The sequence below is a fragment of the uncultured Desulfovibrio sp. genome, from assembly GCF_944324935.1.
GTDB lineage: Bacteria > Desulfobacterota > Desulfovibrionia > Desulfovibrionales > Desulfovibrionaceae > Desulfovibrio.
Window position 1 is genome coordinate 1 of record NZ_CALUYG010000002.1, and the last position, 106,992, is coordinate 106,992.

Below are 106,992 nucleotides of genomic sequence, written 5' to 3' on the forward strand. Positions count from 1 at the left end.
ACGGCGGCGCAGCGGGACGACGGCCAGACTGAGCGTCTGGAGCAGGTGGAAGCGGCTCAGGGAGCCGTGCAATCCCGTCTGGACGAGCTGGCCGGACGCGTGGACGCGGCGGAAGCGGCGGCCACGGCGGCGCAGCAGGACGGCGAACTGGCGGAACGTCTGGAAAAGCTGGAAACGCAGGCCCGCAGCGTGTCCGCCCGTCTGGATGCGCTGGAAAAGCGTCTGGACGAGATGTCGCCGGCATTCAACGAGCGCATCGAAAAGGCTGCCGCCGCGGCGGCGGCCCGTATCCTGCGCGAGGAGATCGCCCGACTGCTGCAAGGCTGACCGGTTCTCTTCGGCATGCCTGCGGAAGCGTTCGCCACAGGCGGGACGTGTCGTTCCCCGTGTCGGGAGGCGCGGCGGCAGGTCCGGTGAAAGAGCATTGCGGGAGCGTCCCTTCGGGCGCTCCCTTTTTGCGGCCCGCCCGCTGCCGGCTGCATTGCTCCTTGCCAATCGCGGGCGGAGCGCATAACATATTTCCGCGTGATCGGCGCGGCATGGCCTGGTCGACGCGCAAGGGCATTTTTCAAAAAAGGGGGCGGGGGCCGGCCGTTTCCGTTCCTTTCCCGTCCGGTACGCGCACCTGCTGTGGGTCACGGCCATTCCCCAGGGACGGGTTTTGCTTTTTGAGGACAGTATGGACAAGGACAGCAAGGAAGCGTTGCAGGTCGCCAAGGAGCTGACGGCAAAATTCATCGAGACGCGTACCGTGTCGCCCGGCAATTTCGCGGAGATCTTCCCTGCCGTTTTCCGCGTGGTGCACGAGACCGTCCGCCAGTGTTCCGCCCGTCAGGAGGACGCGTGAACGTCTCCGCCCATGATGCCGCGGTGGCCGGCATGTTCGGCCGCATTGCCGGCATGTACGATGTGGGCAACCGCGTCCTGAGTTGCGGCATCGACATCCACTGGCGGCGGGTGCTGGCGGATACGGTGCGCCTCGGACCGACCCGACGGGTGCTCGATCTGGCGGCCGGCACGCTCGATGTGGCGCTGGCGGTGCGGCGTCGCTGGCCGGAAGCCATCGTGCCGGCGCTGGATTTCTGCCCGCCCATGCTGCGCCGGGGACTGCCCAAGCTGGCGCGGCGGGGAGAACGGCGCATCCTGCCCGTGGCGGCGGACGCCAAGCGTCTGCCCTTGCCGGATGCCTCCGTGGACTGCGTGACCATGGCCTTCGGCATCCGCAACATCACGCCGCGCGAGGAGGCCTTCCGGGAGATGCTGCGTGTGCTCGTGCCCGGCGGACGGGCCTGCATCCTGGAATTCGGCTCCGGGCAGGAACGCATATGGGGCGGGCTGTACAACTGGTATCTGCGCCGTCTGCTGCCGCTCATGGGACGGCTCTGCTCCGGCGACGCCGCGGCCTACAGCTATCTGTCGCAGACCATCCGGGACTTTCCCGGCGCGCGCGAGCTGGAGGAAGAGATGCGGCAGGCGGGCTTTGCACAGGCCTGGCATAAGCGGCTGACGTCCGGCATCGTCTGTCTGCACGTCGGGGAAAAGGCCGCGCGCTGAACCGTGCCGCGTTCAGCGGAACACGGCCACGAGCAGCAGGCCGAGGCCGATCCCCAGCAGGCCGTAACGGCGCAGGATCTCCGGCGATTTTTCCACGAGTTCCCGCATGACGCGACGCATCATGGCGGGGAAGAGCGCCCAGAGGACTCCTTCAAGGGCAAGGCAGAGGCCGAGGCTGCACAGGATGAGTTGCGGGGCGGTTCTCATGCCGGGATAATGACCGGCGCGGGCCATTTTGTAAAGGATGAAAACCGGCTGAGGCGGTCCATCCCTGTTTCGCCGGCGTGCCGCCCAAAGCCGGCCGCAGGCGTCCCGCAGCGTGGCTGACGACAAAAAGAGGTGATTCCCGTGCTACTGCTCTGTGCCGCGACGGCGGCGGAAATGCTGGCTGCCGTGCCTGCCGGCGGACTGTCCCATGGCGAGGCGGATTTCCCCCTGTTCAAGCCGGTCCCGCTCCGGCTGGGCAGGGAGGGCGGCGTGGCCTGCGTGACCGGCGTCGGCCCCATCAACGCCGCGCTGGGCATGGGCATCGCCCTGGCCCAGTGCGCCGCCGCGGGGCAGCAGGTGCGGGCCATCGTCAACGTGGGCCTTGCCGGTTCCTTCGATCTGGGGCGCTGGCCGCTCCGCAGCCTGCATGTGGTGCGGGAAGAGATATGGCCGGAGTACGGCTTGCATGACGGCCGGCAGGTGGTGGCGCAGGCCTTCGGCTATCCGCAGTGGAGCGACGGCCGACGGGAAGTGCGCGACCGGCTCGCGCTGGCGGCCCCGGCCGAACTGGGGCTGAGCCTGCGCGAGGCCGCGGCCTCCGCCCTGGACGCGCAGGGCGTGCGCTCGCTCACCGTGGCGGGCGTGAGTGCCAGCGTGATGCGCGTCCAGCATCTGCGGCAGCTCTACGGCGCGGCGCTGGAGAATATGGAAGGCTTTGCCGTGGCCTATGCCGCCGCCCGGGCCGGACTGCCCTGCCTGGAGATCCGCAGCGTTTCCAACAAGGTCGGGCCGCGTACCGCGGAGGAAAAGGATTTCCCCGGCGCGCTGCGGCAGCTTGGCTGCATCCTCCCCGCCCTCAACCTGGTGTAATGACATGCTATTGCTGAAAGCTCGACTGGGCAGGGAACTGCCCGCCATCAACAGTGCCCTGCGGGAAGCCGTGGACGCGCTGCATCCCTCGGTACAGCCCGTTGCCCGGCATATTTTCGATGCGGGCGGCAAACGCCTGCGTCCGCTGCTGGTCATCCTGCTTGCCCGGCTGCTGGGGCATGACGGCGCGGACATCTACCCGCTGGCCGCCAGCATGGAGATGCTGCACGCCGCGACCCTCCTGCATGACGACGTGCTGGACAATGCCGACAGCCGCCGTGGCCGGGAGGCCGCCCATGTCCGCTTCGGCGTGGCCGTCACCATCCTTGCCGGGGATGCGCTGCTGGCCTCGGCCAATGCCTGCGTGGCCCGCTATGCCGACCCGGCCCTGTGCCGCTGCTTCTCGCAGGCCACCAGCCGCACGGCGGCGGGCGAGATTCTGGAGATCGCCTCCCAGCGGCATGTGGACGTCAGCGCCGAGACGTATGCCGACATCATCCGCGGCAAGACGGCCTGGCTCATCCGCGCCTCCTGCGAGATGGGGGCCCTGCGCGCGGGCGGCAACGTGATGCAGGTGGCGGCGGCCGCCGAATACGGGGAAAATCTCGGCATGGCCTTCCAGCTTGTGGACGACGCGCTGGATTTCGCCGACAGCGGCGAGACGGGCAAGCCCACGGCCGGCGACGTGCGCGAGGGCAAGCTGACCCCGCCGCTGCGCCTCTACCGGCAATGGCTTGGCGACGAGCAGCGCGCTGCCTTCGATGCGGCCTTCGTCTGCGGCCTGCTGACCGAGGACGACGCCCGGAGCATCGCCGCCGAGGTGCGCGCGCAGGGCTTTGACCGGGCGGCCCGCGAGGAGGCCGTCGCCTATCTGGACAAGGCCCTCATGGCGCTGGACCGTCTGCCCGAAGGCAAGGAACTGGACGTGCTGCGCCAGATGGCGGAATATGTGCGCGACCGGAAAAAATAGCCATCCTGCCGGGGAACCCGGCGGCATAAACGAGGATAGTATGCTCTATCGTGTGGAAACTGGCCTGCATCCGAACCTGACCGACACGCAGGGGCGCAAGACCGCCCTGCATATCCTGAAGGCGCTGCATGTGGAACTGGCGGGTATCCGGCAGGTGAAGGTCTATACCGTTGACGGGCTTGAGGAGGCGCAGGTGCGGCGTCTGGTGGACGAAGGCATCTGGCATGACCCCATCCTGCAGGAGGCATCCCTTGAGCCGCTGCCACCGGCGGAGCCGCAGCCGCACTGGTATGTGGAAGTGGGCTTCCGCCCCGGCGTGACGGACAACGAGGCCCGTACCGCCCGCGATACGGCCGCTATGGTGCTGGGGCTGGAGCGGGAGAGCCTGCGCGTCTATACGGCGGTACAGTACCGTATCGTCTGCCTGCCGGACAAGCCGCTCGACCGCGACGCCGTGGAGCAGCTCACCCGTTCGCTGCTCTGCAACGACCTCATCCAGCGTTTCCGCGTGAAAAGCCGGGAGGAATGGCAGGCCGAGCCGGGCTTTGCGGCGCAGGCCGCGCAGGTGACGGGCCGGCCCAACGACACGGTGGAGACCATCCCCCTCTCCGGCATGGACGACGCCGCCCTGCGGCAGGCCAGTCGCGACAACACCTGGGCGCTCACTCTTGACGAGATGCACTGCATCCGGGATCAGTTCGCCCGGCCCGAGGAGAGCGAGCGTCGCAAGGCGCTCGATCTGCCCGCCGATCCCACGGACGTGGAGATGGAAGTGCTGGCGCAGACCTGGTCCGAGCACTGCAAGCACAAGATCTTTGCCTCCCGCATCCGCTATACCGATGCGGAGACCGGGCGCAGCGAGGTGGTGGACAACCTCTACAAGACCTGCATCCGCGACGCCACGGCGCTTTTGCGCAAGCGTATGGGCGAAAAAGACTACTGCAAGTCCGTCTTCAAGGACAATGCGGGGGTCATCGCCTTCATCAACGGCTACGACGCCTGCATCAAGGTGGAGACCCACAACAGCCCCTCCGCCCTCGACCCCTACGGCGGCGCGCTCACCGGCATCGTGGGCGTGAACCGCGACCCCATGGGCACGGGCATGGGCGCGGAACTGGTCTGCAATACGGACGTGTTCTGCTTCGCCTCACCCTTCCACGACAAGCCGCTGCCGCCGCGCCTGCTCCATCCGCGCCGCGTGCTGGAAGGCGTGCGCGAGGGCGTGGAACACGGCGGCAACAAGTCCGGCATCCCCACGGTCAACGGCTCCCTCGTCTTTGACGAGCGCTACCTCGGCAAACCGCTGGTCTACTGCGGCACCGTGGGCATCATCCCCACGGACATCAACGGCCGCCACGGCTGGGAAAAGCGGGCGCAGGTGGGGGACGTCATCGTGATGACCGGCGGCCGCATCGGCAAGGACGGCATCCACGGGGCCACCTTCTCCTCCGAGGAGCTCCACGAGGGCTCCCCGGCCACGGCCGTGCAGATCGGCGACCCCATCACCCAGCGCAAGATGTATGACTTCATCATGCGGGCCCGGGATCTCGGCCTGTACAACGCCATCACCGACAACGGCGCGGGCGGGCTTTCCTCCTCCGTGGGGGAAATGGCCGAAGATACGGGCGGCTGCCGCCTGGACGTCGCCCGCGCGCCGCTCAAGTACGACGGCCTGCGCCCGTGGGAGATCCTCCTCTCCGAAGCGCAGGAGCGCATGACCCTGGCCGTGCCCCCGGCCAGGCTGGAAGAATTCCTCGCCCTGGCCCGCCGTATGGACGTGGAAGCCACGGCGCTGGGCGAATTCACCGATTCCGGCTTCTTCGAGGTGCGCTTCGGCGAGCGCATCGTGGCCTCGCTGCCCATGCACTTCATGCACGACGGCGTGCCCCAGCTCCAGCTCGAGGCGGAGTGGAAGGCCCCGCAACACAGGGACATCCGCGTGGAAGTGGCCGACGCCGACGAGGGCGCCTTCCTCAAGCGCATGCTCTCCCGGCTCAACATCTGCTCCAAGGAATACATCATCCGCCAGTATGACCACGAAGTGCGCGGCGGCAGCGTCATCAAGCCCCTTGTGGGCGTGAAGCGCGACGCTCCGGCCGACGCGGGCGTGCTGCGCCCCATCCTGGAGTCGGATGCGGGGCTCGTCGTCTCGCACGGCATCTGCCCCAAGTTCAGCGATTACGATACCTACTGGATGATGGCCAACGCCATGGACGAGGCCATCCGCAACGCCGTGGCCGTGGGCGCCGATCCCGACGCGCTGGCCGGCGTGGACAACTTCTGCTGGTGCGACCCCGTGCAGAGCGAAAAGACACCGGACGGCCGCTACAAGCTGGCCCAGCTCGTGCGGGCCTGCAAGGCCCTGCGCCAGTTCTCGCTGGCCTACGGCGTGCCCTGCATCTCCGGCAAGGACTCCATGAAGAACGACTACACCGGCGGCGGCGAAAAGATCTCCATCCCGCCCACGGTGCTCTTTTCCGTGCTGGGCGTCATCGACAACGTGACCCTGACCCAGACGTCGGACTTCAAGAAGCCCGGCCACATCATCTACCTGCTGGGCGGAACCTGGCGGGAGATGGCGGGCAGCGAGGCCGCCGCCGAGCTGGGCCTTGCCGGCGGCCGCGTGCCGGAAGTGGACGTGGCCGCGGCCCTGCCGCGCTATCGCGCCCTGCATAGCCTCATGCGTCGCAAGTCCGTGAGCGCCTGCCATGACTGCTCCGACGGCGGGCTGGCCGTGGCCCTGGCCGAGATGTGCATCGGCGGCCGCCTCGGCGCGCGCGTCGATCTGGACGCCGTGCCCGCGCTGGAAGCCATGAGCCGTACTGAGCTGCTCTACAGCGAGTCCGCCAGCCGTCTGCTGGTCAGCGTGGCGCCGCAGCATGCCGCGCTCATGGACGCCCTCGGCGAATGGCAGCTCTGCCGCCGCATCGGCGAAGTGACCGACGGCCCGGCCCTCGAACTGTGCAGCGGCTCTTCCACTCTGGCCGCCGTGCCCGTGGAGGAACTGGCCACGGCCTTCAAGGTGACGCTGGACTGGTAGGCCCCCCCTTCTCCCTGATAACGGTCAACGGGATGCCCTTCGCGTGGACGAAGCGGCATCCCGTTTTTTTTTTCGGCGTGCCGGAGCGTACGGGGACGGGCCGGCGGGCAGGGGCCAGCTGGTCGTGCCCTACGCCAGAGCCGTCAGATCGTAGGCGGCATGCTCCACGATATCGGCCTCCACCAGTGCGCCGGGCTGGACGCCGGGACCGCTCACATAGGTGATCCCGTCCACTTCGGGGGCCTGGAACCAGACGCGCCCGGTATGCAGGCCCGGCCATTCCGCATGGGGCGCATCCACCAGAACTTCCATGCGCTGCCCCACCTGGCCGGCGAGCAGGCTTTCGCTGATCTCGGCCTGGATCTCCATGAGCGTATTGCGCCGGCGTTCCTTGACCTCGTCCGGGACCTGATCGGGAAGGGTCGCGGCGGGCGTGCCGTCTTCCGGCTGATAGGCGAAGACGCCGAGCTGCTGGAAGCGGGCCTCTTCCACAAAACGGCAGAGCGTCTCGAAATGCGCTTCCGTCTCGCCGGGATAGCCCACGATGAAGGTGGTGCGCAGGGCGGCCCCGGGCAGATGGTCGCGGACAATGTCCAGCACATGGCGGGGATCGCGGGCAAAGGGCCGCCCCATACGGGCCAGCACGTCGGGGTGGGCATGCTGAAGGGGAATGTCCAGATACGGGAGGAGGGGGCGTCCGGCCTCGCGCAGAAAACGCAGAAAATCCGGCGTGATGCCGGTGGGATACAGATAGAGCAGGCGCAGCCAGGCCAGTCCGTCCAGCGGCAGGAGCGCTTCCAGCAGGGAGCGCAGGTCCTGCGGCGGGGAAAAGTCGCTGCCCCAGGCGCTGCTGTCCTGCGCCACGAGCGCTATTTCGCGCACTCCCTGGGCCAGCAGGGCCCGGGCCTCCTCCTTCAGGGCGGCCGCGGGCGTGGAGCGCAGCCCGCCGCGTATGGAAGGGATGGTGCAGAAGGCGCAGGCATGGCGGCAGCCCTCGCCGATCTTGAGCCAGGCATGGGAGGGCCCGGTGGAGAGCAGGCGGCCCGGCGTCGGGGCCTCGTGCAGGGCCAGGGCCCGCGTCAGCAGGGCGGGCCACTCCGGCAGGCGGCTGGTGGGCAGCCAGAGGTCCACTTCCGGCAGTTCGGCGGCCAGTTCCTCCGCGCCGTAGCGGCCGACCATGCAGCCCCCGACGGCCAGCAGGGGCCGCCGTTTCAGGGAGCGGAGGCGTTCGATCATCTCCAGCACGTTACGGACGGATTCCCGGACGGCCGGCTCGATGAAGCCGCAAGTATTGATGAAGACCAGGCGAGCGTGGCCCGGATGGGCGACGCCGCGCACCGGCAGCCCCAGGGAGCCGAGCGTGTGCTCCGTGTCCACGCGGTTCTTGGGACAGCCGAGACTCAGGGACCAGACAGGCAGGGTGGCGGGATGCTGTTTCATGGCGACATGCTAGCCGCAGGCCGGAATTTTGTCATCCGCCATTTTTCTTGCACAGCGGCAGCGCTTGGGCTAGGGTCGGGACACGGGAAAGATCGTCTCCGGCACGTCACATGCGGCATGAGCGACCGTTCCCCTCCTCATTTCCCCGCGAAAAAGGCCGGGACGAAAGATGGCACGCCGTGCCTGATCCTGGAGAGCCCGTATGTCCGAACAGCTTGTCGCCCCTTCCGCATGCAGCCAGGCGCATGCCTGCCAGAGTAACGGGCATTTCTGCCCGTCCGTGTTGCATCTGCTGTATGAAGCCGTCCTTCTGGTGGATGTCGTGGAACAGACGGTGACCCAGGTGGAGAGCAGCGGACGCCTTGTCCTGCACCTGCCGGACGACGCCACGCCGGGCAGTCTGCTGACCACCCTGGTGGAGCCTGACGACGCCTCCCCTCTGCGGGAACTGCTGGCCCCGGAAAAATGGCGGCAATTGCAGATGGGCGGCGAGACGCGCCTGTTGCAGGCCCGCTGCCGTCTGCCTGACGGACGCGGGATGCGGATGGAATTCTTCGTCTACCCCCTGCCCGAAAGCGAAGGCGCGGGGCGCTTCCTGCTGGGCCTGCGGCAGGCGCGGCACAGTTCCCGCATCCAGGCGGAAGCCACCCTGCCGAAATGCTGCCGCTACTGTGAAGCCGTCCGCTTTCGTGCGGCGCTGGCCAGTACCCGGACGCTCGTCCTTGAATGGCGGCCGCCGCTTGAGATGACCTACGCCTCACCGGAGATCATGCGGAATTTTGCCGGGACCTATGACGGTCGGCACGTCTTCGTGGTATGGCTGGATGACGAGGTGGTGCATGCCGATGACCGGCATGTCCTGGAGGACTGTCTTCGCCGTCTGCGGCGGGGGGATGCCGGCGGGGGCGAATTCCGCCTGCGGCTCAGGGATCGGGAGAACCACTTCCTCTGGTACAAGGTGGCCTGGCTCTGTACCGGAGGCTCGGAGGCCCGCCGCTTCATCGCCACCATCAACAACGTGGACAAGGCCGTGCGCGACGAGCAGAACCTTCGCTTTCGCGATGCCTGCGACGGCCTGACGGGCATCCCCAACATGGGCACGTTCTGCGCCCTGGCCCAGGTGCTGCTGCACGAACCCGTGCCGCATGCCATCATCTGCTTCGATGTGGGCAGGTTCAAGCATTTCAACAAGAAATACAGCTATGAGGAGGGCAATCGCCTGCTGCGCGCCATTGCCTTCATCGCTTCCGGCATGTTGCAGCGGGGCGAGGTCATCGGCCATGTGGCGGTGGACATCTTCGCCGTCTGCCTGCGCGGCGGCAGGGAACGGGCCCGGCATTTCGTGGAAGGCCTGTGCGATACCCTGCATCACGGCTATTCCAGCAAGATGGACGTGCGCCTCTATTTCGGCACGCGGGTGGTGGAGCCCGGCGAGGAGGGGCAGGTCCGGCAGTTCTATGATCAGGCGCGCGAAGCCCTCAAGACCGTCAAGGGCAGCTATCTGCGCCACCATGTCTTTTATGACGCGAGCCTCGAGCATAAGCTGGACTGCGAGCAGCTTGTGGAGAGCAATATGGTCGAGGGCATCGTGCAGCATCAGTTCGTGCCCTTCTTCCAGCCGCGCGTCAGCATGTGCAGCGGCCGCATCGTGGGGGCCGAGGTGCTGGCCCGCTGGCAGCAGAGTCCCGGCGTGCAGATCTCGCCGGACAATTTCGTGCCGCTCTTCGAGCGCAACGGCTTCATCGTCCGCTTTGACCATTACATGTGGGAATGCGCCTGCCGCCAGCTTCGGGCCTGGCTGGATCAGGGGCTGACGCCGCCGCGCCTCTCGCTCAATGTTTCCCGCATCCATTTCCAGGATGCGGACATGGCGGATTTCCTGCTCGGTCTGCTGGAAAGCTATCGCGTCCCCCCCTCCCTGCTGGAGCTGGAATTGACCGAAAGCGCCTTCGTGGACAACGAGATGCACGCCTGGCCGACGATGGATCGGCTGCACAAGGCCGGCCTGACCTTTTCCATCGACGATTTCGGTACGGGCTTTTCCTCCATCACCACCCTCTGCCTGCTGCCCTTCGATGTGCTCAAGCTGGACAAGCGCCTGCTGGTCAACTGCCTGAGCAACCCGCGCCTGCGGACCCTGCTGCACCATTTGGTGCCGCTGGGGCAGGAAATGGGGATGGAAGTGGTGGCCGAAGGCGTGGAAACGGTGGAACAGGCCCGCTTCCTCATGGAATGCGGGTGCGATCAAGCACAGGGCTTCCTGTTTTCCCGTCCGCTGGGGGCCGAGGATTTTACGCGGCGCTGTCTGGAAGTGGACGGGCCATTCGCGACGCCGCTGGGGGACGAACGGCCGTCAGAGGAAGAGACGCCCCCTGCCGCGCCCCGTCCCGCCGTATGAGCGTTTTCCCGTTGAAAAAGGAAAACGCGAGGCGGCGGCAAGGCGTCGCCCGGCCCGTTCGTGGCTCAGCGCTTGTCCGACCGGGCGAATGAGCGGCGCGGCGCGCCCTTGCGCGGGGCGGCAGTCTTTCCCCGGCCTGCTCGCTCAGGACGGCGGGCTTTTCCCGGGCCTGCGCGTAGCAGCGGGCAAGGCGTTCTTCGGCGTCAAGCTGCCGCTTGCGATTCGTTTCCAGAAGGCTCTTGTGGAAGGCCATGCCCTCGGCCCAGTGGGCGTCAAGCTTTGAACGTGCTCTGTCGTCGAGCGGCTGCCTTGCTGCCACCTCCTTCACCTCGTCCAGGGTGAGGGGGCGGCCGAAATGCTGAAAACCTTTTTGGCCAACGAAGCAGATATGGTGGATGGCGGCATTGCGACCGGCCTTGTCCGGGAATCTGCCGTTGTGGTAGTTCTCAAACAAGGTGCAGGCGGCCAGATGATCGCCATATTCCACGGCCCGCCGCAACCAGCGTTCGGCCCGCGCCTTGTCGGGCCGCTTCTGGCCGAGATACTGCATGCCCGGCAGTCGGGCGAAAGCATGTTCGCTCTCGGCCAGGCGGTAGCGCCAGTGCAGGGCTTCCGGGGTCAGCTCCTCATTCTTGAGCCTGTTCTTGCGGAGGACGGGCAGCGGTTCCGGCAGGGGAGCCGGGGACGTGAAGGGCAGATCGTGGCCGATGCGGGCCAGCAGGCAGGCGACCTCCATGCCGCCGGCATGGCCTGCGGCGGCGCTGCGCCGAAGATGTTCGACGGCCCGCCGCCAGGCGTCCGGCGTCACGACCTCGACGTCGGCGGCCAAGGCTTCGTACAGATAAGGATAGCTCAGGCCAGGGAGGAACTGTCCCTCGCTCTCGTCCATCAGGTTGAGGAAGCCGTTCTGCCAGAAGTCCGCCTCATCGTCGGGCAGAACCTCAGGGAAAAGGCGGCAGAGGGCTGCCGTCAGGGCCGCGGCATAGACGTTTTTTTGCTGGCAGGCAGCCTGGATCCAGCGTTCTCCGGCCCCGACGACCGTGGTGCCGCGCATGAAAGCACCCTGCTTCCAGGTTTTTTCCAATCCTCTGCGCCTGCGCGGCAGCGCGCCAAGCTCCTTGCGGAGCATTTGTCCTCGTCCCGCGTATGGGCGAAAGCGGGGAGTTCGACCGTGCCTCTCTCGAAGGGCCTTCCCAGCATCGCTTCCTCCTCCTCCTCTTTCTCCCTCATGACAAGGTGGAAGCCGGCGTACAGGGCGATGAGCAGTGGGAAACCGAGATAAAATCCTATCATGTCCGACCACCCGTGCCGAAAAGGCAGTGCAGGCGGGCTTTGCGGCCCCGGGGCATTTTCCGTGCGAAGCGCTTCGCGTTCCACGCCAGACGGTCTGCCGCTCCACGGAAAAACGCGGCGCCCCCGCTCTCATTGGGCCGGGCGGCGCTGTGCCGCCGCCTCGCATTTCACCTTTTTCAAAGATGAAACGCTCTAAAAGGGCAGCCGCAACAGACGGATGCTCTCCGGCTGGATGATGAGCAGCCGTTCCCTGCTGACCTGTGCGGCGTCGATGACGAAGGTCCCCCGGCGGATGTGGAGGATGGCCTCGGCTTCGTGGCTGCAGTCGAAGAGGTGCAGAACCTCTTCATCCATCCTGTCGATGACCGTCCAGTGGCGGTTGACGGCCGGGCCGTCGGCGGTGAGATGACGCAGGAAGCGCAGGATCACCGCCCGCTTGCGGTCCGCGGCCAGCCAGCGCCGGCAGACCTCCCAGACGGCATCGGGGCCGGGCCTGTCCCGTTCGCTGAAGGGGGCCTCCACCCCCAGCGGGAAGGCCCGCTGCTGGGCGCGCAGCATGCCGTCCACCAGTTCGATGTAATTGGTGTCCTGATCCAGCACGGCGCGCAGGGCCTCGGGCCGGGCCGCCAGTGCCATGAGCGTATCGTTGAGGATTTCCCGCGCCTTGAGCGTGCGTATGCCGTGCGTCAGGCGCAGGGCGTTCAGGACGGCATAGATGGCGCAGAAGGTATCCAGCTTCCCCTGATAGAACGGTTTGAGCATACGGCCTCCCGCCCTGTTATGCCCGCATGGCGGCGGCGGGTCAATGCGTCAGGGGGCGTTCCGGCGCGACAGGCGAAAAGAAGGCTTTACAAGGCGTCGCTCGGCGGGTATAAAAGACTTCCCGTTAATAATATCACAAAACCTTGATATGCAGATATTGACCTCACCTCAGGATATGGCGGCCCTCTGCCGCCAATGGCACAAGGACGGCGAGCATATCGCCCTCGTCCCGACCATGGGGTATTACCATGCCGGGCATGAATCCCTCATGGCGCGGGGGCGTGCGCTTGGCAGCAAGCTGGTGGTCAGCCTCTTCGTCAATCCGACCCAGTTCGGCCCCAATGAGGACCTGGCCGCCTATCCGCGTGATCACGAGCGGGACGCGGCCATAGCCCGCAAGCAGGGCGCGGATGTGCTCTTCATCCCCGAAGAGGGCGGCATGTATGCGCCGGACCACGCCACCTGGGTGGAAGTGCCGGACATGGCTCGCGGCCTGTGCGGGGCCAGCCGCCCCATCCATTTTCGCGGCGTCTGCACGGTGGTGATGAAGCTCTTCTGGCTGGTGCAGCCGGACGTGGCCGTGTTCGGCCAGAAGGACTGGCAGCAGCAGGCCATCATTCGCCGCATGGTGCGTGACCTGAACGTGCCGGTACGGATCGAGACGCAGCCCACCGTACGCGAGGCCGACGGGCTGGCCATGTCCTCCCGCAACGTCTACATGACCGAAGCCGAGCGCGCGCAGGCCCCGCAGCTGCGCCGGGGCCTGGAGCTGGCCCGGCGTCTGGCGCGGCAGGGCGAGACCAGCGCCGCGCGCCTGCGGGATGCCGTGCTGTTGTACTGGGCCGAGCATCTGCCGCTGGGCCGCCTCGACTACCTGAGCGTGGCGGATGCCGACTCGCTGGAACCGCTGGAGACGCTCAACGGCCGCGGGCTCATGGCCTGCGCCGTGCACATGGGCAAGGCCCGTCTTATCGACAACATCCTTTTGCAAGACTAATCCCGCCCACAAGGAGAAAACAATGCAGACCAAGGGCAAATACTTCTTCACCTCCGAATCCGTCACCGAAGGCCATCCCGACAAGGTGGCCGACCAGATCTCCGATGCCGTGCTGGATACCCTTCTGGCGCAGGACCCCGACGCGCATGTGGCCTGCGAAACGCTGGTGACCACCGGCATGGCCGTCATCGCCGGCGAGATCTCCACCAAGGGATATGCCGACCTGCCGCATGTGGTGCGCGAAACCATCCGCAAGATCGGCTATACCAGCTCGGACATGGGCTTCGATGCCGACACCTGCGCCGTGCTGTCCTCCATCGACCATCAGTCCCCGGACATCGCACAGGGCGTCACGCGCTCCGCTCCCGAAGAGCAGGGCGCGGGCGACCAGGGCATGATGTTCGGCTTTGCCTGCTCCGAAACGCCCACTCTCATGCCGGCCCCCATCTTCTGGGCGCACCAGCTCTCGCAGCAGCTCACCCGCGTGCGCAAGGACGGCACCGTGCCCTTCTTCCGTCCTGACGGCAAGACGCAGGTCTCCTTCGAATATCAGGACGGCAAGCCCGTACGCATCAACAATGTGGTGGTGTCCACCCAGCACGCGGCCAGCGCCTCCCAGGACGACATCATCGAGGCCGTGAAAAAGCACGTCATCCGTCCGGTGCTGGAACCCTCCGGCTACTTCGACGAGAAGGATTGCGAGATCTTCATCAACACCACCGGTCGTTTCGTGGTGGGCGGCCCCATGGGCGACTGCGGCCTGACCGGCCGCAAGATCATCCAGGATACCTACGGCGGCAGCGGCCATCACGGCGGCGGCGCTTTCTCCGGCAAGGACGCCTCCAAGGTGGACCGCTCCGGCGCGTACATGGCCCGCTACATCGCCAAGAACGTGGTGGCCGCCGGTCTGGCCCCGGTCTGCGAAGTGCAGATCGCCTATTGCATCGGCGTGGCTGACCCGGTGAGCGTGCTCGTCTCCTCCCAGGGCAGCGGCGATGTGCCGGATGAAGTGCTGACCAGGGCCGTGCGCGAAGTCTTCGATATGCGCCCCTACTTCATCACCAAGCGCCTCGACCTCAAGCGGCCCATTTTCTCCAAGACGGCCTGCTACGGTCACTTCGGGCGTGAACTGCCCGAATTCACCTGGGAAAAGACCGACGCCGTCGCCGATCTGCGTACGGCCGCCAAGGTCTAGCCCCTGCCGTCTCACTGATGCGAGAGCCTCGTCCCTTCCGGGGGCGGGGCTCTTTTGGCAATGGCCCGGCGTGCGAGCGCGGGCCTTGCGGGAGGATCTCCATGCCGGCATCCGCCGTCCCTCTGTCCCCGTCCCGTCCCAGCCTGCTGGATACCCTGGCCCATGCCGCCGTGGAGCGTGCCTGCACCGCCTTTCGACAGGAAGCCGGTAACGAGGCCGGGCCTCCCGTGCTGGTGGACGCCACCCTCGGCAATGGCCATGACGCCGCTTTCCTGCTGTCCTGCGCGCCGCCCGGCGCGCTTGTGCTGGGCGTGGACGTCCAGCCCCGGGCCGTGCAGGCGGCGGCGGAACGCCTGCGCGCGACCTGTGACGCCCGCCCGGATTGCCGGGTGCAAATTTTTTGCCGCGGCCATGAGGAATTGCCGGAGATCTGGGCGGCATTGCCCCCGGAGGAGAGAGAACGGCCGCTGCTGGCCGCGGTTTTCAATCTTGGCTGGCTGCCCGGCGGGGACAAATCCTGCCTGACGCGGGCGGACAGCACCCTGGTGGCGCTGGACTTCCTGCTGAAACGGCTCATGCCGCGAGGGTGTCTCTGCGTCCATTGCTATACGGGCAATGACGGCGGCCCGGAAGAGGAGAAGGCCGTGCTGCGCCGTGCCGCCGTCCTGCCGCCGCGCCGCTGGCGGGTCATCCGCTGCGCGGACGCCAACCGCGAGCCGGCCGGCGGCCGGGCGGAGAGCCTCATCCTCATGGAGCGTCTGCCGGTCTCCCGGCGAAAAGGCTGACGGGCGTCCGTGCCGGGGCCCGGCCCGGCTTGCGGTTTAAAAATTTTTCTAGAGTTTTGTGTGAAAACGCGATGGGCTGCATCTGAGTAAAAAAAATTGTACGGAAAAATTCTGAAAAGTTTTTAGATAAGCAAGATAAATGCGTATGTTACAGATTTGTCAATCGGAAGATTCTCTATGGCATGGCATTTGCTAGAGAGTAAGTACCTTCCTTTCTTCAACTGACAGTTCTCCAACCGGCCTGCCACCCCAGCAGGCCGTTTTCCTTTTGCGCGGGGCAGTGGCGTCCCGGGAAGCGGAGGCAGCGTGACGACGGATGAGCGGGCAAAAAGGCCGGATGTGCGGCAGGTGTGCGATTTCCTCCAGACGTTCTGTGCCGTCATGCTGGCGGACGGCGCGCAGACCCTGCGGGTGGAGCGCAACGCGCGCCGTATCGGCATGGCCTGCGGCATGGCGGTGGAGCTGGCCATGTTTTCGCGGCATATCATGCTGACGGTGCGTGAGGGCGAAGACGGCGAAAGCCGTACCGTCGTCCGCTCCGTCCCGGCCGGCGGCCCCAATTTCCTGCGCGTGCAGGCGCTCAATGCGCTGGGCTGGCGCATGGTCAATGAGCATCTGCCGCTTGAGGACGCCTGGCGGGAGATGGAGCATATCCTGGCGCTGCCCTCCGTGCCGCCGCTGCGGCTCTGCCTGCTCGTGGCCTGCGCCAATGCCGCGTTCTGCCGCCTGTTCGAAGGGGATGTCGTGGCCATGCTGCTGGTGTTCGTGGCGACGCTGGTCGGCTTCAGGGTGCGGCAGGCGCTGGGCGGCATGGGCATGAATCCCAAGATCGTTTACCTCTTTGCCGCCTTCTGCGCCTCGCTGACGGCCTCCTGCGGCGTCATCTGGCAGTGGGGCACGACGCCGCAGACGGCGCTGGGGGTCAGCGTGCTCTTCCTCATCCCCGGCATCCCGCTCATCAACGCCGTCCAGGACGTCCTCGACGGCCATGTGCTGATGGGCATCACCCGCGCCGTCCAGGCGGGCATGCTCATTGCCGCCATCGCGCTGGGCCTGTCGCTGACCATGCTGCTGGTGGAAGGAGCGGGCGTATGAACGATGTGCTGACGCTGGCCGCCGAGGCCGTGGCCGACGGCCTGTTCGCCGTGGTGGCCTGCATAGGCTTTGCCCTCATCTCCAATGCGCCGCGACCGGTCTGTCTGGTGGCGGGCGTGCTGGCGGGGCTTGGGCACATGACACGCTTCGTGCTGCTGCACGCGGGCATGGGCATCACCTCGGCCTCGCTCTGCGGGGCGACGCTGGTGTCCTTTTGCAGCATGGCCTGTGCGCGGCGCTGGCATACGCCGGCGGAGTTCTACGCCTTCCCGGCCCTGCTGCCCATGATCCCGGGCATGTACGCTTACCGTACCATCCTGGCGACCATGCATTTCCTGTCCGCCACGGAAGCGGTCGACCGAGAGACGCTGCTCGTGGACATCGCCTACAATGCGCTGACCACCTGCAGCGTCATGGGGGCGCTGGTCATCGGGGCCATCGTGCCGCTGTTCGCCCTGCATGGCGAGTCGCCGCTCACGCGCTGGTACCGTCGCGCCACCGGCGCGGAGAAGCGCGGGGGCGGGCATGAGGCCCCGCCGCGACAGGGCTGAGGACCCGCGGCATACGGCCGGACAGGGCTCGCGCATCCGTTTTTGCCTTTTGCCGACGCCTGTGCTACTGCCTGAGCGGCAAACGCGGCAGCCGCGGCACAGACGTCCCGGCGGGCGTTCCCTTCCCGCCGCGGGATGGACCAGCCGTCAGCCGCCGCCAGATTCTTTCCCGGAGGACCTCCATGCCCCTGCCAGCTTTCCTCGCATCCGAATACGCGCCGGTCGCGCCGCAGGCCGCCGCCTTCCACATCATCCCTGTGCCGCTGGAACAGAGCGTCTCCTACGGGAGCGGCACGGCTCGCGGCCCGCGGGCCATCCTGGAAGCCTCCCAGCAGCTCGAAGCCTGGGACGGCCGCAGCGCTCCCGGCGAGGCGGGCCTCCACACCGCGCCGCTCATCCCCTGCGACGGCCCGGTGGAAACGGTGCTGGAGCGCATAGAGGCCGCCGTGCGTGAGGCGCTTGCCTGCCGGGCCTGCCCGGTGCTGCTGGGCGGCGAACATACGGTGACGCTGGGGGCCCTGCGGGCGCTGGCCGCCGGCGGAGAGCCCTTTGGCGTCGTGCAGTTCGACGCGCACGCCGATCTTCGCTCCAGCTATGAGGGGTCCATCTACTCGCATGCCTGCGTCATGCACCGGGCCGTGGCGGACCTGGGCCTGCCGCTGGCCCAGTTCGCCGTGCGGGACATGAGCCGTGAGGAGGGCGCCGTCCGGGAGCGGTACGGGGTCATCCGCCACGATGCGGACACGCTGGCCCGGCAGGGACTGCCGGACAGCCCGCTGCCGGACGACTTCCCGCGCCGGATATATATTTCCTTTGACGTGGACGGCTTCGATGCCTCGCTCATGCCCGCCACGGGGACGCCGTCCCCCGGCGGCCTGTTCTGGCATCAGGCCATGCAGCTGCTGGAAGCCTGCCTGCGCGGGCGGGAAGCGGTGGGCATGGACGTGGTGGAGCTGGCCCCCATCCCCGGTCTGCACCATGCGGACTTCACCGCCGCCAAGCTCGTGCATGCCCTCATGGGCTTTGCCCAGCGGGCGGCGAGCGGAACGGACGCTCCTGGAAGGAGGAAATAGCATGAAGGAAACCGCCGTGACCTTTCGCGCCGCCAAGGGGCAGCGCAAATTGTCCATGCTGACGGCCTACGACTACACCACGGCCCGGCTCATGGAGCAAAGCGGTGTGGACGCCCTGCTGGTGGGCGATTCGCTGGGCATGGTGATGCTCGGGCATGCGGATACGCTCAGCGTGACGATGGAGGACATGATCCGCCATTGCGCCGCCGTGGCGCGCGGCTGTCAGCGGCCCCTGCTGGTCTGCGACATGCCCTTTATGAGCTATCAGCTCTCGGCGGAGCAGGCCTGCGCCAATGCCGGACGGCTGGTCAAGGAAGGCCGGGCGCAGGCCGTCAAGCTGGAGGGCGGCGCGGAATTCACCGAGCATGTCCGGGCCATCGTGCGCGCTTCCATCCCGGTCATGGGGCATATCGGTCTGACGCCGCAGTCCGTGCATGCGCTCGGCGGCTTCAAGGTGCAGGGCAAGGTCCCGGAAGCGGCCCAGAAGCTGCTGGACGACGCCCGCGCTCTGGAAGTGGCCGGGGCCTTTGCCCTGGTGCTGGAGTGCGTGCCCGCGCCGCTGGCCCGGCGCATCAGCTCGGCCGTGACCATCCCCACCATCGGCATCGGGGCGGGGCCGGATTGCGACGGACAGGTGCTGGTCTGGCAGGACATGCTGGGCATGGTGGACGGCATGGCCCCCAAATTCGTGCGCCACTTCGCCGAATGCGGAACGGACATGCGCGCCGCCTTTGCCGCTTATGTGCAGGCCGTGCAGGAGGGCAGCTTTCCGGCCGAGGAGCATTGCTTCAGCATGGATGAGGAGATGCTCGGCAAGCTGTACTGAGGCATTTTCGTACGGCGGGGCGTGCCGGCCGGGCCTTGCCCGTGCCGGCCGCCCGTCTTCAGGCCGGCGAGCCCTCATCGTCGGCGAGCTCCCGGCACGCCGCCGCCAGCCAGCACAGACCCGGCCAGAGGCTGGCCTCGTCAAGGTCGAAGTCCGGGGCATGGTGGCCCGCCTTCAGGTCGCTGCCAAGGATGGCGTAGGCGGCCCTGCCGCCGGCAGCCTGCACGGCGCGCATGAAGGCGGCGGCATCATCGCTGGCCCCCATGACGGCCTGTTCCTTCACCTGCGCAAAAAGCGGACGGCCCTGCTCCGTCCGCAGGGAACGGGCCAGCGCGGCCAGCCGGGCCGCAAGATCGGCATCGCTGTCCGCCGCCGGAGCTTCCCCCACCACTGAGATGCGGCAGGCGAGGCCGTACATGGCGGCAGCGCCTTCCAGGACGGCGCGGGCACGCGCAAAGAGATCCCCGGCCATATCGCCGCTGGCGGCGCGGGTCTCGCCGCGCAGCAGGGCCGTTTCCGCCACCACGTTGCGCGCGCCGCCGCCGCGCAGTTCCCCCACATGGATGCGGCTCTCCCCGTCGCCGTAGCGCGGCAGATCATGCAGGCCGAGCAGGGCCGTGGCCGCTCCCTTGAGGGCATCGCGGCCCTCCTGCGGGGCCTTGGCCGCATGGGCGGCCCGACCGGTAAAGAGCGCATCGAACTTGGTGCTGGCCAGAAGTCCCGACGCTCCGGTGACCAGCGTGCCCGTGGGCTGTCCCAGGCCCACATGCACGGCCAGGAAGCAGGGGGCGTCCCGTACCTGATCCAGCATGGCGGCCGCTCCGCGCACGCCCTCTTCCGCCGGCTGGAACAGCAGGCGGACACGCCGCCGCAGCGGCGGCCCCGACTGGAGCAGGGCGGCAAGGCCCAGTCCGAGAGCGGCATGGGCATCATGGCCGCAGGCGTGGCACTGCCCGGCATGGCGCGAGGCATAGCCGTTCGCGGCCGGGGCGTGCTCCGGGGCATGGCTTTCCGTCAGCGGCAGGGCATCCAGATCGAAGCGCACGGCAAGGACGAGCGGAGCGGCCTGCGGGCCCATGTCCGTCACGACGCCGGTACAGTCGCCCATGCGGCGCAGCAGTTCTTCGTCCGCGCCTTCGTCGCGGGCACGGCGTCGTGCTGCCGTAAGGCGCTGCGGATCGGGCAGGCCCATACGGGCCCCCGGGTCGATGACCTCCCTGCCGACGCGCGGGGAGAGACCCAGATTCTGCAAAATGCCGGCAATATGCGCCGTGGTCCAGAATTCCGTCCAGCCTTCCTCGGCGTGGGCATGCAGTTCCCGTCGCCAGCGCGACAGGGCGCGGCGTATGGCCGGTGCGTCCATGCGATCCTCTTCTGTGGGGTAACGTTGCGGCGGCCGTGCCGCAGGCCCGAAGGCGGACGGCATACCGGCCTGAACGGGGGGAGCCTTGTTGCGGCTCCCCCCGGCAGGCGGATCATCCGTGAAGCGGGGCCGGCATCAGGCCCAGATGAGGTGCAGGATCAGATAGGACAGGCAGCCGATGACCGAGGCGGCGGGCAGGGTCAGCACCCAGGCGATGACGAGCTGGCCTGCCACGTTCCAGCGCACGGCGCTCAGGCGCTTGGTGGAGCCGACGCCGAAGATGCAGGCGGAGATGGTGTGCGTGGTGCTCACCGGCGCGCCGACCAGGGACGCGCCCGCAATGACGATGGAGGCCGACGTCTCGGCGGCAAAGCCGTGCACGGGCTCCAGCTTGAAGATGCGATGGCCCATGGTCTTGACGATCTTCCAGCCGCCGATGGCCGTGCCGAGCGCCATGGCGCCCGCGCAGCTCAGCTTGACCCAGAGCGGCACATGCTCCGTGCTGTCGGCAAAGCCGAAGATCATAAGCGCGAGCGTGATGATGCCCATGGTCTTCTGGGCGTCATTGAGGCCGTGGCTGGTGGCCATGAAGCCGGCGGAGAGCAGCTGGAGCTTGCGGAAGGCCCGGTTGACCTTGCTGCGTTGTATGGGCGCGCAGACCCAGAAGATGATCCACATGAGCAGGAAGCCCACGGCATAGCCCGACAGGGGCGAGATGACGAGCGGCAGCAGCACCTTGCTCATGATGCCGTAGAGGTTGAGGCCGGCCATGCCGCTGTGGGCGACGGCCGCTCCGATGAGCCCGCCGATGAGCGCATGCGACGACGAGGAGGGAATGCCGAAATACCAGGTGATGCAGTTCCAGCCGATGGCCCCGACCAGGGCGGCCAGCACCAGCACATGGCTGCCTTCCACCACTTCGGGCAGTACGATGCCGCTGCCCAGGGTCTTGGCCACTTCCGTGCCCAGCAGCGCGCCCACCAGGTTGAGCGTGGCCGCACAGCCCACGGCCAGCCGCGGCGTGACCACCTTGGTGGAGACCACGGTGGCGATGGCGTTGGCGCAGTCGTGCGCGCCGTTGGTGAAGTCGAAGACCAGGGCGACCAGCACGATCAGCGCAAGGAGGAGGGGGATCTCAAACATTTTTCAATACCGCTTCCTCAAGGGTTTCGGCAAGGCTGTTGACGTTTTCCAGCAGCATGCTGATACGGTCATACGCCTGACTCCACTTGAGCATATCCATGATGGCGGCGGGGGTGATCTCCCCCTGGGGGTCCATGAGCTCCGCCAGTCCCACGGCCAGCAGCATGTCGCATTCGTCGCGCAGGGTGCGGAAGGCGTGGGTCTTGTGGCAGTCCGTGCGGTGCGTGAGCCCGTCCAGCATGAGCTGGGTAAGATCCAGCATGGCGCTGATGGTGCGGGCCATCTGCACCATGGGGAAGCGCATCTGGGAAAATTCGAAGATATGCAGGCGGGTGGTGAGGGTGTGGATGCAGTCCATGGTCTCCTCCTGCATCTGATTGATGCGGAGGATGTCTTCGCGGTCGATGGGGGTGATGAAGGTTTGCGAGAGATCGCGGATGATCTTGACGTGCAGCACGTCCCCCTGTTCTTCCAGCAAGGAGATCTGTTTGTGGGCGTCGTCCACGGCGGCAAGGTTTTCCATCATGCCCACGAGATGGTGGACCATGTGGCGGAGCAGGGTGTTCTGCTCCATGAGCATTTCAAAAAAGGGGGCCGACTTGGGTAGCAGGGATGCGAACATGCCGTCTCCTCAAAAAAGGTGGCGGAAAAAGGGGTGAAGACTCAGGCGCGCTCCCAGGCGGGAGCGCCGGCCGCAGAGCCGCGTTCCGTGGGAGACATAGTACCGTAACGGCTGTGCGTTTCAAGCCATTTTCGGAAATGATTTCCCAGAAAGGGCATCTGCTGCCAGGCCGGCAGGCACAGCCACCGGCCGCCGGGGCCGGCGAGGCAGGCATGGTGCAGCAGGAAGCGTTCCGCCCCGGACGGCTGGTCGTCGCCCGGCGTCCCATAGCGGCTGTCGCCGCACAGCGGCAGGCCGAGACTCGCCGCGTGGGCCCGGATCTGATGGCGGGCCCCGCAGCGGATGACGCAGGCCGCCAGCGTGACGGCCCGCCGTGCCGGCGGCAGGCCGTTGGCCGCCAGGACGGCGGCCGCCGCGTCGCCGTGCAGCGCATGCAGCGGGTAAAAGCGGGTTTGGCGCAGCGGCGGGGCCGCCCTGTCCAGCACCCGGCTGCTGCGCCGGTTGTTCACGTCCAGGGCCCGGTTCGCCGTCAGCGGCGCGGCAAGCTCGCCGCACAGCAGGGCCAGGTAGCATTTGCTCCAGCATCCGTCCGCCTCCTCCGCGCGGAAGCGGCGGGCCGCCTCCGCGGAAAGGGCCGCGCAGACGATGCCGGAAGTGCCCCTGTCCAGCCGCTGGAGGAAATGCAGGGGCGCAGGCCGGGCCGTTGCGTCCCAGAGCGCTTGCGCCGCGGCTTCCAGGGTCGGGGCCGGGCGTCCGGCAAGGGGGCTGCTGTGCAGTCCCGCCGGTTTGGCAAAGGCCACATAGTCGCCGTGCCGGGCCAGCAGGACGACGTCGGCCGTGGCGTCCGCCGGCTGTCCGGCGGCGGGCAGTTCGATGGTCTGCCCCGCGCGCAGCCGCTGCGCCGCCGTGGCGGGCGTGCCGTCCACCTGTATGCCGCCGTCGGCGATCAGGCGGCGGGCGGCGCGCAGGCTCAGGCCGCATGTCGCCATGAGGGCGCGGTCCAGCCGCTCGCCATGCCGGGCGGCGTCCACCGGTACGCACGTCGTCCGCATTCTGGGCGGCATGCTCATGCTCTCCCCTGGCGGCAGAGCCCGCAGAGCAGGCGCGCCACCTTCTCGGGATCGTGGCGCTCGGGCAGATCGGGGCGCACCATATCCACATCCAGCACGCGCACGCCCAGATCCGCCAGCGCGGTGGTATCGCAGCCGCCCTCGTAGACGCCGCGCTGCCTGTCCACGACGACCCATTGCAACAGCTCCTGTGGGCGCGCATCGGGGCAGTCGGCCCGCAGGGCGTCCAGGATCATGCGGGTCTGCCCCAGGATGGACAGGCCGCAGACTTCCTTGTCCTGTCCCGAATTGGGCAGGAAGACCTTGGGACAGTCGGCTGCCCGTACGGCCCGTCCCACGCCCGCCGGCAGCAGATTGGCCAGCACGCTGGTGTAGAAACTGCCCATCGGGTAGCAGATGAGTCCGGCGCTTTGCAGATAGGTTGCCGCCGTACGGGTGATGGCCGGACGACAGGGGGTCATGTCGTGGAAGGGGCGGTCCGGCTCGTGAACGGTGAGGAAGAGACGGCGGATGTGCTGCCCCAGGTGGCCGAAATGATGCTGGCCCACCACCCGGCTGCCGTCGTCCAGCAGGGCCGCAAGGTGCAGGTTCTCTTCCACGATGGGGGTGACGACGCCGCGCGCCTGCAGGAGTCGTGAAAAAAAGGCCAGCACGGGCCCGAAATCGCGTCGGTGCTCCAGATAGCCTCCGGCCAGCATGAGGTTGCCGAGGCTTGCGTAGCGCGCGTCGAAATGCGGGGGCATGCGGCGCAGGAAAAAGGAGAGATACAGCCGCATGGCGGCCGCGAGGACCTCCGGCAATTCGCGCCAGCAGGGATGGAGGCTTTCGCCGAGGCCGCGCAGCGTGCGGCGCAGCTCGTCGGGGTCGCCGTCTTCGGGCAGGCGGTGTTCCCAGAGTTCCAGCACGGCGGGCGGGATGATGTCGCGGTCGGCCAGGGCCGCCAGCCGGTTACGGATGTCGCCCACGGCGGGCATGGCGAAGGCCCGGCGCAGACTGGCCGTGCTGCCGCCGGAATCAAAGGGCGTCACCAGATGGACGGAATGATGCGTCAGGCGGGTAAGGCTGCGGCTGACCTCCCGCAGGGCCGTACCGCCGGTGAAGAAGACCAGACGAGGACCGAGCGCCGGGGGAGGCGGCGTCCTCATGGCAGTTGCCCCGCAAGGCCCAGTTCGCACATCTTGAGGAAGATGGCCCGTCCCACCCAGGCATCGGTGGCGGCGTAGAGAATCTGGCGTTGCGTCAATTCGGGCAGGCCCCAGTTGGAGCACTGCGGTCCCTTGGAGATGCGCCAGCCGAAAAGATGCGCCGTCAGGGAGCGCAGCCCCTGGCTGCACATGCGGTTGGCCCGGGCCATCTGGCCCAGGTCCACACAGCCGGCGGGAGTGAAGGGATGGATCTTGCCGAGCTCCCGCATGTCGTCGCCGATGCCCACGCCGACCTTGAGATAGCGGCTGTCGGCCAGCAGATCGGCAAGATAGTCGCCGAAGGGCAGCCAGCCGAGCTGGACGAGGTAGACGGCATCGGCCGTGGCGAGCTGGACGAGGGAGGGCTGGTTGACGCGGCCCTTGCGGAAGGTGGGCCGGGTCTCCGTGTCAAAACCGATGACCCGTTCGTCGAGGAGCTGGGGCAGGGCGTTGCGCCAGTCCGCGGGCGTGCGGACAAGGTAGATGGGCCCTTCATAGTGCCGCAGGGGCAGGGCGTTGATCTCTTCGCTGCTCAGGCGGCGGCGCAACTCTTCCAGATTCATGAAACGGTTCCCGGGGAGGCAGGGGCGCTGGCCCGATGCCGCTTATTTGCCGATGCAAAACTGTTCGAAAATGCTGTTCAGCACCTCTTCGGTACTGTTGCTGCCGGTGACTTCATCCAGACAGGCCGTGGCCGCATCCAGGCGCACGGCACAGCAGTCGTAGGGAGTTTGGGCCAGGATGTCCGCATGGAGGGCATCCAGCTCCTCCCCGGCCCGCTCCAGGGCGAGGGCCTGCCGGGCATTGGGAGCCAGCCCGTCCTCGGGGGGCGTTTCCGCCGCTCCGGCCAGGATGCCGGCGCGGAGCAGGGCGGCCAGCTCATCGAGTCCGGCCCCGCTGCGGGCGCAGAGCCGCAGGGCGGGGATATCTCCGGCCCAGCGCGGCGGGAAGACGGCGGGGTCGCAGAGATCCGCCTTGTTCCAGACCAGCAGGACAGGGATGTCGCCGGCCGTGGCCAGCACTTCGGCGGCGGCCGGTTCGGGACAGACATCCGCCGCCGCGCCGGCCTCGCCCAGTGCGCCGCCGTCCACCACGAGCAGGATGGCGTCCGCCTGCGCCAGCTTTTCCCGGCTCAGGGCGATGCCCAGATGTTCCACATCTTCCGCCGTTTCGCGCAGCCCGGCGGTGTCCACCAGGCGGATGGGCAGGCCGTCGAGGTCGCAGCCTTCCTCGATGAAATCCCGCGTCGTGCCGGGGATGTCGGTGACCAGCGCCCGTCGGCGTCCCAGCAGAGCATTCATCAGGCTGGACTTGCCGGCATTGACCGCTCCGGCCAGCACCACCTGGGCCCCCTGCTGCATGACCCGCGCCCGGCGCTGGGCGCGCAGCAGATCCGTCACGGCCTGGCGCACCGTGAGGATGCGCCGGGCAAAGGCGTCCGGGGGCAGGCTTTCCACCTCTTCTTCGGGAAAGTCCACGGCAAGGCACATCTGGGCGCGCAGGGCGTCCAGCTCCGTACGCAGGGCCCGCACGCGCCGCCCGAGCAGCCCGTCCAGCCGGGAAAGGCCAAAGCGCACGGCCTCCCGCGAGGGCGCGGCCACGAGCTCCGCCACGGCTTCGGCCTGGCTCAGGTCCATACGGCCGTTGCAGAAGGCGCGGCGGCTGAATTCGCCGCGCCGCGCCTGCCGGGCCCCGAGCCGCAGGGCGCTTTCCAGCACGGCCTGCACGATGTAGATGCCGCCGTGGCAGTGGATCTCGGCGACATCCTCGCCGGTGAAGGTGTGCGGACCGGGCATGAAGACGGCGAGCACATCGTCCAGCGGCTCGCCGTGGCTGTCCAGCACCCGACCGTGATGCAGCCGCCAGGGGCGGAAATTGACGAAGCCGGAAGAGAGCGGCAGGAAGAGCCGGGCCAGGATCTCCTTGGCGCGCGGGCCGGAGAGACGCACGATGCCGATGCCGCCCGCTCCCGGCGCCGTGGCCACGGCCGCGATGGTGGTCATGCCCTGTCCTGAGCGGCGTCCTCGCCGGCCGCGGGAGCGATGCCGGCTTCGGCCGGCTGTTCGGTCGGCTGTTCGGCCGGGGCGTCGGTCGGCGTGGGGGCGTCGGGCGCGGAGCCGGTCGCGTGCGGGGCTTGCGCCGAAGAGGACGCGAAAGACGAAACCTCCGGTACGGGGCGTTCCTCCGCGACGAGCGCGGCGCGCCGGCGGTCGTCCCGCTCCGTCTGGGGCTGCCGTTCGCCCTTTTCCGGGCGGCGGCGCAGGATGACGACCCGCTTGAGCGGCCCGTCCCCGGTGCTGCGGGTCAGCACGTCGTCCATGTCCTGGAGGCAGAGATGGATGACGCGGCGGTGGTAGGAGCTGAGCGGTCGGGTGGAGTAGGAGCGTCCGGTCTGGCGCACCTTGGCCGCCAGGGCCAGAGCCATGTCGCGCAGTTTTTCTTCCTGCCGCTGCCGGTAGCGGCCGGCATCGAGCTGGACGCGCACGGCGGCATCCATGCCGCGCGAGACGATGCGCGAGGCAAGATACTGGAGAGCGGCCAGCGTCTGGCCTTCACGGCCGATGAGCAGGCCGGAGTCCTCGCCGCAGTCCACGGCCACGCGGATGCGTCCGTCCACGATGTCCACTTCCGGGTCTTCCACGGGCTGGCTCAGCATGGGCCGGATAAGCTGGCTCACGCACTGGCGGGCAAGCTCCCTGAGGCGATCCTGATCCAGCTCTTCGAGCGCGCGGCGCGGCAGAGAGTCGTCGGCCTCGTCCAGGTCGTCGTCCGCCGGGGGGCGGCGACGTTCGCGTCCCGCCGCCTTTTCGCCGTTGCGGGGGCGTTCCTGACGGGGAGCGGACTCGGGGCCGTTGCGGCGGCGCGCACCGGCGTTTTCGGGGGCGGCTTCGGCGGCCTTGTCGTCCGGCTGTGCGGTGTCGGCGCCGGCGGGGACGCCTGGGGCCGTCGTCGCGGGCAGGAGCGTTTCCTCCCGGGAGGCGATGGCCTTGCGGGGCGGCTTCTGGCCGCGTTCCTCTCCGCGGCGGCCTTCTCGCGGTTCGCCTTCACGGGCGGGGCGCTCTTCCTCCCGGCCGCGCGAGCGACGACCGGCGCTGCCGTCACGCGACGGAGCGGACCTGGACGCCCGGGCCTCGCGCGCGGGCTGGGGTTTTTCGGTGGATGCCGCGGGGGCGTCGCCGTCCTCGCTTGCTGTGGGGGCGTCCGGCTCGGGAGCGGCGGGTCGGCTGCCCCGTCCCAGGGCGTTTTCCACCGCTTCGCGCAGTGCGGCACGCCGGGCGCGCACCTTGGCCTTGCGGGCTCCGACGATGCCGAAGATGCCCGTCTTGGCGTCCTGAATGATCTCTATTTCGAGCTTTTCCCGGCTGGCATTGTAGTAGGAGCAGGCCTCCGCAATGGCCGCATCGAGCGTCTTGCCGAGAAATTCTTTGAAACCTTCCATAACAACCCCGATAGAGCGGGCGGCATGGCCGCCCGCCCGGTAGGAACGCAGTGAGTCCGCCGACTAGCTGTCGGCATCAAGCCGTCTGTTCTTGCGATGCATGAGCCCTTGCTGGGCAATGGACAGGATGTTGTTGACCAGCCAGTAGAGCACCAGACCGGACGGGAAGCCCAGGAACAGCACCGTGAAGATCAGCGGCAGGAACATCATCACTTTCTGCTGGGTGGGATCCGTGGGCGGCGGGCTCAGGCGCTGCTGGAGGAACATGGTCAGGCCCATGATGATGGGCGTGATGTAGAAGGGGTCCTTGGCGGAAAGGTCGGCCAGCCAGAGCTTGTCGGTGAACGGCAGGAACTCGATGAAGGTGGCGTGCCGCAGCTCGATGGAGGTGAGCAGGGCCTGATAGAGGCCGAAGAACACGGGCAACTGCACAAGGATGGGCACACAGCCGCTGGCGGGATTGACGCCGTAGGTCTTGTAGAGGGCCATGACCTCCTTGTTCATCATCTCCTTGTTGTCCTTGTACTTCTCGCGGATGCTCATCATCATGGGCTGGAGCTTCTTCATCTTTTCCATGGAAGCGTAGCTCTTGGCCGTGAGCGGCCAGAAGACGGCCTTGATGAGCACGGTGAGCAGGATGATGGCCAGGCCCCAGTTGTTGACGTACTGATGGAAGAACTCCAGCAGCCAGAGCAGGCCCTTGCCGATGATGCTGAACATGCCGAGCTCCACGCTGCCGGCCAGCGGCTCGGAGACGTCCATGAGCAGCTTGCGCTTCTTGGGACCGAACCAGTAGGAGGCTTCGAGCTCGGCGGTCTTGCCGGGGGTGAGCTGGATGTCCTGCTCTTCCACGGCCACGCGGTAGACGCCGCCGCGCAGCAGGCCCTTGACCGTGACGTTCTCCGTGTTGCCGGGCAGGATGGCCGACAGGAAATAAGTGCTCATGGGGCCGGCCCAGCTCACGTTGCCGGTGGCGGTGACGCCCCTGGTCAGATCCTCGGCGTCGCTTTCCTGCCCGAGGGAATTGTCCAGGTACCAGGCGATGCGCATGGCGTCGTACTGGCCGCCGCCGGCATTGCTGGCGTCGGAGGCCACGGTGTAGGCCACGCGCGAGCTGCGCGTCTGGTCGCCCAGCGGGGAGAGGCTGGTCTTTTCCCGGATAAGATAGCTGTCGGCGCTGAACTGCAGCTCACGCACCACGCGCAGGCCGTTGACTTCCCCCACGAGGCGCAGCACGGCGCTCTGACCGGCGCTCAGCGGGCCCCGCGGTTCGGCCTCCACAGCCCACTGGCCGAGGCTCCAGGAGGCAGCGCCGTCGATGACGAGCCCCAGCGGGGCGGATTCGGCGGTGGTGGCGTCAACCAGGTTGACCAGGGGCGAATCGGGCTGGATGGTGGCCGAATAGTGCTTCAGGCGGAAGGAGCGCACCACCCCGCCGCCGCTGTGGATGACCGCCTCGTACAGCGGCGTGGACACGACGATGTCCCGCCCGGGGACCGGGGCAAAGACCGTGAGCGGCACGGACGTACGGGCCTTGTCGGCTTCGGCCTTCTCCTGCCGGGCCTTGTCGGCCTCGGCCTGCTGCTGCGCGGCCACTTCGGGATCGGGCTTGGCTATCCAGCCCATGTATTCCGCAAAGAAGCTCCAGCCGAAAAGGATGGCAAGGCAGAGGACGATGGCCAGAGCGAGATTTTTGCTGCTGCTAGTTTCTTGCATCGGGAGTGGTTCTCCTGTGAGGGACAGGTTCCGCGGGTCGCGGGGGCACGGGGGGTACTGGGTCATAGCCTGATCCGCCCCAGGGGTGACAGCGCGCCAGACGGCGCAACGTCAGCCACCCGCCGCGCAACAGTCCGTGGCGGGCGATCGCCTCGATGGCATAGGCGGAACAGGTGGGAACGAATCGACAGGAGGGGGGCAGCAACGGCGAAAGGCACAGCTGATAGAGACGGATGGGCAGCACGGCCGCGCGGCGCAGCGCCGTTTTCAGGGGCAGCATGCTACTGTCTCCTGGGACTGTTCCCGCTGTTTGCGCTGCTGCCGGCGGAGCAGCGGCTCCAGCTCGGCGCTCACCAGGGCAAGGTCCAGACAGGATCGTCCGGCGTGCTTCTTGGCCACGGTTACAATGTCGCTATCAGACGGCAAAAGAGCCTGGTGCAGGCGATAGAATTCCCGCAGCAGGCGCTTGAGTCGATTACGCGTCACGGCATTGCCGACCTTGCGTGAAACAGCCATCCCGACGCGCGTGATGCCGCTGCCGGGACGAGGGAATATGAAGAGGATGAAATTCCCGGTGTGATGGCGTCTTCCCTGCTCATAACAGAGGGCGTAATCCGCATGTCTGCGGACCCGCCCCTCCTTCGGCAGTTGCTGGCGTGCCATCATGGCGTTTGCGTACGGCAAGGGCCTGCCCCGCCGCGGGTCTAGGCGCTCAGCTGCTTACGGCCCTTGGCGCGACGGCGACGCAGGACGGCGCGACCGCTGGCGGTAGCCATGCGGGCACGGAAACCATGCGTACGGGCACGACGGATTTTGCTGGGCTGGTACGTTCTTTTCATGGTCGAATCTCCTTTCGTGAAGCGGCTGCGGACTAGGGGCAGACAGCCCGGCGCGAAATGGGCGCATTCAGGCGGAAATGTGTCCGCACGGCAGATTGTGCCTGCCGGAACGGGCCGCAGGCAAGACATTGGAAAAATCGTTCATACATGGCATGGCGCGGTTCGTCAAGTCCTCCGGCCGCGTGCCGCCCGCGTCGCCTTACCCGCCGCTGCGGGCGGTCATGCCGTTTTGTACGCCCATCATGGCCGCCGTCCCCTGCGTCCCCTGAAGGGTGGGCATGGGCTGCGCGGCCGCCGACCCGGGCAGGGGCGGCAAGGGCGTTCCCGGGACGGTCTGCGGGCTGTACACGTCGGCGGGGCCGCCGGCCGGGACGGGGGCCGCCGGGACCAGCACAGGCGCGGGAGTCGGCCGCGCCACGGCGGGTGCGGCCGGGACAGGTGGCGTCATGGCCGTGCCGGTGGCCGCGCCGGGGGGCAGGGAGCCCGCCGGGATGATGGCCGGGACGGGCTGCGCGTCATACATGCCGAGCCCGGAGACCGGCGGCGTGCCGGGTACGGGAGCCCAGGGGCCGCCGGAAACGGGAGCCACGGGGCGCGGCACTTCCGTCGTGACGGCGATGCCGCCCGATCTGCGGCGCGAGGTCTGTTCAATGGGCACGCTGCCCGAGCTGACCGTGCCGCCGCTGCGCGCGGCCGGTTTGCGCAGCGAGGTGGAACCGGCATCCCCGGGGGCCTTCTGGGTGCGCACGGCGGACGAGGACTGGCGGCTCGTCCGGCGGCGCGTTGAGGCCCGCCGGGTCGTGGCTTTTTCTTCAGGGACGAGCAGGGGGTGGGAGGCAGGGTCCACGAAGGGCAGCCCGCCCATGCGGATCTGGCGCGGCTGCGCCACGGAAAGCCAGTAGAGTCGGGCCCCCCCGTAATCCTTCCAGTCCTGTACGCGCTGGTTGATGTCGATGGAGCCGGAGTCCCGTGTCAGGCTGGCGGCGGCGACCGTCAGCGGGACTGCCGTCATGCCGAGCAGGCAGGCAAGGCCAAGCGGGAGAAAGGTATGGCGCATGGAATGTCACTCCTCTTGCGTAACGATCGGCAGGTACGCGCTAAACATTAGTGCCGTCGCCGCGGAGAAGCAAGTATTTTCGACGGATGGGAGAAAAATGCCCGGCGTTCCGTTCAGGGAGGCCGGCCTTGACAGAATCGTTTGCCTTGGGCCAAGCTGACAGGCAGCCGTCAGCAGGCGTCCATGAACCAGCAGCCAGGAGAGCCTATGCTTCACGCATCCCCCGACGAGATCCCGCGGCCCTGCATCAGCATCATCGGCATGGCCGGCGCGGGCAAGTCCACGGTGGGGCAGGCGCTGGCGCAGACGCTCGGCTGGGCGTTCATGGACAGCGACTATCTTATGGAAGCGCTCTACGGCAGCCGTTTGCAGGGCGTGACGGATGAGCTCTCCAAGGAGGCTTTCCTTGATCTGGAGGCCTGTGTGGTGGGCAGCGTGCGCGCTGCGCGAACAGTGCTGGCCACGGGGGGCAGCGTCGTGTACCGGGAGGCGGCCATGCGCCATCTGGCCTCGCTGGGGCCGGTGGTGCATCTGGAAGTTCCCCTTGCCCTTATCGAAGAGCGCATCGCCCGCAATCCCGAGCGCGGGCTGGCCATCGCGCCGGGGCAGACCCTGCGCGGGCTTTACGAGGAACGGGAAGCCCTGTACCGCCGTTATGCCGATGTATGCTGCCCCGCCGAGGGGCGCACGCCCCAGCAGTGCGCGGAGTGGATACGGGACCGGCTGACGGAAGACGGGCGTCTGACGCGCGGGCCGCAGCGGACGGCGCGCTGACGCGCGCGGCCGGGCCGTCAGTTTGCGGTCGGGCGCCTACGGGAGATGGACATGCCGGTTCTCAGGGAGCATCGCTCGCTTCTGGTGGCCATGTGCGCCGCCCAGTTTTTCATGCCGTTCATGATGGCCGGCGTCAATGCCGTGCTGCCCCCGCTGGGGGAGAGCCTCGGGGCGAGCGCCCGTGAGCTCAGCCTCGTGGGCGCGGTCTACTCCCTGGGGCTCGTCATCTTCCAGCTGGCCGGCGGCACGCTGGGGGATATTTTCGGCCGCCGCCGGGTCTTCCTGGCGGGCATGGGCATTTTCGGCTGTACGAGCATCGTGCTCGGCTTTGTCGGCAACATGACGCTGTTCATCGTGCTGCGCCTTGTGCAGGGCACAGGCTGCGCCCTGCTCAGCTCCTGCAGTCTGGCCCTGCTCGTTTCGGCCGCTCCGGCCGAACTGCGGGCCAGCTATCTCGGCATCAGCAGTGCGGCCGTGTATGCGGGCATCGCCTGCGGTCCGCCGCTGGCGGGCCTTATCGCCGGCTGGCTGGGCTGGCCCTGGCTGTTCTGGCTGACGGGGCTCGCCGCCCTGGGGGCCATGCTCATCACGGTCTTCCGCGTGCGGATGGAATGGCGTCCGGCCAGAGGGGAACATTTCGATACGTCGGGCTGCCTCATTTACGGCTGCTGCATGGCGGCCCTGACCATCGGCGCGTCCGAGCTGGCCGACTATCCCCGCATCGGCGCGGGCATGCTGGCCCTGTGGGCGGCGCTGGTCGTCGTCCTCTGTCTGCGGGAGCTGCGCACGGCCTTCCCGCTGCTCGACGTGCGCATGCTGGCCCGCAACCGGGTGGCCAGTCTGTCGCTGGTGGCGGCCTTCATCAATTATTGCTCCTTTTTCGGCATGCTCTTCTTTTTCAGCCTCTACCTGCAAATGGGGCGCGGCATGAGCGTGCAGCAGACCGGCCTTGTGCTGGCCATGCAGGCGCTGGTTCAGGCGCTTTCCAGTCCGCTGGCCGCCAGACTCTGCAGTCGCTGGCAGGAGGGCCATGTCTGCACGCTGGGCACGGTGCTTTGCGGCTGCGGCCTGCTGCTGGCGGCCTTTCTGCGGCTGGACTCGACGCTGCTGCTCATCTTCTGCTCACAGGTGCTTTTGGGGATCGGCGTCAGCTTTTTCGCCATCTCCAATACGGCCATCATCATGGAAAGCGCCGGGGAGAAGAACGTGGGCCGCGCCTCCGGCCTGGTGGGCATGGTGCGCACGGCGGGCATGCTCTGCAATATGGTCATCATCACGCTGACGCTCAGCCTCTTTTTGGGGCATGCGCCGGTGGGGCCCGACAACATGCCGCAGTTCCTCCAGGCCATGCGGACGGACATGATCCTTTTCGGCCTGCTCAACCTGCTCGCCGTCACCTGCACCCTGGCCCGCAACGGCAGCCGGAAGGACGACCGGGGAGAGAGCGTGTAATCTTTTCGGGTTTCTCTAAAGTAATCATGTACGCGGTCGAAAAGATGACCAGAAGGGATTGGGGAGTCTTATGTCTGATATCGCTGCCGTTCGTCTGCGTCAGAGAGTTCAGGGCTACGAGCTGCAATTGCTTGCCGCTCGCCGTCTGACCCGTCTGCGAACACGCATGCGGCTGGCGGCGGGCGAGGCTCCGCAGGATCCCGATCCGACCCCCCGGCGCGGCGTTTATGTGGAGAAGGTCGCGCAGGAAGTGTACGAAAGCCTGCTCTTCACCGGCAGCGACAATCCTGTGGTGGAAGAGATCCGCAGGGCGCTCAGCGAGCGGGTGGGCTTTACCATACGCTTTACCTATCCTCCGGGGGAGGGGCTCTGTTTCGTCCGGCAGGACGACAGGGGGGCCCGCAAGCTCTCTTCCGAGCTGCAGGCCCGCGTACGTCGCCTGTTGTGGCGCATAACACGAGAAAAAATCGACAGGAGCATGCTGGACAAGCCCGCTCCTGTCCGGTCCTGATTCGTCAGGCAGGAGGACATGATGGAGATTCAATACTCGTCCGGTTTGCTTGGTTCCGTGCGGGATGTGTATGCCCAGGGCCGTCTGGAGAATTCCGGCGAACGTCAGCATGCCGCCACGTCGCATGCCGCGGCGCAGGGGGATTCCATAAGCGTCTCGAAGGATGCCATGCTGCTCAGCGAGGCGCACCGCGTGGCGCAGAATGCGCCCGATGTGCGGGCGGACAAGGTGGAGGCCCTGCGCATGCAGGTCGCCAGCGGGACGTATACGGCCGACAGCCGCCTCATTGCCGCCAACCTGCTGCGGGAAGAACCCGCGCTCTTCACCCTTTAACGTCCTTTTTTGCGTAACGTCCCGGGGGAGCACACGTCGGTGTGCTCCCCCTTTTTTCATGCCTTCCGGCGACGTGGCCGGCGGGACGGCATGGGCGGGGGCGTCCGGCACGGCGCCAGACATTTGGCGCAGCCGGCGTGCCGGTTTTTCTCGTCGCGCATAATAACCGGATATATATTGAATTTTTCTATATATGGCGTGATTTTTGCAAATTCTCTCATGCCGCAATGTCGGCAGAGGAGAACAACGAATGAATCTGCATCCGGTCCGCATCGTGTCGTTTCTGCTTGCCCTGTGCGTGCTGTCCCTGCCGGGGCGGGCGGAGGCCGTACGCATCAAGGATATCGCCACCTTTTCCGGGGTCCGGGACAACCAGCTCATAGGCTACGGGCTGGTGGTGGGCCTGGCGGGGACAGGTGACAAGAAAAACTCCGTCTTCACCCTGAGTTCCATGAAAAACATGATGGATCGCATGGGCATCGGCGTTGATTCCGACGCGCTCAAGATCAAGAACGTGGCCTCGGTCATGGTGACGGCCCGCATGCCGGTGTCGGCCAAGCCGGGGACTCGTCTGGACGTGACGGTCTCCTCCGTGGGGGACGCCACGTCCCTGCTGGGCGGCGTGCTGCTGCAAACGGCGCTCAAGGGCGTGGACGGCAAGATTTATTCCCTGGCGCAAGGCCCGCTGGCCGTGGGTGGCTTCTCCATCAGCGGCGCGGCGTCCCGCGCGGCCCAGAACATCCCCACCGTGGGCACCATCCCCGGCGGGGCCATCGTGGAGCGGGCCATCCCCTTTGAATTCAATCAGCAGGACAAGCTGACCCTCAACATGCGCATGGCCGACTTTTCCACGGCCCAGCAGATCGCGGAACGGCTCAACGAGGCTATGGGCGGGCCCTATGCCAATGCCCAGGACGCCAGCTCCGTTGTGGTCAACGTGCCGCCGCAATACCGCAGCAACCTCGTGCCGCTCATGGCCTCGGTGGAGAATCTCGAGGTCTCGCCCGATGTGCCGGCCAAGGTCGTCGTGGACGAAAAGACGGGCACGGTGGTGCTGGGACGGGATGTGCGCATCTCCCAGGCGGCCGTGGCGCACGGCAATCTCCAGATCGTGGTGCAGGAAAGCGAGCAGGTTTCGCAGCCCGGTCCCTTCTCGGCTGGTCAGACCGTCGTCACCCCGGGAACGGACATCAACGTGCGGGTGGAGAACCGCCGCCTGATGATGGTGGAAGGGGCCACGCTCCAGGAGCTGGTGGACGGGCTCAATGCCATCGGGGCCACGCCGCGTGACCTTATTTCAATCCTGAGGACATTGCAGGCATCGGGTTCGCTGCATGCCAGTCTGGAGGTGATCTAATGGGCTCTTCACTTGATTCCAGCATGATGCAGGCCTCGCTTGGGCAAAGCCAGGGGCGACAGCTCGAGTTGCAGAACAAGGTACGCGGCCTCAATGAATCCGCGTCCAGCCGCCTTACCCCCGAACAGAAGGAAAAGCGGCTGCGGGAAGCCTGCGAGGGCTTTGAGTCCATCTTCATCCAGAAGATGTGGCAGCAGATGCGCGCCACCCTGCCGCAAAACGGTTTGCTGCACAGCCGGGATGAAAAGATGTGGCAGGACATGTACGACCAGGAACTGGCCAAGTCCATGGCCAGCGTGGGCGGCATCGGGCTGGCGGACATGATGTATGAACAGCTCTCGCGCAATCTGGTGTCGGCCAGTCGCGGCACGGCCGGGGCGAGCGGCCGGTCGGCGGCCTTTGTGGCCGAAGCCGCGCCGCTGGTCACGCCCGCGGCGGAAAAGCCGGCCGCAGACAGACCGGCAACCGCCGTGGCGGTCGCCGACGCTGACGGTGTCCCGTCGATGGCTGCCATGTATGAAGGCTTCGCGCCGGTGAATGGGGTGGTGGATCAGAACGCCGCCGCGGCCCCGCAGGCGCGGCCCTCCGCCCAGCAGCAGCCGGCGGCCCTGCAGCCGCCCGCCGCGCCGCAGCCGGCACAGCGACAGATCGAGGTGCGCCGGCATCAGCGGTCCTCTGACCAGCTTTCGGGATTGCAGATGGCCCAGCAGGCCCAGCGTCAGGCCGGAGACAAGCTGGGCAACGGCATCCGTCCCGCCTCGCGACGCCGGCGGCAGGAGGAGAATGCCTGGCAGGCGACCCAGCCCGCCCAGGCGGCAAGCGTGACGCCGCAAGTCGCCGGATATGCGCCGGCGGCCAGCCAGGCTGGCGGTCAGGTAGGCAGTCCGGCCGCCCTGCAAGCGGCCATGCAGCCGCCGCTGACGCCCGGTCAGATCGCGCAGCCAGCGGCCCCCTTCGCCCAGCCCGGCCTGACCGGGACAGTGAACGTCGCGGCGGCCCAGCCCGCCCAGCCCGCGGCCCAGCCGGCCAGCGGTCAGGATGTGGTGCGCGTCCGCTACCAGACCAATATCCCGCAGCAGGCGCAGCAACTGCGGCAGGGGCTCAATCAGGACCTCATCCGCACGCTCAACGTGGACGCCGGCGGGCAGAAGGCCGGACAGGGCATCCGGGCCTATCATGCGCAGGGCGCCGGCGCCGCCGCCCGGCAGACCATCCAGACGCCGCAGGCCGCCCAGCTTGAGGCTTCACAGTTACAGGCCCACATGCAGCAGCAGAACCTGAACGCTCTGCAGGGGCAGCCGCAGGCCGGACAGGCCCCCGTGGCCCCGCTGAGCGGCGCGCAGGCCACGGCGCAGGCCCAGCCACAGCAGCAGATGCCCGCCTCGGGCATCCCGCCGCTGACGGCGCCGCATGCCAGCATGGGCCATACGTCCGTCATCCAGCCCGGGAAGGCGGGCAAGGAGCCGCGCCTGAGCGCGGAGGAAGCGCTCATCGCGGGCGTGCCCATGTAGCCCTGTTCCATAATCGGCATACCTTTTGCACAATTGAGTGTGCACGCTCTTCCGGCGGCAGAAAATGCCGCCGGTCGCGTAAGCGGAGGGTGCATGTCAATATGCAAGGATATGCCTATGTTTCAGATCGTTAGCCAATCGCTGCGACGCCAGTCAAAGGCGCTGTCGCTGCTGTTCGAGCTGCTGGAAGAGGAATATTTTTCCATCATGGAGCGCAAGACGGATGCCGTGGTCGCCCTGGAATTCTCCCTGCAGGAGCTCATTCGCCAGATCGCGGTGGAAAAGAGCTGCGTGATCCGCACACTCGAAGGAAAGCGTGTGCTTGCGTATGCCGAAAGTCTGCCGGAAGAGCAGGCCGACGAGTTGCGAAGCATTTTTGCTGAAGTGGACAGGGGGGAACAGCGTGCGGCGCGTCAGGCGTCCCGCAACGCCCAGCTTTCGCTTGCGCTGCTCGATCAGAGCACGCGCAATCTCCGACATCTGACCAGACAGGTCACCCCCCCGGATGCCGAAATCTACGGTTCGCAGGGGACCATGTGCTACAAGGCACATCCTGATGCGGCCATTATTTCCGGGAGGCTGTGAGTATGCTGAGTGGTTTGATGAGTATAGGGAAGTCCGCCCTTAACGCCTCGCAGGCGTGGATATCCGTCACCGGCAACAATATCGCCAATGCGGATACGGAAGGTTACTCGCGCCAGTATGTTGATCAGCGCGATTCCTACTCCATGACGACCAAGCCCGGCGCCCAGGGGATGGGCGTGAATGCCCAGCAGGTGTTGCGCTATTACGACGCCTTCCTGGAGCGTTCCTATGTGCGCCAGTCCACGGTATCCTCCCGCTGGAACGAACAGGATACCATCATGACCTCGCTGGAAGGGCTGTTCAACGAATCCAACCGCTCCGGCCTGAATTCCGCCATGGGGCTCTTTTTCGAGGCCTGGCAGGATCTGGCGCTCTACCCCGACAGCACGGCCCATCGTGAGGCCCTGCTTTCCTACGCCGATTCCATGCGGGACATGTTCTCCTCCACGGTGGACAGCATCAAGCAGCTCCAGAGTGAGATGGACAAGTCCATCGACGAGGCCGTTTCCCGCGTCAATGAGATCTCCAAGGCCATCGCCGAGCTCAACAAGCAGATCACGGCCAATACGGTCGACGGTATCAGCAACCCCAACAATCTGTATGATGAACGCGACCGTCTGGTGCGCGAACTGGCGACCCTTGTGGATGTGGAGACCGTCGACAACGGCAAGGGCAACTTCCAGGTGCAGCTGACCACCGGCCAGCCGCTGGTGGATGGCCAGCAGTCCTGGGAGATCGAGATGCTGGGCCCGCAGGCCGAAAACCGCCTGAAGCCGGAATCCACCTATCAGGGGCAGATCGAATTCGACGGTTCCGACGGCTTTGAGTACACGGTGGAGATCGTCAACGGCGGCAATGTGGGCGACACCCCGCCGCCGCAGTTCCGCGTCTCCCTTGACGGCGGCAAGACCTGGCTGCGTGACGATAACGGACAGGAACTGCGCTACGACATTACGGACAATGACGGCGACGGCAAGGTGGACCCGGTTCAGGTGAAGAATCTGACCATCTCCTTCACCGACACGCAGAATTTCCACGCCGGGGACTGCTTCGACATCGTGCCCAAGCGCGCCCTCTACTGGATCGAGCCCACCCGCGGGCCGGAAAACATCACGCCTCAGCAGTACCTCAACGGTACTGAGAATACCGACCGTGTGACCGGCGGCAAGCTGGCCTCCTACTTCAACATCCGTGACGACAACTGCAACCGTTATCTGGACGAAGTCAACGCCACGGCCGAAGCCCTCATCTGGGAAGTGAACCGCCTGCACAGTCAGGGCGTCGGCCTGAAGCCGCTGGACTACGCGCAGGGCACGCAGACCATCGGGGCCATCGATCAGGCCCTGGGCTCGCCGCAGGCCATGCATGCCTACAGCGACCGTCTCCAGGCGGGCAACGTCAATTTCCATTTCTACAACAAGACCACCGGGGATCACGTCTCCTCCGGCATGCTGGACTTCGACGCCGCCACGCCCGGCATCCAGAATTTCGATCCTTCGGTGCATACGCTGGAGGATGTGCGCGACGCCATCAATACGTCCTTCCCGGATGGCGCGGGCAACAATATGCTCAAGGCCACCATCCAGGACGGCAGGCTGCTTATCGAGGTCAACCCCGACAGCAACGTCAGCTTTGCCATGGGGGCGGACAGCAGCGGCCTCATGGCCGCCCTGGGCATCAACAGCTTCTTCTCCGGCAGCAATGCCGTGGACATGGCCATCAACGACATGCTCTATCAGGACGCGGACTATGTGGCCGCGGGCCGCGTCAACGGTCAGTACCAGATGAACGTGGGCGACAACTCCCTGGCCAACGACATGGGCCTTTTGTCCACCAAGAATGTGGTGATCTCCACCGTCTGGAAGACCGTGGATAACCAGAGCATCACCTCGTACTATTCCAACCTCGTCACCACCGTGGGCTCGGACCGTCTCCAGTCCAAGACCAATGCGGAATACAACACCACCCTCACCCAGGATCTGGATGATCGCGTGGCTTCCGTGTCCGGGGTCAATCTGGACGAGGAACTGGCAAATCTCATCAAGTACCAGAGTTCCTACACCGCGGCGGCCAAGCTCATCACCACGGCCGACCAGATGCTGGAAACCCTGCTGGGGCTCAAGCAATAGGGGACGAAGGAGGGGACAATCATGGCTATCCGCGTAACACAGCGCAATATGTACGGCAGCATGATCAACAACATGCAGAACAGCCTTGCCGCCTACATGGAAAGCACCATGCAGGGCTCGACGCAAAAGCGCATCAATCGTCCGTCGGACGATCCCGCCGGGACGTTCCGGGTGCTGACCGCCCGCAATCAGATCCAGAATACGGATCAGTACAAGACCAATGTGGAGACCGCCAAGGGCTGGCTCCAGCTGGCCGACAATGTGGTGGCCACCCAGACCAGCAATATCCTGACTCAGCTCAAGGAGCTGGCCGAACAGGCCTCCACGGACACCTATACCGCCGAACAGCGCAAGATCATGGCTGACGAAGCGCGTGCGCTCTTCGGCACCCTGCTCAATCTGGGCAATACGGAATTCGACGGCAAGAGCATTTTTGCCGGGCATCGCTATGACAGCAATGCCTTCGAGGAAAGCCTCGCCGTGACCTCCTGGGACGAGAACTGGAGCGAGGCCGCCAATGAAGGCGCCTTCAGCATCGAAGGTTCCTCCAAGAGCACCATCATGGTGCAGTTCACCAGCGACGGCACCGTGGGCGACGACGATCTGACCTACCGCTGGTCCGCCGACGGCGGCGACACCTGGACGGAAGGCACGCTGGCGGCCAATGCCGACCCCAACGCCTCCTTCACCATCGACGCCAACGGGGTGACGCTCACCGTGTCGAGCAGATTGCAGGTCAGCGCCGCCGATGTGGATGCCGGCCCCGGCGCCAATAACGGGACCCTGCTCTATATCCGGCCGACAGCCGAGTACAAGGGCGACGACAACAATCCCCCGCCGGACATCGTGGTCATGGGCGGGCAGGACGGCCTGGGCAAGGATCAGGTCACCGCGACGGGCAACTTCGGCAAGGACGTGCTGGTGCGCTTCGATACGGCGGCGGATCTTGCCAACCCCAACAGCGAGTTCACCTACTCCTACAGCACCGACGGCGGCAACAACTGGGTGACGGCCAAGGGCACGACCACCGGCGGCAACAGCCTGCGCCTGACCATCCCCGGCGGCTACATGGATTTCGACACCACCGGCGTAGCCGGCGGCTCCACCATCCCGGCGGGCGCGCAAATCATGGTGCATCCCGACCGCGCTGACCTCAATTACGAGATCATGGAAGACACCTACGTCTCCGTGAACAGCGTGGGCATGGAGATCTTCGGCGGCTACTATCAGGGCAAGCCCGCCCTGCCCACCGAACAGAACGTCTTTGAACTGGCGGGCGAATTCATCGCCTACCTGGAATGCGACAACCGTGACGGCTGCGCCCAGGTGCTGGCCAAGCTGACCAATGACTGCATGCCCTACGTGGAGTCCCAGGCCGCCAAGATCGGCGCCAAGGAAAACCGCGTGGAGACCGTGTACGACATCCTGGATTTCCGCAAGCTGGACCAGCAGGAGCTGCTGAGCAACGTGGAAGACATCGACCTGACGGAACTGCTGACCAATCTTACGCGCCAGCAGATGACCTACAGCATGGTGCTGCAGTCATCCTCCATGATCATGCAGCTCAATCTTTCCAATTTCCTCTAATGGTCGGCATATGCTCATACTTGCCCGCCGCCCAGGGGAAAGCATCTGTCTTGGTGAAAATATACGTATAACCGTGTTGAGCATGCAGGGGAAACAGGTCAAATTGGGACTGGATATCCCCGCCGACACGACAGTATACAGAGAAGAGCTTTACAAACGCGCTGAAGAAGAGAACAAAGGCGCCATTCCCTCTAACAATGAAGACCTTATGGTGGCATTGCAGCTATGGAAGAGAAAAAAGCCCTAGAGATCGACACCCGTCTTGGCCGTCGGAGCATCGAAGCCGACAAGATCATCAACTTCCCCCGCGGCCTGGCCGGACTGGAAAACGAGCACTTCTTCACCTTGCTGCAGATCCAGCAGGGCGGGGCGCTGCTTATCCTGCAAAGCACGCAGACGCCCACGCTGGGCCTGATGGTCACCGACCCCTACAGCTTCCTGGAGTCTTACCCCGTCATCATCGGCGATGCGGAACAGATGCTGCTGGGGCTCGAAAAACCCGAAGATGCGGCCATCCTGGTGACGGTGTCCATCCCTATGGGCAAGCCGGAGGAAGCCTGCCTCAATCTGAGCGGCCCCATCGTCATCAATTTCAAGACGCGCGTGGGCCTGCAGGTGCCGCAGTCCGGCGACGGACCGCAGAAGGTCAGCTTCCGCGAAGTATTTGAACGCATGAGCCAGAAAGGCGAAAAGGCCTAGTCCGGCCCCGGCGGATGCGAACAGCGGCGTCGGACAGGGTATCTGTCCGACGCCGCTGTTGCTTTTTTATCTTTCAGGCAGGAAACAAAAGCAAACCGCCTCCCGCGGATTGTACGGGAGGCGGGTGTTTTTTTCGCGGCGACCGGCTGCCGCACGGCCCGGGGGACGAGCGCGCCATCCCGGCACGGTGCGCCCCCCGGCGGTTCGCTTGCCGGTCGTCAGCTGCGGGAGCGCACGTTCTCGGCCATGAGCTCCACGATATGGCTCACCTTGACGGGAAGCCCCCTCTTCTCCGCGCCGCCGCGGATCTGCAGCACGCAGCCGGGGCAGTCGGTCACGAGGCGCGAAGCGCCGGTGGCCTGCACGTTGTTGAGTTTGTTTTCCAGCAGCTGGGCGGCCACTTCAGGGAATTTCATGGAGTAGCTGCCGCCGAAGCCGCAACAGACGTCCTCTTCCGCGCAGGGCACATATTCCGCGGCCTGGGCGATGAGATCGCGCGGGGCATCCGTGACGCCGCAGCCGCGGCAGAGGTGGCAGGGCGCGTGGAAAGTGACCTTTTCGCCGCTCTGGTTGAAGTCCTCGGCCGTCACGCCCAGCGTGTCATGCAAAAAGGCGCTGAACGGCTGGACGGACTGCACCAGCGTTTCGGCCTGATGCCGGTACGGCGAGCCTTCCAGAATCTCGGGATAGACGTTCTTGATGTGCGAGGCGCAGCTGGCGCAGAGGGTCACGATGGCGTCGTACTTCTTGTGGGCGAAAGCGTCCACGTTCTGCTGGGCAGCCTCGATGGCCGTGGCCCGCTGCCCCATGACGTCCAGCGGCAGACCGCAGCAGGTCTGCTCCAGCGGGAAGTCCACCTCCACATTGAACGCCGCCATGAGCTTGACGAAGGTTTCCAGCTGGTCGGGGAAGATGAAGTCTTGCGCGCAGCCGCTGAACAGTGCGATACGCATGCGCGGTTCGCGCAGCACGGGCTTGATGCGGGACCAGCGGTCGCGGAAGGATTCGGCGGCAATGGCGGGCAGGGCCTTGTACTGATGCTTGCCCAGGAAGATGGCGGGCAGGTGGCGCAGATAGCTCACGTTGTCCTTGCCGGTCCCCGTGAACGGGCGCTGGGCGAAGCTCGCGAACTTGATGAGGTTATGGAACATCTTGCGGTTCTTCATCACCGAGGAGAGCAGCGCCATGGGCAGTCCGGCCCCGTCCTTCTCCACAAGACGGGCACGGATTTCCCGAATGAGGCGCGGCAGGTCGATGCCGCCGGCACAGACGTTCTTGCAGGCCTCGCAGCCGATACAGTTCTGGCTGAGGATCTTCGCCTTGTCCTGCCCGTGATAAAAATAGGTGAGGATGAGCCCGATGGCGCCGATGTAGACATAGCCCATGCGATGCCCGCCCACCAGACGGAAGACGGGGCAGACGTTGGCGCAGGCCCCGCAGCGCACGCAACGGAAGATCTGGGAGAAGAGGGGATCCCTGGCGATCTCGGTACGCCCGTTGTCCAGGAAGACCACATGCATGATCTTCTTGCCGGTCGGGGAGGCCGCGCAGTCGCCCGCGCCGTCCATGAAGGTAACGTAGGAGGTCAGGCGCTGGGCCGTGGCGTTGCGGGGCAGCACCTGCAGGGCCGTCAGGGCCACATCCAGCGTGGGCACGAGCTTGTCCAGCCCGGCCAGCACCACGTGCACGCGCGGCAGGGTGGTGACCATTTCGGCATTGCCCTCGTTGGTGACGGTGCTCACGCTGCCGTTTTCGGCCACGGCGAAGTTACAGCCGCTCACGCCCATGTCCGCGCGCAGATACTTACGGCGCAGCTGCACGCGCGCCACCTTGACCAGCCGCTGCACATCCGTATCCTGCGGGTCGCCGGTGGCCCTGGCGAAGTCGTCGGCCACCTGCTGCCGGGAAAGGTGGATGGCGGGCATGACCATGTGCGAGGGGCCCTCATGGCGCAGCTGGATGATCCATTCGCCGAGGTCGGTCTCGTCCACCACGAGGCCGTCGGCTTCCAGGCGCTTGTTGAGGTGGATCTCCTCAGCGGTCATGGACTTGGACTTGATGACGTATTTGACGTCGTTTTCTCTGGCGATGCGGGCAATGATCTCGTTGGCGTCGGCGGCCGTGGCCGCCCGGTGCACGATGACGCCGCGCTTTTCCGCCTCGGCCCGGAACTGCGTATAGAGTTCCTCCATGTGCCGGCAGGCGTCATCCTTGGCGTCGGCGATCTGCCGGATAAGGCCGCGTTCGTCCACTTCCTTGAAGATGGCTTCACGGTTGGCGCGATAGGCCACGGCAAAGGTATCCAGGGTCCGGCGCAGGAACGTGTCCTCCAGCGCGCTGTCGATGTCCTTGTGATAGCCGGACACGCTGCCGAGTTTTTCGCTGTTAGACATGGGCATCCTCCAGAAGAACGATATGCAGTTCCAGCGGGCCGTGCACGCCGACGGCGCTGACGCGTTCGATGTCGGCGGTGCGGCTGGGCCCGGTGATGAGCGTGGTGTAGCTGCCGGGGCACTCGGCCATGCGCTCGCGCAGAGGGGCGGCGATGGACGGCAGGTCGGGATAGATGGCGTCGGCGCGCAGGATGAGGATGTGCGTCTCGCTGATCATGCCGGCAAGACGGGTATCCTCATTATCGCCCACGGCCAGGCATGTGCCGCTGGCGGCCACGCCCAGACGGGCCGTGGTCAGGCCCACGTCGATGCCGGCCAGATGCTTCCGCAGGCCTTCCCGGAGGCAGGCGAAGCCCTGCGCGGCGCAGGCCTCGGCCAGCGCGGCAAAGTCCGCGTCCGCCAGATCGGGCGCGGCAAGGATCTTCTGCACGCGGGTGGGCACTTTATTGGGGCCGGCGGGGCCTTTTTCCACGTCTTCATCGGCCAGCAGCTCACAGGGAGCCTTGCGGGCGCAGACATCCACGGCGTATTGCAGGGCGGCGGCCATGTTGGGCAGGCGCTGCACCTGGGCGGCGACGGATTCCGCGCGGGCAATGAAGAGATCGACAAGTTCCTGGTTCACAGGGGCCATGAGTCACTCCTTTGAAACTATGCCGGGGCCTTGCCGTCCAGCCCCAGATGCTGTGCGTACAGCTGGACGGGATGGCGGACGACCACGGCGTCGTGATTTTGCGAAAGGACATCTTCCAGCTGCATCATGCAGGCTGGACAGGCGGCGGCCGCCACGGCGGCGCCGGTCTCCACGATGTTGTCCCGTTTGCGCTGACCGATGCGCAGGGAGAGGTCGTAATGGGTCAGATTGAAGGAGCCGCCGCAGCCGCAGCAGCGGTCGGCCTCGTCCATCTCCACCAGACGGCAGGGGGAGGACGCCCTGATGAGCGTGCGGGGCTGGCTGCGGATCCCCAGCCCCTTGGAGAGGTGGCAGGAATCGTGGTAGGTGACGGCCAGCGTGCCCTCGTCGCTTTCCGGCAGGGCCGCCACCTTGAGCACATCCACCAGAAAGGCGGTGATGTCCAGCGTCTTTTCGGCCAGGCGGGCGGCGGCGTCGCGCTCCAGCGTGCCGAGGCGCTGGGCATAGTGCGGCCAGAGGGAATGGATGGTCTTGGTGCAGGTGGGGCAGGGCGTGACGAGGTAGTCGAAATCGCCGCGCAAAATGGGCAGATTGACGGCGATCTGGCGCAGCATGCCCGTGGCGTCGCCCGAGGCCAGCGCGGGCATGCCGCAGCAGGCCAGCCCCTCCGGCAGGAAGACGGCCACCTTGTGATGGCGCAGCACGGCAAGGCAGGCCTGCGCCATGTCCACATAGAGCTTGTCCCCCATGCAGCCGGGATAGAAGGCCACCTTGAGGCCGCCTTCCGGGCGGGGCTCGTCCAGCGGGCCCGTGAGGGAGGTCAGGGAGCGGGGAGCAAGCGGGCGGATATGCCGTTTGCCCAGCAGAAAGGAGAGCATGGGCGCGCAGGCCGTCTCCTGTGCATCGTGGTTGCGGCGCAGCATGAGGCGTTGCAGGGGAGCGCCCACGCGCACGCTCAGGTTGAACAGTTCCGGCCGGGGCAGCAGGAAACGGAAGATCATCTTTTTCAGAGGCGGCAGACCGAGATAGGTGTTGACCACCTCGCGCGCTTCAAAAAAGATCTCCGTGATCTTCACGCCCGACGGACAGGCCGCCTCGCAGGAGCCGCAGAGCAGGCAGCGGTCGAGCTTGCCCGCCACGGCCTGCGGATCGCAGATGAGCTCGTGGGCCAGGTTGCTCACCAGCGCCAGTTTGCCGCGGGCCACATCGGCTTCTTTCATGGTGGCCCCGAACATGGGGCAGACGCTCTGGCAAAGGCCGCAGCGCATACAGGCCGCCAGCCGGTCATCCAGCGCCATGAGACGCCGGGCAAGGGAATGCAGATCGCTCATCGCGGCCCCCCTAACGGATGCTCACCAGCTTGGTGGGATTGAGCAGCCCCTTGGGATCAAGGGCGCGCCGCAGCCGCTGCGAGAAGAGGATGGTGCCGCGGGAGGTCTCCTTTTCCATCCACCTGGCCTTGGCCGTGCCGATGCCGTGCTCGCCGGACAGCGTGCCGTGCAGGCTGATGGCCGTCTCGAACATCTCGTCGATGGCCGCCTCCACCCGGGCGAACTCGTCGGCATCGCGCTTGTCGCAAAGGAAGGTGGGATGCAGGTTGCCGTCGCCGGCGTGACCGAACGTGCCGACCTCCACACGATGTTTGGCGGCGATGTCGGTAACGGCCTTCATCATGGCCGGGATCTGCGAGCGGGGCACGGTGGCGTCTTCCAGGATGGTGGTGGGGCGGGCGCGGGCCAGCACCGGCAGGGCCATACGCCGCGCTTCCCAGAGTTTTGTCTTTTCGGCGGCGTCGCGCGCCACATGTACGGCCGTGGCGCCGGTGGTCTTGAGCACGCGCTCCACGGCCTCGGCATCGTCGGCCACCTGGGCCGGATGCCCGTCCACCTCGATGAGCAGGATGGCGGCCGCATCACGCGGCAGGCCGGCATGAGTGAAGTCGTCCACGCGCACGATGGTGTTGTTGTCCAGGAATTCCAGCGTACAGGGGACCACATGGGCGGCGATGATGCCGGCCACGGCTTCGGCGGCCTTCTGCATGTCGTCAAAGACGGCCATGAGGGCCTTGGAGGCCTTGGGCGGCGGCACGAGCTTGAGGATGGCCTGGGAGATGACGCCAAGCGTGCCCTCGCTCTGGGTGAGCATGCCCGCCAGATTGTAGCCGGTGACGCATTTGACGGTGCGCGAACCGCTCTTGACCACTTCGCCGGTGGCGTCGAAAAACTCCACGCCCATGACGTAATCCTTGGTGACGCCGTACTTGAGGCCGCGCAGGCCGCCCGCGTTCTCCGCGATGTTGCCGCCGATGGTGGAGACGGACTGCGAGCCCGGGTCCGGCGGATAGAACAGCCGGCGCTTTTCCACGGCCGCGGCGAATTGCGCCGTGATGACGCCGGGTTCCACCACGGCGTAGAGGTCGTTCTCGTTGATCTCCAGGATGCGGTTGAGGCCGTTGGTCAGGATGACCACCGTATCCGGCACGTCGGGGATGACGCCGCCGGACAGGTTGGTCCCCGCGCCGCGCACGGTCATGGGGATGCCGTTGTCGTACAGTTTTTTGACGCACTGGCCAAGCTGTTCGGTGGTGGTGGGGCGCACCACCAGCGTGGGCACGACAGGCGCGAGCACCGCGGAGTCATAGGAATAGCTCTGCCGGTCGGCCTCGGAGCTGAACACGTTCTCGGGGCCGAGCAGGGCCTCGAAATCCTTGATGAGAGCATTGTTTGCCATGAAAGAACCCTCAAGACCCGCCGTGAAGTTACACCTTGTTACCAAATGACGGCGAGCCAGTGAAAAATGATGACTATCTTACGTGAGAGGCACTGCCCTGTAAAGTCCGGGCCGAAACGAGGCCGGTATGATGTCTTGCGCAGACTGTCCCGATCCGGGGATCATGCTGGCGCGCCCTCTCCCTGTCCGTCGGCCAGCGCACAGATGAAGGCAAAGGCCTCCGGGCTGACCGGCTGCACGGACAGGCGGCTGCCCCGGCGCATGAGCTCCATGCCCGCCAGTTCCGGGAAGGCGGCCAGCTCCTTGCGGCGCAGCGGATGGGGGAAGGCCCTTTCCAGCTGGACGTCCACCATTTCCCAGATGGGCTTTTCCGGCGTGGCGCGGGGGTCGAAATGGCTGTTTTCCGGGTCCTGCGCCGTATGGTCGGGGTAGGCTTCCCGCACCACGCGCACCAGGCCGACGATGGCCGGGTCCGCGCCGCTGTGGTAGAAGAAGCCGCGATCGCCCACCCGCATGGACTTCATGAAGTTACGAGCCTGATAGTTGCGTACGCCGTCCCAGGAGGTCGTCTGTTGCGGCGCGCCGGCCAGATCCTGCCACGAAAAGCACTCCGGTTCGGATTTGAACAGCCAGTGTCGCATCAAGGCGTCCCCCTCTGTAGGCACGCCGGCAGACCGCCCGCCGGCGATGGTGGATGATGATATGAAACCATGCGGGCAAGGCCCCCGTCATGTCAAGAAGGCAGGGCGGAAAGAAGAGGCGCTCAATCTTTTTTTCTTATCTTGTTGACGCATATGGGGCGGATAAGATATTATCCTGAAAATATCCTGAAAAAGGACAGTCCCTTCCCTTCCTCGGCATGGCGGATGGAGGGGAGGGGGCAAGGATGAACTTCTAACGTGTCTGGAGAGGCATATGGCTTGGACTCAGGTGTACGATCCCGCCGGGGGTGCGTTGCTGTCCGCGCTGTGCGCGGCCGTTCCGCTCATTGCGCTTTTTTACATGCTGGCCGTGCGCCGCGCCAAAGGACATCATGCCGCCGGTGCGGGCGTGGTGCTTTCCTTCGCGCTGGCCGTGCTTGTCTGGGGGATGCCGGCCTCCACGGCATTCAGCTCCTTTTTGTATGGGGCGGCCTTCGGCCTGTTCCCCATCGTGTGGATCGTGGTTACGGCGGTCTGGGTCTACAACATGACCGTCGAGTCCGGCGAGTTCGAATACATCAAGCAGTCCCTGGCGCGCCTGACCGATGACCGCCGCCTCCAGGCCATCTTCATCGCCTTTGCCTTCGGCTCCTTCATCGAGGGGACGGCTGGCTTCGGCACGCCCGTGGCCATCACCGCCGCCATGCTGGTGGGGCTGGGCTTCAAGCCGCTCTACGCCGCCGGCATCTGTCTCATCGCCAATACCGCGCCCGTGGCCTTCGGGGCCATCGGCGTGCCGATCATCGTGGCCGGACAGGTCTCGGGCTTCTCCGATCTGCACATCAGCGCCATCGTGGGACGCCAGCTGCCGTTCCTGTCGGTCATCGTGCCGCTCTGGCTCTGCGTGGTCATGTGCGGCTTCAAGCGTTCGATGGAAGTGCTGCCCGCCATCATTGTTTCCGGCGTCTGCTTTGCCGGATCGCAGTTCCTGTTCTCCAACTTCCACGGCCCGACCCTGCCGGACATCATGTCCGCCATCATCGCCATCATCGGCCTCGTGCTGCTGCTGCGCGTCTGGAAGCCGGCGCGCATCTTCCGCTTTGAAGGCGAGGCCGAAGCCGTCCTCGAGGGTGAGGCTCCCCGTTTCGGCGTGGTGCTGCGCGCCTGGGGGCCCTACATCATCCTGGCCGTGATGGTCTTTTTCTGGGGCCTGCCGCAGTTCAAGAATCTTCTCAACGCCATCCCCGGTTCGGTCATCACGTTCAGCTGGCCCGGCCTTGATGGTCTGGTGATGAAGGCCGCTCCCATCCTGCCCGAAGGCAAGGACCCGGTGTATCCGGCGGTCTTCACCCTCAACTGGCTCTCCGCGGGCGGCACGGCCATCCTCATTGCCGGCTTCCTGTCGGTGCCGCTCATGCCCGGCTACAGTTTCGGCCGCGCCGTGAGCTGTTTCTTCCGTACCATCGTGCAGCTGCGCTTCCCCATCCTGACCATCGCCATGATCCTGGGGCTGGCCTACCTCATGAACTACTCCGGCATGAGCTCCACGCTGGGCATCGCCTTCACCCTGACCGGCAGCATCTTCCCCCTCTTTGCGCCGCTGCTGGGCTGGCTCGGCGTGTTCCTGACCGGTTCGGACACCTCGTCCAACGCGCTGTTCTGCGGCATGCAGCGCTCCACCGCCGAAGTGGTGGGCATGCCGCCCGAACTGGCCGTGGCCGCCAACTCTTCCGGCGGCGTGACCGGCAAGATGATCTCGCCCCAGTCCATCAGCGTGGCCACCGCCGCCACCAGCATGGTGGGACAGGAAGGCGACCTCTTCCGCTTCGCCCTGCCGCACAGTATCGCCATGACGGCGTGCATCTGCGTGCTGACCTGGCTGCAGGCCACCGTACTGAGCTGGATGCTGCCGTAAGCTTCGCGCGAAGAGGGTTTGTCGGGACATCTGTCAAACCGATTGCGGCGTGAGCGGAGCCCCTCTTCACGCGGATGACTCGGCGAGAGATGTTCGGACTCCTTTTCTGAGGGGGCGGTTCGCAAGGACCGCCCCCCGCCGCTTTTTCCCTGGTCAGCCTGCACGATCCCCCCCAGCGGCAAGCGTCCGTCCCGGCGGGGCGTCACCCCGTCGCGCAGATTCTTTCCTTCCAGGTCCTCCATTTTCCCCCAGCGCCCTCTTGTGAGGAATGAGTCAGGGACTCGAGGCAAGTCCGCCTTCGAGGTGCGCGCTGCGGCTCGACACTCCATCATCGGTCGGGATGCGTCAGACTGTGGGCATGGTCAGCAATGAGCCGTTCCCGCAAGCTCTCATCTTTTTTGCGCTCGCATGACAGATTAATAGGTTTAATCGATGAATTATTGTTGCTATTTTATATGGGTTGAATTTTAAAAATATATCACTCTTGAAAGCGGAATATACTTGCATGAATTTTCGTTATATGTTATAAAAAATGATGCTACGGCATCCGTTTGTCAGTTTTATGACGAGATTGCTGCCCGCGAGGATTTGTCTTGCCATATCGTATATTCTCATATAAGGAAGTAGCGTCATCAATATACAGCGCTCAAATTTGTTGGGATGCACTTTGTCAATCTTGTAACAGGAGGGTACTGCATTGCAAAACACGACTTCACGCTGGAATTCTTTTGACACCATGTGGATGCTCAATCTGTTCGGCACCGCCGTGGGCGCGGGGATTCTTTTCCTCCCCATCAAGGCGGGCGCATCCGGCGTCTGGCCGCTGATAGCGATCACGCTGCTTACCGGCCCCATGGTCTATCTTTCCCACCGCGCTCTGGCGCGGTTCGTGCTCTCGTCCGCAAAACCCGGCAGCGACATCACGGAGGTCGTGGAAGAGCATTTCGGCTCCTCGGCCGGAAAGCTGATCACCGTCCTGTATTTTTTCGCCATCTACCCAATTTTGCTGATCTATGGCGTAGGCATCACCAATACCGTGGGCTCCTTTCTCGTCAATCAGCTTGGCATGGCCTCGCTGGCCACCGTGCTCGAGCCCTACACGCTGAGCCGCTTCATACTTTCCGGCGTGCTGGTGGGCGCCATGATCCTCGTCATCGTGGTGGGCGAAAGCTTCGTGCTCAAGTTCAATGAAAAACTTGTCTATCCGCTCTGCGCCACCCTTCTTGGCCTGTCGATCTATCTGATCCCGCACTGGAACATGAGCATGTTCTCCGAGATGCCCGGCGTTGGCGACTTCGCCACGACCATCTGGCTGACCCTGCCCGTGCTGGTCTTTGCCTTCAACCACTCGCCCGCGATCTCGTCCTTTGCCGTTGCAGAGCAGAACGAATACGGGATCGCGGCCGAAGAGAAGGCGCGCGTCACCCTGCGGAATACGACGGGCATCCTGGTGGTTTTTGTCATGTTTTTCGTGTTCAGCTGCGTGTTCAGCCTGACCCCACAGGACCTTGCCGAAGCGCAGCGCGAGAACATCCCCATCCTCTCCTACCTGGCAAACCGCTTTGACAATCCCGTCATTTCCTATTTCGGACCGCTGATCGCTTTCCTTGCCATCGCCACATCCTACTTTGGACATTACCTCGGCGCTCGTGAAGGACTGCACGGCATTTTGCACAAATATCTGCGCGACAGCGGCAAAAGTTACGACGCCGCCAGGCTCAACCGGGGATTGACCCTCTTTTTCTTCATCTCCGGCTGGATTGTCGCCACCATCAACCCAAGCATCCTCGGCATGATCGAGACCCTTGGCGGTCCGATCATCGCCATGATCCTCTTCATCATGCCCATGTATGCCATCCGCCGCATACCGGCCATGCACAAGTTCCAGGGGCAGTTCTCCAACGTCTTCGTGACGGTGATGGGCCTCATCACCATTGCCTCTCTGCTTGGGGCGATACTGTTCTGATGTTCGATCGCGCCGTGCGGCCACCCGCGCGGCGCATTTTTCATACGCTTGCCCAACGCGGCGGAAACGGAGTTTTCCCATGTCACACCCCTCTTTACGTCCGGTCACGACTGCCCGCCCCCCCATCACTACCACGCTCTTCGACTTCTTCAAGGTAGGGCCCGGTCCTTCCAGCTCCCACACCATCGGCCCCATGAAAGCGGCCTGTGATTTTCTTGAACTCTGCCGCGCCCTGCCGTCGGATACTCTGGCGCGGGCGGAGGCCCTGCGAGTGGAGTTGCTCGGCTCCCTCAGCGCCACCGGGATAGGGCACGGAACGAATGTGGCGGTTCTTGCCGGCCTGCTGGGCTCCCAGCCGGAAACCTGCCCGGGCGATGTTCTGACCTCGCTTGGCCGCGATCCCGATGCCCGCCATGATGTCAGCATTGGCGGCAAAACGCTGAGCGTGGGACTCGCCGATGTGGTATTTGGACCAGTGGCCCACGACGCTCCCTTCAGCAATACGCTGCGGGCTTTCCTGCTTGACGCCGGAGGGAGATCGCTTTTCGAGAGGGAATACTATTCCGTCGGCGGCGGGTTCATCCAGTGGCAGGGCTGGACTCCCCCGGAAAGAGGGAAGCCGCGTTACCCCTACGGCACCATGCAGGAATTGCGCGGCCATCTCGCGAAAACAGGACTCACCCTGCACGAGCTCATGCTTGAAAACGAGACCGCCATTACCGGGATGAGCCGTCCCGCGATCTATGAACGGCTTGATGAGATCATGGAAGCCATGTACGACAGCGTGCGCCGCGGGCTTGCGGCCACAGGCAAGCTTCCGGGGACGCTCGGCGTCTGGCGGAAGGCCGCAAGCCTGCTCGACCATGCGAAGCAAATGCCCATTGCCGTTGACCGCTTTCTGGCCAAGCTCAGCGCTTATGCCTTTGCGGTCGCCGAGGAGAACGCCAGCGGCGGTGTCATCGTCACCGCGCCGACCTGCGGCGCGGCGGGCGTCATGCCAGCTCTGCTGTATTCCATGCGCAACGATATGAACATAGGTGAACGCGCTCTGCGCGAGGGTGTGCTGGCTTCGGCAGCCGTGGGTTTCCTCGCCAAGCACAATGCGGGCATCGCTGGCGCGGAAGTGGGTTGTCAGGGTGAAGTGGGTGTGGCGGCCAGCATGAGTGCGGCCATGCTGGCCCATGCGCGTGGCTGCGCCATTGCTGATGTGGAAAATGCCGCGGAGATCGCGCTGGAGCATCACCTGGGGCTGACGTGCGACCCCGTGGGGGGATATGTGCAGATACCCTGCATAGAGCGCAACTCCGTGGGGGCGATCAAGGCCTATAGCGCCATGCTGATCGCCACATGCGAAGAAAGCTTCCAGCACAAGGTCACGCTGGATGCCGTCATCAGCGCCATGGGGGAGACCGGCAGGGAGATGAGCAACAAATTCAAGGAAACAAGCGAAGGCGGACTTGCCGTCAGCATCGTCGAATGCTGAGGCGGCATAGGCGCATCGTGCGAGTCTGGCCCACGCCGCATCTTTCGCGTTGGAACGGCGTGGGCCGTCTTTTTTTTCATGCCAGACGCCGGTCGCGATGCGGACTTTCCCAAGCGGGACGGCCGCCCCGGATCGCTTGGCGGCTGAAGATTCCGTCCTCTCAGCCCTTCCGGCTGGCGCTTTTCAGGGCCTGTTAACACAAATTTTGCAAATAATTTCAATAAATAAGATAGACAGGTTACGTGCACTCCGCTTGCTCCTGGAGGCGGGGTCGCCTTGCGTCCCCGATGCTTCCCCGGTAAAAGCGCGCTGGGAAAGGGATGGGGGCTTGGGGGAAGGGGCCCCCTCCAGCGCCGGCAGCGACCCGACGGGCGGTCGTAGGCCGTGCCCGCTAGGCGAGGAAGGAGCCTTGCAGGCATCGACAGCAGCGCGAGGGATCCACCGTCCCCCCAAGCTGTCAACGAATGGTGTTGGCAGGCCCTAACTGCCGGCGCGGCGCGGTTGCAGGTAGTCGGTATCCAGATTCAGGCGGTGAGGGTGACTGGCGTTGCGCTGGGCGGGCAGGCTGACGCTCCCTTCCACGGAGAGCGGCTTGCGGGAAAGCCCGAAGGGCTCCAGCTCGCTCATGGGGAAGGCCGTACGGGTGACGCCGTCGCCGATGATGTAGAAAACCATGATGCGGCGGTCGTCATGGCCGGCCAGCAGCACCGTGGTCGCCGGGTGGCCGCTGGACACCTTGCCCGTGGCGTTGTTGAGCAGGGAGGGCATGCGGACGTCGCTGCGGTGGAGGATCTCCAGAAAGTCGTTGCCGGTGCGCCCCACGAAGCTTACCAAGGAGCTGCCGTCCGGGCTGACCAGCAGGCTCACCGGCACGGTGCCGCCGTGGATGCCGATATAGGTGGGCCGGGCTCCTTCGGGCATGACCTGCCAGCCGTCCGCGGCAGCCGCGGCGGCGAGCCGAAGGGGCGGCAGCAGGAGCAGGGCCGCCCAGAGAAGGGACAGGAAACGCGGCATCATGTGTCCTTGGCGGAGAGCGTCTGTAGAGCGTCGTTCATCTGCGAAACAGCGGGAGGATGCGGGCAAAAGGTCTGCCCTGTCAAGGGGCTGTAGCCGTTCGCCCCTGCCTTGTCAAGAGCGGGCGGGGCCGCTGCCGCGGGTGCTCAGCGTCGTTTGCGCCGTTCCGTGCCGGCGGGTTTTTCCGGCACGGGGGCGGGCGGGGCCGGCGGAGGCGTCAGGTCCGGGGGCGCGGGGATGACCGGGATATTTTCGCTGCTGCCGAGCCAGTGCAGGAAGAAGGAGAGCAGTTCCTGGCGCAGCAGTCCCTGTTGACGCTGGCGCTCCTGGGGAGTGATGCTCAGGCAGAGTTCGGGCAGTTCCTCGGCCAGCGAGGGAGGACATGGCGCGGGCAGAGCCCACGCGTCCGCGTCCGGCAGACGCAGGAAGCGGGCCCGCCGGCCAAGGCGACGGGCCAGTTCCTCGGTCAGCCGGCTGTCGCTGTCGTCGTCCTGCGCGGCGCTGACCAGCAGCAGGCGCGGATAACACCAGCGCAGGCCTTTGTCGAACAGCATGAGGTGGGTGGGATTGACGGCGGCCACCACCTTGATGCGCGTATCCGCCGGGCTGACGGTGAGCGGCAGTTTGTTGCAGAGCTTGTCCATCTGCCGGCGTGCCCAGACATTGCAATAGGGATCCTGCGGCGTGGCGGCGGCACAGTAGACGTCCAGGCGTTCGCAGTCGGGCAGCGCGCCGCCCAGCAGCAGTCCTGTTGTCCCGCCAGAGCCGAAGCCCAGGACGCCGATACGCTGCGGGTCGATGCTCTTGCCGAGTTTTTCATGGCGCAGCAGCAGGTCGATAAGGGTGCGGATCTCCTTCAGGCGGCCCGCGAACTGCTGCCAGGTGTGCAGCGCATCCATATTGCGCATGCAGTCCTGGGCATGGGTGGGCGCGGCCACCACGAAGCCGTGCTCGGCCAGCCAGGCGGCGGTATCATGGTAGGAGAAGCGGGTCCCGGCCGAGGGGTGGGAAAGCACGATGAGCGGGAAGCGTCCGGCCACGGCCTCGCCGTTGAGGGCGGCTTCCACCCGCCAGGGCGGGAAGCGCAGCTCCCGCGGGGTCCAGTTCGTGGGATACCAGACGTTCACGTCCAGGCGCACGCCGTCATCCGGCAGCCAGAAGCCCAGGGTGCGCAGCCCCACGCGGTAGGTCTCCTCCGCGCGGGCCGTGACGGGCGGCAGGGCGGCGAGCAGCGTCCAGCAGAGCAGCACGGCGGGCAGGATGACGCGGAGAAGGAATGCGCCGGTGGGGCGGCGAAGGAAAAACGACGGGCGATGCTGCATGGATGGAGGACCTCGACGGCGGAATGTCCCCTGTTGTGCCACAAGCGGCCTTGGGGTACAAGAGCATGACGGGCGGCAGCGCCCGTGATGTTCTTGCGCGAGGTCATAATGGAACTGTTCTCCTTCCTGGTGGATTTCATCCTGCATATCGACGACCATCTTTTTGAACTGGTGGCCGACTACGGTCTGTGGATCTACGTCATCCTTTTTCTCATCGTCTTCTGCGAGACCGGTCTTGTGGTGACGCCCTTTCTGCCGGGCGACTCTCTGCTGTTCGCCTCCGGCGTGGTGGCCGGCACGGGACATATGGGCTATCTGGAGGTGCTGGGCGTGCTGCTGGTCGCAGGCGTTTGCGGCGATGCCGTGAACTATGCCATCGGGCGGCATGTGGGCCCGGCTATCTTTTCGCGGGATTCCCGCTTCATCAAGAAAGAGCACCTGCTCACGGCCCATGCCTTTTACGAGCGGCACGGCGGCAAGGCCATCGTGCTGGCGCGGTTCGTGCCCATCGTGCGCACCTTCGCGCCCTTTGTGGCGGGCATCGCCCTCATGTGTCCGCGGCAGTTCTTTTCCTTCAATGTCCTCGGCTGCTGCCTCTGGGTGGGGAGCCTCGTCTCGGCAGGCTATTTCCTGGGCAATCTGCCCTGGGTGCGGGAGAATTTCGGCATCATCGTCTACGCCATCGTCGTTATTTCCGTGCTGCCGGTGATCATCGAGCTGCTGCGGGCCCGCTTCGGCAAGCGGCAGGCCGCGCCGCGAGAGCTGTCCAATCCCTACGAGCGGACGCCGGAGGACAAGTAGGGGCATGCCCCGGCGGGGCGGCCTCAGGCCGTGAGGCCGTCGTCGATCACCCGCAGGCGGCCGTCCTCCATGAGAGCGGTGCGGTTGAGGCAGGAGGGGCCGTCCGCGGGCAGATGGGAGACGAAGACCAGATGCAGTCCCTCGGCCGCCAGCTTGTCCAGCAGGGCAAGGTACTGGCGGCGGCTGCCCTCGTCGAGCCCGGAGCAGGGTTCGTCCAGCAGGAGGATGTCGGGGCCGCCCAGCAGGGAGCGGGCAAGGAAAAGGCGGCGGAGCTGGCCGGTGGAGAGGCTGCGGATGGATTTTTCCGCCAGGGTGATGCAGTCCAGGCGGGCCATGACGGCGCGGGCCTGCGCCATCTCCTCCTCGCTGTATTCGCGGTAGTTGCCCACGGTATTGTCCCAGCCGGAACAGACCAGCTCCAGCGCGGTCAGACTGTAGCCGTACTGCGCCTGCGAAAGATCGCTGACCAGCCGTACGCCCTTGCGGATTTCCTGCAGAATGGCCGTGCTGCCGCCCTGTCCGGGAAGGTGGCGTCGCAGGCTGCCGCCGTCGGCCACGAATTCATCCCCGGCCAGCATGCGCAGGAAGGTGGATTTCCCCGAGCCGTTGGCCCCCACGATGCGCCAGTGTTCGCCCTGCCGCAATTGCCAGGTGATGGCGTGCAGCACTTCCTTCCGGTCGATGAAGACCGTGGCGTTGCGGACATCCAGCAGCGGCATGCCGCTCCCGGCCGCCCGGGGCCGCGGGCTTGCGGCGGCCGGTTGCGGCCGTTCGCTTTCCGCCGGCGGCGTCTGCCCTTCGGGCAGGAGACGCCCGGCCGCGACCCAGCGTACATGACGACACCAGACGGGGAGCTGTTCGGGCCGGTGCGTGCTCATAATGATGGTGCTGTGCTCCCGGGCCCTGTCCAGTTCGGCAAAGAACAGTTCCCTGTGGCGGTCGTCGAGGCCGTCCGCGCATTCGTCCAGCAGCAGGAGGGCGGGGCGGCGCACCAGCGCCCGGGCCAGCAGCAGCAGGCGCAACTGTCCCTGTGACATCTCCGGCACAGAGCTGTCCAGCAGGGGGAGGGCGTCCAGGCGGCGGGCCAGCGCCTCGGCGTCCCGCTGTCGTTCGTCGGCGGTGGTGCTGTAGAGGAGGGGGGTATCGTCAAAGCCGGTGAGCAGCAGCTCGCGGCCGCTGATGTACCAGCCCTGGCGCTGATAATTCTCCTGCTGGGCCGGGGAGACCAGCGCGCTGATGGCCCGCCCGGCAAGCGGGGCGTCCTCCGGGCCGTCCGGGCCATTCCAGAGCACGCGCCCCTCCGTTGGCCAGCACTGGCCGTGCAGCAGGCGGAGCAGCGTGGACTTGCCGGCGCCGTTGTCGCCCATGAGGGCGCAGTGCGCCCCCCGCTCGATGGACCAGACGATATGCCGCAGGGCCCATGCTCCCGGCTCGCCGGGGAGGGGCAGACTGACATTTTCCACGCGTACAAGTTCGTTCATCAGGACTCCTCGGCAGCAGGAAGGGGAGAAGCAGCCGGCAGCCGGCTGTCCGGCGGGAGTCTAGCCCAAGGCGTGGAGAAAGGCCAGCGGCGGCAGTCGCCGCGGTGCGGGCCGAAAAAAAGGGCCGCCCCGCTCAGGGGCAGCCCGGATAGCCCGTATGCGCCGTCTTATTCGGCTTTTTCCAGGATCACTTCCGCATCGGGATGTGCCTGCCGCATGGCTTCATGCATGGCGGCGGCATCGGCAAAGGCCCGGAAGGGGCCCACGGTCTCCGCCTTGTCCAGGCTGCGGAACCGTACATAATAGGCTTCATCCGTGGAGAGGGGGGTGCCGTCGGCATCGCTCACGACCTCAAGCCGTACATTGCCGACGCCGCGGCGGCGCATGTCGATCTTGTCGGCCGCCGCGTAGGACAGGTCGATGATGCGTCCGCGCGTGAAGGGGCCGCGGTCGGTCACGCATACCATGACGCTCTTGCCCGATTGCTCGTCGGTGACGCGCACCACGGTACCGATGGGCAGGGTACGATGTGCCGCCGTGAAGGTGTACATATCGTAGCCGATGCCGCTGGCCGTCTTCTTGTTGTGAAATTTGGAGCTGTAGTAGGAAGCCTTGCCAAGCAGGAAGTCGGATTTGCGGGCACGCTCCAGCCAGACGTCGCGGTTGGCATCGGCGTGTTGGGCTTTTTTCTCGGCGGCGGGGGATTTTTTCCGTTTTGCCTTGCGGGATTCGGCCTTGCTCCTGGCGGGGGCCGTCTCTTTCGCATGAACGGCCAGCGGTGCGACGAGGCCGAGACAGGCCACGGCAGCCGCACAGATGGCAAGCCTGCGCATCAATTTCATGGGGTCTCCTTTGCTGAAGTACAGGTGCACCGCCCTGACGGGGTGGCGCAGGCCGCATGTACGCGGCCCACTCGGTCTGCGGTCGGGGACCGGCAGACGGGGTTTGCCTTTACGGGTATCACTCCTCCTACGTGGCGGGCAGTATGCCTCAGATGATCGCGTCTGTCAAGCGTTGCTTCCCTTTTATTTCAAGTAGTTATCGCTATCGCTCTCTGTGGGGGAGGCCTCCCGGGGCCGCACGGGCCGTTGCGCGCCGTCCGGGGCGGCCGGGGGGCGCAAGGCTGGCCTTTGCGCCGGTCATGGCGTAGCATCCTTCCCGGCAGGCGCAACGCGCCGGAGCCTCCGGCATGCCTGCCGTCCGCAAACGCATTTTCGAGGATATGTCCATGACACATGACGTCTTTGCCGGCCGGCGGGAGCGCCTGCGGGCGTTGTTGCGGCAACGGGGGCTGGATGCCCTGCTGGTGAGCCGGGCCCCCAACCGCTATTATCTTTCCGGCTTCGAGCTCCACGATCCCCAGTGCGACGAAAGCGCCGGGCGTCTCATCATCTGCGCCGACGGCCGCGACTGGCTGGCCACCGATGCCCGTTACAAGGACGCCGCCGCCCGGCTGTGGGACGCGGAGCGCATCCTCATCTACGGCCATGACTCGGCGGGCGAGCTGGCCGGCCTGCTGCGGCGCTGCGGCGGGCGGGTCGGGCTGGAGGCCCGCGCGGTGAGCCTTGACTTTGCCCGTGCGCTGAGGCGGCGGGCAGGCGGCGCGTTCACCCTGGAAGGGGCGGACGGGCTGGTGGAGGAACTGCGCCTCATCAAGGACGGCGCCGAGATCGCGGCCCTTGAGCGCTCCTTTGCCCTGAACCATAGATTGTTGCGCTGGCTTGAGGAAGAATTGCGGCCCGGGCGCAGCGAACGGGAGCTGGCCTGGCTCGTGGAGCGCTTTTTTCGGGAAAACGGCGCGTCGGAACAGGCCTTTGCCGGTATCGTGGCCGTGGGGCCCAATGCCGCTCTGCCGCACGCCATCCCCGGCGAGACCCGCGTGACGGAAAACTGCCCCGTCCTCGTGGATGTGGGCTGCCGGGTGGACGATTACTGCTCCGATCAGACGCGGACCTTCTGGGTGGGCGACAAGCCGCACGCGGACTTCACGCGGACGCTGGAGCTCGTGCAGGCGGCGCAACAGGCCGCGCTGGACATGATGCGTCCCGGCGTACGCATGTGCGACGTCTACGCCGCGGCCCGCGCGATCTTTGAGAAGGCGGGGACGGCGGAGGCCTTCACCCACGGGCTCGGACACGGGGTGGGGCTGGAGACGCACGAGGCCCCCTCCCTCTCGCCGCAGCGGGAGGAGCCCCTCAAGCCCGGCATGGTGGTGACGGTGGAGCCGGGCCTCTACTACCCGCAATGGGGCGGCGTGCGCTGGGAGTATACCGTCCTCGTGGAAGAGGACGGCGTGCGCCTGCTGTAGGGGCTGCCCGGAGCGCGACGCATCCCCCCGCCCGCCGGCGAAAACAGCTTGACAGAAGACGGGGATCAAGGTAATCATTCCCGTTCCTTGCTCGTGCCGGAAGGGCACGGGCTGATCAGTCCAAAAGGAGATAATCATGCGGAAATTTGAAACCCTGCTCCTCCTTTCGCCGGAGCTTTCCGCCGAGAACCGCGAGGGCATCCTTGCCGCCCTTACTGGTGTGGTGGAACGTGAAAAAGGCGTCATGGAAGAAGTGGATCACTGGGGCATGCGCGATCTGGCCTATCCGGTGCGCAAGCAGATGCGCGGCTACTATGTGCGTCTTGTGTACAATGCCCCGGCCCAGCTCGTCGCGGAACTTGAGCGCAACATTCGCATTACCGACGGCATCTTCAAGTTCGTGACCGTCAAGCTGGCTGACGAAGTGGAGGTCGCGTAATGGCTTTCAAGAAAAAATTCGCCCCGCGTCGCAAGTTCTGCCGCTTCTGCGCGGACAAGGAACTGCCCCTGAACTACAAGCGCCCCGACGTGCTGCGTGATTTCATCACCGAGCGCGGCAAGATCATCGCCCGCCGCATCACCGGCACCTGCGCGCATCATCAGCGTCTGCTGACCACCGAAATCAAGCGCGCCCGCCAGATGGCCCTGCTCATCTACACGGCCACCCATGATTCCGGCGTCAAGAAAAAGAGCATGATCTAAGGAGGCGCACATGAAACTGATCCTTCGCGCCGATGTGGAAAATCTCGGCAATCTTGGCGACGTGGTGAACGTGCGCCCCGGCTACGGTCGTAACTTCCTGCTGCCGCAGGGACTTGCCATGGTGGCCTCCGAAGCCAACCTCAAGGTGTTCGAGCTGGAACGCAAGAAGCTCCAGGAACGCATGGACGCCCTGCGCGCCGACGCGCAGTCCATCTGCGAACGCCTCGAAGCCCTGGACGTGGTCATCCCCATGCATGTGGGCGAGAACGACAAGCTGTACGGCTCCGTCACCTCCACCATCATCGGCGATGCGCTCGCCGCCCTGGGGGTGGAAGTGGACCGTCGCCGTATCCTGCTGGACGCCCCCATCCGCAGCCTTGGCGAGCATCCGGTGCGCGTGCGTCTGCATGCCAGCATCATCGCCACCGTGCCGGTGAAGGTCATCTCCGACAGGCCGGAAGAGCCCGCCGAAGCGGAAGCCGCGCCGGCTGAGGAAAGCGCTGAAGCCGCCGCCGAATAAGGGCATATGGCCACATCATCCGACATGAGCGCCGCCTCCGGCTCCCGAGCCGGGGGCGGCGGTTCCTTTTCCGGCAGAGGGAGCGGCGGCCGCAACGCCGAAGCGGACCTGCTGCGCCGCGTGCCGCCGCACAGCGCCGAGGCGGAACAGGCCGTGCTCAGCGGCGTGCTCATGCGGCCCGACGCCCTGCATATCATCGTGGACATCCTCTCCGCCGAGGATTTCTACCTTCCCGCGCATGCGGCCATCTTTGCCGCCATCCTTGATCTCTACCGCAAAAATGCTCCCATCGACCTCGTGACCCTGGCCGAGCAGCTTCGCTCTCGCGGGACGCTGGAAGAGGCGGGCGGGGCCGTCTACCTCGGCGAGCTGGCCCAGGCCGTGGTATCGGGGGCCAATGCCGAATACTATGCCGGCATCGTGCGGGACAAGGCCCTGCAGCGCAATCTGATCACGGCCTGTTCCGGCATCATCGGCAATTGCTACGACGCCTCGCGGGATGTGAGCAGCCTGCTGGACGAATCGGAGCAGGCGGTCTTCGCCATCTCCCAGCGCACCACGGGCCGGGATTTTTCGGACGCGGCCGAACTGGTGGCCCGGGTGTTCGACGATCTGTCCCGCATGGCCGGCACACAGGATCTCATCACCGGCGTCACCACCGGCTATACGCGTCTGGACAAGCTGACGGCGGGGCTGCAAAAGTCCGACCTCATCATCGTGGCGGCCCGGCCCAGCATGGGCAAGACGGCCTTTGCCATGTGCATGGCCCTGCATGCCGCCATCCGCCAGAACATCCCCGTGGCCGTCTTTTCGCTGGAGATGAGCAAGGAACAGCTCGTGCAGCGCATGCTTGCCGTGCAGGGCAAGGTGGACGTGTCCAAGATGCGGCGTCCGGCGCTGCTGACCGATGCCGAGTGGGCCCACCTGTCCCAGGCGGCGGACACCATCTCCGCGGCCCCCATCTACATCGACGACACGCCCGCCCTCTCCACGCTGGAGCTGCGCTCCCGCGCGCGCCGGCTGAAGAGCGAGAAGGGGCTCGGCCTGGTGGTGGTGGATTACCTGCAGCTCATGCGGGCCGGCCGGCGGGTGGACTCGCGCGAGCTGGAGATCTCGGAAATCTCGCGCTCCCTCAAGGGCCTGGCCAAGGAGATGGACGTGCCCGTGGTGGCTCTCTCCCAGCTCAACCGCAAGGTGGAAGAGCGCAGCGACAAGCGGCCCATGCTCTCGGATCTGCGTGAATCGGGCGCCATCGAGCAGGATGCCGACGTCATCCTGTTCGTCTACCGGGATGACGTGTACCGCTATGCCAAACCGGCCGAGCGCCCGCCCAGGGGCGTGGCGGAGATCATCATCGGCAAACAGCGCAACGGGCCGGTGGGCGTTGCCGAGCTCATGTACGTCTCCCCCTACACGGCCTTTGAGGATCTGGCGCCGGACTGGGTCCCCGCACCGTCGGAGGCTGGCGGCTAGGACCGCCTCCGCCGCGCCGCCCCTGGCCCGGCGTCCCGCGCCGCTATGGGCGCGCCATATCCTTGCGATCGCCGGGCTGGCCGTCGCCCCCCTGATCCGTCCCTGTCTTTTTTGCTGCCGTCTCTGCCTCAAGGGCGGCGGGGTTCCTGTGTCCCACGCCGAAAAAATATTCTTGCTGCGGTGTCCGACCCGCTCCGCGGGAGCGCCCGCGGCCGCTTCCTTCCGTCTGTACCGCTTGAGCACTCAATCATTTTTTTGCCTCATCCAGCCGGAAAATCGACATTTCACAAAGTAACAAGCCGGCATCCTTTTTGCTATTTTTCAAGAATGCTGCCGAAATTTTTCCGCAAGCACCTTTGCGCGCAGCGTTTTTCGTCTTGTGCGTTGACAAGGCACAGAAAGCATGCTTTTGTCATATCAACGGCCGCGTACCGATAATGGGTATTATGGGAGAGAGCGCGGCAAGACTGTTTTTTTGAGAGGGTGTTTTTTCATGTCCAAGTCCATCTATGTGGGGAATCTTCCCTGGTCGTCCACCGAAGAACAGGTGCGTGACCTCTTTGCCGAATACGGCGACGTGCATTCCGTGAAGCTTGTCAACGACCGCGAAACCGGCCGCGCCCGCGGCTTCGGCTTTGTGGAAATGGATGACGCCGCCGCTGAGGCCGCCATCGAAGCGCTGGATAACCAGAACTTCGGCGGTCGTACGCTTCGCGTCAACGAAGCCAAACCCCGCGCTCCCCGTCCGCCCCGCTACTAAGGCGTAAGGACCGCCCCGAAGCCTGGCTTCGGGGTTTTTCAATCATTCTAAACAGAGTGATATACTATGAAATTGACTGCACGTTTTCCGCTTGCCTGTGCCGCCGGCGCGGCGGAATCCGTCACCGACTTCGGCACGCCCGGCTACGGCGGCGTCTGCCCCTCGCCCGGTGACAAGGCGCACCGCTATATCGTGACGATCCATGCCCTGGAGACGGCCGACATCGGCGTGACGCCGCAGACCCTGCCCGCCATGGCCGGATTCTCCCGCTGCGGCACGGTGCTCGGCAGCGCCAGCCTGACCGTGACCTACGGCCGCTGAGCGCGGAGGCCGGGGCGCGCGGCGACGATGCCTTGCCGTCAGGGCGCTTTTCTGCCATGATGGGGAGACATCATCGCCCGCAAGGGATTCTAACAGCAGGAGGCAATATGCTCGATCCCAAACAATGTGTGCTGTACAGCGGCGGCGCTGCCGGAACCGAGCAGTTTTTCGGGGCGCTGGCCGAAAGCTGGGGTATCGAAGAAGTCAACTACAGCTTTGAAGGCCATCAGATGGAACGCAAGCGCGGCGTGCGCGTGCTGACCAGCGAGGAGCTGGCCCTCAAGGATGTGAGCCTGACCTATGTTTCCAAGCTGATGAACCGTGAATATACCCGCGCGCCCCTGTTCCGCAAAGTCTTGCAGTCCATCTGCTGGCAGGTGAGCAGCGGCAGCCAGATCATCGTGGTGGGCGCCATCCAGCCGGACGACACCGTCAAGGGCGGTACCGGCTGGGGAGCGGAATTCGCCAAGATCTGCAACAAGCCGCTGCTGGTGTTCGACCAGCCCAGGGATGCGTGGTTCGTCTGGGAAAAGGACGCCTGGGCGCAGGTGACCGATCCCGTCGTGAGCCACGCGCATTTTGCCGCCACCGGCACGCGCTTCCTGGAGGCCAACGGACGGCAGGCCATCCAGGATCTCTTTACCCGCTCCTTCAGCCGCTAGTCCGGCGGGAGAGGACGAACTCTTGACGGCCGCGCCGGAGCATGACGACCGGCGCGGCGTTTCGCGTCTGGAGAGGGGGAGCCGCAGGCTCCCCCCTCACGGGCGACGCCCATGAGGGAGGCAAGCATGAGCCGCAGCTTCAGCGACACCGAACGCGCCATCCTGCGCATCGCGCAGGCCGATCTTCCCGACAGCCTCACCCCCTATGCCGATATGGCCGCCCAGACCGGCAGCAGCGAGGAAGAGGTTCTTGCCCTGCTGCGGGAACTGCGGGAGTCCGGGGCCATCCGCCGGTTCGGCGCGAGCATCAAGCACCAGAAGACCGGCTGGACCCATAATGCCATGGTGGCCTGGCAGGTGGATGCCGACAAGGTGGACACCTGCGGCAAACTGGCCGCCCAGAACCCGCACATCTCCCACTCCTACTACCGGCCCAGCCCGGCGCAGGACTGGCCCTACACCTTCTACACCATGATCCACGGCCGCAGCGAGGAGGAATGCCTCGCCGTGGTACGGGAACTGGCCGCCGCAGCTCCCCTCGGCCCGTATGCCGTGTTGCGGAGCCTCAAGGAATTGAAAAAAATCTCCATGACCTATTTTTAAGGAGCCACAATGGACAACAGCACCTCCAGCCAGCTTTTCGAACGGGCCTGCGCCGTCATCCCCGGCGGGGTCAACAGCCCGGTGCGCGCCTGCCACAACGTGGACAGCCTGCCGCTCTTCATCGCCGAGGCCCACGGCTGCCATATCCGCGATGTGGACGGCAACGAGTATGTGGACTTCGTGCTCTCGTGGGGGCCCATGATCCTCGGGCATGATCATCCCGCCGTGACCGCCGCCGTGCGCGAAGCCGCGGGACGCGGCACGAGCTACGGCGCGCCCTGCCCGGACGAAGTCATCCTGGCTGAGGAGGTGGTGGCCGACATGCCCTCACTGGAGATGGTGCGCATGGTCAACTCCGGCACCGAGGCCACCATGAGCGCCCTGCGGCTGGCGCGCGGCGTGACCGGACGGGACAAGGTGGTCAAGTTCATCGGCTGCTACCACGGGCATGCCGATCCCTTCCTGGCCGCGGCAGGCTCCGGCGTGGCGACCTTCTCCATCCCCGGTACGCCCGGCGTGCCCGCCGCCGTGGTGGGCGACACTCTGCTGGCCCCCTACAATGATCTGGCGGCCGTCCGCGAGCTGTTCGCCGCGCACGGCAAGGACATCGCGGCGGTCATCGTGGAGCCGGTGGCGGCCAACATGGGCCTCGTGCTGCCGCTGCCGGGCTTTCTGGAAGGCCTGCGCGAGCTGACCAGCGCCCACGGCAGTCTGCTCATCTTCGACGAGGTCATCACCGGGTTCCGTCTGGCCTTCGGCGGCGCGCAGGCCCGTTTTGGCATCGAGGCGGATCTGACCACCTTCGGCAAGATCATCGGCGGCGGCCTGCCGGTGGGGGCCTTCGGCGGACGCCGGACCATTATGGAACATGTGGCGCCGCGCGGCGAGGTCTACCAGGCCGGGACCCTTTCCGGCAATCCGCTGGCCATGGCCGCGGGCATGGCCACCCTGCGCGAACTGCGCCGGCAGGACTATGCCGCGCTGGAGGCCCGCACCGCGGCCTTCGCCGGGGAGCTGGCCGCCATCCTGGCCGCCAAGGGCGTACCCATCCAGATGCCGACCATCGCCTCCATGTTCTGCCCGTATTTCAGCGAAACGCCGGTACGCAACTTTGCGGACGCGCAGAGATGCGATCAGAAGCTCTTCACCGCCTTCTACAAGCAGATGCGGGCGCAGGGCATCTCTCTGGCGCCTTCGGGCTTTGAGACCGGCATGGTCTCCTTCGCCCATACCGAGGACGATTTCGGCAAGACGCTGGACGCCGCGCGCAAGGTGAACTTCCAGGGACTCTTGCAATAAACAAGCCATACGCGCTCCGTGTGCCTCTTGGGCGGGCTTGCCTCGCAGCCCTGACGCCCGCCTGATAAAAGCGCGCCGGGCATGGGACTGGAGGGCGTGGGGGACGGGAAACCCGCTCCCGCGCCGGCGGGGGCCCTTCCCACCAGACAAACGGCAAATGGTGGTGACAGGTACTGGGTGAGCCTCTGGGAGATCCGGGAGCGGACGCCGCAAGCAGATCCACCGGACGCCGGCCCGGGACGACCGGGCCAGGCATCCGCACGCTGGGGGCGAAAGCCCCCTTTGTTGTGTACGCGTCGCAAGTCTAAGTCGATTTATTCAGCGTTTGAGAGCTAATGACTCTCGCAGGCCGTACGATAAACAGAATGACCGGCAGCCAGGAAGGCTGCCGTCCGGCGGTCGGTCCTCCGCCGTGTCCGCCGTTCTCCGGTCTGCCGGAAAGCGCGACCATGTTTTTTGAGAGACAGGATGGCTCACATGAATTTCTTGCAAAAGATGCGGCATAACGCCCGGCTGGTGAACCTGTGGAGTTCATCGGCGGGCGTCGGGCTCTGGGATGTGGAACTGTGCAACGGCGATCCTCTGTCGCCCCGGAGCCGCTGGACCTGGTCGGCGGAGTTCCGTCGCCTGCTTGGCTTTGGCAGTGCCGCGGAATTCCCCGATGTGGTCGGCTCCTGGAGCGACCGTCTGCACCCTGACGACAAGGCCCGAACCTTTGCGGTCTTCGGGGATGCGCTGGCCGGCAAGACCGACCGTTACGACGTCGTGTACCGCCTGCGTCTGCGCGATGGTTCCTACCGCTGGTTCCGGGCCACGGGCGGCGTGCAGCGGGACACTGCCGGGAAGGCCGTGCGGGCCTGCGGCTCGCTGGTGGACATCCATGAGAGCCACCAGCGCGAAGAGATCCTGAACCTCTGGAGCACGGCGGCCGGCGTGGGCCTCTGGGATGTGGTGCTGGCGGAAGACGGCGACCCCCTGTCGCCCCGGAGCCGCTGGACCTGGTCGGCGGAATTCCGTCGTCTGCTGGGCTTCGGCAGCGTGGAGGAATTCCCCGATGTGGTCAGCTCCTGGACCGACCGGCTGCATCCCGACGACAAGGCCAATACCTTTGCCGTCTTTGGCGCGGCCCTGGAAGGGAAGACCGATCGCTACGACGTCGCCTACCGTCTGCGTATGCGTGATGGCGACTATCACTGGTTTCGGGCCACGGGGGGCGTGACGCGGAACAGCGTCGGCAAGGCCGTACGGGCCTGCGGCTCGCTGGTGGACATCCAGGACGTGGAGGAACAGAAAGCCCGCATCTTTGCCACGGCCGATCAGCTTGAGGGCATGGCCAGGACGCTTTCCGATGCGGTCAGGCAGCTGTCGGCGTATGTCGCGCAATCCGAGCAGGGGGCCGCGCAGCAGGCGACCCGGGCGACCGAGACCGCCACGGCCATGGAGGAGATGAATTCCACGGTGCTCGAAGTGGCCAGGAATGCCGGTCAGGCTTCGGAGGCCTCCTCCGCGACACGCAACAAGGCCGAGGACGGCGAGAATATTGTGCAAAAGGCCATCGACGGCATCGAGCTCGTCCGGCAGCAGGCGCTGACGCTCAAGACGGACATGGGGCTGCTGGACAAGAGCGCCCAGGCCATCACCCAGATAATGAGCGTCATCTCCGACATTGCGGATCAGACCAATCTGCTGGCGCTCAATGCGGCCATCGAGGCCGCCCGCGCCGGAGAGGCCGGACGCGGTTTTGCCGTGGTGGCGGACGAAGTGCGCAAGCTGGCCGAAAAGACGATGGCCTCCACGGCCGAAGTGGACAAAGCCATCGTGGACATCCAGACCAGCACGGAAAAAAGCATCGCGCAGGTGGACATTGCCGCCAAGGCCATCGACGAGGCCACGTTGCTGGTCAATCAGTCGGGCGACGCCCTCAAGGAGATCGTACGGATGGCGGACGCCACCGCGGATCAGGTGCGCGCCATCGCCACCGCCGCCGAAGAACAGTCGTCCACCAGCGAGGAGATCAACCGCTCCATCGCGGAAGTGAACGGCATCGCCGGCAGCACGGCAACGGCCATGCAGGAATCGGCCCGGGCGGTCGAGGCGCTGGCCAGCCAGTCCGCCGCCCTGGAAAAGCTGGTGGGAGAGATCAAGCGCTAGCGCCAGCCCGCGCCGGGCACGCGGCCCGGCAAGCGGGGCGGATGCTGTGCCGGGAAACAAAAAGCGTCCGCGAGAGCGGACGCTTTTTTGCGTGCCGCCTTCAGGCCGGCGGCGCGGCGGGACTATCCCTCGTCCGGCTGGGACGGCGTGCCTGAGGAAACGATGTTCATCATCTCGCCGTCCAGCACGCCGGCAATCTCCACATCGCCCTTGTTGTAGATGGTCCCCTTGACGGTCCCGGCCACGAACATGCGGGACGTGGCATCCACATGCACATTGCCGACCACCATGCCGCGCACGATGAAGGTGGAGTCGTTTTTCAGGTACACGTCACCGTGGATCATGCCCGCGAGGTCGAAGTAGTCGTTATCCACCACGACAGTGCCTTCATGCAGGCCGTTGGAATTGACGAAAATGGTTTGCGGCGAAATCATGACCCCTCCTTGTACGTCCCGTGCATGTGGGCGGAATATAGCGTCCGGCGGCAAGGCGCGTCAAGGCGCGTCCGGCTGGGCTGGACGGCGCACCAGGGCGCACCAGGACGGGACGGCCCGGGAGGGGCGCGGGACGGCGGAGGCGCGGAAGCGGCGGGGGGGCTTGTGTCGTTCGCCCCAAGCCGCTACAAGCAGGAAAAAAGCGAGGATGCCGTGCCGTCAGCCGAGAGTGCCGCCCGCGTGGATGTGGCCGTCAACATTTTTGCCAAGCCCTACCAGACCGCCCTTTCCCTGTTGTCCCTGCTGCGGGCCAGCGGGCCGCATGTGGGCGTCGTGTACTTGCAGTTCGAGCCCTACGGCTCGGAGCATGACGCGGTCAGCCCCTATCTGGTGGCCGCCTGGCTGACCGAACAGCTGGGACCGGAGCGCTGCCGCGTCTTCCAGCCGGACTACTGGCTCGACCTCAACGCCGCCGATGTCCGGCGTCTGCATGATCCCGCCTATCGCTACGGCATCCGCTATCAGTACGCCTTCGAGCACAGCGAAGCGCGTCTGCTCTTCCTCATGCACAACGACGTTTTCGTACAGCGCGACATCTTGGGGGCCATGCTGGCCGCGCGCGGCGAGGCCTTTGCCATCGGGCATCTGGGCCAGTGCTGGAATTGCCCGGCCTCACGCCCCGAACTCATGCGGGATCTGTTCGATCTGCCGCCCTGCGGCCCGGGCCGGCAGGAGGACTTCCGCCCGGATTACGCGCAGTTGTGCGCGCTCTACGCGCTGGCCGGGGAGCGGGGCGTCTTCGTGCGGCCGTACCCCGAAGGCTTTGCGGGCATTTTTGACCGGCAGCCCTGGCCCCTGCCGGAGTGCCGCATCAACGAGTGGGCCTGCCTGCTGGATCTGGAGCGCACCCGGCCCCTGACCCTGCCGCTGGGTCCGGCCCTGCCGCCCGGGGCCTACCGGCAGTGCGGGCCCGTCTGTCTGGATATCGGGGTGGAGTGGTTCCGCGCCATGTACGCCCACGGGCTGCACGCCCGGCATTTCCCGGTGGCGGACTACCTGAAGCACTGGGTGGGCACGGGCAAGGTGACGCGCCGGCGCTATCTGCTGGCCGAGGACAATGCCCTGGCCCTGCTCAAGCGGCATTTCCCCGCCTATGTGGACTGGCTGCGCCGCAAAAGCGGCAAGGATGTCTGAACGGCCGGGAAAGATCGGGACAGGGGCAGCGGCCCGCCGTTCGCCCTGCGGGTCCCGGCGGGCCCCGGCGCATTGCCGGGGGACGCCATGCCGGAGGAGGGCGATCCCGGCCGCCTGTCTGACGGGAAGCCGGGCTGGCTGGGCGACAGGGGCAGATTGTCAAACGAAAGTTGACACAAAGAAGACCCCGTCTTCCCGCTTCCGGCGACATCATCCCCTCCCGCCGTCCCCGTCGGCCAGCGCGGCGACGATGGCCGCATCGGCGGGCAGGAAGGGCAGGGAGGCGGCCTCTTCCGGGAGGACCCAGCACAGGGCCTGTCCCTCCCGGCTGGAAGGTCGGCCGTCAAAGGCGGTCACATGGAAGAAGTGCAAGCGCACATGGAGGCCGCGTTCGGGGTAATCGTGTTCGGCGCAGCGCCAGAAGGAGGCCGTGCGTACGCGGATGTCCAGCTCCTCGGCCAGTTCGCGGGCCAGGGCCCGCGCGGCATCCTCGCCGGGCTCCAGCTTGCCGCCGGGGAATTCCCAGAAACCGGCATGGGGCTTGTCCGGCGGGCGCTGGGCGGCAAGGAAGCGTCCGTCCTGCCAGATGACGCCCGCCGCCACATCGATGCCGCGCAGGGCGCTCATGCGTCCTCGCCCCTGTGGGCGGCCTCGATCTCCGCGATCTGCTCTTCCACGGCGGCCATCTCGTCCATGAGGCGGTCCACCGTGTCCTTGAGGTCGTTGAAGCGCTTGAGCAGCTCGGTGGAGCGGGCGGCATCGGCGTAGACCTCGGGATCGGCAAGGAGCTGCTCCACTTCGGCCTGTTCGTCCATGCGGGCGGCAAGCTCGTTTTCAAGAACGGCGTAGCGCTGCTGCAAGGGCTTGAGCTTCTTGTGGAGGGCGTTGCGGCGTTCGGCCTCCTCGCGCTTGAGCCTCTTCAGCTCGTCACGGGAAAGGCCGGCACGGGCCGTATCGGTCGTCGGGGCGGCGGCCGTGCCGGAGGCCGTGGCGGCGGGCGCGGCCTTGCCCGCGGGCCGGGCCGCCTCGAGAGCGGCACGACGCGCCGCGTCATAGGCGGCAAAGTCGGGGTAAACGGTGATCCCCTTGTCGTCCAGCGCCCAGGCCTCGGCCCCCACTTCCGAGAGCAGCCAGCGGTCATGGGCCACCATGAGCAGCGTGCCGTCGAAGCGTTGCAGGGCGTCGGCCAGCGCTTCGCGGCTCTCCAGATCGAGGTGGTTGGTGGGCTCGTCCAGCAGCAGGAAATTGCAGCGCTTGAGGAAGAGGCTGGCCAGCACGAGGCGGCTTTTTTCGCCGCCGGAAAGGGCGCTGACCTGTAGGTCGAAATACTCCTGCCCCAGCAGGAAGAGGCCCAGCACGCTCATCAGCTCCTCTTCCGTGGTGCGCGGGTCGGAAAGACGGCGGATCTCGCCCAGTACGGTGGTGTCCGGGCGCAGGGTGTCCATCTGGTGCTGGGTGTAATAGCCCAGACGCACCTGAGTCCCGGTGACGATGTTGCCGCCGCAGCGCTCCAGCGTGCCGGCGAGCAGCTTGAGCAGGGTGGACTTGCCGCAGCCGTTGTGCCCCACCAGCGCCACGCGCTGTCCCCGGTAGAGGGTGAAGGTCAGGGGCGGCCACATCTGCTTGCCGTCGCTGAAATGGAAGGCCAGATCGGCCGTGGCAAGGACGACCTTTTCCGAGTGCGGGGCCTCGGGCCAGCTGAAATGGAGCTCCTTGCGCCTGGGCTCCGGCCGGTAGTCCTCCAGTTCCTTTTCCAGCTTCTTGGCCATCTTCTGGCGGGAACCGGCCTGCCGGGCCTTGGTGGCCTTGGCCCGGAAGCGCTCCACAAAGGCCATCTTGCGGTTCAGCTCGTCCTGCAGGGCCCTGGCCTCGCGTTCGCGCTGGGCGTTGTATTCCTCCTGCAGGGAAAGGAACTGCGTATAGGTGGCCTTGCGGAAGACCGGGCGGGACAGGCCAAGATAGAGCACATGGGTCCCCACCTTGTCCATGAACACGCGGTCGTGCGCCACGAAGACCAGCGCGCCCTGGAAGGAGAGGAGGAAGTCCTCCAGCCATTCCACGGCTTCCACGTCGAGGTGGTTGGTGGGTTCGTCCAGCAGGAGCACGTCGGCCCCGGCGGTGAGCACGCGGGCCAGCTTGGCGCGTTCGCGCCAGCCGCCGGAAAGTTCGCGCAAGGTACGATGCCACTTGCGTTCGGCGAAGCCCAGGCCGGAGAGTACGGTCTTGGCGCGCTGTTCGGGGTTGTAACCGTGGATGGCCTCGAGCTCGGCCTGTCGCTGCATGAGCTCGTTGAGACGGGCCTCGTCGCCCGCGGCGGCGGCATCCTCCCACTGGCCCCAGAAGTCGCTCCAGTCGTGCAGCACGTCCAGCACATAGGTCAGCAGGGGGGTGTCCAGCGCCTGCTCGGAAAGTTCCTGCTCCACATAGCCCAGACGGCAGCCGCGCGGCAGGATGACGCGCCCGCCGTCGGCAGGCTCCACCCCGGCAAGCAACTTGAGGAGGGTGGATTTGCCGGTGCCGTTGGGCCCGCAGACGCACAGCCGCACGCCGGAATCCACTTCCAGCGAGAAGTTGGTGAAGATGTCCCGTCCGCCAAAGGATTTGGACAGATCCTGGATGGTGATTTTCACAGAAGTCCCTCGGCCCGATACCCGGCCACGGCCTCGGCCAGTCCTTCCGCCAGACCGACGGCGGGGACGTAGCCCAGTTCCTGTTGTATGCGAGTGCCATCGCAAAGCCAGCCCTCGTGGCGGGCTTCGCGGAATTTGTCCAGATTCCAGTTGGGGGCCCGGCCGCCGGGTCGCACGAGGCGGCAGGCCATGCCCCAGAGGCCGGCCGCGCAGGCGGTGAGGCCGAGTACGGGCACAGGCACGGGGATGAGATGTGCCCGACGGCCCAGCGCGCGGGCCATGCCCTCGTAAAACGAGCGCATGCTGTGGACGCCGCCGTCGTTGACGTGGTAGACGCCGCGGGCGTCCTCCCGGCAGAGCAGGAGCAGGGCCTGTGCGGCATCACGGGCATGAACGACGGAGACCGGGAATTCCCGCTTCCAGCCGGGCAGGGCGGCCAGGCCGCGCGTGAGCCCCCGGAAGACCGGCAAAAGGCCGCGATCCCCGGAGCCGTAGATGATGGGTGGGCGCAGAGTGACGAGCCTGTCGCCCACGGCCCGGCCGAGGATCTGCTCCACCAGCAGTTTTGACCAGCCGTAGGCGGAGACGGGCGCGCCGGGGCTGTCGTCGCCGCGCCCCGGGGCCACGGCGCAGGGGCCGCTTGCCGCCAGGCTGGACACCAGCACCACGCGCGGCAGGGGCTGGCCCTCCCCCCGCAGGCGCGCGAGCGCGTCGGCAAGCTGCCGGGCGGCGGTGCTGTTGGCGCGAAGATAGTCCTGCCAGCCCAGGCCGAAGAGCAGGGCCGCCATATGTATAAGAATGTCCTGCCCTCTCAGGGCCGCCACAAGGCCGTCCCCGCGCGAAAGGTCGACCTGCGCCGTCCGTACGCCGTCCGGCAGGCCGTCCCGGCGGGAGGTGGCCCGTACAAGGCAGGTGATGTCGGCCCCGGCCGCCGTGAGCGACGGCAGCAGATGCCGGCCCAGAAAACCCGTGCCGCCGGTCACGGCGACACGCTTGCCGCGCAGATGCCCCAGGGCCTGCATGTCCGGCAGAGGGGGCGTTTCAGATGTCATGCGTCGATCTCCCGTCGGTAGAGGCGGTAGCGCTTGGTGATGCGCCCGGAAAAATCCTCGATGAGGTCATTGATGGCCGTATTGTCCTCCAGCACCCACGACCCCTCGAGGCGGCGGAACTCGGGATGGCGGCGGGCCTTTTCCAGCAGGCAGTCCAGCAGGAGCAGGGGCAGGCCCAGCAGGCGGTAGGCCGGACGGATGCCGAAGAGCATGAGCCGGTAGCTGCCGCGGATCTCGCCCCGGCTGAGCCACCAGTGCCAGAGGGCGGACAGCCCCAGCCGTCCGCGCAGACGCCGCAACAGCGGCGCGAGGTCGGGCAGGGCCACCATGCCGGCCACGGGCTGTTCCTCATGGAAGAAAAGGACGAAATATTCCGGGTCGAGGATGCGCTTCAGCTCCTTCACGAGCTCTTCGGCCTCGGCCGGGGAAAGCGGCGTGAAGGCGAAATTCTCGGCCCAGGACTCGCGGTAGATGTCCAGCATGGCGCGGATGTCCGCGGCAAGGGTGGCGCGGCGCGCCGTGCGCCAGGTGAAGCGCTTCCCGGCCTTGAGGCGGTCGAGCTCCGTCGAGAGCCAGTCCGGCAGGCGCAGCGTCTCGCGCTCGATGAGATAGGCAAAGAGATCCTGCTCTTTCCGCAGATGCCAGCTTTCCAGCAGTTCGGCATAATACGGCGGGTTCCAGGGCATCATAAGCGCGGGCGGCTGGTCGAAGCCGTCCACCAGCAGGCCGCAGGTGTAGTTGGTGGAAGGATTGAGCGGCCCGCGCATATGGCTCATGCCCTGTCGGGCCAGCCAGTCGCGGGCCGCGGCCAGCAGGGCGTGGGCGGCCTCGGGGTCGTCACGGCACTCAAAAAAGCCGAAGGCCCCGCAGCGCGTCTGCGCGTAGGCATTGTATTTCTCGTCCACGATGGCCGCAATGCGCCCCACATCTTCCCCGTCCCGCCGCACAAGGAAGAGCTCGCGCCGGGCGTCGTCCCAGAAAGGATGCGCGCCGGGGGTGAGCAGCTTCATGTCGTCACGAAAAAGCCCGGGCGACCAGAGCGAATCCTCCGGGTACAGCCTTGCCGGAAGCTCGACAAAACGCCGCAAAGCGGCTTCATCGGTCACACGTTCAATGACGGGAACGGCCATGCCGGATTCCTCCTGGAGCTGGTTGCCTGTGTATTGGGGGGGAGGGGACCCCCTCCGCCGGCGCGGGAGAACCCAGCCTTTTCGCAGCAAAGCGGGAAAAGGCGTTCTCGTCATCCTCCCCCTCAAGCCTCCATTCCTTCCCCAGCGCGCTTTTATTGGGGGAAGCGTCTGGAACGCGAAGCGCCCCCGCCCCAAAGGCAAGCGGAGTGTATATTATCTTTTTAATATTTAAATTATTATAAATTTTTCTTAACACACCTGGCGGAGGGCTTCCCCATCCCTTCAATAAGCTGCGAATGGCGGTTACGGGCCCTAGCCCGTGACCAGCGCGCCGCGCAGCCCGTCCAGACTGTCGACGTTCAGGCGGCGGCAGGCTTCCGGCAGGTCGTCCGCCAGCGCAAAGGCCGCGTCGGGCCGCATGAAGCTGGCCGTGCCGATCTGCACGGCGGAGGCGCCCACGAGGATGAATTCCAGAATGTCCTCGGCCGTGGTGATGCCGCCGATGCCGATGACCGGAATGTCCACGGCCTGCGCCACCTGCCAGACGCAGCGCAGGGCCACGGGCTTGATGGCCGGGCCGGAGAGGCCGCCGATGACGTTGGCCAGACGTGGCGCACGGCGGGCCACATCCACGGCCATGCCGGACAGGGTGTTGATGCAGGAGAGCATATCCGCCCCGGCATCGGCCACGGCGCGGGCCATGCCCGCGATGTCGGTCACGTTGGGCGAGAGCTTGACGATGACCGGCTTGTGCGGCGCGGCGTCCACCACGGCGCGGGTGACGGCCGCGGCCTGCGCCGGGTCCTGCCCGAAGAGGATGCCGCCCTGTTTCACGTTGGGGCAGGAAATGTTGACTTCCAGAGCGGCCACGCCCTCGGCCGCGTCAAGGCGGGCGGCCAGCTCCGCGAATTCGGCGGCGGAGGTGGCGTAGAGGTTGGCCACCACGGGCGTCTCCTCCCAGGGCAGGCGCGGCAGCTTGTCGCGCAAAAAGCTGTCCACGCCGTCGTTTTGCAGGCCCACGGCATTGAGCATGCCGGCCGTGGTCTCCACGATGCGCGGGCAGGGATTGCCGTCGCGCGGCTGCAGGGAAAGCCCCTTGACCACCATGCCGCCCAGCCGGGACAGATCGCCGTAAGGCGCGAACTCCGTACCGTAGCCGAAGGTCCCGGAGGCGGTCATAACGGGATTTTTCAGGCGCAGCTCATGCCTGCGCCCACGAAGCGTAACGGAAAGATCCATGCGGCCCCCCAGTGGAAGATGGACGCCGGCGGCCGGCGTCTAGAGTTCGATCTGATCGGCCCAGAACACGGGGCCGTGATTGCAGGTCTGCACAAGGCCGCCGCGTTTGGCGGGCACGGGCCAGGTCTCCGTGGTGCGGGTCACGCAGCCAAGGCAGGCCCCCACGCCGCAGGCCATGCGATTCTCCAGCGAGAGCTGGCAGCGCGCGCCGTATTCCAGCGCGAAGCGCCGCACGGTCTTCAGGAAGGGCAGGGGCCCGCAGGCCAGCACCAGGCCCTTTTGTTCGGCATTGTCCCGGATGCGCTCCTGAAGGGTGAAAATGAGGTTGTCCAGATCGCCGGGCTCGGTCTCGCGCAGGCTGTCCAGGGGCACATGCTCGTTGATGCTGTCCACGGGGTAGCAGCTCAGCGGTTCGCGGTGGCCGAAGAGCATGGTCACGTTCCAGGGTTTGGGATGCTGGTTGACGTAGCCCACGAAGGGCGCGATGCCCATGCCGCCGGCCAGCAGCAGGGTGGGCGTCTCGGGCTCCACGGCGAAACCATTGCCCAGCGGCCCCCAGACGCGCACCGTGTCCCCTTCGCGCAGGGCGGCCATGCGCTGCGTGCCTCTGCCCTGCACCTGAAAGAAGCAGATGAGGTGACGCGTCGTCATGTGACAGATGCCGAAGGGGCGCGCCCACGGGATCTCCAGGCCGAAGGATGTCGGGCGCACCATGACGAACTGTCCCGGACGCCAGCCGTCCCAGTCTGGGCGGGTGAGGCGCAGGGCAAAAAAACGGCTGTCCTGACCCGTCTGCCCGAAAGGCACAAGGTCAAGCACCGTCAGAAGGCAGGAACTTTGCTGTGACATGGGAAGCACTATAAAAAAGATGGCGGCTCCCGGTCAACCGTCCTGACGCGGGCCGCGCCGTACGGCCGTCCGCATGAGGCGCCTGCGCGGGCGTGGCGCGGCAGGCGGCCGGGGCGGCCGGAGGGGGGGACAGCCCCTTCCCTTTTGCAGCATTGCCGGATATGATGGTACGTTCCGGCAGGCGCGCTGTGCGCCGCCCTTATATCCGCTCGGTGAGGAGAGACATCATGAGCAAAAAGTTGACCGTGGCTGTTGTGGGCGCTACCGGCGCCGTGGGTCGTGAAATGCTGAAGACCCTGCATGACCGTCAGTTCCCGGCCACGGCAGTACGCGCGTTCGCGTCGGCGCGCTCGGCGGGCAGCAAGGTCCCCTTCGGCGAAACGGAACTGACCGTGCAGGAGCTGAGGGAGGATGTGTTCGAAGGGATCGACATCGCCATCTTTTCCGCCGGCGGCGGCACGTCCGAGACTTTTGCCCCCCATGCGGCCCACGCGGGCTGCGTGGTGGTGGACAACTCCTCGCAATGGCGCATGGACGACCGCTGTCCGCTGGTCGTACCCGAGGTGAATCCCGATGCGCTGGCGGGGCATAACGGCATCATCGCCAATCCCAACTGTTCCACCATCCAGATGCTGGTGGCCCTCAAGCCCATTTATGACGCCGTGGGCATCCGGCGCGTGGTGGTCTCCACCTATCAGGCCGTGTCCGGCACCGGGCAGAAGGGCCTTGAGGAGCTGGAGCGCCAGACCCGCGACCTCTTCAATCTGCGCGAGCCCGAATGCAAGGTCTATCCCTACCGCATCGCCTTCAACGTGCTGCCGCATATCGATGTCTTCCTTGACAACGACTACACCAAGGAAGAAATGAAGATGACCAACGAGACCGTGAAGATCTTCAACGATCCCTCGGTCAAGGTGACGGCGACCTGCGTGCGCGTGCCGGTGTTCTTCGGCCATGCGGAATCCGTCAACGTGGAGACCGTGAAAAAGATGACCGCCAAGGAATGCCGCATCCTGCTTTCCCAGGCGCCGGGGGTCAAGGTGTTCGACAATCCGCGCGAGAAGCTCTACCCCATGCCCGCGTACATCGCCGGCGACGACGAGACCTATGTGGGCCGTATCCGCGAGGACGAGAGCATCGAGAACGGCCTCAACATGTGGGTCGTGGCCGACAACGTGCGCAAGGGCGCGGCGCTCAACGCCGTGCAGATCGCCGAAGAACTGCTGCGGCGCGACCTCGTGCGCGTGAAGGACCGCAACGTCTTCATGGCCTAGGCGGGACGCGGAACGACGCCCGCGGCAGGGGCGTCGGGACCGCCATCGAACAGCAACGGGCCGCCGCTTTCCACGAGGGAACGGCGGCCCTTTCCAAGGGGGCAATCATGGAAGCTGTAGGTTACGACGTTTATTTGCGCGCCCTGCTGGACGCGCCCCATCCCGGCGTGGACAAGGTGCTGGCCTTCTATGATCACCGCGTGGGCCATATCTGTACGGATGCCCGGCTGATGCTGCTGCCGCTGGACGACCACCTGTGTCACCGCGGCGACGGGCTTTTTGAGAGCATCAATTACCGCGACGGCAGGATATTCGCCCTTGACGACCACCTTGCCCGCCTGCGGAACGGGACGGAGGCCATCCGCCTTGCGCCGCCCTGCCCGTGGGAGGAACTGCGCCAGCGCATCCTGGACGTGGCGCGCGCCTCCGGCGAATCCCACGGCGACATCCGCCTGCTGCTGGGGCGCGGGCCCGGCGGCTTCGGCATCTCGCCGGACGAGTGTCCACAGTCCACGCTCTACATCGTGGCCATCCGTTCCCGCCTGCCCGAGGCGGACGTCTATGAAAAGGGGCTGACGGCCTTCACCAGCGACATTCCCCCCAAACAGCAGTATCTGGCCAAGATCAAGAGCACCAACTATCTGCCCAATGTCTTCATGGCCCGCGAAGCCAGCGAAAAGGGCATGGACGTGGCCGTGACCTTTGACGAGCACGGCTGCATGTGCGAAGCCGCCATCGCCAATATCGGCATTGTGGACAAGGACGGTGTGCTCACCACGCCGGACATGCGGCACATCCTGGCCGGGACGTCCATGCAGGCCGCCTTCCGCGTGGCGCCGCAGCGCCTGCCCGTGGCCCAGCGCGACATCCGGCATGAGGACATCGCCGCGGCCCGCGAGATGCTGCTCTTCACCAGCGCCACCCTCTGCGTGGCCGTGACGCATTTTGACGGCAGGCCCATCGGACAGGGCGAGCAGGCGGGCAGGCCCGGGCCTGTGGCGCGCTGGCTCAAGGACGCCCTGCTCGAGCACATGCTCGCCACGGGTACGCCCTTCTGATGCGCGTTCTCCTCGTGGCCCTCCAGTCCCCGGAGGCCAGCCTTGCGGGGGACGGGCCCTCTTCGCCGGCCGGGCCGCCATCGGGAGAACTGCCCGGTGAGGCGCGGGCGGAGCAGGAACAGGCGCTCGCTCTGGCGCGCGGCATGCGCGATGCCGGGCGCTGGGCCCCGCTCATCGTCTGCCGCCGGGGGAGCTGGCTTGCCGGGCGCGCCGGAGAACTGGGTCTGCCCTGCGTCACGCTGGGGCAGGGCGCGGCGGCGCGGACGGCGGGCTGTCTGCGCCTCTGGTGGCGCTTCCGGCGACAGGGACACCTGCTCATCCAGACGCTGGGCACGGAGTCCGTGAGCTGGGGCGCACGGCTTGCCGCCTGGCGGCGTCCGTTCGGCGCGCGCGCCACGCTGCTCGTGCATGCCTTTCCGGTGCGGCCGCCGTCGGCCGCATCCCTTCGTTCCCGCCACGGCCGCGACGTCATGGCCGCCCAAAAAATCCTTTGCGGCAGCGAGCATGTGCGCGAACGCCTGCACGACGCGCACTGCAATGGCGATTCCTCCTCCGCCGGCCTGCCCGGCGAGCGGCTGGAGCGCTTCCTCCCCTGCGTGGACGTCGACCGTCTGCGCGTGACGCCGACGCCCCGGCGCGAGGGAACGAACTTCGTTTTTGCCATGACCGAAAGCTTCCTGCCCCAGTCCGGCGCGCTCCCCGTGCTCCAGGCCATGTTGCTGCTCAAGCAGCGGAGCGACCTGCCCCCGTGGGAGGTGCGCCTCTACGGTAACGGCCCCCGCTGCGGCGAGATATGGGAGGAGGCGCGGGCCCTCGGCGTGGAGTCCCGCCTGTGCCTGCTGGGGCCGCAACCTCTCGCCGAGGCCCTGCGCCGCTGCGACGTATGGCTCGCCCCGGGACAGGCCGACGCGGAAGTGCCCTCCACCTTCTGGGCGGGCTTTGTGGCCGGGGTCCCCGTCATCTACAGTCTGAGCCATCTGCACCGCGAATTCCTGGGCCATGCGCGGCCCTGCCTGCCCCTGTCCGCCGTCTCGCCGGAAAAGATCGCGGAGGCCATGCGCCTCACGCTGCTCGACGCGCCTGCTCGCGTCCGCCTTGCGGAACAGGCCGGACAGGCGGCCGCCGCCGTCGATGGCGCGACGCTGGCCGAACATCTCCGCGAGACCTACACCCAGTGGGCCGGGGCCTGGGGCTGGCTTGACGCCGCCGACCATGAAGCGCTTGCCGCCGCGCAGGAGGCCTCCCCGGCCGCGCCGGCAGACAGCTCCCCAGTGCGGGAGGATGCCCCGCCCGCGCCGCACAGGGACGCCGCGCCCGATCTTCCTCCGCCTGTACCGGAGGCCGCCGGCGGAGCTCCCGTCGCTCCCCCGCAGCCTGACGAGCGGGAGCCCGCAAGCGGAGACGCTTCTGGAACGCCGCCCCCGGCGGCAGCTTCGGCCCCTGTCCGGGCCCGCACCGCAAAACCACGGACGAAAAAGCGTCCGCGCGAGACCCCATGAAATGCAAGATCTGCAAGGCGCAGGCCGTAGTTGCCCTGCGCAGTCATAATGCCGCCTTCTGCCCCGACTGTTATCTGGATTTCTTTTCCCGTCAGGTGGCCAGAGGCATCGAAGGCCAGAAGCTCTTCACCCGGGAGGAACGCATCCTCGTGGCCCTTTCCGGCGGCAAGGATTCGCTGGCCCTCATGCTCGAACTTTCCCGGCAGGGCTACGACGTGACCGGCCTGCACATCGACCTCGGCATCCCCGGCTCCTCGCAGGCCGCGCGCGCCGTGGTGGAACGCTTCTGCGAGCGGCACGGCCTGCGGCTCATGGTCAAGGACATGACCGCCGAAGGCCTGCCCATTCCGCTGGTCAAGGAACGCCTCAACCGCCCGGTCTGCTCGGCCTGCGGCAAGATAAAGCGCCACTTCTTCAACAAGGCCGCGCTGGACGGCGGCTTTGACGCCCTCGCCACCGGCCACAACCTCGATGACGAGGTGGCGCGTCTGTTCAGTAACACCCTGCGCTGGGATACGGCCTACCTCTCCGATCAGGGTCCGCGCCTCGACGGCGAGGACGGCTTTGCCCGCAAGGTCAAACCCCTCTGGCGGCTCACCGAATTCGAGACCGCCAATTACGCCTTCCTCATGGGCATCGAACACCACGTCGCCGCCTGCCCCTACAGCCCCGGCGCCAGCTTCTCCGTGCTCAAGGGCATCATGCAGCGCCTCGAAGCCGCCATGCCCGGCCGCAAGCTGGACTTTTACCAGGGCTTCCTCCAGCGCGGACGCCCCGTCTTCGCCCGCCGCGAAGCCGAACAGGGCGATACCCTCGCCCCCTGCACCCGCTGCGGCTACCCCACCTCCTCCGGCGATACCTGCGGCGTCTGCCGCATCCGCGCCGCCCTGGCCGGGGAGCAGGCGTAGGGCCTGTCTGTCGTGATGCAGCTGAATTGGGGAAGGGGAACCCCTCCCGCGCCGGCAGCGACCCGACGGGCGGCCCGTAGGGCCGTGCCCGTGAGGCGACGCAGAAGCCTTATGGGCATCGACAGCAGAGCAAGGGGGTCCCTTTCCCCAAACACACAGCAAAACAGGAACGACACGTCCTCACAGGCGTCGCCCGCGCCTCAGCGCCGGAGATCCACCGGCACGCGCACGCGCTGCCCGGCCTTGTTGCGGAAGAGAAGGTAACCGTTTTTCCATCCGAAAAGATAGACCCGGCGGGTAACGTCCACATCCTTGCGGCAGTAGGCGGCGATCTCCTCCACGCGGCCCTCCTTCCACCAGCGCAGGGCCTGCAGGCCGTCGGCGCTCTTGCCCTCGTCAAGAGTGGCCTGCGCCACATTGTCGAGCGACACCCGGTAATGCAGACGCTCCTGAAGGCATTGCAGCAGATCGAGACCGGGCAGATCCTTCAGCGAAAAGCCCGCGAAAGGCTGGAGCACGGCATAATCGAAGCGGAAGGAATTGAAGCCCACCACCAGCGGCGCGTCCCGCAGACGTTCAAAGCAGGCCGCCAGCTCTTCCTGACGGTAGGTATGGAACCGTCCGTCCCGGCTGTCGTAGAGCACGGCCACGCTTACGCCCATGTCCCCGGCCCGGTGCCAGCCGCCCACCTCGGCGGCGCTGCGGCGCGTCTCCACGTCCAGCACCACGAAGGGTGGCACGCCCTCCTCGGAGAGGTCCGCCGCAGCGTCCGGGCCGGTCGCCCTTTCCGCCGCATCCGCAAGCTCCACCATATCCGGCCGGTCCGTCTGCCCGTCCGCCGGTCCGCTGCCTCCGCGCTCCATCGGCCGCATGCCGCCCGTACCGGCCTCCCCGGCCGCGCCTGCCGGCCCGCGCGCCGGCGCGGGAGAACAGCGCCATTCCCGCACCAGCGCCTCGCCTTCGGCCTCGCCGCCCGGGGCCAGCACGTCATCCACCAGCGCCACGGCCCCGGCCTTGCTGATGGGCCGGTTGCCCGAACCGCACTTGGGCGAATGCACGCAGGAGGGACAGCCGTCCTCGCAGGGGCAGGAAGCGATAGCCTCCCGGCTCAGGCGCAGCAGCTCCCCGGCCTGCGGGAAAGCCTGCCGCGTCAGGCCGGCGCCCCCGGGCAGACCGTCATAAATGAACACGCCCGGCAGTCCTGTCTGAGGATGGAGCGGGATGGAGATGCCGCCAAAATCGTTGCGGTCCGCCATGACCAGCAGGGGCAGCAGGCCGATGGCCGCGTGTTCCAGCGCATGGATGGCTCCCATGAAATGCACGAACGCCTCCTCCAGCCGCAGGCGCGTACTGTCGGGAAAGACGTACCACAGCCCTTCGGTCTCAAAGACATGCGGCGGCGCGTCCAGCGGGACGATGGTCAGCAGGCGGTTGCCGGACGTGCTGCGCTTCTCGTAGCCCGTGACCTGATCCATGATCCGCAGGCGGCCCCGGCAGACCATGCCCCGGCCCAGCGGACGGCGTTCCGTCTCTTCCAGGATGTCCGTGCTCTTCCGCCCCCGCACCCGCGTGAACCAGCCCACCTTTTCCGGCCGCGCCAGCACCCGGCCGCGCTCCGTGTCCAGCTCCTGCACCACATAGCTTTTGCCCTGATGCAGATAGACCGCGCCGGGATGCGTCTCCCGCCAGACGCGCCAGCCGTCCACCGTGCCGATGGGCCGCCCCTCCGTGTCCTCGATGACGCAGGACTGCCCCGCACCGCGCAGGTCAACCAGCCGTTGCGGCCGCTTGCGGGCCGCCAGCCACTGATCCCCCTCAGCGCTGCGCAAGAGCTCGCCCGTCCGCTCAAGCTGCCGCACGGCCTCCCGTGCCGCCGGCTGCCGCAGCCAGGCTTCGCCCTCCCGCACCGGCATCTCCGCCGCCGCGCATTCCAGATGCCGGGCCAGGATCACCTCGTTATCAGGATTGACCACCGCCTTTTCCGGCGGCCGGCTGAAAAAATCGTCGGGATGACGCATGAAGTACTGATCCAGCGCGTCCTCCCCGGCCACCAGCAGCACCGCGGATTCCTGTTGAGCCCGCCCCACGCGCCCGCCGCGCTGCAACGTCGCCATGACCGTACCCGGATAGCCCACCAGGATGCAGACATCCAGCCCGCCGATGTCGATGCCCAGCTCCAGCGCGCTGGTGCTCACCACGGCCAGCAGCTCGCCCGAGGCCATGCGCGCCTCGATGTCCCGCCGCTCTTCCGGCAGATAGCCCGCCCGATACGCCGCGATCTTCCCGGCATACGCCCCGTGCAGGCTTCCCGCCCAAAGGCTGATGAGTTCGGTCATGCGTCGGGAGCGACAGTAGACGATGGTACGCAGCTCGCGCGCCAGCGCGGCCTTGAGCAGGTCGATGGCCGCCGTGGAAGGGCTTTGTTCAGGATCGATGAAGACCACATGGCGCGGTCCCTGCGGCGCGCCGGTTCCGTCCACCACCACCGGCGCGGACAGGCCGGACGCCTCGTCCGCACCGCAGAGCGCCGCCGCCAGTTCGCCGGGATTGCCCACCGTGGCCGTGCAGAAGATATAGGTCGGCCGCGCGCCGTAGCGTCCGGCAAGCCGGTTGAGCCGCCGGAACACCTGCGCCATGTGCGCCCCGAACACCCCGCGGTAGGTGTGCGCCTCGTCCACCACCACATGGGAAAGCCCCGCCAGAAAGGCCGCCCATTGCTCATGGTGCGGCAAAACGGCCAGATGCAGCATCTCGGGATTGCTGATGAGCACTTGCGGCGGATCCCGCCGGATCTTGCGCCGGAAGTGCTCCGAAGTGTCTCCGTCGTACAGGGCCGCCCGAGGACGACTGATCTCCGGCCAGAGAGCGCACAGGCTGTTGAAGCTCGAAAGCTGGTCCTGCGCCAGCGCCTTGAGCGGAAAAAGATACAGGGCCCGCGCCTCCGGGTCCTGGAGAGAGCGCTCCAGCACGGGCAGATGATAGACGAGGCTCTTGCCGCTGGCCGTGGGCGTGGCCACCACCACCGATCGCCCGGAGCGCACATAGTCCGTGGCCAGCGCCTGATGCGCGTACAGCCGCGCCATCCCCCGCGCTTCCAGCAGCCGCCGCACCGCCGCGGGCCACGGCAGGCGCGGGTCCGCAAACCGCGCTTCCCGCCCCGGCAACAGGCGGTGCGTCCGTATCTGGCCGGCAAAGCGCGGCGATGCCAGCAGCTTCTCGATATACTCGCCCACGGACACGGGCTATCCTCCGGCCGGTCCACCCGTTTCGCCCGTCTCCGGTGTCGCGCCGTCACCGCGCAGACTGTTGGCCGCATGCCCCACATCCACGGATTCGCTCAACCCCTCTTCCGGCGGCACGCACAGCCCCGCCGCCTCGCAGGGCGTCAAACGGCGCACCACCCGCGCGGGCGCGCCCGCCGCCACGCACAGGGGCGGCACGTCCCGCGTCACCACGCTGCCAGCGCCGATGATGGCCCCGTGCCCGATGGTGACGCCCTTCAGCACCATGCAGCCCATGCCCAGCCAGGCGTGATCGCCTATCTCCACCGGCGCGTCATGTTCCAGCCCCGGATCGACGCAACGCCGCTCCGGCGGCCACGGCGCATGGAAATCCGAATCCACCACGATGCAGTTGGGCGCAAGCATGACCTGCCGCCCCAGCCTGATGCAGGTGGACCGCGCCGTCAGCGCCGCGCCGGTGAGCTGGCAGCCCTCCCCCAGCACGATCCGCGCGCCGGGCCCGAACGTCCGCAGACGGCACGGCGCCAGCACCGTAGCCGCCGTGGCCCGCCGCCACGAGGAAATGAAGCTGCACCCCGCGCCGATCTCGATGCTGCTGCCCGGCCAGCGCATGAGCCCCACCGGACCGTGCGCGCTCACGCCCGCCCCCGTGCGGACCCCGAGACAACGCGCCTTGCAGCGCAGCCGCAGCGTCCCCAGCAACCGGCCGCCATCCTGCATGATCCGCAGGCTCGCGTAACTGATGATATTGGCGGGCGTCAGCCCCCGCTCCCGGATCTTGCGCCAAAGGCTCATTCGGGCTCCTCTTTTGCTTGGGGGGAGGGGATGTTGGGCGAGGGGGAGAGGGGCCCCTTTTGAGACAGATTGTCAAACGAAAGTTGACACAAAGAAAACCCCGTCTTCCCCCATTTTTTCCACAGTTGTCCTGTAACCGAACTTCTTGCGCGGGCGGTGGTCTATGAAGGCCACCGCCCGCACTTGCCGTACCAAAATGGCGGTCTATCCGCTTGTAATTGAAAAATTCCTTATAAACGATGGATCGCCTGCGCCTACAATCCGGCGGGGCTGCCTATGGCGGGGAGCACGGCTTCGAGGGCGGCGCCGATGCGAAGCAGGGCGGCTTCGGAGAAGGGCAGGCCCATAAGCTGCATGCCGACGGGCAGACCGGAGTCCGCGCCGAGACCCACGGGCAGGGAGAGGCCCGGCAGGCCGGCGAGGTTGAGGGACAGGGTATAGGCGTCCATGAGATACATTTGCAGCGGGTCGTCGTTCTTGTGTCCGATCTTCCAGGCGGTCACCGGGGAGACGGGGCAGAAGAGGGCGTCGCACTGGCCGAGGGCGGCGTGGTATTCGTCGCGGATGAGGCGGCGGACCTGCGCGGCCTTGCGGTAGTAGGCGTCATAGTAGCCGGAGGAGAGCACATAGGTGCCCAGCATGATACGGCGTTTGACTTCCTGCCCGAAGCCTTCGCTGCGGGAGCGGAAGTAGAGTTCTTCCAGGTTCTCCACGTTTTCGGCACGGCGACCGTAGCGCACGCCGTCGAAGCGGGCGAGGTTGGACGAGGCCTCGGCCATGGCGATGATGTAGTAAGTGGCGATGGCCGCGTGGGTATGGGGCAGACTCACGTCCACGATGTCGGCCCCGGCGGCGCGGGCGGCCTCAATGGCCTTGTTGCAGGCCGTGCGGACTTCGGGGGCAAGGCCGTCGCCGTAGAATTCGCGGGGCAGGCCGAGGCGCACGCCGTCGAGGCTGGCGGCGCGCCGTCCGGTGCGGGCGGCATCCAGATAGTCGTCGAGAGGCGCGGGGGCGCAGGTGGTGTCGCGTTCATCGTAGCCGGCGATGACGGAGAGGACGCGGGCGCAGTCCTCCACGCTGCGGGCCAGGGGGCCGACCTGATCCAGAGAGGATCCGTAGGCGATGAGACCGTAGCGGGAGACGCGGCCGTAGGTGGGCTTGAGGCCCACGCAGCCGCAGAGGGCGGCGGGCTGGCGGATGGAACCGCCGGTATCCGAGCCGAGGGAGGCAAAGCACTGGCCGGCGGCCACGGAAGCGGCGGAGCCGCCGCTGGAGCCGCCGGGCACGCACTGGGGATCCCAGGGATTGCGGCTGGGCTTGCAGGCCGAGTTTTCCGTGCCGGAGCCCATAGCGAATTCATCCAGGTTGTTCTTGCCGAGGATGACGGCCCCGGCCTGCTTGAGGCGTTCCACCACAAAGGCGTCGTAGATGGGCATGAAGCCCTCGAGGATGCGGGAACCGGCGGTGGTGGGCATGCCCTTGGTGGAAAGGGCGTCCTTGACGGTGACGGGGATGCCCCAGAGGGGCTTGGACGTATCCGGCCCCTGAGCGTCCAGGGCGCGGGCGCTGGCCAGGGCGTTTTCGGCATCGACATGGAGCAGGGCGTCCACCACGGGTTCCGTGGCGGCGATGCGGTCAAGGCAGGCCTGGGTAGCCTGCTCGGCGGTCATGCGGCGGGTATGCAGGGCGTCCAGGGCGTCGCCCAGGCTGAGGGAGCAGAAATCGGTCATGGGGCTTCTCCGTTAGACGATGCGCGGCACCACAAAGTATTCCCCGTCGCCATGCGGGGCGTTGGCCAGGACGGCCTCCCGGCTGCGGACGTGCCGGGCCTCGTCTTCGCGGGGGATGCCCTCATGCTGCACAGGGCTGTACAGCGGCTCGACGCCGGTGGTGTCCACTTCGGCGAGCACATCCATGTAGGCCAGGATATCGCCGAACTGACGGGCGAAAAGGGCCTGCTCATCGGGGGAGACATACAGGCGCGACAGCGTGGCCATGTGGGCCACGTCAGCCTGCGAGATGGTTTTTTCGGACATGTGGTTTCCTTTGGGCTTGAAACGGTCGGACGCGGCGGGGCCGCGTCCGATGGAGGGGACTGATGTTACCTGGCCGATCCGGGCAGCCGTAATTTGTAGGAGGGCCGCGGCGTGGTGCCGATGGGCTGCTGTGCCGGCTGGATGATGGACTGGCCGCTGGCGTCCACCTGGACAGGCTGACCGGCCTGCGCGCCGGGCTGAACACCGGGCGCAAGGGGATTGCCCTGGGCGTCCACGCCGGGCAGTCCCTGCATGCGCAGGGCGGCGCGTTCAAGGACAGCCTGCCGGGTGGCCTTGTAGTCATCCAGCGAAAGCGGCTTCATGCCGTTGGCGGCGGGCTGGAAAAGATAGAGCTGCTGATGGGCTATGCCGTTGCCGTCCCATTTGATGGGGGCCATGCCCCAGACCATGCGCAGCCGGGCGCAGGCGGCGGTGACGTCCGGGCTTGGGGGGCGCTTGGCAAAGCCGAGCTGAACGGAAAAGCGGGCGAAGTCATAGCCCAGCGCGGTCCAGAAATCATGCCCGGCCCCTTGCAGGGCCTTGGGGGCGCGAGCCTGGTTCCAGGCGCCGGGGAAGACGGCAAGGGCGAAACGTTCCGTATCGACGATGCTCTTGCCGGAGAGGCCCTGTTCCCAGAGGGTGGTCCCCATGAGGACGAGCCTGTCCTCGCCATTATAGGCGAGGGCGGTGGTCAGCATGGGCATATTGCGCCAGGAATCCGGCAGGAAAAGGGCTTCGAAGGCGGTTTGCGGAATGGGGGTGGCGTTGCTGCCCGTCTGCTCCTGAGTCGGATTGATGAGCGGCGTGACGGCGTTGACCCAGGAATTGGGATTGCCGGCATCGTAGGAGGCCTTCTGGAGGCTGAGGCCGCGCTTGGCGAGCGTCCGCTCCATGAGGCCGGTCATGCGCAGGGCGAAGGCGTCGCTGGGATGGAAGGCCCCGAAGGTGGAGATGCCCATGCCGTCGATGGCAAAGGTCAGCAGGGCATCGATCTGGTCCTGAGGGCTGGGGAAGAATCGCCAGGCCTGGACGCCTTCCTCCCCGTCATCCAGCGAGGGCATGAAGGTGAAGAAGGCCCGTTTTTGCAGCGCGCCCGCCTGTCTGGCGTTGGCATAGACGGGGGCTTGCAGGGGGCCGCCCACCACGGCGCAGCTTTCGGGCAAAGCATCCAGCTTGACCAGCCAGTCGGCGGCGCTGGTATTGAGCTGCTCCAGGCGGGCATCGATGCCGTTGGTCTTCATCTCCTGCACCGCAACGGTCGCGCCGCGGCGGATCTTGTTGGCTATGCCCGCATAGGGGCCGCTCGACGGCAGGGCCAGGACGATGCAGGGGCCCTGCTTGACGGCGGGTTTGGGTTCTTCCCTGCCGCTCATGGAGGGAAATTTGCAGCCGCTCAGGGCAAGGCAGAGGAGGATGAGAAGTCCGGCGGAAAAAAGAGGACGCGGCAAAGTCATGGGTAGTTTCCCGGCGTTAGAAAAAGGAACGAAGCATGTCGCCCAGCGGGCATGCCCGCATGAGGCCAAGAGGGGCGGAATCCGTGGAGGATGCCGCCCTGTTTGTGTCAGCCAGATGCGCTATGGCCGATGGACCGGCCTGTCGGGACGCGAATCAGGACGTGCCGCCGGCGGCGGGCCGGGTTTGTGATCCGGCCGGAATGCGGGCCTGTTGTCCGGCGGCGGACGGTGCCCGGGCGGCGGGCGGTGCCGCGAATCATAGTCGTCATGGTAAGAGCCGTTGACGCAGGCTCCGGTCAGCAGAAACACCGACGCGAGCAGCGAGAAAAGCAGCAGTTTTTTCATGTTCCCTCCCGAGGGATAGCTGTTCCCGCCCAGAATAATACAGGCCGCGGCATGAGGCAAGCCTTGCCGCGCGGGCGGGCGGCGCGGGAGGGGAGAGAAAAGCTGGAGGCATGTGCGGAAAGCGCGGGAACCCAAAAAGGCGGGCCGAAGCCCGCCTTTGGCACAGACGCTGACGCTCGTGCGTCGGGAGGATTATTTCTTCACTTCCGTGTAGTCGGCATCCACGACATCGTCGCCGCCGTTGGCCGAACCGCCGGCATTACCGCCGCAGGAGCCGCCGGCGCAGCCGCCGTCGCCGCCGGGCTGCGCGCCGCCCTGCTGCTGGTAGAGCTGTTCGGCCAGCTTGTGAGAGGCCTTGGCCAGTTCTTCCGTGGCCGCCTTGATGGCCGCGGCGTCGTCGCCTTCCATGAGCTTGCGCAGGCTGGCGATCTTGCCTTCCAGATCGGCCTTGAGGGAGGCATCAGCCTTGTCGCCGAGGTCGTTGAGGCTCTTTTCCGTGCCGTAGATGAGGCTGTCGGCATGGTTGCGGGCTTCGATGACCTCCTGCTTCTTCTTGTCCTCGCTGGCGTGGGCTTCCGCTTCACGCACGAGGCGCTGGATGTCTTCTTCCGAGAGGCCGGAGGAGGACTGGATCTTGATGGACTGTTCCTTGCCAGTGCCCATATCCTTGGCCGACACGTTGACGATGCCGTTGGCGTCGATGTCGAAGCTGACTTCGATCTGCGGCACGCCACGCGGCGCCGGCGGGATGCCGGTCAGGTCGAAACGGGCCAGGGTCATATTGTCGGCGGCCATGGGCCGTTCGCCCTGGAGCACGTGGATGGACACCGAAGGCTGGTTGTCGGCGGCCGTGGTGAACACGTTGCTCTTGCGGGTCGGGATGGTCGTGTTGCGGTCGATGAGCTTGGTGAACACGCCGCCCATGGTCTCGATGCCAAGGGAGAGCGGGGTCACGTCGAGCAGCAGCACGTCCTTCACGTCGCCGGTCAGGATGCCGCCCTGGATGGCAGCGCCCATAGCCACCACTTCGTCCGGGTTCACGGAGCGGTTGGGATCCTTGCCGAAGAATTCGCCTACCACCTTCTGCACCAGCGGCATACGGGTCATGCCGCCCACGAGGATGACCTCATCGACCTGGCTGGCGGACAGGCCGGCGTCGGCCAGGGCCTTCTTGCAGGGCTCGATGGTGCGGTCCACAAGGTCGGAGACCATGGATTCCAGCTTGGCGCGGGAAAGCTTGATCAGCAGATGCTTGGGGCCGTTCTGGTCGGCAGTGATGAAGGGCAGGTTCACTTCCGCTTCCATGGAGGTGGACAGTTCCTTCTTGGCCTTTTCGGCGGATTCCTTCAGGCGCTGCAGGGCCATGCTGTCCTTGGAGAGGTCGATGCCGTTCTCCTTCTTGAATTCTTCCACCAGGAAATTGATGATGCGCTGGTCGAAGTCTTCGCCGCCGAGGAAGGTATCGCCGTTGGTGGCGCGCACTTCCACCACGTTGTCGCCCACTTCCAGGATGGAAATATCGAAGGTGCCGCCGCCAAGGTCGAACACAGCAATCTTTTCATTGGCTTTCTTGTCGAAGCCGTAGGCAAGGGAGGCGGCCGTGGGTTCGTTGATGATGCGCTTCACTTCCAGTCCGGCGATGCGGCCGGCGTCCTTGGTGGCCTGACGCTGGGCATCGTTGAAGTAGGCCGGCACCGTGATGACGGCTTCGCTCACCTTTTCGCCGAGGTAGGCTTCCGCGTCGGCCTTGAGCTTGGCCAGGATCATGGCCGAGATCTCAGGGGCCGTGTAGGTGCGGCCGTCCACTTCCACGCCGGCGTCGTCATTGGCGGCCTTGGTGATGGTGTAGGGGGAATGTTCCTTCCAGCGTTCCACTTCCGGCGAGGCGTACTTGCGGCCCATGAGGCGCTTGATGGCGAAGATGGTCCGTTTGGGGTTGGTGACGGACTGACGCTTGGCGATCTCGCCCACCAGCCGTTCCTTGTCGGTAAAGGCGACGACGGAAGGCGTGGTGCGACCGCCTTCAGGATTGGTGATGCACTTGGGGTCCTTGCCTTCCATGACGTAGACGCAGGAATTGGTGGTCCCAAGGTCGATACCGATAATCTTGGACATATCTGAATCCTCCCAGCGGAAAAAACTCGTAGCATGACCGGGGGCGAGGCCTCATCCGGGCGTGAGGCAAAGGTAAGTCCTTCCCGGCAATCGTCCAGAGGGAGGAGGAAAATTTTTTTTGAAAATTCCGTTCGTCCGTTGACCTTGCCGGAGGATGGGCGTAGTGAAATATTGAACAAAAACTCCGCGGCGTGCGGGGATGTTGCGTACCTGTTTTTATCCAAGGGAGGAGCTATGGATTTCAGCAGAAGGCAACTTATGATGGGGCTTGGCGGCCTGGCGGCCGGAACGGCGCTTTCGGGCATGGCGGCAACGGCCGTGGCGGCGTCGGAAAAGATGAAGCGCTTCGCGCAGACCGGCGGCGATTTCAGCTGGACGCCGCACAAGCTGGACCCCAGGGAATGTTCCGCCGTGGCCTATGAAGGTTACTGGTACAAGGGCTATGCCTGTGGTTACGGCTCCTTTTACAGCATCGTGGGCCTGCTGGCCGAAAAATACGGCGCGCCGTACAGCCAGTTCCCCTTCTCCATGCTGGAAGCCAACAAGGGCGGCATTTCCGACTGGGGCACCATCTGCGGCGCGCTCTATGGCGCCGCGGCGGCCTTTGCCCTGTTCTGGGGACGTGACGAGCGCACGCCCATGGTGAATGAGCTCTACCGCTGGTATGAGACCACCAAGCTGCCCATCTACCAGCCCGGCGACGCGGCCAAGGGAGTGAAGGGCGAGCTGCCGCAAAGCGCGTCACAGTCCGTGCTCTGCCACATCTCCGTGTCCAAGTGGTGTTATGCCAACAAGATCGAGGCCACCAGCAAGAAGCGCAACGAGCGTTGCGGGCGTCTCACGGCCGACGTGGCCGGCAAGGCCGCCGAGATCTTCAATGCCAAGATCGATCAGGGCAAGAATTTCAAGGGCGCTCTTGCCAAGCAGGAAGCCGTGGAAACCTGCGGGGCCTGTCACCAGACCAAGGGCAACGAGGCCAACTGGGCCAAGGGCGTTATGGACTGCACCCCCTGCCACAACGGCAGCGAGGCGCTGGCCAACAAGTTCAAGGATCATCCCTGAGCAGGCGGGACGGGCGTCGAACGCCCGCCAGCAGCATCTGTTACGGCGGCATCCGGGCAACCGGGGCCGCCGTGTTTTTTCCCGTCAGGTCCGCAGCGCATGCGGAGGCGGCCGGCTGGCGGATCCTCCCCGTACATGCCGGGCCGGGATGGAGCGGGGATACGCTCTGCCCGCCTTCGCGGGTCAGCGGTCCGCCCCTTTTGCCTGCTGCGTACGGGAGGGGCGGCGCACGACGGCGTTGTCGGGCGGCATGCCATGTATTTCGGCCCGGGGGAGGCGTCGCGGGGCGATCCTGGCCCCGTCGGCATCCTTGGGCCGGTTCCGGGCGTTGTCCGCCGCGCAATGAAAAACCGCCCCGAAGGGCGGTTTTACGGCGAAAAGGGCCGGATGCGGCGTCAGCGACGCAGGCTGGTGATCTCGGAGGCGGCTTCCTCGGCTTCCTTGCCCACCTGGGCACGGATGCCCTCCAGCACTCTCTGGATGGCGTGGGCCTGTTCGGCCAGCATGTTCACCGTGCCGCTGGCCGTCACCATGCTTTGCGAGATGGTCCCGCCAAGGACGTTGACTTCGGAGATGGCGCGGGCGATCTCTTCCGAGGCGGCGGACTGCTGGGTGGCCGCCGCGGCAATGGCCTGTACCTGCCGGCTGGAGTCTCCCGCCAGCGACTGGATCTGTTCCAGGGCCTGGCCGGAGGACTGGGCCATCTCCGCCACCTTTTCGATATCGCCCACCGCGGCTTCCACGGTGTCGGTGTTGCGGCGGGTCCCGGCCTGGACGGCGCTGATGGAGTCTTCCACTTCCTTGGTGGCGCTCATGGTCTTTTCCGCCAGCTTGCGCACTTCATCGGCCACCACGGCGAAGCCGCGCCCGGCTTCCCCGGCACGGGCGGCTTCGATGGCGGCATTGAGCGCCAGCAGGTTCGTCTGATCGGCGATGTCGCGGATGATGGTCAGCACGGCGCCGATGGCCCGGGCCTGTTCGTCCAGGTGCTCCATATCTTCCTTGATGCTCATGGAGCGCTGCTGCACGTTCTTCATGCCGCTGACGGTATTGCTCATAATGTCCATGCCGGTGTTGGCCTGCTTCTGCACGGAATCCGAGGCCTGGGCCGCGTCTTCGGCGTTCTTGGCCACTTCCAGTACGGTGGAATTCATTTCTTCCATGGCGGCGGACGTTTCCGCCAGACGCGCGGAGGCGTGCTCCGCATCCTGGCGCACCTTGCCGACCTCTTCGGAAAGCGAATCCGTCATGGCGTTAAGCTTTTCCACCACATCCTTGAGCTGCTCGACGGTATCCATGCGCGCCTTGCGGGAGGAGATGCCCGCCTCACGCTTGAGGCGCAGCTCTTCGGTCACGTCCTGGCTCAGCTCCACATGGCCGATGGTCTTTCCGGCGCGGTCCTTGAGGAATTCAAGACGAACGCGCATGGCATGGCCGTTGCTCAGAACATTGAGCAGCTCATGTTCGCCCTGGCGCAGGCGTTCGATGCCGCAATTGGGCGTATTGCAGGTGGAGCCGTTCTTGGCGGAACAATGCTGCCCCAGCACCTGCCGCATGTCCGTTTTCTGCATGGAGCGCAGGGCGGCCGTGTTGCAGAAGGTCCAGCGCATGTCCGTATCCGTGACGGAAATGCCGTAGGGGACGGTGTTGAGGATGCTTTCGTACCAGAAGGCCCGGTCTTCGCGGACCCTGATGTAATCGCGTATGTCGGCGATCAGCGGGTCTTCCGTACGGGGGGTCACATCCACCTCCCCGGGAGCTTCGGCAGCCTGACGGAGAAGCGCATGGGCCGCGGCAAGCGGGGCCAGCATCCTGTGGATGAGGAAGCAGCCTGCAAGGAACAGGACAAGGGCCGTGGCGATGCCCGCCAGGGGGGCGGCAACGGCCAGCGATATGCCCGCCGTCAGGGCAAGGGCAACAAAAAGCAGGACGATCAGCTTGATACTCAGGGCTTGCATGCTACGCCTCCGAAAGCCAGAGGTGAAAAAGGTCGATAAGTTTTATCGGCAGAAAACGCGGGCTATTTAGAGCGGAACGGCAACCATGTGATCTTTTTTGTAAACAAAAAACGCTTCTTATTATGAATAACGGCATACAAACGAAACCGGTACGGGGGACGCTCGCTGAGCCGCCGGAAAACCGGGACGCCAGCCTGTTGTCCACCCCTCGTGGCGAAGAGCCCCGGCAGGGGCAGCCGGCGTGCGGTCGGGCGCGGGCCAGCCCGCCGGAGGAAATCTCGGCGCTTCCTCCGGCGGACGGGCGGGTCAGAGATCCTGGCGATATTGCAGGGATTGCCGGAGCGTTTCCCTGTCCATGTACTTGACTTCCGCCCCCAGCGGTATGCCCTGGGCCAGGCGGGACACTTTGACGCCGGGAAAGCGCTGCCGCACCAGCGACTTGATGAAGGAGGCCGTGTTCTCGGCTTCCAGCGTCGCCCCCAGCGCCAGGATGAGCTCGGTGATCTCCCCTTCTTCCAGACGGCGGACGAGCCGCTCGAGATCGAGGCTTTCCGAGTCCACCTTTTCCAGCGGGGCCAGCAGGCCGCCGAGGATCATGTACTGCCCGTGGTAGAAGCCGCCTTCGTCAAGCGTCAGCATGCTGTCCCATTCGGTCACGAGGCAGAGCGTGTCCCGCTGGCGGGTGGCATCGTCGCAGACGGCACAGGGATCTGTGGCGGAGAGTCCGCCGCAGCGGGAGCAGAGGTGCAGCTTGTCGCGCAGGTCATGCACATTGCGCCCGAGGCGGCGGGTCTCGGCTTCCGGCCACTTGAGCAGCGTCATGGCCACCCGCATGGCGGATTTGGGACCAAGGCCGGGCAGGCGCGCGAGCTGTTCCACCAGTTCCCGCAGCGGTTCCGGTATGCGTGAGGACATGGGCTAGAAAACGCCAGGCAGCTTGATGCCGCCGGAGATGGCGCTCATTTCGCGTTCCAGCGTTTCCCGGGCGATGCGTCCGGCTTCGTTGACCGCGGCCAGGATGAGATCCTGGAGCATCTCCACGTCGCCGCCTTCCAGCGCCTTGGGATCGATGGCGATGCTGCGCAGTTCCTGCTTGCCGCTGACGACGGCCTTGACCATGCCGCCGCCGCTGCTGGCTTCATAGCTGCGCTCGGCCGCCTCCTGCTGGAGTTTGGCAAGTTTGTGCTGCATGACCTGCGCCTGGCGCAGGATGTCGTTCATGTTGCGCATGGGGTTCTCCTTATGCTTTGGTGCAATGTTGTATGGTTGCGTTGAGCAGCGAGAGGCAGTCCTGCATCTCCGGCCGCTGACGAAATTCCTCGATGAGTTCGGCCTCGCTGCGGGGCGGGCGGGGCGGGATCAGTTCCAGGGCGGGGCTGCCCGCGCCGTAGCTGGACAAGGCCGCCAGGATCTCCGCACGGTGTTTTTCCGCCTGGGTGAATATCTGCCCCGCGTCCGGGTAGAGGCGCAGACGCTCGGGCGTCCAGTCGGCCCGCATCTGGCGCAGCAGATGAGGCGGCGGGGACGGCCTGCCCGCGGTCTGTTCCGTACGGCAGTATTCGCAGAAGGCCGCCCAGTCGAGCGGGACCGTGGGGGCGGCGGTCGGCGCATCCGCCGTGCCCGTGCCGGCGGGAGAGGGCGGCGGGGCATCCTGCCGCTGCTGCGTCGTCGCGGGGACGGGCGGCGTCTCGTCGGCCGGGGGATGGGCGGAGCCTTCCGCCGGCATGGCCGCTGTTCCCGACCCGACCGAAGACGGGGCAGGGGCGGGGTCATCGCTTTCCGTGTCCTCATCGGCAGCGGGGGCGGCGTGCTCCGTCCGGGCGGCCCGGGCCGCGTTCATGCCCGTGCGGCGGGCGGGGGCGCTGTCGTCGGCATGCACGGCCGCCGCGGCCTGTGCCGCCGGCGTGGCCGCGACGGGAAGGGGCGGCATGCCCGCGGCGGCATTCATGGCGGCATCCGTGGCGGACGGGGCCGCAGACGTCCCCGGCAGATGGTCGAGCGGCAGCAGCTGGGGCAGCAGGGCCAGATTGAGCAGCAGCAGTTCCAGCGCCGCGGCCGGTTCGGGATTCTGCACGATGCCGCGCTGGGCGTCCAGCGTCATTTGCCAGGCGGCGTGGAGATGGGTTGGCGTGAAGCGGGGGGCGAGCGCCTGCCAGCAGGCGGCCTCGTCCCGGCTGAGCCCCAGATGGGGCAGCATGGCCGCTCCCGCCTGCCGCAGCAGGAAGAGCGTGCGCAGATGGCCGGACAGCTCCCGCACAAAGAAGCCGATGTCCACGCCCTGGGCGGCGATGCGGCGGGAGAGCTCGGCCACGGTCACGCAGTCCCGGCCGGCGAGCCCCTCGAACAGGCGGACGAAGAGCTCCTGCCCGGCCAGGCCCAGCACGTCGCGGGCCATGTCGGCCGTGAGTTTGTCGCCGCCAAGGGCCAGCGTCTGATCGAGCAGGGACATGCTGTCGCGCACGCTGCCCGCCGCCCGGCGGGCGATGAGACGCACGGCGGCCTCCTCGTAGGCAAGGCCTTCCTTGTCCAGCACGGCGCACAGATGGGCATGCAGCGCATCTTCGCTCAGGTGCCGGAAGACGAAGTGCTGGCAGCGGCTGACGATGGTTATGGGGAATTTGTGGACTTCCGTCGTCGCGAAAATGAAGACCACCCGGCTCGGCGGCTCCTCCAGCGTCTTGAGCAGCGCATTGAAGGCGTTGCGCGAGAGCATGTGGGCCTCATCGATGATGAAGACCTTGTAGCGGCCTTCCATAGGGGCATAGCCGATGGTCTCGCGCAGGGCGCGGGCGTCGTCCACGCTGTTGTTGGACGCGCCGTCGATCTCGGCCACGTCCACATGGCTGCCCTGGGTGATCTTGCGGCACTGGGGGCACTGGTTGCAGGGCTCGGGGCCGGGGGCGTGCTCGCAGTTGAGGGCCTTGGCGAAGATGCGGGCGATGGTCGTCTTGCCCACGCCGCGGGTGCCGCTGAGCAGATAGGCGGCCGCCACCTTGTCCTCGGCGGCGGCGCGGGACAGAACGGCCTTGACCGTATCCTGTCCGGCGACCTCGGCGAAGGTCTGGGGGCGGTAGCGTGCGGCGAGAGAGAGGTGCTTCATGCGGCAGGGAGAGGGCGCGTCCCGCGGGACGCGCCCGGACGAACAGGATCTAGATGGTGTAGCGGGTGCTCCAGCCGGAGTACTTGGGGTTCTCGCCCTTGACGATGGCAAAGAATTCCTTCTGCAGATGCTTGGTCACCGGGCCGGCCTTGCCCGCGCCGATGGTGCGGTGGTCCACCTCGCGGATGGGGGTCAGTTCGGCGGCCGTGCCGGTGAAGAAGGCCTCGTCGGCGATGTAGAGCTCGTCGCGGGTGAACTGCTGCTCTTCCACGCGGTAGCCGAGATCGCGGGCCAGCGTCATTACGGCGTCGCGGGTGATGCCGCCGAGGATGGACGTCCACGGGGTCGTCTTGATGATGCCGTCACGCACGATGAAGATGTTTTCCCCGCTGGCTTCGGAGACAAAGCCGTTGGTGTCCAGCATGACGGCTTCGTCATAGCCTTCTTCCTTGGCTTCCACCTTGGCCAGGATGGAGTTCACATAGTTGCCCGCGGCCTTGGCCTTGCTCATAAGGGTGTTGACGTGCATGCGGGCGAAGGAGCTCGTCTTGGCGCGGATGCCCATTTCCAGCGCTTCGGGACCGAGGTAGGCGCCCCAGGACCAGACGGCGATGATGGTGTGCACGGGATTGCTGCCGGGATAGACGCCCATGTCCCCTTCGCCCACGAAGGAGAGGGGGCGGATGTAGCCCTCGCGCAGCTTGTTGGCCTTGAGGGTCTCGACCACGCCTTCGGAGATCTGCTTGGCCGTATAGGGCAGTTCCAGACGAAGGATCTTGGCGGAGTTGACAAGACGGGTGCTGTGCTCGGCCAGACGGAAGACCGAGGAGGAACCGTCCGCACAGGCATAGGCGCGGATACCTTCAAAGACGGCGCTGCCGTAATGCAGCGCGTGGGTCAGCACATGCACCTGGGCCTGTTCCCACGGGACCATCTTGCCGTCAAACCAGATAAATTTCGTTTTCTCCATGATAGTATCCTTCTGTGCGGATGCGAGTTGTCGCGGTCTGGCCGCGCAAGGAAAAAAATTACTGAAAAGCGCCGCATATGGCAAGGGCTCCGCCCGGGGCCGCTTGCCAGCGCCGCCGCCGGACGCTACAAAAAGGAGGCGCGGCCGCGTGGCCGCGGCTGAAAGGGGGAGCTGGCATGACCGAATATGTACTGGGCATCGATGCCGGGGGAACGCATACCGACGCGGTCCTCTGCGGGCCGGAAGGCCTTGTGGCGTCGGCAAAGACCGTCACCCGCCATGACGACTTGCCGGCATCCGTGGCCGACGTGCTGCGGCGGCTGCGGGAACATCCGTCGGTGCGGGCCGGCATGTTCGAACGCATCGGCCGGGTGACCCTGGGGGCCACCCTGGCCGTCAACGCCATCGTGCAGGACAAGGCCGACAGGGTGGGGCTCGCCCTTTCCGCCGGGCCGGGGCTTGCGCCGGAACGCTTCGCGCTGGGCGGCCATGTCTGCGTGGTCCCCGGCGGGCTGGACCACCGGGGAACGGAGGTGACGCCCCTTGCGCCGGAGGCCCTTGTCCGTGCCGCCGCCCGCTGGAAGGAGGATGGCGTGCGGGCCGTGGCCTGCGTGGGCAAATTCTCGCCCCGCAACCCCGCGCACGAGAACGCCATGCGGGAGGTGGCCGCCCGTACCTGCGGCCTGCCCGTGACCTGCGGGCATGCTCTCTCCGGGCAGCTCAATTTTCCCCGCCGCATCGCCACCGCCTATTACAATGCGGCCGTGGCCCGTCTGCATGCCGCCTTTCTGGATGCCGTGGAGGGCGAGCTGGCCCGTGAGGGCATCAGCGCCCCCGTGCGCCTGCTCAAGGCCGACGGCGGGGCCGTCCCGGCGGCGCTTTCGCGCCGGGAGCCTGTGCAGTCCATCCTTTCCGGCCCGGCGGCCAGCGTTATGGGCGTCATGGCCCTTGCGCCCGTGGAGGAGGACGACTGCTCCCTGCTCATGGACATGGGCGGCACCACTACCGATCTGGCCGTCTTCGTGGACGGTTCGCCGGTGGTGGACAGGGACGGCATGCTGCTGGGCGGGCGGCGTACGCTGGTGCGGGCGCTGGCTTCGCTGTCCATCGGCGTGGGCGGGGATTCGCTCCTTAACCCCATGGAGGACGGCGTACGGGTGGGCCCGCTGCGCGAGGGGCCTGCCTGCGCCTTCGGCGGCACGCGGCCGACCCTGCTGGACGCGCTCAATGTGCTCGATGCCGAAACGCCGGACCTTCCGCTTTCCGGCGACGCGGCGGCCTCGCGCCGGGCGCTGGAAGCGCTGGCGGCGGCAAGCGCTCGTTCCTGCGCGACGCTCGCGCAACAGGCCGTGGCCGATGCCCTGCGGCGGATCGGCGAGGCGGCGGCAGCCCTGCTGCGCGCCTGCAATGAGCGGCCGGTCTATACGCTGGCGGCGCTCAAGGGCATGCGGACCCTGCGGCCACGGCGCGTCTGGCTGGTGGGCGGTCCGGCGGACCGTCTGCGGCAGCGGCTGGCGCGCTTCCTGGAGCTGCCGGTGGATTGCCCGCCCCATGCGGATGTGGCCAATGCCGTGGGGGCGGCGCTGACCCTGCCCACGGCGGCGCTGGAGATTTATGCCGATACCGGACGCGGTCTGCTGCGGGCCCCGGCGCTGGACCATGAGGAACGGCTGGCCGCCTCGGCCCGTCTGCCGCAGGTGGAGGCGCGGGCGCTGGAGCTTTTGCGCGGCCATCTGGCGGAAAACGGCGCGGCGGAGGCCGCGGACGGGACGGCCCGTCTGGAGGTGCTGGAGGCCGACTCCTTCGCCACGCTGGATGACGGCGGCTACGGCGCGCGGGACATGCGGGTGAGCTGTCAGGTCGTGCCGGGCATTGCCGGCCGGCTGAGGGGCACGGCGGGAGAGCGCGCGTGGAACTAGTGCTCTACGAGCCGGAGATACCCCCCAACACCGGCAATGTGGCCCGTCTGTGCGCGGCGACGGACACCCCGCTGCATCTCATCGAGCCGCTGGGCTTTCGTCTGGAGGACCGCTACCTGCGCCGGGCCGGGCTGGATTACTGGCCCAATGTGCGCCTTGCGGTCTGGCCGGACTGGGAGAGCTGGCTGGCGGCGGCGCGCGAGGTCCGCGGGGGGCGCGCCCCCCGCTGCGTCATGACCTCGGCCCGGGGCGGGACCCCGTTGCACCGCTTTGCCTTTGCGCCGGACGACTGTCTGGTCATGGGGCCGGAGACGCGCGGCCTGCCCGCCCATCTGCTGGCGCGGGGGGAGGCGGTGCGCATCCCCATGAGGCCCGGCGGCGTGCGCAGCCTCAATATGTCCACGGCGGCGGGCATCGTGCTTTATGCCGCGCTGGCCTCCTGCGGCGAGCTGGATGCGCCGGGCTGGTGCTAGCGCCGGCACGTTGCGGCGAGGTCCGGGAAGACGTTTTCACGACGCAGGGGGGGCGGCGATGCTGGCGATCATGGCGGTCTGTTTTCTGGTGGGGTTTCTGGGTGCCGTTACCGGCGTGGGCGGCGTGCTCATCCCGCCTGTGCTCATGTTCGCGGGCGGGATGGAGACCCATGTGGCCATGGGCACGGCGCTGGCATCCTTCCTTCCCCTGAGCCTGTTCTCGGCCTTCATCTATGCGCGCATGGGCTGGTACAGGCCCGGCAAGGCGCTGATCTTCCTGCTGGGGGGCATCGTCGGAGGGATAGCCGGGGGCAGGCTGAATGCCTATGTGCCCGGGCCGCCGCTGGTCTGTCTGCTGGCCTGCATCATCATCTTTGCGGGAGGGGCGGCCCTGCGGCCGAGCCGGCAGGGACAGGGAAGCGCGTTCTGGCTGTCGGGCCGGGGGCTGTTCTGCATCGGGGTGGCGACCGGGCTCACGGCCGGCCTGACCGGGGCGGGCGGACCGGTACTCTCCATCCCCTGGATGGTGGCCGTGGGCTATACGCCCTTCTTTGCCGTGGGCGCGTCCATGTTCATGCAGCTGGGCACCATCCTTTCCGGCAGCTGGGGCAATGCCTGCTCCGGCTTCATCGACTGGCATATCCTGCCGTGGATCATGCTCATGGAGATGGCCGGCTGTCTTGTGGGCCTTCAGGTGGCCAGACGCATCTCTTCCGAGCTGGCCAAAAAGGCCATCGGTGTGCTTTGCACGGGGCTGGGCGCGTTCCTCCTCGTGCGTCAGATACTGGAGCTTTAGATGAACATCGCCTCCCTCTTCATCCGTCGTCCGGTGGCCACGGTGCTCGTCATGCTGGGCCTGCTCTTTTTCGGCGCGGCGGGCTATGTCAACCTGCCGGTGAACCAGCTGCCCAACGTGGACTTCCCCACCATCCAGGTATCCGCCGATCTCTCCGGCGCGGACCCGGAGACCATGGCCGCCTCGGTGGCTACGCCGCTGGAGAAGGAGTTCTTCACCATTGCGGGCATCGACTCCATCACCTCGGTCAATGCCACGGGCCGCACGCGCATCACCATCCAGTTCGCGCTGGACAGGGACATCGACGCCGCGGCCCTGGACGTGCAGGCGGCCATAGGCCTTGCCCGGCGCAGGCTGCCTACCAACATGACCAATGACCCCAGCTTCCGCAAGGTCAATCCCGCCGACCTGCCCATCCTGTATCTGCGCGTCAGCTCGCCGACCCTGCCGCTCTATCAGCTCAACGAGTACGCCGATACGCTCATCGCCCAGCGGCTTTCCATGGTCAAGGGCGTAGCGCAGGTGGTCATTTACGGACAGAAGAAATACGCCGTGCGCGTGCAGCTCGACCCGGACGCCCTGGCCACGCGCGGTCTGGGCATCGACGAGGTGTCCGAGGCCATCATGGCCGCCAACAGCAAACTGCCCACAGGCTCGCTGGACGGCGCGCGGCGTTCGCAGTCCATCAAGGCCTCCGGTCAGCTGGAAGATGCGCGGGCCTTCCGGGACGTCATCGTGGCCTACCGGGACGGCGCGCCCGTGCGCCTGCGCGACATCGGCCGGGTCATCGACAGTGTGGAGCAGGACAAGCAGCTCGCCTGGAGCAATGACGGCGCGCCCTGCATCACCCTGGCCGTGGAGCGGCAGCCCGGGGCCAACACCGTGGAAGTGGTGGACGCCATCCGCGCGCTTTTGCCCGAACTGCAGCGGCAGGTCCCCCCCTCGGTGGGGGTGAACATCTTTTATGACCGCTCCGAGACCATCCGCGAATCCGTGGCCGAGGTGAAGTTCACCCTCGTGCTGACGGTCTTCCTCGTGGTGCTGGTCATCTTCCTTTTCCTGCGCAACCTGCCGGCCACCATCATCCCCAGTCTGGCCCTGCCCATGTCCGTGGTGTCCACCTTTGCGGTCATGTACGGCATGGACTTCAGTCTGGACAATCTCTCGCTCATGGCGCTCACCCTGGCCGTGGGCTTCGTGGTGGACGACGCCATCGTCATGCTGGAAAACATCGTCCGTCATCAGGAGATGGGCAAGGATCCCCTCACCGCGGCCCATGACGGCTCGCGCGAGATCGGCTTCACCATCATGTCCATGACCATCTCGCTGGCCGCCGTCTTCATCCCCGTGCTCTTCATGGGCGGCGTGGTGGGGCGGCTCTTCTACGAGTTCGCGGTGGTCATCATCACGGCCATCCTCTTTTCCGGCGTCATCTCGCTGTCCCTCACGCCCATGCTCTGCGCCTACTTCCTGCGCGCGCAACCGCAGCACCGCGCCGGCTACGAAGGCATGTACGGCAGGATGGAACGGGCCTTCGACTGGCTGGCGAACAAGTACGCCGCCTCGCTGGACGTGGTGCTGCGCCATCGGCGGCTGACCCTGCTTGCCTCCGTGCTGCTCCTGCTGGCCACGGCCTGGCTGGGCATGGTGATCCCCAAGGGCTTCCTGCCCACCGAGGACATGGGCTTTATGAGCGCCACCACCGAGGCCGAACAGGGCATCTCCTTCCAGGGCATGGTGGAAGCACAGCATTCGCTCGACGATCTGTTGCGTAACGACCCGGAGGTCGAGAGCTTCAACTCCGTGGTGGGCATCGTGGGCAGCAGCCAGAGCATGAGCAACGGCAATCTTATGATCCGCCTCAAGCCCTACAACGAGCGCGAAGGCATCAACGAGGTGGCCGAGCGCCTGCGCCGCAAGCTCAATACATCGCCCGCCCTGCGGGTCTTCCTGCGGGTGCCGCCGTCCATCAACATCGGCGGCCGTTCGTCCAAGTCGCTGTACCAGTACACCCTCTCCGGCCCCAACATGGACGAACTCTTCGACTGCGCGCAAAAGGTGGAACAGGCCCTGCGCCTCGTGCCGGAGATACAGGACGTGAACAGCGACCTGCAACTGCGCAATCCCGAGCTGCGGGTGCAGATCGACCGCAACCGGGCCGCCGCGCTGGGCGTGAGCGCCAGTCAGATCGAACTGGCCCTGCAATCAGCCTTCGGCTCGCGGGAGATCTCCACCATCTACGCGCCAAGCAACGACTACACGGTCTTTGTGGAGCTGCTCAAGTCCTTTCAGCAGTCATCGGAAGCGCTTTCGCGCCTCTATGTGCGCTCCAGCCAGGGAGACCTCGTGCCACTTTCCACCGTGGCGAGCATGAAGCCCGGGGTCGGGCCCATCTCCGTCAGTCATTCCGGGCAGTTTCCGGCCGTGACCATCTCCTACAACCTGCGGCCGGGCGTGGCCCTCAGCGAAGGCGTGGCCGCCGTGGAGCGCGCCGCCCTGCCGCTGCTGCCGGACTCGGTCAGCGCTGAATCGCAGGGCACGGCCCAGGCCTTCCAGGATTCGCTCTCCGGCATGGGCTGGCTGCTCCTGCTGGCCATCGTGGTCATCTACCTTGTGCTGGGCATCCTCTATGAAAGCTTCATCCATCCGCTGACCATCCTCTCCGGTCTGCCCTCGGCGGGCTTCGGCGCGCTGCTCACCCTCTGGATATTCGGGCAGCCTCTGGACCTCTACGGCTTCGTGGGCGTCATCATGCTGCTGGGCATCGTCAAGAAAAACGCCATTATGATGCTGGATTTCGCGCTGGAGGCCCAGCGTCACGATCCGAACTGCACCCCGCTTCAGGCCATCACCCAGGGCTGCCATGTGCGCTTCCGGCCTATTATGATGACGACAATGGCCGCCCTCATGGGCGCTGTGCCGCTGGCCATCGGCATGGGCATGGGCGCCGACGCCCGCCGCCCCCTCGGTCTCGCCGTGGTGGGCGGGCTCTGCTTCTCCCAGCTCGTGACGCTCTACATCACTCCCGTGTACTACTATTACATGGAAAAGTTCTCGCAATGGCTGGGACGCCGCTACGGCGGCCGCTTCCACCAGCAGCCGCAGGAGGCCCCCCATGCCTGAGTGCCGCCGCTGCGGGCAGTGCTGCCGCCTTGGCGGCCCCACCCTCATGCGCGGCGATGCGGACAGGCTGCTGGACGGGAGCCTGCCCCTGTCCGCCCTTGTCTGCCTGCGGCGTGGCGAATGGGCCCGGCATGACGGCAGCCGGGGCACGACCGCCGACGCTGCGCCGTGCGACGGCAACCTGGCGCCGCTGGCCCGCGAGCTGCTCAAGATCGCCGGTGCGGGCGTCGGCCCCCATCCCTGGCAATGCCCCTACCTGCGGGAGACCGCGGGACAGGCCGCCTGCGCCATCCACGAGAGCCGTCCCCTGCAATGCCGCGCGCTCTTCTGCGAGGCCCCGCAGGCCGTGGAGGAACTGCTGGCGACAGGCGAGCTCCTTTCACGGGCGGAACTCCTTGCCCGACTGGCTCCCGTCGAACCCCGCGCCCCCCTCTGGCAGGAGCTGGCCGAAGCCCACGAGGAAGCCTGCCCGGCAGGCGGCTATTTCCGCCTCTGGCAGGACCTGGCGACAACGCCGGACGTGGCGGCCGTCCGCCGGGAACTTGCCGAGCTGGAACGCTACGACACCGCCTTCCGCCAGCTCTGCGTGGAACGCGGCGCCCTGGAGCCGGCCCTGTTGCCGCTGGTGCTGGGTCGCCCCCTGCGCGACCTGTCTCGTCCCGGCGTATGACGGGGAGATTTTGAGGCGGGGGGGGAGGAGGGCGCCGCAGGGGGGGGGGAAGGATAAGCAGACA

At 66.4% G+C, this 106,992-nt stretch carries 95 protein-coding genes and 1 pseudogene; 51 read left to right on the top strand and 45 right to left on the bottom strand.

Annotated features, from left to right (window positions below; genetic code table 11):
* The 3 genes and pseudogenes from Q0J54_RS00705 to Q0J54_RS00715 all read left to right on the top strand — a co-directional run.
* Positions 1-327 (top strand): annotated as a pseudogene (locus Q0J54_RS00705) (hypothetical protein); the annotation flags it as partial.
* A gap of 352 nt (positions 328-679) precedes the next feature.
* The gene (locus Q0J54_RS00710) at positions 680-847 is read left to right on the top strand and encodes a hypothetical protein (protein WP_296303368.1); all 168 of its coding nucleotides are present in this window, start codon (positions 680-682) and stop codon (positions 845-847) included.
* A 32-nt stretch (positions 848-879) separates the two neighbouring features.
* On the top strand, positions 880-1,554 hold the full coding sequence (locus Q0J54_RS00715; protein ID WP_296303459.1) for a ubiquinone/menaquinone biosynthesis methyltransferase: 675 nt from the start codon (positions 880-882) through the stop codon (positions 1,552-1,554).
* Positions 1,555-1,566: 12 nt separating this feature from the next.
* Here Q0J54_RS00715 and Q0J54_RS00720 read toward each other — a convergent pair whose 3' ends face one another.
* On the bottom strand, positions 1,567-1,761 hold the full coding sequence (locus Q0J54_RS00720) for a DUF2065 domain-containing protein (RefSeq protein WP_296303369.1): 195 nt from the start codon (positions 1,759-1,761) through the stop codon (positions 1,567-1,569).
* A gap of 141 nt (positions 1,762-1,902) precedes the next feature.
* Here Q0J54_RS00720 and mqnB point away from each other — a divergent pair, with 141 nt between their 5' ends.
* Genes mqnB through Q0J54_RS00735 form a run of 3 tightly spaced genes read left to right on the top strand, consistent with a single transcriptional unit; the run spans position 1,903 to position 6,641 of the window.
* Positions 1,903-2,631: a futalosine hydrolase gene (gene mqnB, locus Q0J54_RS00725; protein WP_296303370.1), complete on the top strand. Its 729-nt coding sequence runs from the start codon at positions 1,903-1,905 to the stop codon at positions 2,629-2,631.
* A gap of 4 nt (positions 2,632-2,635) precedes the next feature.
* Positions 2,636-3,601, top strand: a complete 966-nt coding sequence (locus Q0J54_RS00730; RefSeq protein WP_296303371.1) for a polyprenyl synthetase family protein — start codon at positions 2,636-2,638, stop codon at positions 3,599-3,601.
* Between the two features lie 40 nt (positions 3,602-3,641).
* On the top strand, positions 3,642-6,641 hold the full coding sequence (locus tag Q0J54_RS00735) for an AIR synthase-related protein (protein WP_296303372.1): 3,000 nt from the start codon (positions 3,642-3,644) through the stop codon (positions 6,639-6,641).
* A 129-nt stretch (positions 6,642-6,770) separates the two neighbouring features.
* Here the strand turns inward: Q0J54_RS00735 and rimO are convergent, their stop codons facing one another.
* On the bottom strand, positions 6,771-8,081 hold the full coding sequence (rimO, locus tag Q0J54_RS00740) for a 30S ribosomal protein S12 methylthiotransferase RimO (protein ID WP_296303373.1): 1,311 nt from the start codon (positions 8,079-8,081) through the stop codon (positions 6,771-6,773).
* Positions 8,082-8,283: 202 nt separating this feature from the next.
* Here rimO and Q0J54_RS00745 point away from each other — a divergent pair, with 202 nt between their 5' ends.
* A complete protein-coding gene (locus Q0J54_RS00745) occupies positions 8,284-10,479 on the top strand; it encodes an EAL domain-containing protein (protein WP_296303374.1) in 2,196 nt (731 codons plus the stop codon).
* Here Q0J54_RS00745 and Q0J54_RS00750 read toward each other — a convergent pair.
* On the bottom strand, positions 10,373-11,533 hold the full coding sequence (locus Q0J54_RS00750) for a hypothetical protein (RefSeq protein ID WP_296303375.1): 1,161 nt from the start codon (positions 11,531-11,533) through the stop codon (positions 10,373-10,375). The two genes, Q0J54_RS00745 and Q0J54_RS00750, sit on opposite strands and share 107 nt — an antisense overlap.
* A gap of 431 nt (positions 11,534-11,964) precedes the next feature.
* On the bottom strand, positions 11,965-12,534 hold the full coding sequence (locus Q0J54_RS00755) for a hypothetical protein (protein WP_296303376.1): 570 nt from the start codon (positions 12,532-12,534) through the stop codon (positions 11,965-11,967).
* A 148-nt stretch (positions 12,535-12,682) separates the two neighbouring features.
* Here Q0J54_RS00755 and panC point away from each other — a divergent pair, with 148 nt between their 5' ends.
* The 7 genes from panC to panB all read left to right on the top strand — a co-directional run bounded on the left by panC (position 12,683) and on the right by panB (position 19,056).
* Positions 12,683-13,531: a pantoate--beta-alanine ligase gene (gene panC, locus Q0J54_RS00760; RefSeq protein WP_296303377.1), complete on the top strand. Its 849-nt coding sequence runs from the start codon at positions 12,683-12,685 to the stop codon at positions 13,529-13,531.
* 22 nt (positions 13,532-13,553) lie between these two features.
* Entirely contained in the window at positions 13,554-14,726 is a 1,173-nt protein-coding gene (gene metK, locus Q0J54_RS00765; protein ID WP_296303378.1) for a methionine adenosyltransferase, read from the top strand.
* Between the two features lie 101 nt (positions 14,727-14,827).
* Positions 14,828-15,511, top strand: a complete 684-nt coding sequence (locus tag Q0J54_RS00770) for a class I SAM-dependent methyltransferase (protein ID WP_296303379.1) — start codon at positions 14,828-14,830, stop codon at positions 15,509-15,511.
* 306 nt (positions 15,512-15,817) lie between these two features.
* Positions 15,818-16,606, top strand: a complete 789-nt coding sequence (locus tag Q0J54_RS00775) for a threonine/serine exporter family protein (protein WP_296303380.1) — start codon at positions 15,818-15,820, stop codon at positions 16,604-16,606.
* Positions 16,603-17,157 carry a threonine/serine exporter family protein gene (locus tag Q0J54_RS00780; RefSeq protein ID WP_296303381.1) on the top strand — a complete coding sequence of 185 codons (555 nt, stop codon included), beginning with the start codon at positions 16,603-16,605 and terminating at the stop codon, positions 17,155-17,157. The genes Q0J54_RS00775 and Q0J54_RS00780 overlap by 4 nt, the downstream gene beginning before the upstream one ends.
* Before the next feature lie 182 nt (positions 17,158-17,339).
* Positions 17,340-18,230 (top strand): agmatinase, encoded by an 891-nt coding sequence (gene speB / locus Q0J54_RS00785; RefSeq protein ID WP_296303382.1) that lies wholly within the window; start codon positions 17,340-17,342, stop codon positions 18,228-18,230.
* A 1-nt stretch (position 18,231) separates the two neighbouring features.
* Positions 18,232-19,056, top strand: coding sequence for a 3-methyl-2-oxobutanoate hydroxymethyltransferase (gene panB, locus Q0J54_RS00790; protein WP_296303383.1), 825 nt, complete (start codon positions 18,232-18,234; stop codon positions 19,054-19,056).
* A gap of 58 nt (positions 19,057-19,114) precedes the next feature.
* Here the strand turns inward: panB and Q0J54_RS00795 are convergent, their stop codons facing one another.
* From Q0J54_RS00795 to Q0J54_RS00855, 13 genes are all read right to left on the bottom strand, one after another.
* Positions 19,115-20,419, bottom strand: a complete 1,305-nt coding sequence (locus Q0J54_RS00795; protein WP_296303384.1) for an amidohydrolase — start codon at positions 20,417-20,419, stop codon at positions 19,115-19,117.
* Between the two features lie 135 nt (positions 20,420-20,554).
* Positions 20,555-21,562 carry an inorganic phosphate transporter gene (locus tag Q0J54_RS00800; protein WP_296303385.1) on the bottom strand — a complete coding sequence of 336 codons (1,008 nt, stop codon included), beginning with the start codon at positions 21,560-21,562 and terminating at the stop codon, positions 20,555-20,557.
* Complete coding sequence (locus tag Q0J54_RS00805) at positions 21,555-22,184, bottom strand: DUF47 domain-containing protein (RefSeq protein WP_296303386.1); 630 nt, start codon at positions 22,182-22,184, stop codon at positions 21,555-21,557. The genes Q0J54_RS00800 and Q0J54_RS00805 overlap by 8 nt, the downstream gene beginning before the upstream one ends.
* Before the next feature lie 41 nt (positions 22,185-22,225).
* Entirely contained in the window at positions 22,226-23,248 is a 1,023-nt protein-coding gene (locus Q0J54_RS00810) for a pseudouridine synthase (protein WP_296303387.1), read from the bottom strand.
* Between the two features lie 2 nt (positions 23,249-23,250).
* Positions 23,251-24,399 (bottom strand): GAK system CofD-like protein, encoded by a 1,149-nt coding sequence (locus Q0J54_RS00815; RefSeq protein ID WP_296303388.1) that lies wholly within the window; start codon positions 24,397-24,399, stop codon positions 23,251-23,253.
* Entirely contained in the window at positions 24,396-25,001 is a 606-nt protein-coding gene (locus tag Q0J54_RS00820; protein ID WP_296303389.1) for a 3'-5' exonuclease, read from the bottom strand. Before Q0J54_RS00820 ends, Q0J54_RS00815 begins: the two co-directional genes overlap by 4 nt.
* Positions 25,002-25,043: 42 nt before the next feature.
* On the bottom strand, positions 25,044-26,441 hold the full coding sequence (gene mnmE, locus Q0J54_RS00825) for a tRNA uridine-5-carboxymethylaminomethyl(34) synthesis GTPase MnmE (protein WP_296303390.1): 1,398 nt from the start codon (positions 26,439-26,441) through the stop codon (positions 25,044-25,046).
* Entirely contained in the window at positions 26,438-27,877 is a 1,440-nt protein-coding gene (jag, locus tag Q0J54_RS00830; protein ID WP_367172208.1) for an RNA-binding cell elongation regulator Jag/EloR, read from the bottom strand. Before jag ends, mnmE begins: the two co-directional genes overlap by 4 nt.
* A gap of 63 nt (positions 27,878-27,940) precedes the next feature.
* Positions 27,941-29,593, bottom strand: a complete 1,653-nt coding sequence (yidC, locus tag Q0J54_RS00835) for a membrane protein insertase YidC (protein ID WP_296303391.1) — start codon at positions 29,591-29,593, stop codon at positions 27,941-27,943.
* Positions 29,580-29,864, bottom strand: coding sequence for a membrane protein insertion efficiency factor YidD (gene yidD, locus Q0J54_RS00840; protein ID WP_296303460.1), 285 nt, complete (start codon positions 29,862-29,864; stop codon positions 29,580-29,582). The genes yidC and yidD overlap by 14 nt, the downstream gene beginning before the upstream one ends.
* On the bottom strand, positions 29,861-30,259 hold the full coding sequence (gene rnpA, locus Q0J54_RS00845) for a ribonuclease P protein component (RefSeq protein ID WP_367172209.1): 399 nt from the start codon (positions 30,257-30,259) through the stop codon (positions 29,861-29,863). The genes yidD and rnpA overlap by 4 nt, the downstream gene beginning before the upstream one ends.
* 38 nt (positions 30,260-30,297) lie before the next feature.
* On the bottom strand, positions 30,298-30,432 hold the full coding sequence (gene rpmH / locus Q0J54_RS00850) for a 50S ribosomal protein L34 (RefSeq protein WP_296303392.1): 135 nt from the start codon (positions 30,430-30,432) through the stop codon (positions 30,298-30,300).
* A 199-nt stretch (positions 30,433-30,631) separates the two neighbouring features.
* Positions 30,632-31,489 (bottom strand): hypothetical protein, encoded by an 858-nt coding sequence (locus Q0J54_RS00855; RefSeq protein WP_296303393.1) that lies wholly within the window; start codon positions 31,487-31,489, stop codon positions 30,632-30,634.
* 207 nt (positions 31,490-31,696) lie between these two features.
* On the opposite strand from Q0J54_RS00855, the gene thrB reads away from it, so the two are divergent.
* From thrB to fliW, 11 genes are all read left to right on the top strand, one after another.
* Positions 31,697-32,263, top strand: coding sequence for a homoserine kinase (thrB, locus tag Q0J54_RS00860; protein ID WP_296303394.1), 567 nt, complete (start codon positions 31,697-31,699; stop codon positions 32,261-32,263).
* 51 nt (positions 32,264-32,314) lie between these two features.
* Entirely contained in the window at positions 32,315-33,715 is a 1,401-nt protein-coding gene (locus Q0J54_RS00865; RefSeq protein WP_296303395.1) for an MFS transporter, read from the top strand.
* 70 nt (positions 33,716-33,785) lie between these two features.
* Positions 33,786-34,226 (top strand): hypothetical protein, encoded by a 441-nt coding sequence (locus tag Q0J54_RS00870; protein ID WP_296303396.1) that lies wholly within the window; start codon positions 33,786-33,788, stop codon positions 34,224-34,226.
* Positions 34,227-34,244: 18 nt separating this feature from the next.
* Entirely contained in the window at positions 34,245-34,559 is a 315-nt protein-coding gene (gene flgM, locus Q0J54_RS00875; protein ID WP_296303397.1) for a flagellar biosynthesis anti-sigma factor FlgM, read from the top strand.
* A gap of 250 nt (positions 34,560-34,809) precedes the next feature.
* Positions 34,810-35,916 carry a flagellar basal body P-ring protein FlgI gene (locus Q0J54_RS00880; protein WP_296303398.1) on the top strand — a complete coding sequence of 369 codons (1,107 nt, stop codon included), beginning with the start codon at positions 34,810-34,812 and terminating at the stop codon, positions 35,914-35,916.
* On the top strand, positions 35,916-37,427 hold the full coding sequence (locus tag Q0J54_RS00885; RefSeq protein ID WP_296303399.1) for a rod-binding protein: 1,512 nt from the start codon (positions 35,916-35,918) through the stop codon (positions 37,425-37,427). The genes Q0J54_RS00880 and Q0J54_RS00885 overlap by 1 nt, the downstream gene beginning before the upstream one ends.
* Before the next feature lie 117 nt (positions 37,428-37,544).
* Positions 37,545-38,012 (top strand): flagellar export chaperone FlgN, encoded by a 468-nt coding sequence (flgN, locus tag Q0J54_RS00890; RefSeq protein WP_296303400.1) that lies wholly within the window; start codon positions 37,545-37,547, stop codon positions 38,010-38,012.
* A gap of 17 nt (positions 38,013-38,029) precedes the next feature.
* A complete protein-coding gene (gene flgK / locus Q0J54_RS00895; RefSeq protein ID WP_296303401.1) occupies positions 38,030-40,141 on the top strand; it encodes a flagellar hook-associated protein FlgK in 2,112 nt (703 codons plus the stop codon).
* A 21-nt stretch (positions 40,142-40,162) separates the two neighbouring features.
* Positions 40,163-41,728 (top strand): flagellar hook protein, encoded by a 1,566-nt coding sequence (locus Q0J54_RS00900; RefSeq protein ID WP_296303402.1) that lies wholly within the window; start codon positions 40,163-40,165, stop codon positions 41,726-41,728.
* A gap of 10 nt (positions 41,729-41,738) precedes the next feature.
* Positions 41,739-41,975: a carbon storage regulator CsrA gene (gene csrA, locus Q0J54_RS00905; protein WP_296303403.1), complete on the top strand. Its 237-nt coding sequence runs from the start codon at positions 41,739-41,741 to the stop codon at positions 41,973-41,975.
* The gene (fliW, locus tag Q0J54_RS00910) at positions 41,954-42,427 is read left to right on the top strand and encodes a flagellar assembly protein FliW (protein WP_296303404.1); all 474 of its coding nucleotides are present in this window, start codon (positions 41,954-41,956) and stop codon (positions 42,425-42,427) included. Before csrA ends, fliW begins: the two co-directional genes overlap by 22 nt.
* 218 nt (positions 42,428-42,645) lie before the next feature.
* Here the strand turns inward: fliW and ldhH are convergent, their stop codons facing one another.
* From ldhH to Q0J54_RS00935, 5 genes are all read right to left on the bottom strand, one after another.
* A complete protein-coding gene (gene ldhH, locus Q0J54_RS00915) occupies positions 42,646-44,820 on the bottom strand; it encodes an L-lactate dehydrogenase (quinone) large subunit LdhH (RefSeq protein ID WP_296303405.1) in 2,175 nt (724 codons plus the stop codon).
* Positions 44,813-45,451, bottom strand: coding sequence for a lactate utilization protein (locus Q0J54_RS00920; RefSeq protein ID WP_296303406.1), 639 nt, complete (start codon positions 45,449-45,451; stop codon positions 44,813-44,815). The genes ldhH and Q0J54_RS00920 overlap by 8 nt, the downstream gene beginning before the upstream one ends.
* Positions 45,452-45,468: 17 nt before the next feature.
* The gene (locus Q0J54_RS00925) at positions 45,469-46,782 is read right to left on the bottom strand and encodes a (Fe-S)-binding protein (RefSeq protein ID WP_296303407.1); all 1,314 of its coding nucleotides are present in this window, start codon (positions 46,780-46,782) and stop codon (positions 45,469-45,471) included.
* Between the two features lie 10 nt (positions 46,783-46,792).
* A complete protein-coding gene (locus Q0J54_RS00930; protein WP_296303408.1) occupies positions 46,793-48,181 on the bottom strand; it encodes an FAD-linked oxidase C-terminal domain-containing protein in 1,389 nt (462 codons plus the stop codon).
* 161 nt (positions 48,182-48,342) lie between these two features.
* Positions 48,343-48,822 (bottom strand): EVE domain-containing protein, encoded by a 480-nt coding sequence (locus Q0J54_RS00935; protein WP_296303409.1) that lies wholly within the window; start codon positions 48,820-48,822, stop codon positions 48,343-48,345.
* Positions 48,823-49,096: 274 nt separating this feature from the next.
* Between Q0J54_RS00935 and Q0J54_RS00940 the strand changes: the two genes are divergently transcribed.
* From Q0J54_RS00940 to Q0J54_RS00950, 3 genes are all read left to right on the top strand, one after another.
* A complete protein-coding gene (locus tag Q0J54_RS00940) occupies positions 49,097-50,737 on the top strand; it encodes an L-lactate permease (protein ID WP_296303410.1) in 1,641 nt (546 codons plus the stop codon).
* 697 nt (positions 50,738-51,434) lie between these two features.
* Positions 51,435-52,703: a serine transporter gene (locus Q0J54_RS00945; protein WP_296303411.1), complete on the top strand. Its 1,269-nt coding sequence runs from the start codon at positions 51,435-51,437 to the stop codon at positions 52,701-52,703.
* Positions 52,704-52,782: 79 nt separating this feature from the next.
* Positions 52,783-54,186, top strand: coding sequence for an L-serine ammonia-lyase (locus Q0J54_RS00950; protein ID WP_296303412.1), 1,404 nt, complete (start codon positions 52,783-52,785; stop codon positions 54,184-54,186).
* Between the two features lie 480 nt (positions 54,187-54,666).
* Here the strand turns inward: Q0J54_RS00950 and Q0J54_RS00955 are convergent, their stop codons facing one another.
* Positions 54,667-55,200 carry a hypothetical protein gene (locus tag Q0J54_RS00955; protein ID WP_296303413.1) on the bottom strand — a complete coding sequence of 178 codons (534 nt, stop codon included), beginning with the start codon at positions 55,198-55,200 and terminating at the stop codon, positions 54,667-54,669.
* 146 nt (positions 55,201-55,346) lie between these two features.
* On the bottom strand, positions 55,347-56,522 hold the full coding sequence (locus Q0J54_RS00960; protein ID WP_296303414.1) for a dienelactone hydrolase family protein: 1,176 nt from the start codon (positions 56,520-56,522) through the stop codon (positions 55,347-55,349).
* Between the two features lie 108 nt (positions 56,523-56,630).
* Here Q0J54_RS00960 and Q0J54_RS00965 point away from each other — a divergent pair, with 108 nt between their 5' ends.
* On the top strand, positions 56,631-57,323 hold the full coding sequence (locus Q0J54_RS00965; protein ID WP_296303415.1) for a DedA family protein: 693 nt from the start codon (positions 56,631-56,633) through the stop codon (positions 57,321-57,323).
* A gap of 23 nt (positions 57,324-57,346) precedes the next feature.
* Here Q0J54_RS00965 and Q0J54_RS00970 read toward each other — a convergent pair whose 3' ends face one another.
* Positions 57,347-58,804, bottom strand: coding sequence for an ATP-binding cassette domain-containing protein (locus Q0J54_RS00970; RefSeq protein ID WP_296303416.1), 1,458 nt, complete (start codon positions 58,802-58,804; stop codon positions 57,347-57,349).
* A gap of 167 nt (positions 58,805-58,971) precedes the next feature.
* The gene (locus Q0J54_RS00975; RefSeq protein WP_296303417.1) at positions 58,972-59,646 is read right to left on the bottom strand and encodes a septal ring lytic transglycosylase RlpA family protein; all 675 of its coding nucleotides are present in this window, start codon (positions 59,644-59,646) and stop codon (positions 58,972-58,974) included.
* Between the two features lie 386 nt (positions 59,647-60,032).
* Between Q0J54_RS00975 and Q0J54_RS00980 the strand changes: the two genes are divergently transcribed.
* The 11 genes from Q0J54_RS00980 (at position 60,033) to Q0J54_RS01030 (ending at position 69,603) form a co-directional block, all read left to right on the top strand.
* Positions 60,033-61,112 (top strand): Xaa-Pro peptidase family protein, encoded by a 1,080-nt coding sequence (locus Q0J54_RS00980; RefSeq protein ID WP_296303418.1) that lies wholly within the window; start codon positions 60,033-60,035, stop codon positions 61,110-61,112.
* 136 nt (positions 61,113-61,248) lie between these two features.
* Entirely contained in the window at positions 61,249-61,551 is a 303-nt protein-coding gene (gene rpsF, locus Q0J54_RS00985) for a 30S ribosomal protein S6 (protein ID WP_296303419.1), read from the top strand.
* Positions 61,551-61,814 (top strand): 30S ribosomal protein S18, encoded by a 264-nt coding sequence (gene rpsR, locus Q0J54_RS00990; RefSeq protein ID WP_296303420.1) that lies wholly within the window; start codon positions 61,551-61,553, stop codon positions 61,812-61,814. The genes rpsF and rpsR overlap by 1 nt, the downstream gene beginning before the upstream one ends.
* 10 nt (positions 61,815-61,824) lie before the next feature.
* Positions 61,825-62,334, top strand: coding sequence for a 50S ribosomal protein L9 (rplI, locus tag Q0J54_RS00995; protein ID WP_296303421.1), 510 nt, complete (start codon positions 61,825-61,827; stop codon positions 62,332-62,334).
* 6 nt (positions 62,335-62,340) lie between these two features.
* A complete protein-coding gene (dnaB, locus tag Q0J54_RS01000) occupies positions 62,341-63,807 on the top strand; it encodes a replicative DNA helicase (protein WP_296303422.1) in 1,467 nt (488 codons plus the stop codon).
* A gap of 493 nt (positions 63,808-64,300) precedes the next feature.
* Complete coding sequence (locus Q0J54_RS01005) at positions 64,301-64,567, top strand: RNA-binding protein (protein ID WP_296303423.1); 267 nt, start codon at positions 64,301-64,303, stop codon at positions 64,565-64,567.
* A 66-nt stretch (positions 64,568-64,633) separates the two neighbouring features.
* Entirely contained in the window at positions 64,634-64,888 is a 255-nt protein-coding gene (locus Q0J54_RS01010) for a hypothetical protein (RefSeq protein ID WP_296303424.1), read from the top strand.
* Positions 64,889-64,995: 107 nt separating this feature from the next.
* Positions 64,996-65,550, top strand: coding sequence for a hypothetical protein (locus Q0J54_RS01015; RefSeq protein ID WP_296303425.1), 555 nt, complete (start codon positions 64,996-64,998; stop codon positions 65,548-65,550).
* A 126-nt stretch (positions 65,551-65,676) separates the two neighbouring features.
* On the top strand, positions 65,677-66,153 hold the full coding sequence (locus Q0J54_RS01020) for a siroheme decarboxylase subunit beta (RefSeq protein ID WP_296303426.1): 477 nt from the start codon (positions 65,677-65,679) through the stop codon (positions 66,151-66,153).
* Positions 66,154-66,162: 9 nt separating this feature from the next.
* Positions 66,163-67,452, top strand: a complete 1,290-nt coding sequence (gene hemL, locus Q0J54_RS01025) for a glutamate-1-semialdehyde 2,1-aminomutase (protein ID WP_296303427.1) — start codon at positions 66,163-66,165, stop codon at positions 67,450-67,452.
* A gap of 477 nt (positions 67,453-67,929) precedes the next feature.
* Complete coding sequence (locus Q0J54_RS01030; protein WP_296303428.1) at positions 67,930-69,603, top strand: PAS domain-containing methyl-accepting chemotaxis protein; 1,674 nt, start codon at positions 67,930-67,932, stop codon at positions 69,601-69,603.
* A 122-nt stretch (positions 69,604-69,725) separates the two neighbouring features.
* On the opposite strand, the gene Q0J54_RS01035 is transcribed toward Q0J54_RS01030, so the two are convergent.
* Positions 69,726-70,037, bottom strand: coding sequence for a hypothetical protein (locus tag Q0J54_RS01035; RefSeq protein WP_296303429.1), 312 nt, complete (start codon positions 70,035-70,037; stop codon positions 69,726-69,728).
* A 165-nt stretch (positions 70,038-70,202) separates the two neighbouring features.
* Here Q0J54_RS01035 and Q0J54_RS01040 point away from each other — a divergent pair, with 165 nt between their 5' ends.
* Positions 70,203-71,231, top strand: coding sequence for a hypothetical protein (locus tag Q0J54_RS01040; RefSeq protein ID WP_296303430.1), 1,029 nt, complete (start codon positions 70,203-70,205; stop codon positions 71,229-71,231).
* A 210-nt stretch (positions 71,232-71,441) separates the two neighbouring features.
* Here Q0J54_RS01040 and Q0J54_RS01045 read toward each other — a convergent pair whose 3' ends face one another.
* From Q0J54_RS01045 to Q0J54_RS01070, 6 genes are all read right to left on the bottom strand, one after another.
* Positions 71,442-71,858, bottom strand: coding sequence for a (deoxy)nucleoside triphosphate pyrophosphohydrolase (locus Q0J54_RS01045; RefSeq protein ID WP_296303431.1), 417 nt, complete (start codon positions 71,856-71,858; stop codon positions 71,442-71,444).
* Positions 71,855-73,861 (bottom strand): ABC-F family ATP-binding cassette domain-containing protein, encoded by a 2,007-nt coding sequence (locus Q0J54_RS01050; RefSeq protein ID WP_296303432.1) that lies wholly within the window; start codon positions 73,859-73,861, stop codon positions 71,855-71,857. The genes Q0J54_RS01045 and Q0J54_RS01050 overlap by 4 nt, the downstream gene beginning before the upstream one ends.
* A complete protein-coding gene (locus Q0J54_RS01055) occupies positions 73,858-74,913 on the bottom strand; it encodes an NAD(P)-dependent oxidoreductase (RefSeq protein ID WP_296303433.1) in 1,056 nt (351 codons plus the stop codon). Before Q0J54_RS01055 ends, Q0J54_RS01050 begins: the two co-directional genes overlap by 4 nt.
* Positions 74,910-76,043, bottom strand: a complete 1,134-nt coding sequence (locus Q0J54_RS01060) for a hypothetical protein (RefSeq protein ID WP_296303434.1) — start codon at positions 76,041-76,043, stop codon at positions 74,910-74,912. Before Q0J54_RS01060 ends, Q0J54_RS01055 begins: the two co-directional genes overlap by 4 nt.
* A 312-nt stretch (positions 76,044-76,355) precedes the next feature.
* The gene (locus Q0J54_RS01065; protein ID WP_296303435.1) at positions 76,356-77,282 is read right to left on the bottom strand and encodes a dihydroorotate dehydrogenase; all 927 of its coding nucleotides are present in this window, start codon (positions 77,280-77,282) and stop codon (positions 76,356-76,358) included.
* A 39-nt stretch (positions 77,283-77,321) separates the two neighbouring features.
* On the bottom strand, positions 77,322-78,131 hold the full coding sequence (locus tag Q0J54_RS01070) for a dihydroorotate dehydrogenase electron transfer subunit (RefSeq protein WP_296303436.1): 810 nt from the start codon (positions 78,129-78,131) through the stop codon (positions 77,322-77,324).
* Between the two features lie 227 nt (positions 78,132-78,358).
* Here Q0J54_RS01070 and Q0J54_RS01075 point away from each other — a divergent pair, with 227 nt between their 5' ends.
* The 4 genes from Q0J54_RS01075 (at position 78,359) to Q0J54_RS01090 (ending at position 82,870) form a co-directional block, all read left to right on the top strand.
* Positions 78,359-79,405 carry an aspartate-semialdehyde dehydrogenase gene (locus Q0J54_RS01075; protein WP_296303437.1) on the top strand — a complete coding sequence of 349 codons (1,047 nt, stop codon included), beginning with the start codon at positions 78,359-78,361 and terminating at the stop codon, positions 79,403-79,405.
* Positions 79,406-79,512: 107 nt separating this feature from the next.
* Positions 79,513-80,463, top strand: coding sequence for an aminotransferase class IV (locus tag Q0J54_RS01080; protein ID WP_296303438.1), 951 nt, complete (start codon positions 79,513-79,515; stop codon positions 80,461-80,463).
* A complete protein-coding gene (locus Q0J54_RS01085; RefSeq protein WP_296303439.1) occupies positions 80,463-81,962 on the top strand; it encodes a glycosyltransferase in 1,500 nt (499 codons plus the stop codon). The genes Q0J54_RS01080 and Q0J54_RS01085 overlap by 1 nt, the downstream gene beginning before the upstream one ends.
* The gene (locus Q0J54_RS01090; RefSeq protein WP_296303440.1) at positions 81,959-82,870 is read left to right on the top strand and encodes an ATP-binding protein; all 912 of its coding nucleotides are present in this window, start codon (positions 81,959-81,961) and stop codon (positions 82,868-82,870) included. Before Q0J54_RS01085 ends, Q0J54_RS01090 begins: the two co-directional genes overlap by 4 nt.
* A gap of 200 nt (positions 82,871-83,070) precedes the next feature.
* Here the strand turns inward: Q0J54_RS01090 and Q0J54_RS01095 are convergent, their stop codons facing one another.
* The 7 genes from Q0J54_RS01095 to dnaK form a co-directional block, all read right to left on the bottom strand.
* Entirely contained in the window at positions 83,071-86,109 is a 3,039-nt protein-coding gene (locus Q0J54_RS01095; RefSeq protein WP_296303441.1) for a DEAD/DEAH box helicase, read from the bottom strand.
* 3 nt (positions 86,110-86,112) lie between these two features.
* A complete protein-coding gene (locus Q0J54_RS01100; RefSeq protein WP_296303442.1) occupies positions 86,113-86,907 on the bottom strand; it encodes an acyltransferase in 795 nt (264 codons plus the stop codon).
* A gap of 254 nt (positions 86,908-87,161) precedes the next feature.
* Complete coding sequence (gene gatA, locus Q0J54_RS01105; protein WP_296303443.1) at positions 87,162-88,637, bottom strand: Asp-tRNA(Asn)/Glu-tRNA(Gln) amidotransferase subunit GatA; 1,476 nt, start codon at positions 88,635-88,637, stop codon at positions 87,162-87,164.
* Between the two features lie 12 nt (positions 88,638-88,649).
* The gene (gatC, locus tag Q0J54_RS01110) at positions 88,650-88,943 is read right to left on the bottom strand and encodes an Asp-tRNA(Asn)/Glu-tRNA(Gln) amidotransferase subunit GatC (RefSeq protein ID WP_296303444.1); all 294 of its coding nucleotides are present in this window, start codon (positions 88,941-88,943) and stop codon (positions 88,650-88,652) included.
* A 65-nt stretch (positions 88,944-89,008) separates the two neighbouring features.
* A complete protein-coding gene (locus Q0J54_RS01115) occupies positions 89,009-90,397 on the bottom strand; it encodes a hypothetical protein (RefSeq protein WP_296303445.1) in 1,389 nt (462 codons plus the stop codon).
* Between the two features lie 120 nt (positions 90,398-90,517).
* Complete coding sequence (locus Q0J54_RS01120; RefSeq protein WP_296303446.1) at positions 90,518-90,742, bottom strand: hypothetical protein; 225 nt, start codon at positions 90,740-90,742, stop codon at positions 90,518-90,520.
* 192 nt (positions 90,743-90,934) lie between these two features.
* The gene (dnaK, locus tag Q0J54_RS01125) at positions 90,935-92,857 is read right to left on the bottom strand and encodes a molecular chaperone DnaK (RefSeq protein ID WP_296303447.1); all 1,923 of its coding nucleotides are present in this window, start codon (positions 92,855-92,857) and stop codon (positions 90,935-90,937) included.
* A 234-nt stretch (positions 92,858-93,091) separates the two neighbouring features.
* Here dnaK and Q0J54_RS01130 point away from each other — a divergent pair, with 234 nt between their 5' ends.
* Positions 93,092-93,919, top strand: a complete 828-nt coding sequence (locus Q0J54_RS01130; RefSeq protein ID WP_296303448.1) for a C-GCAxxG-C-C family protein — start codon at positions 93,092-93,094, stop codon at positions 93,917-93,919.
* A gap of 395 nt (positions 93,920-94,314) precedes the next feature.
* Here Q0J54_RS01130 and Q0J54_RS01135 read toward each other — a convergent pair whose 3' ends face one another.
* The 5 genes from Q0J54_RS01135 to Q0J54_RS01155 all read right to left on the bottom strand — a co-directional run bounded on the left by Q0J54_RS01135 (position 94,315) and on the right by Q0J54_RS01155 (position 99,950).
* Positions 94,315-95,877 (bottom strand): methyl-accepting chemotaxis protein, encoded by a 1,563-nt coding sequence (locus tag Q0J54_RS01135; protein ID WP_296303449.1) that lies wholly within the window; start codon positions 95,875-95,877, stop codon positions 94,315-94,317.
* Positions 95,878-96,183: 306 nt separating this feature from the next.
* Entirely contained in the window at positions 96,184-96,792 is a 609-nt protein-coding gene (gene recR / locus Q0J54_RS01140; protein ID WP_296303451.1) for a recombination mediator RecR, read from the bottom strand.
* Positions 96,793-96,795: 3 nt separating this feature from the next.
* Entirely contained in the window at positions 96,796-97,107 is a 312-nt protein-coding gene (locus Q0J54_RS01145) for a YbaB/EbfC family nucleoid-associated protein (RefSeq protein WP_296303452.1), read from the bottom strand.
* A gap of 10 nt (positions 97,108-97,117) precedes the next feature.
* The gene (gene dnaX, locus Q0J54_RS01150; RefSeq protein WP_296303453.1) at positions 97,118-98,977 is read right to left on the bottom strand and encodes a DNA polymerase III subunit gamma/tau; all 1,860 of its coding nucleotides are present in this window, start codon (positions 98,975-98,977) and stop codon (positions 97,118-97,120) included.
* A 49-nt stretch (positions 98,978-99,026) separates the two neighbouring features.
* Positions 99,027-99,950 (bottom strand): branched-chain amino acid transaminase, encoded by a 924-nt coding sequence (locus Q0J54_RS01155; RefSeq protein ID WP_296303463.1) that lies wholly within the window; start codon positions 99,948-99,950, stop codon positions 99,027-99,029.
* A gap of 173 nt (positions 99,951-100,123) precedes the next feature.
* Here Q0J54_RS01155 and Q0J54_RS01160 point away from each other — a divergent pair, with 173 nt between their 5' ends.
* The 5 genes from Q0J54_RS01160 to Q0J54_RS01180 are packed head-to-tail and all read left to right on the top strand — an operon-like array spanning position 100,124 to position 106,928.
* Entirely contained in the window at positions 100,124-101,866 is a 1,743-nt protein-coding gene (locus tag Q0J54_RS01160; protein WP_296303454.1) for a hydantoinase/oxoprolinase family protein, read from the top strand.
* Positions 101,857-102,339, top strand: coding sequence for a tRNA (cytidine(34)-2'-O)-methyltransferase (locus tag Q0J54_RS01165; RefSeq protein WP_296303455.1), 483 nt, complete (start codon positions 101,857-101,859; stop codon positions 102,337-102,339). The genes Q0J54_RS01160 and Q0J54_RS01165 overlap by 10 nt, the downstream gene beginning before the upstream one ends.
* Positions 102,320-103,135, top strand: coding sequence for a sulfite exporter TauE/SafE family protein (locus tag Q0J54_RS01170; protein WP_367172212.1), 816 nt, complete (start codon positions 102,320-102,322; stop codon positions 103,133-103,135). The genes Q0J54_RS01165 and Q0J54_RS01170 overlap by 20 nt, the downstream gene beginning before the upstream one ends.
* Entirely contained in the window at positions 103,136-106,258 is a 3,123-nt protein-coding gene (locus tag Q0J54_RS01175; protein WP_296303457.1) for an efflux RND transporter permease subunit, read from the top strand.
* On the top strand, positions 106,251-106,928 hold the full coding sequence (locus Q0J54_RS01180) for a YkgJ family cysteine cluster protein (RefSeq protein WP_296303458.1): 678 nt from the start codon (positions 106,251-106,253) through the stop codon (positions 106,926-106,928). Before Q0J54_RS01175 ends, Q0J54_RS01180 begins: the two co-directional genes overlap by 8 nt.
* Positions 106,929-106,992 lie beyond the last annotated feature (64 nt).

Excerpts from the sequence above, each read along its gene's own strand:
- panB (WP_296303383.1), top strand. The coding sequence starts at position 18,232 with ATGAAGGAAACCGCCGTGACCTTTCGCGCCGCCAAGGGGCAGCGCAAA.
- csrA (WP_296303403.1), top strand. The coding sequence starts at position 41,739 with ATGCTCATACTTGCCCGCCGCCCAGGGGAAAGCATCTGTCTTGGTGAA.
- Q0J54_RS00880 (WP_296303398.1), top strand. The coding sequence starts at position 34,810 with ATGAATCTGCATCCGGTCCGCATCGTGTCGTTTCTGCTTGCCCTGTGC.
- Q0J54_RS00965 (WP_296303415.1), top strand. The coding sequence starts at position 56,631 with ATGGAACTGTTCTCCTTCCTGGTGGATTTCATCCTGCATATCGACGAC.
- Q0J54_RS00900 (WP_296303402.1), top strand. The coding sequence starts at position 40,163 with ATGGCTATCCGCGTAACACAGCGCAATATGTACGGCAGCATGATCAAC.
- Q0J54_RS00870 (WP_296303396.1), top strand. The coding sequence starts at position 33,786 with ATGTCTGATATCGCTGCCGTTCGTCTGCGTCAGAGAGTTCAGGGCTAC.
- Q0J54_RS01170 (WP_367172212.1), top strand. The coding sequence starts at position 102,320 with ATGCGCCGGGCTGGTGCTAGCGCCGGCACGTTGCGGCGAGGTCCGGGA.
- Q0J54_RS00770 (WP_296303379.1), top strand. The coding sequence starts at position 14,828 with ATGCCGGCATCCGCCGTCCCTCTGTCCCCGTCCCGTCCCAGCCTGCTG.
- Q0J54_RS00940 (WP_296303410.1), top strand. The coding sequence starts at position 49,097 with ATGGCTTGGACTCAGGTGTACGATCCCGCCGGGGGTGCGTTGCTGTCC.
- Q0J54_RS00755 (WP_296303376.1), bottom strand. The coding sequence starts at position 12,534 with ATGCTCAAACCGTTCTATCAGGGGAAGCTGGATACCTTCTGCGCCATC.
- Q0J54_RS00950 (WP_296303412.1), top strand. The coding sequence starts at position 52,783 with ATGTCACACCCCTCTTTACGTCCGGTCACGACTGCCCGCCCCCCCATC.
- speB (WP_296303382.1), top strand. The coding sequence starts at position 17,340 with ATGCCCCTGCCAGCTTTCCTCGCATCCGAATACGCGCCGGTCGCGCCG.
- Q0J54_RS00980 (WP_296303418.1), top strand. The coding sequence starts at position 60,033 with ATGACACATGACGTCTTTGCCGGCCGGCGGGAGCGCCTGCGGGCGTTG.
- Q0J54_RS00735 (WP_296303372.1), top strand. The coding sequence starts at position 3,642 with ATGCTCTATCGTGTGGAAACTGGCCTGCATCCGAACCTGACCGACACG.
- mnmE (WP_296303390.1), bottom strand. The coding sequence starts at position 26,441 with ATGACCACCATCGCGGCCGTGGCCACGGCGCCGGGAGCGGGCGGCATC.
- dnaX (WP_296303453.1), bottom strand. The coding sequence starts at position 98,977 with ATGAAGCACCTCTCTCTCGCCGCACGCTACCGCCCCCAGACCTTCGCC.
- metK (WP_296303378.1), top strand. The coding sequence starts at position 13,554 with ATGCAGACCAAGGGCAAATACTTCTTCACCTCCGAATCCGTCACCGAA.
- Q0J54_RS01160 (WP_296303454.1), top strand. The coding sequence starts at position 100,124 with ATGACCGAATATGTACTGGGCATCGATGCCGGGGGAACGCATACCGAC.
- Q0J54_RS01180 (WP_296303458.1), top strand. The coding sequence starts at position 106,251 with ATGCCTGAGTGCCGCCGCTGCGGGCAGTGCTGCCGCCTTGGCGGCCCC.
- Q0J54_RS00885 (WP_296303399.1), top strand. The coding sequence starts at position 35,916 with ATGGGCTCTTCACTTGATTCCAGCATGATGCAGGCCTCGCTTGGGCAA.
- Q0J54_RS00715 (WP_296303459.1), top strand. The coding sequence starts at position 880 with ATGTTCGGCCGCATTGCCGGCATGTACGATGTGGGCAACCGCGTCCTG.
- Q0J54_RS00975 (WP_296303417.1), bottom strand. The coding sequence starts at position 59,646 with ATGAAATTGATGCGCAGGCTTGCCATCTGTGCGGCTGCCGTGGCCTGT.
- Q0J54_RS00750 (WP_296303375.1), bottom strand. The coding sequence starts at position 11,533 with ATGCGCGGCACCACGGTCGTCGGGGCCGGAGAACGCTGGATCCAGGCT.
- Q0J54_RS01030 (WP_296303428.1), top strand. The coding sequence starts at position 67,930 with ATGAATTTCTTGCAAAAGATGCGGCATAACGCCCGGCTGGTGAACCTG.
- Q0J54_RS00815 (WP_296303388.1), bottom strand. The coding sequence starts at position 24,399 with ATGAGGACGCCGCCTCCCCCGGCGCTCGGTCCTCGTCTGGTCTTCTTC.
- Q0J54_RS01045 (WP_296303431.1), bottom strand. The coding sequence starts at position 71,858 with ATGAGCGCCCTGCGCGGCATCGATGTGGCGGCGGGCGTCATCTGGCAG.
- Q0J54_RS00710 (WP_296303368.1), top strand. The coding sequence starts at position 680 with ATGGACAAGGACAGCAAGGAAGCGTTGCAGGTCGCCAAGGAGCTGACG.
- Q0J54_RS00820 (WP_296303389.1), bottom strand. The coding sequence starts at position 25,001 with ATGAATCTGGAAGAGTTGCGCCGCCGCCTGAGCAGCGAAGAGATCAAC.
- Q0J54_RS01015 (WP_296303425.1), top strand. The coding sequence starts at position 64,996 with ATGCTCGATCCCAAACAATGTGTGCTGTACAGCGGCGGCGCTGCCGGA.
- Q0J54_RS01120 (WP_296303446.1), bottom strand. The coding sequence starts at position 90,742 with ATGAAAAAACTGCTGCTTTTCTCGCTGCTCGCGTCGGTGTTTCTGCTG.
- Q0J54_RS00865 (WP_296303395.1), top strand. The coding sequence starts at position 32,315 with ATGCCGGTTCTCAGGGAGCATCGCTCGCTTCTGGTGGCCATGTGCGCC.
- Q0J54_RS01145 (WP_296303452.1), bottom strand. The coding sequence starts at position 97,107 with ATGCGCAACATGAACGACATCCTGCGCCAGGCGCAGGTCATGCAGCAC.
- gatC (WP_296303444.1), bottom strand. The coding sequence starts at position 88,943 with ATGTCCGAAAAAACCATCTCGCAGGCTGACGTGGCCCACATGGCCACG.
- Q0J54_RS01085 (WP_296303439.1), top strand. The coding sequence starts at position 80,463 with ATGCGCGTTCTCCTCGTGGCCCTCCAGTCCCCGGAGGCCAGCCTTGCG.
- jag (WP_367172208.1), bottom strand. The coding sequence starts at position 27,877 with ATGGAAGGTTTCAAAGAATTTCTCGGCAAGACGCTCGATGCGGCCATT.
- Q0J54_RS01135 (WP_296303449.1), bottom strand. The coding sequence starts at position 95,877 with ATGCAAGCCCTGAGTATCAAGCTGATCGTCCTGCTTTTTGTTGCCCTT.
- Q0J54_RS00920 (WP_296303406.1), bottom strand. The coding sequence starts at position 45,451 with ATGGCCCCTGTGAACCAGGAACTTGTCGATCTCTTCATTGCCCGCGCG.
- Q0J54_RS01080 (WP_296303438.1), top strand. The coding sequence starts at position 79,513 with ATGGAAGCTGTAGGTTACGACGTTTATTTGCGCGCCCTGCTGGACGCG.
- rplI (WP_296303421.1), top strand. The coding sequence starts at position 61,825 with ATGAAACTGATCCTTCGCGCCGATGTGGAAAATCTCGGCAATCTTGGC.
- recR (WP_296303451.1), bottom strand. The coding sequence starts at position 96,792 with ATGTCCTCACGCATACCGGAACCGCTGCGGGAACTGGTGGAACAGCTC.
- Q0J54_RS01055 (WP_296303433.1), bottom strand. The coding sequence starts at position 74,913 with ATGACATCTGAAACGCCCCCTCTGCCGGACATGCAGGCCCTGGGGCAT.
- Q0J54_RS00720 (WP_296303369.1), bottom strand. The coding sequence starts at position 1,761 with ATGAGAACCGCCCCGCAACTCATCCTGTGCAGCCTCGGCCTCTGCCTT.
- Q0J54_RS00970 (WP_296303416.1), bottom strand. The coding sequence starts at position 58,804 with ATGAACGAACTTGTACGCGTGGAAAATGTCAGTCTGCCCCTCCCCGGC.
- Q0J54_RS00745 (WP_296303374.1), top strand. The coding sequence starts at position 8,284 with ATGTCCGAACAGCTTGTCGCCCCTTCCGCATGCAGCCAGGCGCATGCC.
- fliW (WP_296303404.1), top strand. The coding sequence starts at position 41,954 with ATGGAAGAGAAAAAAGCCCTAGAGATCGACACCCGTCTTGGCCGTCGG.
- rimO (WP_296303373.1), bottom strand. The coding sequence starts at position 8,081 with ATGAAACAGCATCCCGCCACCCTGCCTGTCTGGTCCCTGAGTCTCGGC.
- flgK (WP_296303401.1), top strand. The coding sequence starts at position 38,030 with ATGAGTATAGGGAAGTCCGCCCTTAACGCCTCGCAGGCGTGGATATCC.
- Q0J54_RS00855 (WP_296303393.1), bottom strand. The coding sequence starts at position 31,489 with ATGCGCCATACCTTTCTCCCGCTTGGCCTTGCCTGCCTGCTCGGCATG.
- flgM (WP_296303397.1), top strand. The coding sequence starts at position 34,245 with ATGATGGAGATTCAATACTCGTCCGGTTTGCTTGGTTCCGTGCGGGAT.
- gatA (WP_296303443.1), bottom strand. The coding sequence starts at position 88,637 with ATGACCGATTTCTGCTCCCTCAGCCTGGGCGACGCCCTGGACGCCCTG.
- yidC (WP_296303391.1), bottom strand. The coding sequence starts at position 29,593 with ATGCAAGAAACTAGCAGCAGCAAAAATCTCGCTCTGGCCATCGTCCTC.
- rpsF (WP_296303419.1), top strand. The coding sequence starts at position 61,249 with ATGCGGAAATTTGAAACCCTGCTCCTCCTTTCGCCGGAGCTTTCCGCC.
- thrB (WP_296303394.1), top strand. The coding sequence starts at position 31,697 with ATGCTTCACGCATCCCCCGACGAGATCCCGCGGCCCTGCATCAGCATC.
- Q0J54_RS01115 (WP_296303445.1), bottom strand. The coding sequence starts at position 90,397 with ATGACTTTGCCGCGTCCTCTTTTTTCCGCCGGACTTCTCATCCTCCTC.
- Q0J54_RS00730 (WP_296303371.1), top strand. The coding sequence starts at position 2,636 with ATGCTATTGCTGAAAGCTCGACTGGGCAGGGAACTGCCCGCCATCAAC.
- Q0J54_RS00935 (WP_296303409.1), bottom strand. The coding sequence starts at position 48,822 with ATGCGACACTGGCTGTTCAAATCCGAACCGGAGTGCTTTTCGTGGCAG.
- hemL (WP_296303427.1), top strand. The coding sequence starts at position 66,163 with ATGGACAACAGCACCTCCAGCCAGCTTTTCGAACGGGCCTGCGCCGTC.
- Q0J54_RS00925 (WP_296303407.1), bottom strand. The coding sequence starts at position 46,782 with ATGAGCGATCTGCATTCCCTTGCCCGGCGTCTCATGGCGCTGGATGAC.
- Q0J54_RS01075 (WP_296303437.1), top strand. The coding sequence starts at position 78,359 with ATGAGCAAAAAGTTGACCGTGGCTGTTGTGGGCGCTACCGGCGCCGTG.
- Q0J54_RS01035 (WP_296303429.1), bottom strand. The coding sequence starts at position 70,037 with ATGATTTCGCCGCAAACCATTTTCGTCAATTCCAACGGCCTGCATGAA.
- Q0J54_RS01060 (WP_296303434.1), bottom strand. The coding sequence starts at position 76,043 with ATGGCCGTTCCCGTCATTGAACGTGTGACCGATGAAGCCGCTTTGCGG.
- Q0J54_RS00800 (WP_296303385.1), bottom strand. The coding sequence starts at position 21,562 with ATGTTTGAGATCCCCCTCCTCCTTGCGCTGATCGTGCTGGTCGCCCTG.
- Q0J54_RS00795 (WP_296303384.1), bottom strand. The coding sequence starts at position 20,419 with ATGGACGCACCGGCCATACGCCGCGCCCTGTCGCGCTGGCGACGGGAA.
- Q0J54_RS01065 (WP_296303435.1), bottom strand. The coding sequence starts at position 77,282 with ATGGATCTTTCCGTTACGCTTCGTGGGCGCAGGCATGAGCTGCGCCTG.
- Q0J54_RS01090 (WP_296303440.1), top strand. The coding sequence starts at position 81,959 with ATGAAATGCAAGATCTGCAAGGCGCAGGCCGTAGTTGCCCTGCGCAGT.
- Q0J54_RS00930 (WP_296303408.1), bottom strand. The coding sequence starts at position 48,181 with ATGGCAAACAATGCTCTCATCAAGGATTTCGAGGCCCTGCTCGGCCCC.
- rpmH (WP_296303392.1), bottom strand. The coding sequence starts at position 30,432 with ATGAAAAGAACGTACCAGCCCAGCAAAATCCGTCGTGCCCGTACGCAT.
- panC (WP_296303377.1), top strand. The coding sequence starts at position 12,683 with ATGCAGATATTGACCTCACCTCAGGATATGGCGGCCCTCTGCCGCCAA.
- Q0J54_RS01005 (WP_296303423.1), top strand. The coding sequence starts at position 64,301 with ATGTCCAAGTCCATCTATGTGGGGAATCTTCCCTGGTCGTCCACCGAA.
- Q0J54_RS00780 (WP_296303381.1), top strand. The coding sequence starts at position 16,603 with ATGAACGATGTGCTGACGCTGGCCGCCGAGGCCGTGGCCGACGGCCTG.
- Q0J54_RS00810 (WP_296303387.1), bottom strand. The coding sequence starts at position 23,248 with ATGCCGCCCAGAATGCGGACGACGTGCGTACCGGTGGACGCCGCCCGG.
- Q0J54_RS01070 (WP_296303436.1), bottom strand. The coding sequence starts at position 78,131 with ATGTCACAGCAAAGTTCCTGCCTTCTGACGGTGCTTGACCTTGTGCCT.
- ldhH (WP_296303405.1), bottom strand. The coding sequence starts at position 44,820 with ATGTCTAACAGCGAAAAACTCGGCAGCGTGTCCGGCTATCACAAGGAC.
- Q0J54_RS00805 (WP_296303386.1), bottom strand. The coding sequence starts at position 22,184 with ATGTTCGCATCCCTGCTACCCAAGTCGGCCCCCTTTTTTGAAATGCTC.
- flgN (WP_296303400.1), top strand. The coding sequence starts at position 37,545 with ATGTTTCAGATCGTTAGCCAATCGCTGCGACGCCAGTCAAAGGCGCTG.
- Q0J54_RS01020 (WP_296303426.1), top strand. The coding sequence starts at position 65,677 with ATGAGCCGCAGCTTCAGCGACACCGAACGCGCCATCCTGCGCATCGCG.
- rpsR (WP_296303420.1), top strand. The coding sequence starts at position 61,551 with ATGGCTTTCAAGAAAAAATTCGCCCCGCGTCGCAAGTTCTGCCGCTTC.
- Q0J54_RS01130 (WP_296303448.1), top strand. The coding sequence starts at position 93,092 with ATGGATTTCAGCAGAAGGCAACTTATGATGGGGCTTGGCGGCCTGGCG.
- rnpA (WP_367172209.1), bottom strand. The coding sequence starts at position 30,259 with ATGATGGCACGCCAGCAACTGCCGAAGGAGGGGCGGGTCCGCAGACAT.
- Q0J54_RS01010 (WP_296303424.1), top strand. The coding sequence starts at position 64,634 with ATGAAATTGACTGCACGTTTTCCGCTTGCCTGTGCCGCCGGCGCGGCG.
- Q0J54_RS01100 (WP_296303442.1), bottom strand. The coding sequence starts at position 86,907 with ATGAGCCTTTGGCGCAAGATCCGGGAGCGGGGGCTGACGCCCGCCAAT.
- Q0J54_RS00960 (WP_296303414.1), bottom strand. The coding sequence starts at position 56,522 with ATGCAGCATCGCCCGTCGTTTTTCCTTCGCCGCCCCACCGGCGCATTC.
- Q0J54_RS00955 (WP_296303413.1), bottom strand. The coding sequence starts at position 55,200 with ATGCCGCGTTTCCTGTCCCTTCTCTGGGCGGCCCTGCTCCTGCTGCCG.
- dnaK (WP_296303447.1), bottom strand. The coding sequence starts at position 92,857 with ATGTCCAAGATTATCGGTATCGACCTTGGGACCACCAATTCCTGCGTC.
- Q0J54_RS01175 (WP_296303457.1), top strand. The coding sequence starts at position 103,136 with ATGAACATCGCCTCCCTCTTCATCCGTCGTCCGGTGGCCACGGTGCTC.
- dnaB (WP_296303422.1), top strand. The coding sequence starts at position 62,341 with ATGGCCACATCATCCGACATGAGCGCCGCCTCCGGCTCCCGAGCCGGG.